The organism is Mesotoga sp. H07pep.5.4, from assembly GCF_003664935.1.
Classification (GTDB): Bacteria; Thermotogota; Thermotogae; order Petrotogales; family Kosmotogaceae; genus Mesotoga; species Mesotoga prima.
Genome location: NZ_JFHM01000004.1, coordinates 173015 through 288357, shown reverse-complemented (window position 1 = coordinate 288357; position 115343 = coordinate 173015). Strand labels below are relative to the sequence as shown.

General features: G+C 43.9%; 99 protein-coding genes, 2 tRNA genes and 1 pseudogene (2 of these 102 running past the window's edge). 41 read left to right on the top strand and 61 right to left on the bottom strand.

Going from position 1 to position 115343, the window contains the following annotated elements:
* The 8 genes from Y696_RS02595 to Y696_RS02560 form a co-directional block, all read left to right on the top strand.
* Positions 1 to 171, top strand: the 3' end of a protein-coding gene (locus tag Y696_RS02595) for an NAD(P)H-dependent oxidoreductase subunit E (protein WP_014730305.1). The gene continues 324 nt to the left of window position 1, outside the view; the window shows 171 of its 495 coding nt (coding positions 325–495); its start codon lies beyond the left edge, outside the window; it ends in the stop codon at positions 169 to 171.
* Entirely contained in the window at positions 171 to 548 is a 378-nt protein-coding gene (locus tag Y696_RS02590) for a ferredoxin (RefSeq protein ID WP_014730304.1), read from the top strand. Before Y696_RS02595 ends, Y696_RS02590 begins: the two co-directional genes overlap by 1 nt.
* Positions 549 to 565: 17 nt before the next feature.
* Positions 566 to 2365, top strand: coding sequence for an NADH-quinone oxidoreductase subunit NuoF (nuoF, locus tag Y696_RS02585; protein WP_014730303.1), 1800 nt, complete (start codon positions 566 to 568; stop codon positions 2363 to 2365).
* Between the two features lie 68 nt (positions 2366 to 2433).
* On the top strand, positions 2434 to 2931 hold the full coding sequence (locus tag Y696_RS02580; RefSeq protein ID WP_014730302.1) for an NAD(P)H-dependent oxidoreductase subunit E: 498 nt from the start codon (positions 2434 to 2436) through the stop codon (positions 2929 to 2931).
* Positions 2932 to 2933: 2 nt separating this feature from the next.
* Positions 2934 to 4556, top strand: a complete 1623-nt coding sequence (gene nuoF / locus Y696_RS02575) for an NADH-quinone oxidoreductase subunit NuoF (RefSeq protein ID WP_099771908.1) — start codon at positions 2934 to 2936, stop codon at positions 4554 to 4556.
* A 65-nt stretch (positions 4557 to 4621) separates the two neighbouring features.
* On the top strand, positions 4622 to 5434 hold the full coding sequence (locus Y696_RS02570; RefSeq protein ID WP_014730300.1) for a transglycosylase SLT domain-containing protein: 813 nt from the start codon (positions 4622 to 4624) through the stop codon (positions 5432 to 5434).
* Entirely contained in the window at positions 5431 to 6918 is a 1488-nt protein-coding gene (gene aglB / locus Y696_RS02565) for a cyclomaltodextrinase (RefSeq protein WP_099771907.1), read from the top strand. Before Y696_RS02570 ends, aglB begins: the two co-directional genes overlap by 4 nt.
* Positions 6915 to 7814, top strand: coding sequence for a DMT family transporter (locus Y696_RS02560; RefSeq protein WP_257211950.1), 900 nt, complete (start codon positions 6915 to 6917; stop codon positions 7812 to 7814). The genes aglB and Y696_RS02560 overlap by 4 nt, the downstream gene beginning before the upstream one ends.
* Here Y696_RS02560 and smc read toward each other — a convergent pair.
* Both smc and Y696_RS02550 read right to left on the bottom strand, forming a co-directional pair.
* Positions 7811 to 11335, bottom strand: a complete 3525-nt coding sequence (gene smc, locus Y696_RS02555; protein WP_099771906.1) for a chromosome segregation protein SMC — start codon at positions 11333 to 11335, stop codon at positions 7811 to 7813. The two genes, Y696_RS02560 and smc, sit on opposite strands and share 4 nt — an antisense overlap.
* A complete protein-coding gene (locus tag Y696_RS02550) occupies positions 11322 to 12371 on the bottom strand; it encodes an elongator complex protein 3 (RefSeq protein WP_259459831.1) in 1050 nt (349 codons plus the stop codon). Before Y696_RS02550 ends, smc begins: the two co-directional genes overlap by 14 nt.
* Positions 12372 to 12598: 227 nt before the next feature.
* Between Y696_RS02550 and Y696_RS02545 the strand changes: the two genes are divergently transcribed.
* Entirely contained in the window at positions 12599 to 13537 is a 939-nt protein-coding gene (locus Y696_RS02545) for an asparagine synthetase A (RefSeq protein ID WP_014730295.1), read from the top strand.
* A gap of 25 nt (positions 13538 to 13562) precedes the next feature.
* Here Y696_RS02545 and Y696_RS02540 read toward each other — a convergent pair.
* The 4 genes from Y696_RS02540 to Y696_RS02525 all read right to left on the bottom strand — a co-directional run bounded on the left by Y696_RS02540 (position 13563) and on the right by Y696_RS02525 (position 16735).
* Positions 13563 to 13637 (bottom strand) — tRNA-Asn (locus Y696_RS02540).
* A gap of 49 nt (positions 13638 to 13686) precedes the next feature.
* The gene (locus Y696_RS02535; RefSeq protein WP_014730294.1) at positions 13687 to 14061 is read right to left on the bottom strand and encodes a DUF1667 domain-containing protein; all 375 of its coding nucleotides are present in this window, start codon (positions 14059 to 14061) and stop codon (positions 13687 to 13689) included.
* A complete protein-coding gene (locus tag Y696_RS02530) occupies positions 14061 to 15296 on the bottom strand; it encodes an NAD(P)/FAD-dependent oxidoreductase (protein ID WP_099771904.1) in 1236 nt (411 codons plus the stop codon). The genes Y696_RS02535 and Y696_RS02530 overlap by 1 nt, the downstream gene beginning before the upstream one ends.
* Complete coding sequence (locus tag Y696_RS02525) at positions 15293 to 16735, bottom strand: NAD(P)/FAD-dependent oxidoreductase (protein WP_099771903.1); 1443 nt, start codon at positions 16733 to 16735, stop codon at positions 15293 to 15295. The genes Y696_RS02530 and Y696_RS02525 overlap by 4 nt, the downstream gene beginning before the upstream one ends.
* Before the next feature lie 187 nt (positions 16736 to 16922).
* On the opposite strand from Y696_RS02525, the gene Y696_RS02520 reads away from it, so the two are divergent.
* Positions 16923 to 17465, top strand: coding sequence for a glycerol-3-phosphate responsive antiterminator (locus Y696_RS02520; protein ID WP_014730291.1), 543 nt, complete (start codon positions 16923 to 16925; stop codon positions 17463 to 17465).
* Here the strand turns inward: Y696_RS02520 and Y696_RS02515 are convergent, their stop codons facing one another.
* The 5 genes from Y696_RS02515 to Y696_RS02495 are packed head-to-tail and all read right to left on the bottom strand — an operon-like array spanning position 17466 to position 26556.
* Positions 17466 to 18296, bottom strand: a complete 831-nt coding sequence (locus tag Y696_RS02515; RefSeq protein WP_006492056.1) for an ABC transporter permease — start codon at positions 18294 to 18296, stop codon at positions 17466 to 17468. It lies immediately after the preceding gene.
* Positions 18297 to 18307: 11 nt separating this feature from the next.
* A complete protein-coding gene (locus Y696_RS02510; RefSeq protein ID WP_014730290.1) occupies positions 18308 to 19261 on the bottom strand; it encodes an ABC transporter permease in 954 nt (317 codons plus the stop codon).
* Positions 19262 to 19275: 14 nt separating this feature from the next.
* Positions 19276 to 20772, bottom strand: a complete 1497-nt coding sequence (locus tag Y696_RS02505; RefSeq protein ID WP_099771902.1) for an ABC transporter substrate-binding protein — start codon at positions 20770 to 20772, stop codon at positions 19276 to 19278.
* A gap of 23 nt (positions 20773 to 20795) precedes the next feature.
* Positions 20796 to 25253: a fibronectin type III domain-containing protein gene (locus tag Y696_RS02500; protein WP_099771901.1), complete on the bottom strand. Its 4458-nt coding sequence runs from the start codon at positions 25251 to 25253 to the stop codon at positions 20796 to 20798.
* Between the two features lie 13 nt (positions 25254 to 25266).
* Entirely contained in the window at positions 25267 to 26556 is a 1290-nt protein-coding gene (locus Y696_RS02495) for a hypothetical protein (protein WP_099771900.1), read from the bottom strand.
* 101 nt (positions 26557 to 26657) lie between these two features.
* Between Y696_RS02495 and Y696_RS02490 the strand changes: the two genes are divergently transcribed.
* Positions 26658 to 27572 (top strand): sugar transferase, encoded by a 915-nt coding sequence (locus Y696_RS02490; RefSeq protein ID WP_014730286.1) that lies wholly within the window; start codon positions 26658 to 26660, stop codon positions 27570 to 27572.
* Positions 27573 to 27627: 55 nt separating this feature from the next.
* Here Y696_RS02490 and Y696_RS02485 read toward each other — a convergent pair whose 3' ends face one another.
* Positions 27628 to 29388, bottom strand: a complete 1761-nt coding sequence (locus Y696_RS02485; protein WP_099771899.1) for an NADH-dependent [FeFe] hydrogenase, group A6 — start codon at positions 29386 to 29388, stop codon at positions 27628 to 27630.
* Between the two features lie 296 nt (positions 29389 to 29684).
* Between Y696_RS02485 and Y696_RS02480 the strand changes: the two genes are divergently transcribed.
* The 3 genes from Y696_RS02480 to Y696_RS02465 all read left to right on the top strand — a co-directional run bounded on the left by Y696_RS02480 (position 29685) and on the right by Y696_RS02465 (position 34933).
* On the top strand, positions 29685 to 31715 hold the full coding sequence (locus tag Y696_RS02480) for an Ig-like domain-containing protein (protein WP_121509749.1): 2031 nt from the start codon (positions 29685 to 29687) through the stop codon (positions 31713 to 31715).
* Positions 31716 to 32203: 488 nt separating this feature from the next.
* Complete coding sequence (locus Y696_RS02475; protein WP_014730282.1) at positions 32204 to 33403, top strand: pyridoxal phosphate-dependent aminotransferase; 1200 nt, start codon at positions 32204 to 32206, stop codon at positions 33401 to 33403.
* 306 nt (positions 33404 to 33709) lie between these two features.
* The gene (locus Y696_RS02465) at positions 33710 to 34933 is read left to right on the top strand and encodes a 6-phosphofructokinase (RefSeq protein WP_121509747.1); all 1224 of its coding nucleotides are present in this window, start codon (positions 33710 to 33712) and stop codon (positions 34931 to 34933) included.
* Between the two features lie 42 nt (positions 34934 to 34975).
* Here the strand turns inward: Y696_RS02465 and Y696_RS02460 are convergent, their stop codons facing one another.
* From Y696_RS02460 to Y696_RS14230, 7 genes and pseudogenes are all read right to left on the bottom strand, one after another.
* The gene (locus tag Y696_RS02460) at positions 34976 to 36211 is read right to left on the bottom strand and encodes a glycosyltransferase (protein WP_121509746.1); all 1236 of its coding nucleotides are present in this window, start codon (positions 36209 to 36211) and stop codon (positions 34976 to 34978) included.
* A 75-nt stretch (positions 36212 to 36286) separates the two neighbouring features.
* The gene (locus Y696_RS02455) at positions 36287 to 37555 is read right to left on the bottom strand and encodes an ABC transporter substrate-binding protein (protein WP_121509745.1); all 1269 of its coding nucleotides are present in this window, start codon (positions 37553 to 37555) and stop codon (positions 36287 to 36289) included.
* Positions 37556 to 37678: 123 nt separating this feature from the next.
* On the bottom strand, positions 37679 to 38545 hold the full coding sequence (locus tag Y696_RS02450) for a carbohydrate ABC transporter permease (RefSeq protein WP_014730278.1): 867 nt from the start codon (positions 38543 to 38545) through the stop codon (positions 37679 to 37681).
* Positions 38542 to 39618, bottom strand: a complete 1077-nt coding sequence (locus Y696_RS02445; protein ID WP_121509744.1) for a carbohydrate ABC transporter permease — start codon at positions 39616 to 39618, stop codon at positions 38542 to 38544. The genes Y696_RS02450 and Y696_RS02445 overlap by 4 nt, the downstream gene beginning before the upstream one ends.
* 26 nt (positions 39619 to 39644) lie before the next feature.
* Positions 39645 to 40634 (bottom strand): LacI family DNA-binding transcriptional regulator, encoded by a 990-nt coding sequence (locus Y696_RS02440; RefSeq protein ID WP_099771896.1) that lies wholly within the window; start codon positions 40632 to 40634, stop codon positions 39645 to 39647.
* 273 nt (positions 40635 to 40907) lie between these two features.
* Positions 40908 to 41768 carry a DegV family protein gene (locus Y696_RS02435; RefSeq protein ID WP_259459830.1) on the bottom strand — a complete coding sequence of 287 codons (861 nt, stop codon included), beginning with the start codon at positions 41766 to 41768 and terminating at the stop codon, positions 40908 to 40910.
* Positions 41749 to 42705, bottom strand: a pseudogene (locus tag Y696_RS14230) (fumarylacetoacetate hydrolase family protein). Before Y696_RS14230 ends, Y696_RS02435 begins: the two are co-directional and overlap by 20 nt.
* Positions 42706 to 42923: 218 nt before the next feature.
* Here Y696_RS14230 and Y696_RS02420 point away from each other — a divergent pair.
* Both Y696_RS02420 and Y696_RS02415 read left to right on the top strand, forming a co-directional pair.
* The gene (locus Y696_RS02420; RefSeq protein WP_121509740.1) at positions 42924 to 43313 is read left to right on the top strand and encodes a DUF3783 domain-containing protein; all 390 of its coding nucleotides are present in this window, start codon (positions 42924 to 42926) and stop codon (positions 43311 to 43313) included.
* The gene (locus tag Y696_RS02415; protein ID WP_014730273.1) at positions 43306 to 44148 is read left to right on the top strand and encodes an N-acetyltransferase; all 843 of its coding nucleotides are present in this window, start codon (positions 43306 to 43308) and stop codon (positions 44146 to 44148) included. Before Y696_RS02420 ends, Y696_RS02415 begins: the two co-directional genes overlap by 8 nt.
* Before the next feature lie 6 nt (positions 44149 to 44154).
* Here the strand turns inward: Y696_RS02415 and Y696_RS02410 are convergent, their stop codons facing one another.
* The 11 genes from Y696_RS02410 to rpmB form a co-directional block, all read right to left on the bottom strand.
* The gene (locus tag Y696_RS02410) at positions 44155 to 45162 is read right to left on the bottom strand and encodes a cyclic nucleotide-binding domain-containing protein (RefSeq protein ID WP_121509739.1); all 1008 of its coding nucleotides are present in this window, start codon (positions 45160 to 45162) and stop codon (positions 44155 to 44157) included.
* A gap of 85 nt (positions 45163 to 45247) precedes the next feature.
* A complete protein-coding gene (locus Y696_RS02405) occupies positions 45248 to 46477 on the bottom strand; it encodes an acetate kinase (RefSeq protein ID WP_121509738.1) in 1230 nt (409 codons plus the stop codon).
* A 13-nt stretch (positions 46478 to 46490) separates the two neighbouring features.
* Positions 46491 to 47435, bottom strand: coding sequence for a class II fructose-1,6-bisphosphate aldolase (fba, locus tag Y696_RS02400; RefSeq protein WP_121509737.1), 945 nt, complete (start codon positions 47433 to 47435; stop codon positions 46491 to 46493).
* A gap of 63 nt (positions 47436 to 47498) precedes the next feature.
* Positions 47499 to 48518, bottom strand: coding sequence for a DNA-processing protein DprA (gene dprA, locus Y696_RS02395; protein ID WP_121509736.1), 1020 nt, complete (start codon positions 48516 to 48518; stop codon positions 47499 to 47501).
* Positions 48518 to 49906: an ATP-dependent protease ATPase subunit HslU gene (hslU, locus tag Y696_RS02390; protein ID WP_014730268.1), complete on the bottom strand. Its 1389-nt coding sequence runs from the start codon at positions 49904 to 49906 to the stop codon at positions 48518 to 48520. The genes dprA and hslU overlap by 1 nt, the downstream gene beginning before the upstream one ends.
* Positions 49903 to 50451: an ATP-dependent protease subunit HslV gene (gene hslV, locus Y696_RS02385; RefSeq protein ID WP_014730267.1), complete on the bottom strand. Its 549-nt coding sequence runs from the start codon at positions 50449 to 50451 to the stop codon at positions 49903 to 49905. Before hslV ends, hslU begins: the two co-directional genes overlap by 4 nt.
* Complete coding sequence (locus Y696_RS02380; RefSeq protein WP_014730266.1) at positions 50448 to 51365, bottom strand: D-alanine--D-alanine ligase; 918 nt, start codon at positions 51363 to 51365, stop codon at positions 50448 to 50450. The genes hslV and Y696_RS02380 overlap by 4 nt, the downstream gene beginning before the upstream one ends.
* On the bottom strand, positions 51365 to 53584 hold the full coding sequence (gene topA, locus Y696_RS02375) for a type I DNA topoisomerase (protein ID WP_121509735.1): 2220 nt from the start codon (positions 53582 to 53584) through the stop codon (positions 51365 to 51367). The genes Y696_RS02380 and topA overlap by 1 nt, the downstream gene beginning before the upstream one ends.
* 10 nt (positions 53585 to 53594) lie before the next feature.
* Complete coding sequence (locus tag Y696_RS02370) at positions 53595 to 54656, bottom strand: 3'-5' exoribonuclease YhaM family protein (protein WP_014730264.1); 1062 nt, start codon at positions 54654 to 54656, stop codon at positions 53595 to 53597.
* Positions 54656 to 55765 (bottom strand): alanine racemase, encoded by a 1110-nt coding sequence (alr, locus tag Y696_RS02365; RefSeq protein ID WP_121509734.1) that lies wholly within the window; start codon positions 55763 to 55765, stop codon positions 54656 to 54658. Before alr ends, Y696_RS02370 begins: the two co-directional genes overlap by 1 nt.
* A gap of 42 nt (positions 55766 to 55807) precedes the next feature.
* Positions 55808 to 55999 (bottom strand): 50S ribosomal protein L28, encoded by a 192-nt coding sequence (rpmB, locus tag Y696_RS02360; protein WP_014730262.1) that lies wholly within the window; start codon positions 55997 to 55999, stop codon positions 55808 to 55810.
* 149 nt (positions 56000 to 56148) lie between these two features.
* Between rpmB and Y696_RS02355 the strand changes: the two genes are divergently transcribed.
* From Y696_RS02355 to Y696_RS02330, 6 genes are all read left to right on the top strand, one after another.
* Positions 56149 to 56493: a VanZ like family protein gene (locus tag Y696_RS02355; RefSeq protein ID WP_014730261.1), complete on the top strand. Its 345-nt coding sequence runs from the start codon at positions 56149 to 56151 to the stop codon at positions 56491 to 56493.
* A gap of 118 nt (positions 56494 to 56611) precedes the next feature.
* Entirely contained in the window at positions 56612 to 57490 is an 879-nt protein-coding gene (locus tag Y696_RS02350; RefSeq protein WP_121509733.1) for a hypothetical protein, read from the top strand.
* A gap of 164 nt (positions 57491 to 57654) precedes the next feature.
* The gene (gene pulA, locus Y696_RS02345) at positions 57655 to 60138 is read left to right on the top strand and encodes a type I pullulanase (protein ID WP_183084175.1); all 2484 of its coding nucleotides are present in this window, start codon (positions 57655 to 57657) and stop codon (positions 60136 to 60138) included.
* 14 nt (positions 60139 to 60152) lie between these two features.
* The gene (locus Y696_RS02340) at positions 60153 to 60614 is read left to right on the top strand and encodes a molybdopterin-binding protein (protein WP_121509731.1); all 462 of its coding nucleotides are present in this window, start codon (positions 60153 to 60155) and stop codon (positions 60612 to 60614) included.
* Between the two features lie 127 nt (positions 60615 to 60741).
* Complete coding sequence (locus Y696_RS02335; protein ID WP_006492014.1) at positions 60742 to 61359, top strand: deoxynucleoside kinase; 618 nt, start codon at positions 60742 to 60744, stop codon at positions 61357 to 61359.
* Complete coding sequence (locus Y696_RS02330; protein ID WP_121509730.1) at positions 61356 to 62000, top strand: deoxynucleoside kinase; 645 nt, start codon at positions 61356 to 61358, stop codon at positions 61998 to 62000. Before Y696_RS02335 ends, Y696_RS02330 begins: the two co-directional genes overlap by 4 nt.
* Here the strand turns inward: Y696_RS02330 and Y696_RS02325 are convergent.
* Positions 61981 to 62634 (bottom strand): HAD family hydrolase, encoded by a 654-nt coding sequence (locus Y696_RS02325; RefSeq protein ID WP_121509729.1) that lies wholly within the window; start codon positions 62632 to 62634, stop codon positions 61981 to 61983. The two genes, Y696_RS02330 and Y696_RS02325, sit on opposite strands and share 20 nt — an antisense overlap.
* A gap of 356 nt (positions 62635 to 62990) precedes the next feature.
* Between Y696_RS02325 and Y696_RS02320 the strand changes: the two genes are divergently transcribed.
* Positions 62991 to 64178: an anaerobic nitric oxide reductase flavorubredoxin gene (locus Y696_RS02320; protein WP_121509728.1), complete on the top strand. Its 1188-nt coding sequence runs from the start codon at positions 62991 to 62993 to the stop codon at positions 64176 to 64178.
* A gap of 4 nt (positions 64179 to 64182) precedes the next feature.
* Here Y696_RS02320 and Y696_RS02315 read toward each other — a convergent pair whose 3' ends face one another.
* From Y696_RS02315 to aglA, 3 genes are all read right to left on the bottom strand, one after another.
* Positions 64183 to 65154: a DUF5700 domain-containing putative Zn-dependent protease gene (locus Y696_RS02315; RefSeq protein ID WP_121509727.1), complete on the bottom strand. Its 972-nt coding sequence runs from the start codon at positions 65152 to 65154 to the stop codon at positions 64183 to 64185.
* 72 nt (positions 65155 to 65226) lie between these two features.
* Complete coding sequence (locus Y696_RS02310) at positions 65227 to 65805, bottom strand: DNA-3-methyladenine glycosylase I (RefSeq protein ID WP_121509726.1); 579 nt, start codon at positions 65803 to 65805, stop codon at positions 65227 to 65229.
* 133 nt (positions 65806 to 65938) lie between these two features.
* Positions 65939 to 67357 carry an alpha-glucosidase AglA gene (gene aglA / locus Y696_RS02305; RefSeq protein ID WP_121509725.1) on the bottom strand — a complete coding sequence of 473 codons (1419 nt, stop codon included), beginning with the start codon at positions 67355 to 67357 and terminating at the stop codon, positions 65939 to 65941.
* A gap of 302 nt (positions 67358 to 67659) precedes the next feature.
* Here aglA and Y696_RS02300 point away from each other — a divergent pair, with 302 nt between their 5' ends.
* The 3 genes from Y696_RS02300 to Y696_RS02290 are packed head-to-tail and all read left to right on the top strand — an operon-like array spanning position 67660 to position 70684.
* A complete protein-coding gene (locus Y696_RS02300) occupies positions 67660 to 68892 on the top strand; it encodes an ABC transporter substrate-binding protein (protein ID WP_121509724.1) in 1233 nt (410 codons plus the stop codon).
* 38 nt (positions 68893 to 68930) lie between these two features.
* A complete protein-coding gene (locus Y696_RS02295) occupies positions 68931 to 69875 on the top strand; it encodes a carbohydrate ABC transporter permease (RefSeq protein ID WP_121509723.1) in 945 nt (314 codons plus the stop codon).
* Entirely contained in the window at positions 69872 to 70684 is an 813-nt protein-coding gene (locus Y696_RS02290) for a carbohydrate ABC transporter permease (protein WP_006492001.1), read from the top strand. The genes Y696_RS02295 and Y696_RS02290 overlap by 4 nt, the downstream gene beginning before the upstream one ends.
* Before the next feature lie 727 nt (positions 70685 to 71411).
* Here Y696_RS02290 and Y696_RS02285 read toward each other — a convergent pair.
* On the bottom strand, positions 71412 to 72227 hold the full coding sequence (locus Y696_RS02285) for a GNAT family N-acetyltransferase (protein WP_121509722.1): 816 nt from the start codon (positions 72225 to 72227) through the stop codon (positions 71412 to 71414).
* Complete coding sequence (locus Y696_RS02280; protein ID WP_259459828.1) at positions 72224 to 73294, bottom strand: alanine/ornithine racemase family PLP-dependent enzyme; 1071 nt, start codon at positions 73292 to 73294, stop codon at positions 72224 to 72226. The genes Y696_RS02285 and Y696_RS02280 overlap by 4 nt, the downstream gene beginning before the upstream one ends.
* 58 nt (positions 73295 to 73352) lie before the next feature.
* Between Y696_RS02280 and Y696_RS02275 the strand changes: the two genes are divergently transcribed.
* Genes Y696_RS02275 through Y696_RS02225 form a run of 11 tightly spaced genes read left to right on the top strand, consistent with a single transcriptional unit; the run spans position 73353 to position 85722 of the window.
* Complete coding sequence (locus Y696_RS02275; RefSeq protein WP_236609192.1) at positions 73353 to 73778, top strand: DUF123 domain-containing protein; 426 nt, start codon at positions 73353 to 73355, stop codon at positions 73776 to 73778.
* Position 73779: 1 nt separating this feature from the next.
* Complete coding sequence (locus Y696_RS02270; RefSeq protein WP_014730248.1) at positions 73780 to 74562, top strand: S-adenosyl-l-methionine hydroxide adenosyltransferase family protein; 783 nt, start codon at positions 73780 to 73782, stop codon at positions 74560 to 74562.
* Complete coding sequence (locus Y696_RS02265) at positions 74549 to 75859, top strand: PAS domain-containing sensor histidine kinase (RefSeq protein WP_121509720.1); 1311 nt, start codon at positions 74549 to 74551, stop codon at positions 75857 to 75859. The genes Y696_RS02270 and Y696_RS02265 overlap by 14 nt, the downstream gene beginning before the upstream one ends.
* Positions 75834 to 77180, top strand: a complete 1347-nt coding sequence (locus Y696_RS02260) for a sigma-54 dependent transcriptional regulator (protein ID WP_121509719.1) — start codon at positions 75834 to 75836, stop codon at positions 77178 to 77180. The genes Y696_RS02265 and Y696_RS02260 overlap by 26 nt, the downstream gene beginning before the upstream one ends.
* On the top strand, positions 77155 to 79749 hold the full coding sequence (locus tag Y696_RS02255) for a CBS domain-containing protein (RefSeq protein ID WP_121509718.1): 2595 nt from the start codon (positions 77155 to 77157) through the stop codon (positions 79747 to 79749). The genes Y696_RS02260 and Y696_RS02255 overlap by 26 nt, the downstream gene beginning before the upstream one ends.
* A complete protein-coding gene (locus Y696_RS02250; RefSeq protein ID WP_121509717.1) occupies positions 79746 to 80849 on the top strand; it encodes a hypothetical protein in 1104 nt (367 codons plus the stop codon). The genes Y696_RS02255 and Y696_RS02250 overlap by 4 nt, the downstream gene beginning before the upstream one ends.
* A gap of 14 nt (positions 80850 to 80863) precedes the next feature.
* The gene (locus tag Y696_RS02245) at positions 80864 to 81442 is read left to right on the top strand and encodes an NUDIX domain-containing protein (RefSeq protein ID WP_006491989.1); all 579 of its coding nucleotides are present in this window, start codon (positions 80864 to 80866) and stop codon (positions 81440 to 81442) included.
* Positions 81403 to 82272 (top strand): 4-(cytidine 5'-diphospho)-2-C-methyl-D-erythritol kinase, encoded by an 870-nt coding sequence (ispE, locus tag Y696_RS02240; RefSeq protein ID WP_121509716.1) that lies wholly within the window; start codon positions 81403 to 81405, stop codon positions 82270 to 82272. Before Y696_RS02245 ends, ispE begins: the two co-directional genes overlap by 40 nt.
* Positions 82254 to 83942: an NFACT family protein gene (locus Y696_RS02235; RefSeq protein WP_121509715.1), complete on the top strand. Its 1689-nt coding sequence runs from the start codon at positions 82254 to 82256 to the stop codon at positions 83940 to 83942. Before ispE ends, Y696_RS02235 begins: the two co-directional genes overlap by 19 nt.
* The gene (locus tag Y696_RS02230; protein WP_121509714.1) at positions 83939 to 84859 is read left to right on the top strand and encodes a hypothetical protein; all 921 of its coding nucleotides are present in this window, start codon (positions 83939 to 83941) and stop codon (positions 84857 to 84859) included. The genes Y696_RS02235 and Y696_RS02230 overlap by 4 nt, the downstream gene beginning before the upstream one ends.
* A 14-nt stretch (positions 84860 to 84873) precedes the next feature.
* On the top strand, positions 84874 to 85722 hold the full coding sequence (locus Y696_RS02225; protein ID WP_121509713.1) for a rhomboid family intramembrane serine protease: 849 nt from the start codon (positions 84874 to 84876) through the stop codon (positions 85720 to 85722).
* A 31-nt stretch (positions 85723 to 85753) separates the two neighbouring features.
* On the opposite strand, the gene Y696_RS02220 is transcribed toward Y696_RS02225, so the two are convergent.
* The 25 genes from Y696_RS02220 to Y696_RS02100 form a co-directional block, all read right to left on the bottom strand.
* Positions 85754 to 86917: a type III PLP-dependent enzyme gene (locus tag Y696_RS02220; RefSeq protein ID WP_121509712.1), complete on the bottom strand. Its 1164-nt coding sequence runs from the start codon at positions 86915 to 86917 to the stop codon at positions 85754 to 85756.
* Positions 86918 to 87043: 126 nt separating this feature from the next.
* The gene (locus tag Y696_RS02215; protein WP_006491981.1) at positions 87044 to 87994 is read right to left on the bottom strand and encodes a GAF domain-containing protein; all 951 of its coding nucleotides are present in this window, start codon (positions 87992 to 87994) and stop codon (positions 87044 to 87046) included.
* A 3-nt stretch (positions 87995 to 87997) separates the two neighbouring features.
* Entirely contained in the window at positions 87998 to 89164 is a 1167-nt protein-coding gene (locus Y696_RS02210; RefSeq protein ID WP_259459827.1) for an LCP family protein, read from the bottom strand.
* A 35-nt stretch (positions 89165 to 89199) separates the two neighbouring features.
* Positions 89200 to 89910 (bottom strand): hypothetical protein, encoded by a 711-nt coding sequence (locus Y696_RS02205; RefSeq protein WP_259459826.1) that lies wholly within the window; start codon positions 89908 to 89910, stop codon positions 89200 to 89202.
* Complete coding sequence (yqeK, locus tag Y696_RS02200; RefSeq protein ID WP_121509709.1) at positions 89897 to 90490, bottom strand: bis(5'-nucleosyl)-tetraphosphatase (symmetrical) YqeK; 594 nt, start codon at positions 90488 to 90490, stop codon at positions 89897 to 89899. The genes Y696_RS02205 and yqeK overlap by 14 nt, the downstream gene beginning before the upstream one ends.
* Positions 90462 to 91685, bottom strand: a complete 1224-nt coding sequence (locus Y696_RS02195) for a hypothetical protein (RefSeq protein ID WP_121509708.1) — start codon at positions 91683 to 91685, stop codon at positions 90462 to 90464. The genes yqeK and Y696_RS02195 overlap by 29 nt, the downstream gene beginning before the upstream one ends.
* A gap of 16 nt (positions 91686 to 91701) precedes the next feature.
* Positions 91702 to 91980 (bottom strand): DUF503 domain-containing protein, encoded by a 279-nt coding sequence (locus Y696_RS02190; RefSeq protein ID WP_121509707.1) that lies wholly within the window; start codon positions 91978 to 91980, stop codon positions 91702 to 91704.
* Between the two features lie 103 nt (positions 91981 to 92083).
* The gene (gene fusA, locus Y696_RS02185) at positions 92084 to 94156 is read right to left on the bottom strand and encodes an elongation factor G (RefSeq protein ID WP_121509706.1); all 2073 of its coding nucleotides are present in this window, start codon (positions 94154 to 94156) and stop codon (positions 92084 to 92086) included.
* A gap of 28 nt (positions 94157 to 94184) precedes the next feature.
* The gene (locus tag Y696_RS02180; protein ID WP_121509705.1) at positions 94185 to 95858 is read right to left on the bottom strand and encodes a phosphodiester glycosidase family protein; all 1674 of its coding nucleotides are present in this window, start codon (positions 95856 to 95858) and stop codon (positions 94185 to 94187) included.
* Positions 95859 to 95870: 12 nt separating this feature from the next.
* Positions 95871 to 97172: a thymidine phosphorylase gene (locus tag Y696_RS02175; protein WP_121509704.1), complete on the bottom strand. Its 1302-nt coding sequence runs from the start codon at positions 97170 to 97172 to the stop codon at positions 95871 to 95873.
* A complete protein-coding gene (locus Y696_RS02170) occupies positions 97169 to 98419 on the bottom strand; it encodes a cell wall metabolism sensor histidine kinase WalK (RefSeq protein WP_099771866.1) in 1251 nt (416 codons plus the stop codon). Before Y696_RS02170 ends, Y696_RS02175 begins: the two co-directional genes overlap by 4 nt.
* Before the next feature lie 4 nt (positions 98420 to 98423).
* A complete protein-coding gene (locus Y696_RS02165) occupies positions 98424 to 99143 on the bottom strand; it encodes a response regulator transcription factor (RefSeq protein WP_006491968.1) in 720 nt (239 codons plus the stop codon).
* On the bottom strand, positions 99115 to 100590 hold the full coding sequence (locus Y696_RS02160; RefSeq protein WP_183084172.1) for a radical SAM protein: 1476 nt from the start codon (positions 100588 to 100590) through the stop codon (positions 99115 to 99117). The genes Y696_RS02165 and Y696_RS02160 overlap by 29 nt, the downstream gene beginning before the upstream one ends.
* Complete coding sequence (locus tag Y696_RS02155; protein ID WP_121509702.1) at positions 100583 to 100990, bottom strand: thioesterase family protein; 408 nt, start codon at positions 100988 to 100990, stop codon at positions 100583 to 100585. Before Y696_RS02155 ends, Y696_RS02160 begins: the two co-directional genes overlap by 8 nt.
* A 12-nt stretch (positions 100991 to 101002) precedes the next feature.
* A complete protein-coding gene (gene ftsH, locus Y696_RS02150; protein ID WP_121509701.1) occupies positions 101003 to 102904 on the bottom strand; it encodes an ATP-dependent zinc metalloprotease FtsH in 1902 nt (633 codons plus the stop codon).
* Between the two features lie 4 nt (positions 102905 to 102908).
* Positions 102909 to 104300 carry a tRNA lysidine(34) synthetase TilS gene (tilS, locus tag Y696_RS02145; protein WP_121509700.1) on the bottom strand — a complete coding sequence of 464 codons (1392 nt, stop codon included), beginning with the start codon at positions 104298 to 104300 and terminating at the stop codon, positions 102909 to 102911.
* Positions 104301 to 104342: 42 nt separating this feature from the next.
* Positions 104343 to 104418 (bottom strand) — tRNA-Thr (locus Y696_RS02140).
* A gap of 44 nt (positions 104419 to 104462) precedes the next feature.
* Positions 104463 to 105998, bottom strand: coding sequence for a ribonuclease Y (rny, locus tag Y696_RS02135; RefSeq protein WP_006491959.1), 1536 nt, complete (start codon positions 105996 to 105998; stop codon positions 104463 to 104465).
* Positions 105999 to 106052: 54 nt separating this feature from the next.
* Positions 106053 to 106490: a regulatory protein RecX gene (locus tag Y696_RS02130; protein ID WP_121509699.1), complete on the bottom strand. Its 438-nt coding sequence runs from the start codon at positions 106488 to 106490 to the stop codon at positions 106053 to 106055.
* Positions 106490 to 107539, bottom strand: a complete 1050-nt coding sequence (recA, locus tag Y696_RS02125) for a recombinase RecA (protein WP_006491956.1) — start codon at positions 107537 to 107539, stop codon at positions 106490 to 106492. Before recA ends, Y696_RS02130 begins: the two co-directional genes overlap by 1 nt.
* Positions 107529 to 108095, bottom strand: a complete 567-nt coding sequence (gene thpR / locus Y696_RS02120; RefSeq protein ID WP_006491955.1) for an RNA 2',3'-cyclic phosphodiesterase — start codon at positions 108093 to 108095, stop codon at positions 107529 to 107531. The genes recA and thpR overlap by 11 nt, the downstream gene beginning before the upstream one ends.
* A gap of 1 nt (position 108096) precedes the next feature.
* A complete protein-coding gene (gene pgsA / locus Y696_RS02115) occupies positions 108097 to 108636 on the bottom strand; it encodes a CDP-diacylglycerol--glycerol-3-phosphate 3-phosphatidyltransferase (protein ID WP_039882805.1) in 540 nt (179 codons plus the stop codon).
* Positions 108623 to 109927, bottom strand: coding sequence for a 30S ribosomal protein S12 methylthiotransferase RimO (rimO, locus tag Y696_RS02110; RefSeq protein ID WP_014730224.1), 1305 nt, complete (start codon positions 109925 to 109927; stop codon positions 108623 to 108625). The genes pgsA and rimO overlap by 14 nt, the downstream gene beginning before the upstream one ends.
* Positions 109924 to 110460, bottom strand: a complete 537-nt coding sequence (locus Y696_RS02105) for a DUF4416 family protein (RefSeq protein ID WP_006491952.1) — start codon at positions 110458 to 110460, stop codon at positions 109924 to 109926. The genes rimO and Y696_RS02105 overlap by 4 nt, the downstream gene beginning before the upstream one ends.
* On the bottom strand, positions 110460 to 110795 hold the full coding sequence (locus tag Y696_RS02100; protein WP_121509698.1) for a hypothetical protein: 336 nt from the start codon (positions 110793 to 110795) through the stop codon (positions 110460 to 110462). The genes Y696_RS02105 and Y696_RS02100 overlap by 1 nt, the downstream gene beginning before the upstream one ends.
* 146 nt (positions 110796 to 110941) lie before the next feature.
* Here Y696_RS02100 and Y696_RS02095 point away from each other — a divergent pair, with 146 nt between their 5' ends.
* The 4 genes in view from Y696_RS02095 to Y696_RS02080 are tightly spaced (at most 18 nt apart) and all read left to right on the top strand, a layout consistent with a single transcriptional unit that may run on beyond the window.
* Positions 110942 to 111595, top strand: a complete 654-nt coding sequence (locus Y696_RS02095) for a redox-sensing transcriptional repressor Rex (protein WP_121509697.1) — start codon at positions 110942 to 110944, stop codon at positions 111593 to 111595.
* Positions 111595 to 112200: a uridine kinase gene (gene udk, locus Y696_RS02090; protein ID WP_014730222.1), complete on the top strand. Its 606-nt coding sequence runs from the start codon at positions 111595 to 111597 to the stop codon at positions 112198 to 112200. The genes Y696_RS02095 and udk overlap by 1 nt, the downstream gene beginning before the upstream one ends.
* An 18-nt stretch (positions 112201 to 112218) precedes the next feature.
* Positions 112219 to 114540, top strand: coding sequence for a hypothetical protein (locus Y696_RS02085; RefSeq protein WP_121509696.1), 2322 nt, complete (start codon positions 112219 to 112221; stop codon positions 114538 to 114540).
* A protein-coding gene (locus Y696_RS02080) for a BMP family protein (protein ID WP_121509695.1) crosses the window boundary here: on the top strand, positions 114537 to 115343 show its 5' portion. The gene runs 216 nt beyond the window's last position; the window shows 807 of its 1023 coding nt (coding positions 1–807); its start codon is at positions 114537 to 114539; its stop codon lies off the right edge, out of view. Before Y696_RS02085 ends, Y696_RS02080 begins: the two co-directional genes overlap by 4 nt.

Sequence of the window (115343 nt, the reverse complement as noted above, 5' to 3'; positions counted from 1 at the left end):
GTTGAAATGAACGAACCAACCTCCGATGGGCTTTTTTCGATTCATGCTGTCAGATGTCTGGGTGCTTGCAGTATGGCCCCGGTTGTCTTGATTGGCGAAGATGATTACTACGGAAGAGTCAGCCCAGACGAGGTTTCCAAGATTCTGGACAAATACAGGAGGGCCGAGTAATGGCGAAGATTAAGAGCCTTGAGGAACTTATGAAAATCAAAGAGAACGCAATGAAGGGCCTTAAGATGCGTAACTCAGGCAAAAGAGGAAAAGTGATAGTGGCAATGGGTACGTGTGGAATTGCTGCGGGTGCAAAGGATACGCTTAGGGCAATAGTTGATTCACTTGAAGAAAAGGGAATCGACGATGTCTCCGTCGTTCAGTCAGGTTGTTTTGGTCTCTGCGATGCTGAACCAACAATAGAGGTTCATCTTGAAGGATCCGATCCAATAATATATGGACATGTTACCCCGGCTCAGGCAAAGAGAGTGGTCGAACAACACATAGTCGGGGGAAAAGTTGTCGGAGATCTTATAGTGAAAAGAGGAGAACTATAACGAAGAGGTGATTACGGGTGCCCGCGGTTGAAAACACGGTGCTGATCTGTGCTGGAGGGGCCTGCATTTCGGCAGGCGAGAAGAGTGTCAAAGGCATTTTTGAGGAAACCCTGAGAAAGTATTCGCTAGATAACGTTGTCAGAGTTGTAGAAACTGGATGCATGGGCGCTTGCGACCTCGGCCCAATGCTTGTGATTTACCCTGAAGGTGTCTTCTATCAGAAGATCACTCCAGAAAACGCGTCTCGAATCGTAGAAGAGCATATTCTAAAGGGTAGAGTAGTTGAAGATCTACTTTACAGAGGAGATGCGGGGGATCTAAGAGAGAGACCTCAGGAGGAACTGCCCTTTTTCACAGAGCAGGTGAGAATTGCGACCAGAAACCTGGGAGTAATCGATCCTCTTTCCATAGATGAGTACATTGCTAGAGATGGCTACTTCGCGCTGCATAAAGTCCTTTTTGAAATTGGTATTGACGATGTAATCGAAATACTCAGGAAGAGTGAACTTAAGGGCAGGGGTGGAGCAGGATTTCCAACCTGGATGAAGTGGGACTTCACTAAAAAGGCGGAAGGTGACACAAAATACGTTATTTGTAACGCGGATGAAGGTGACCCTGGCGCATTCATGGATAGAGCGGTCCTTGAGGGTGACCCCCACTCGATAGTTGAAGCTATGACTATTGCTGCACGAGTTGTTGGTGCTCAGAAGGGTTTCGTGTATGTACGAGCTGAATATCCGCTGGCAATCGAAAGGCTTACTCACGCTATGAAAATGGCTAGAGAATATGGTTTCCTGGGCGAAAACATTCTTGGTACTGACTTTTCATTCGACCTCGAGATCAGAATCGGAGCAGGCGCATTTGTTTGCGGCGAGGAAACTGCACTGATCAATTCGATTGAAGGGAAGAGGGGAATACCAAGAGTTAAACCTCCCTTTCCCGCAAATAAAGGACTCTGGCAAAAACCTACCCTTCTGAACAACGTAGAGACTTTTGCCAATATACCACCCATAATCAATAATGGCGGCGAATGGTTCAGCCAGTTTGGGGTAGAAGGGTCGAGAGGAACCAAGGTCTTCGCCCTTGCCGGGAATGTTAAAAACACGGGCCTGGTCGAAGTACCTATGGGAATCACTTTGAGAAAGCTGATATTCGAAATAGGCGGGGGCGTGCCCGGTGGGAAGAAACTGAAAGCAATCCAGACCGGAGGACCAAGCGGAGGATGCATTCCTTTAGAACTGATCGATACCCCAATAACATACGACAACATGAAGAAACTGGGAACTATAATCGGTTCCGGTGGAATGATTGTAATGGATGAAGACAGCTGTATGGTCGATGTTGCAAAATACTTCCTTGAGTTCACGGTCGAAGAGTCATGCGGTCAGTGTACGCCTTGTCGAGATGGAACGAGAAGGATGCTTGAAATCCTTGAAAGAATTACTAGTGGGGAAGGTACTATGGAAGATCTCCAACTTCTGAAAGATCTTGGCGAGAACATCATGGCAACTTCTCTTTGTGGACTTGGCCAGACGGCTCCACAGCCGGTAATATCGACGATGCGTTATTTCTGGAACGAATACGAAGCACATGTGAAGGACGGAAGATGCCCCGCCAAGAAGTGCAAATCTCTGACACGTGTAGTGATAGACAAAGAAAAATGCGTGGGTTGTACCGCTTGCTCAAGAGTTTGCCCTGTGGAAGCGATAAGCGGTTCGGTAAGAAAACCCCATGAAATAGATCCGGAAATCTGCACTAGATGCGGTAGTTGTCTTGCAGTCTGCAGATTTGGAGCGATCAGCAAAGTATCTCCGTGAACTTTTTGGAACCCTCTTCATCGGGGGTTTCTTTGCTACTTCGAAGAGGATTGAAGGGAGGAACTTATATGTCTGCTGAAGATGTCCGTTTGACTGTAACAAGAATCTATGAAGATATAAGTGGTCAGAGCCTTGAGAAGGGAGACGTACTAATAAATACTCTTCACGCAATTCAAGATCATTACGGCAACTTTATTCCAATCGAAGCGGCAGAAGTGTTGAAGGAATTGACTGGGACACCTCTTTCCAGGATTTATGAGGTTCTTACATTTTACACGATGTTCTCAACTCACAAGAGAGGCAAGTACGTCGTCAGGGTTTGCAAGAGCCTTCCCTGCCATGTAACAGGTGGACAGGCGGTGATAGATTCTTTGAAAAATACGCTTGAGATAGGCTTCGGTGAGACTACTGAAGATGGCTTGTTTACGCTGGAAGAAACTAGTTGTCTCGGTCTCTGCGGAGTCTCCCCCGTTATGATGATAAATGATGAGGCATATGGAAACCTTACCCCAAAAAGAGTCTCCGAAATAATACGCGAGATCGTCTCAAGGGAAAGGAGTGAGTAATCATGAGCAAACCAATCACGGTTCTCGTATCTATAGATTCGAACAGCTTGCTCCTAGGTGCCAGGCACTTAAAGAACTATCTCAATACTCTGGTCGAGAATTACAACCTGAGTTCCATGGTAGAGATTCTTGAAACTGGCTCTTTCGGTGAGTATGGAAGAGGGGTTCTCTTTCTTGTACTCCCCGATGATGTAATGTATTCTGCAAAGTCCGAAGTAGACATTGAGAAAATTGTCCTGGAACACCTTCTAAAGGGTCGAAAAGTAAGAGATCTGGTCGTTGCGGATTTCGATTCTGGAGGAAGTGTTGAAGCTACCAAATCAACGAGTGAAGTGAGAATCGTCCTGAGAAACGCCGGTTCTATCGATCCGCGAAATCTTGAAGAGTACATTGCGCTAGATGGATATCAGGGCCTCGCAAAGGCATTGAGAATGACTCCTGAGGAAGTCATAGAAGAGCTGAAGAAGAGCAACCTCAGAGGAAGAGGAGGGGCCGGCTTTCCAACGGGACTGAAATGGGAGTTTACTCAGAAAGTCAGATCCGATGAGAAGTTCGTGATCTGTAACGCTGACGAAGGCGAACCGGGGACATTTAAGGATCGGTTAATCATGGAGGGTGATCCCCATTCAGTTATAGAAGGCATGGTTATTGCTGGATACGCTGTAGGTGCAAGTAAGGGATACATATATATCAGGGGAGAATACTTCGAATCTGTATCTAGTCTAAGGGACGCGATAAGCAAGGCGTATGAATACGGGCTTTTGGGACAGTCAGTTCTCGGAACAGAGTTTTCATTCGATCTTTCTGTCAGACTGGGTGCAGGAGCATACGTTTGTGGCGAAGAGACTGCTCTTATAGAGTCTATAGAAGGCAAGTCGGGAAGACCTAGGCTGAAACCCCCTTATCCTCCTGTAAGTGGCCTATACGATAAGCCAACAGTAGTCAATAATGTCGAGACTTTTGCCTGTGTTCCACCAATAATAGATAAGGGAGCAGGTTGGTTCCGGTCGATAGGGACACAATCATCACCGGGAACAAAGGTATTTTCTTTGTGCGGGGATCTTGTTAAGAGAGGAATAGTTGAAGTGCCCATGGGAACTTCCGTGAGAGATCTTGTTCACAAATTTGGGGGAGGCATCCCCAAGGGCAGAACCCTAAAAATGGTACAAACAGGCGGCGCTGCGGGAACCTTCATTAAACCAGAAGAGATGGATGCTGAGCTGGATTTTGATTCCTTCAAGAAATCTGGTGCATCCCTGGGATCCGGAGTAATCCTCGCGATCGATGAAACTCATTGCGCAGTTGATATCGCAAAGAATCTCATGGAATTCTTCGCTCACGAATCCTGCGGAAAGTGTTCTCCTTGCAGGGAAGGAACCCGTGTAATCGTGTACATTCTTGATGAGTTCTCAAAGGGAAGAGGAACTGTGGAGATGTTCAACCAGTTATATGACATATCTGAGACAATGGAAGAATCATCTTTCTGCGGCCTCGGCCAGTCTGTCCCAATTCCATTGCGATCTATACTCGACAGGTTTAAGGACGAGTTTCTCTCTCATCTAAACTCTCCGGGATGTCCGGTTGGTGTTTGTGAGTTCGATAAACCCGAGAAGAAAAAGAGGTAGAGTCAATAATCAAGAGGCCGGGGCAACCCGGCTTTTTCTCTGCTATAATTGCCGCGAGGTGGAATATGGACAAGGGTAAGAAAATTGACATGATCGTGCTTTCGATTCTCCTTGCATCGATCATCATTTTTTCATTGATACTTACTTCCCTTAGCGCAAAGAATAGACTTGACAGAGTTGCAGCTCTCTCCGTGCTTTATAATGCAGGCCTTGGAGCCGATTATAAGTCCATTCTTGAAAGCCCATCTTACCAGTACGATGACCGTGTGGTTGAAGCATACAGATATTTCACTGACAAGAGCGGCTCACTGAATTATAGATTGAGCAGTTCAGTAAAGATGCACAATGTTTCGGAGAACGATCTTTTCGTTTGCAACCAAACAATATCAGATCTTTCACAGCAAAATGCAAAGAGGAAATGTCCCTACTTAGAAACTAAGATAGCTTCGTTAATTGAGTCCAGCAGTTTACTTTCTGACAGATCCGCAATTTTTAAGAATCGCCTATCAGAGGAGATTTACAATGCCTTAATGGAATTTGCAAATGTGAAAGTTGATATTATAGTTGGAGGCGAAATTAAGACTCTAGATTTGTCTAGACTGGACCCGGAAGTTGTACTATCAATCATGGTAGTTGAATCCTCTTTGAATCCCTTTGCTTTGATGGAAGAAAGAAGTATTGATGAATCATTTTCTGACTATGTGCATTCAAGGGGGCTGATGCAAATCTACGAGATGACGCTTTGGACTTTGAATTCTTGGTTGAAGCAATCCAGGATAAATATTAAACCCCAAGAGCTCTGGTCCATCAGAAACAACATTTTCCTTGGAATGGTCTATCTTGCTTATGCCAATGAATTCCTGGAGGAGAAAAGATGAAAGACTGGCAAAGAGATTCTATCGTCTATCAGATATTCCCAGATAGATTCAAGATTGGCTATGGAAAGAACGTATTTCAAAAACGCGAACAAGGTCATTATCAGCTTCCAAAGCAAGACGTTAGAGATTGGGGAGAAAAACCCGTTGCTTCCGTAGACGGTAGTCATCAATATGATTTCTGGGGAGGTGATCTTGCGGGAATAACCGAAGAGCTAGATTACATAAGAGACCTTGGCGCGAACACTCTTTATTTGAATCCAATATTCTGGGGACACACGAATCATAAGTATGACACTGTTGATTATTTTAAGATAGATCCTGACTTTGGTACGGAAGAAGAATTCCTTCTACTTGTCGAGACTGCTCATTCGAAGGGGCTCAGTATAATACTGGACGGAGTTTTCAATCACGTTGGAGCTTCGGGAAAATGGGCCAACTCTCTTGAGCTATTCGAGGAACCAGGTGCCCTCCAGGGAAATGAGGAATTCAGAAAGTACTTCTTCGAAGGAAAAAAGGGTTTAAGAGGCTGGATGGACTCATGTAATCTTCTTGAACTCAATCTTGAGAATCCGATCCTTTCAAACATGGTTTTTAGAGGCACTGACTCAGTTGTAGCTCACTGGCTTAAGAAGGGCATAGATGGCTGGAGGTTAGATGTTGCCTATGATCTTGGACCACGAATCTTGAAAGAAATAGTTGCGACCACCAAATCGGTCAGAAGTGACGCGGTTGTTATCGGGGAAATCTGGAACTATCCCGGTGGTTGGCCCGAGCAATCGCATCTGGACGGGCTGATGAATTACTACTTTCGACTGGTAATCTGGGAGGCTCTCAACGGTTATCTTTCCGGACATGACGCACTGAAAATCATCGATGAGGCTATTAAAGAGGCCGGCTTGACTTTCATTTCTAATTCCTGGACTATTCTCTCTTCACACGACGTACCCAGGCTTAAGAACGAGCTCGGATCCTTCCAGAGGGTAAAAGCAGCGCTTGTTCTTCAGTATTGTCTTCCCGGGATTCCCTTGATCTATTATGGCGAGGAAATAGAAATGGATGGAGGCAATGATCCTGAGAACAGGGCTCCGATGGATTGGCAAAGTGTTTCGAAGGAAACAGAGACGCGGATCCTTTATAAGAAGCTGAACGCAATTCGAGAAACAAAAGCATCACTTCGAGCGGGTAATTTCAAACCCTTGATTTCTTCCGATAGTTCACTCATATCCTTCAAGAGAACTGGCGAAATTGTGGAAGATATGGTTCTTTGCGTAGTCAACCCTACTGCAAACAACATAAAATCGAGAGTTTTTTTGCAGGAGGGTTTCCTTATGAACGGGACAGAAATGAAGGATCTGTTGACTGGAAGAGCATTTAAAGTGTCGTTCGGAACGGTATCTGTTGATCTCGGACCGTTTGAGGCGCTGATTATGGAGCCTTTGATTATCAGATCAGATCTTCATTATTCACCGTATAAAAGATTATGAAAGAGACTGATAGAAGATCCCTAGGTCTTGTTATTCTGGCAACAACGGCAGTGATTTGGGGTGGATCATATATTTTTACCAAGGTGGCCGTCAGTTCACTGCCTCCAATGCTGCTAGCTTTTCTTCGTTTTGCAATTGCAGTCGTTATTCTGTTTCCCATATCCTTAAATAAGAGGGGTTCTTTCAATACCGTAGATCACAAGAATGCGGCTTTAGCAGGTCTCTCAGGAATCACATTTTATTTTTTCTTCGAAAATTATGGTTTGACAATGACGAATGCCGCTGATGCTTCTTTGATTGTATCCACGGCTCCCATACTCACAATACTTCTTTATGACCTAATAAGAAAAAAGTACGATCTTTTTGAATACTTGGGGGGTCTCGTAGCTTTCTCGGGACTCTCAGTGATTATTTATTCGGGAAGATTTGCCGATGGCTCTAGCGTAACAGGAAATCTCTTCTCTTTCGGTGCAGCAGTCTCCTGGACGGCATACACTTACTTTTATGAGAAGATTCACAACAGCTCGATATGGACAACTCTAGAAATAATGCTCTGGGGACTTCTCTTTTCCGCGCCCTTTGCTCTTTCAGAAATCCTTCTTTTCAAAAGACCCGTCGTCTTTTCTTTCGGTGCGGTCTCAGGCATTTTGTTCTTAGGGATTTTTGCATCGGCTCTGGGATACATAATGTGGAACAAGGGAATAGATCTTTGGGGAGGAAAGGCGGCTACTCTATGGGTCTACACAATCCCCGTTTTCACCGTAATCGCCGACATTGTTTTTCTCGGGAATTCACCTTCCATGTTGTTTTTTTACAGGCTCTGCACTGGTCGGAGCAGGAATGTTATTGGTTATAGGAAGGGAATACAGGCGGCTAGTTTCACACGACAACACTAACCGATAACTGTCTCAACCGACTGCAGTTCGACAGGGATTACTCTTGAAAGACCGTCTGTCATTGTCACTCCATGAAGAACATTTGCAACCTCCATAACAAGTTTGTTATGGGTAACAACAAGAAACTGCGTGTCGGCGGCATGTTTCCTAAGCAACACTCTGAACCTTTCGGCATTGAAATCATCCAGTGGAGCGTCAACTTCATCTAAAACGTAAAAAGGACTGGGTTTTATACTCAGTAACGAGAAAACAAGGGCTATTCCAACAAGTGCCTTTTCCCCACCGGATAGGAGTTGAAGCTTCTGAATCTTTCTTCCAGGTCTCCTGACTGTGATCTCCAAACCGGTCTCAAGTAAGTCTTCACCAGGGATTATCTTTATCTCGCCTTCTCCTCCGTCGAAAATCTCCTCAATGTACCGATTGAAGTTCTCGTTCACACTGTTGAAGGTTTCCATGAAGATATTCTTCGCCTTAGCATCTGTCTTATCAATCAGTTCGATAAGTTTTACTTTAGCTTCTTCTAGATCCTTCCTCTGCTCATCGAGTTCTTGATACTCCCTATCTACGACACCATACTCATCAATAGCCTCAAGATCAACGCTTCCAAGAAACTTTAGTTTGTTCTCGTAATCGTCAAGTTCCACCTTGATGTCTTGAAGTTTCTCTTCGGAAAGAATCTCGACCTCTTCTTCGACTTCATCTAATTCTTCTCTCACTCTTGACAGTTTCATCTCGCTCTCTTGAATGTGCATCTCAAGTTTGTGAGATTTGTCCCGAAGTTTTTCTCTCTCCGCTTTCATTTCATTTATCTCTTCTTCGGCCTCTTGAAGGGCAGAAAGCCTTTGCTCTTTCCCTTCCCTTTGATTTCTTATGCTCGAAAAGAGGTTTTCCGTTTCTTTCTTGACTGAGGTTAGCTCTCTTTCCTGATCCGCCACCTGTCTTCTCAGCCGTTCCGTCTCCGATTCGACTTCTGAGACTTCTCGAGAAAGAAGATCGATGTTCTCCTGATCAGCTTTGCTCTTTTGAATTAAGGAACTGTGTTCCTTTGTGTACTGTTCCTGCTTCTCGTATAGAGTGGATAGCCTAAGCCTGGTATCGACAATCTTTTCTTGAAGCTGTTCAAGGGCTTTCTTCTGTTTCTTAAGCTCTTCAGATTCCTCTTCAACTTTGCGTTGTAGTTCAGAGCGCTCTTCTTTGAGAGCAGATTGTTCTCCAACAAGAACTTCCTTCTTTCTAGAATTTTCTTCCATCCTTCTAGTATATTCGTTTTCAAGTTTCTGAAGCTCTGCTATCTCTTCCTCAACTTCCTGAGCAGATTTCAGCAATTCCGCTATCATTCTGTTTATTGCCGCCCCCTTTGAAGCCAATTCATTGAGCTCTTCTTGCAGCGCCTTCAGATATCCACGGACCTCTGTCATCTCGTCCCTAAGTCTTTCAATCTGCTTATTACCGAGCTGTATTTGCTTCTCCAGTTCGTCTTCTCTTTCAACAAGTTCTTGGATCCGTCTCTTCCTGGAGAGTAGATCGGTTCGAGTTTCTTCGCCAATAAACCCTCCGGTAATGGATCCACCGCTACTCAACAACTGGCCATCGACGGATACAATTCTACCAATGAAACCTTCTGATCTCCTCATTTCAATCGCATCATCAAGGGTTCTTGCTACAATTGAGTTTCCGAAAAGGTAAACCGGTAGTTTCTCGAAACCATCCGGGATTTCTACAAGCCTGGCAGCGTAGTTGATGAAGCCTGGATGCGACTCAACCCTTGAGAAATTTCTGAAACTGCCCTCAATCATGTCAATGGGAAGCAAGGTTACCCGACCTATCTTATACGATTTGAGGAATTCGATTATTCTCTTTGCGGTTATTGAGTCGTCAACCACTATATCCTGCATACGGTATCCTAGAAGAACTGTTATAGCGGTTTCAAAGGATTCTGGTACCTGTATGATGTTTGCAACAACATCTCTGAGTCCCGCAAAGCTCTCCTTTCTCGAGAAAACTTCTCTGACTGCTTTGGAGAATCCCTGATATTCTTCTTGCTGCCTTTGGAGTAAGCCCCTTTCCATTTGAGATCTTCTAAACTCGCTTTCATTGCTTGAAAGACGATCCCTAGTTTTCTCTAATTCTGCATCCAGCTCAACGAGTCTTTCTTTCGAGGCGCTTACTTCCGCTTCAACTTTTCGTTGTTTATCTGAACTTTCCTTGCCCTGTTTTGCTAGAGACTCGGTTTCTTCCTTGAGGGTTTCGAACCTATCTCTTTTCGTTTCCAGTTGGTTTTCGATTAGGCGCAATCTCTTACTTGTGTCTTCCCTGCTATTTTCAAGTCTCTCGAGCTCATTCTCAATCTTTGAAAGCCTCTTCGAAATAGACTCAAAGGTCTCTTGATGCTTGAGCCATTCTCGTTCTCTCGCGCTGTAATTTTTTAAAAGGGAGTCCCGTTCCTCTTCAGACAAAGAGAGGGCAGTTTCTTCATCTGAAACCTGTTGCTCGAGGCTCTCGATAATTAACTTAATCTCATCCTTTCTCTTATCGAGTTCCTCGATTTCCGATCTGAAATTGTCAATCCGGGTTGAGATTTCTATCAATCTATTCTCTTTTTCGTTCAGTCTTCTTGAGTACATCTCTTTGAGCTCCAACAAGTCGTTTTGCCGTTTCTTATACTCTTCGAGAAGTTTTGTGAACCCTTCGATTTCTTTGTCAACTTCTGAGAACTCTGCCCTTAAAGCAGACCACTTAGACTCGCCTTCAATTAACTTCTTCTGAAGATCTTTTAACTCGTTACGAACCTCTCCTAGATCTCCATTAAGAGTCCCAAGTTTCTCCTCTTCGAGTCTTGCGATATTGCCGAAGAAGAGATTCTTCAGCTCCTTCTGTTTCGCAGAATATTCAACGAACTTCTCAGCCCTTTTTGCTTTTAGATAAAGAGACTTACGTTGTTTGCCAAGCTCAAAAATTATGTCTTCAAGTCTGCTTAGATTTTCTTCCGTTGCCGCCAACTTTCCCAGCGCTTCTTTCTTCCTCTCTTTGTACACCGCAGTACCGGCAGCCTCTTCAATGAGAGCCCTCAGCTCGTATGGCGAGGCCGTCACTACCTTATCGACCTGTCCCTGCCCAACTATAGAGTATATATCCATTCCAACACCGGTTCCCTGGAATAGCTCCTTTATATCCTTCAGTCTGGACTGTTTGTCATTGACTTTGTAAGACGACTGTCCATCTCTAGATATCTCCCGCGCAATTGAAAAGATTCCTTCCTCTGATTCGAATACAAGTTTGACTTCAGCGGAGTTTGAAGGTGGAAATCTCTCTGAACCGTTGAAGATGACATCTTCCCTGCTGTCGGCCCTGATGTTTTTCATAGACTGCTCGCCAAATATCCATCTTATCGCGTCAACAACATTCGATTTTCCACTGCCATTGGGTCCGACTACCGCAGTCATGCCCGATGAGACCTCGAATCTAGTTGGCATGGCGAAGCTCTTGAATCCTTTTATGTAAACTGAATTAAGCCTCAGCATAAACTCCCTCCAGAACCCTTTCTTTGATCCGTCTCATATAAAGAGAAACATCGATTTCCTCACCATCGTGAGCGAAGTCTATAAGAATCCCCTCCTTACGGGCTTCCTCGACAATTCCCTTCTTATGACCTGTGAAAAATGGTTTGAATTTATTATGAAGTCTTAGCTCGTTTCTCTTCATTTCCCCGGAAAATGCCCTGACGATTTCAAGGAAAAGTCTATCACGCACGAGTTCTCCAATCGCAGGGTGAAATGGACCGGCCACCACGTTGTCTATCTGCTTTCCATACAGACAGATACCAATCCTGTTTATCTTCACATTCGATGTCGAGAGCAGAAGGTACATTTTCCAGAGAATCTCAATAGACTCCTGGAGGTCAAGAGGCGAAAATCTACGAAGTTTGTATTCATTCTCAAGAAGAGAACCCTTCAAAATCACCAGAGGATGAAGCCTAACGGAAGAGGCACCTACTCTGATAGCCTCTCTGGTCGAGTGAATGTCCTTACTCTCTGAGTCTTCGGGTAGCCCGGTCATCAAGTGAATGCCAAATTTGATTCCGTTGCTATTCAACAAGTGAGTTGCTTTATAAACATCGCTGGTGTTGTGGTCTCTGTTAGATTTCTCCAGAACAGTATCATCAAAAGACTGGACTCCAAGCTCGATAAAGTTTACCGGATACGGTTTCAAATACTCTACTAACCTCTCGGATATGAGCCCCGGAGAGGTGGAGAATCTGATCCCCTTTATCTGACCTGCTTTGAAGAACTCAGTTGCAACCTCCAGGTACTCCTGCTGATTACCAAACCCGGTAAATGTGCCACCATAAAATGCAAGCTCCACATCCTCTGGATGTCTAAAGAATGAAAGATACTTCTCTACAGTGGAAATGATCTCTTTCTCATCGGGAACTCCAGTGACTCCAGTGGCGGAGTATTCATTACAGAATATGCATCGCGTTCTGCAACCCTCATGTGGAACGAAAATTGGAATAATATTCATACTAGTATTATAAACCGATTGAGCACTATTTAACAAAGATACTTCAACAAATCTTAAACGAAATGCTTTCTGTGTTACTTTGCAGATGGTAGAATGAATCATTCAGGAGGAAGGAATATGGAAAGATTGATTTTAGTTTCATACAGTATAGCACTTTCTAATAATAACTGGCCGGGATCGGTCAGTTAATCTTTGCGTTTCAACAAAAAAGATTAGAAGGCCGATGGATAACCATCGGCCTTAATTTTTGAAGGGGTGAGAAAATGGAAAGCATCGGGAGACTCAGTTCTAGAGTGTTGGAGCACCTTAGTGATCCGGTTGTGAAGTCGGCAGTTAAAGTAAAATCTGCAATTCTGGGAGAAGCAAGCAGTTTTCTTAGGGGAAAGAACTTTGTCGAGCTACTTCCTACTATTGTATCTCCGATCACCGATCCACTTAATCACGAAGTTCACACCACAAGGTTCACTTACTACGATCAGGAGTATCGCCTTACGCAGTCAATGATATTTCACAAGCAACTAGCGTGTAAATCATTCGAAAGGATCTTCATTGTTTCTCCGAATGTAAGACTTGAAACATCGGAAAAGGCACTTTCAGGAAGACATCTCTTTGAGTTCAGTCAAATTGATCTTGAAATCCGGAACGCAAAGAGAGAGCAAATAATGTCTCTCATCGAAGACCTCATAATTACAGTAATGCTTTCAGTAAAGAGAAATTGCAGCGAAGAAATGGATTTTCTTTCCTCGGATCCTTCGATTCCTTCAAAACCCTTTGCTACGGTGAAATTCATGGACGCTTATGAACAGTATGGAAAAGACTTTGAAACGATACTATCCGCCAGTTTTAGCGAGCCGTTTTGGTTAATTGATTTCCCAATATGGGAGAGGGAATTCTATGACTTGTTGTCGGAAGATAAGAGAACACTCAAGGATATGGATCTAATACTTCCTCATGGATTTGGTGAAACTCTGTCCGGAGGAGAACGAGAATGGGAGCATCAGAGAATCCTTGAAAGAATGGGTTTCAAAGGCAACGACCCTGAAGAACTCTCATGGTACATGGATATCGCAGAAGGGGGAGAGCTTGTTCCGACTGCAGGTTGTGGAATTGGTGTCGAAAGACTGACAAGATATGTCTGTTCTCTAGACAACGTTTCAAGAACAAGACTCTTTCCCAAGGTCCCAGGACAGAGCTGGATATAAAAAACTCCCCCAACAGGGGGAGTTCTGGCTCCAGCGGAGGGACTCGAACCCCCAACCGTCCGGTTAACAGCCGGATGCTCTGCCATTGAGCCACGCTGGAACACAATGATTATTTTAACCCGAATCAAACGTTATTTCAAGTAGTAGGATTAAGGAAGAAAAGTTTGAATTCTCTTCACAGGACGCGTGGCAATGAGCGCAGTCCCCTGGCCATCGATATCATCCATAAGGACGTCTCCAATCTGTACAGGAGCTTCAACTGAAATTTTTCTGACCAAATCCATTTTCTCCTTTATAATCGACCTGTCAATTGCGCCAGATGTCTTCACGGAAACTAGGGGAATCTCCCCGTTGATGACTTTTACGCTTGTTGTAAGTATTCTCTTCGGCATGATTAATTCATTTAAAGCATATTCTTTTCCTCTGGGACATCTGTTACCCCTTATCTCATACTCGCTTCCGCTTTTTCTAACTGAAATTTTGCAACTAACCGGGCAAATTACACAAGTTATGTGTCTCTCCATTAGTGCACCTCCACCGTTAACCGTTTTGCGTCAATAAGAGGCATCAGCTTCTCTTTTTTAATAACCATCTGAATCATCTCACTGGGAACCCCATAAGAGAAACTCTTCTCGAGCCCTAGTTCCTTTAGAACTAGAGTGCCCTCGTCCATAGGGTTTTTCAATCTTACATACAGGCGTACGTGCTCATCCATATCCACTATGCCAGGCACAACAACTCCCACATTATCTCCCCTAACAACGGGAACCCTGTCCCCAGAAGTATTCTTGCCGAGCGCATAGAGAGCAGCATGACGGCCGGCTATCCAGCCCTCGGCGGCTACATAATCCACGAGATCGAATACCGCAACATTGTTTCCCGCCGCAAAAACACCCTCTACGGAGCTTTCACCTGTGTTTGAAACAACAAAACCTCTATTGATAGGATCGATAGTCAAATCATCATCGAAATCCTCAACCTGTGGAAGCAACCCGGCAGAAAGTATTAAAGTGTCAACTTTCAGCCGGCTGGAAGTGCCCGGTATCGGAACGAATCTCTCATCGACCTTAGTTATTTCAACTTCTTCAAGCCTTCCCTTTCCGAAGACTTTGGTCACAGTTGTCGAAAGGAGAAGGGGAATATCATAATCTTCAAGGCACTGAACAATGTTTCTTGTAAGACCTCCGGGATATGGCATCCGTTCTATTACAGCGACTACTTCCACACCTTCAAGTGTCAGTCTTCTTGCCATTATCAACCCGATATCCCCTGATCCTAGTACAACCGCTCTTTTTCCTGGTAGATAATTCTCTAGATTCACATATCTTTGAGCCAAACCTGCCGGCAATATTCCTGACGGTCTATAACCCTGTATCAACAGCGAGCCGAACGGTCTTTCTCTGGCTCCGCTCGATATGACAAGGGCCTTCGCAGAAATTTCAAATGCTCCCTTAGGAGAAAGCACAACTGCTTTTTTCTCCCTCACGTCTATGTGCCGGACATAGGATTCACCGATCATGCTCACCCCTTCTTCACTCATCTCACGTTGAAGGCGAGAGGCAAATTCCGGACCTGTCAGTTCCTCATGGTAGAACTGAAGGCCGAACCCATTATGAATACACTGATTTAGGACACCTCCTGCAATCGGTTCTCTTTCTAGGAGAGTAACGTCAGCTCCAGTTTTTGCAGCACTGAGAGCTGATGACATACCTGCTGCTCCGCCACCTATGATAAGAACGTCTGTGGTGAGTCTGTTCATTGTCTCACCTTCCCATCAACTATCCAGCTTCCCTCGCTGTTCTGTCTAACTTCGGATAGATCCTTCTTGAGCTCTCTAGCCAGAATCTTCGCAATGTTCCAGCTGCAGAACCCGCCCTGACATCTTCCAAAACCCGCTCTAGTTCTAAATTTAATCCCGTCAATTGTTCTTGCTCCATCGCGAATGGCCTGGACTATCTCGGCTTCAGAAACCTCATTGCATTGACAGACGATTCGCCCATACGCAGGGTTTTCATCAATCATCTCAGAGACTTTCCCAGCTGGAAGTTCCTTTATCTTTACTCTCTCTTCAAGGCACGGAACAAAATCGTCTCTTCTAACCAGATCGATTCCAGTTTCTGGAACGATCATACTAACTACGAATTCCGCAATTGCGGGGGCTGCAGTCAAACCTGGAGATCTCATAGCCCCCACTGTGATGAAGTTTGCAAGTTCTTCGGCTCTCTTTATGTAGAAATCCTTTTGGACGGTTTCAGGTCTCAGCCCGGCAAATGACTTTATGAACCACTTTGCATTGTCTATTCCCGGGATAAGATATTCTCCAGATTCTCTAACTGAAGTCAGCCCAGAATCAGTAGTGCTAACATCTTCCGGCGAAAACTCGGGTAGTTCAACTGAAGTCGGCCCTAGAAGAACTCCTCCATCAACCGTTGGAACAACTAATTTTCCCTTTCCTGCAGCGGTTGGAAGCGGAAATATTATCATATTTACTAATTCACTTGCCTTTTTATCCAAAAGGATATACTCACCCTTTCTCAAATGAACCGGGGGCACATTCACGTTAAAGGCTGAAGCAACCTTTTCGTAGAAGAGACCGGCTGCGTTTATTACCAAGTCGGCTTCAATCTTCCTGCCAGAACTTAGAAATACTTCGGTGACCCTTCCTTCATTGATCTTCCCGCCTATGACTTCTTCACCTGTGACAACCTCGCCCCCGTTTGCGGCAACATTCATAGCCGAAGCAATTGCCACCATCCAGGGCTCAGTGATTCCAGCAGTACCACAAAATAGGGCATAATTAAATTCATCTGAAATGTGAGGTTCCAGCTCTCTAAGCTCATTTTTGCCAACGATTCTGAGATCTTTTACTCCATTGTTGATACCATTTTGAAGTAGCTCCTCAAGTTTTGGAAGCTCGTTTCTGTCCTTTGCTACGACAATCGATCCGGTCCTTTTTACAGGGAATTTCAATTCTTCAGCGAGCTTATCAAACATTAGATTTCCGGGAGCGCAGAACCTAGCTCTTAATGTTCCTGGCGGATCGTCATAGCCACCGTGAAGAATAGCAGAGTTTGCTTTAGTAACTCCCTGTCCTATATCCTCTGATTTCTCAACGAGAACAACCTTAATTCTAAATCTGCTGAGTTCTCGAGCGATTAGAGACCCGACAACTCCACCTCCAATGACTACCGCTTGCATCCAGCACCTCCAAAAAGAAAACCACGCCATACAAAAATGGCGTGGTTCTCTCATAAACTCTACCACGTGTAAAGAATTATATCATATTCCATACACTCAGCCGGAAAAAAGTGACCCTTCAGAGAACAGGAGGGTTCCTTCTTTCGAAATCAGCGCTTAGTGTATTATTCTACTTAGGAGGGGTTTTATGCTAAAAGGAATTATTGCGGCTTTATGGAACAGAAAAGAGAGACCAGAATCAGTTGTTCCGGAAACGGTTTTCTTCCTAAATGGTGGGCTCTTTGAAATACAGGAGAGGATCGATCGATTCAAAGCTGCTGGAAAGAAGGTCTTCGTGGATATTGATTTTGTTTCTGGGCTTTCTGGCGACGAGGATAGCGTTCTTTATCTTAAGAAGAGCGGAGTCGATGGAATAATCACTGCTAAGCTTAGAATATTCAAACAAGCAGTAAATGCCGGGATGCATCAGAGCCTTTTGAGGTTTTTCGTACTTGACTCGAGGGCCGTTGAAAAGGGAATTCAAACGATCGTATCTAATGGAGTGAGAAACATTGAGATACTGCCTGGAATAGTCGCAGCGAAGGTAGCCCCAAAAATCAGAGTTCATGCACCTGAGACTACCATAGTTGCTGCAGGTCTTATAGACAGCGTTGAGGAAATTGAAATGTTGAAGAACCATGTTGATGGGGTTTCCACTAGTTCCACGGCCTTGTGGACCTATAGATGGTGATTATCTGTTTATTCTAGGATCGAGCACATCTCTCAGCCCATCCCCCAGGATGTTGAGACTCAAAACGATTATAGCTATCATCATTCCAGGAAACAGGACTATCCATGGTGCGCTCAACAAATAGGAGGTTCCCTGGCCAACCATTCCTCCTAGAGTAGGCTCTGGAGGAGGAACTCCTAGACCGAGAAAACCAAGGGAAGCCTCGGTTAGAAGCGCTGTTGAAACATTTGTGGTGAAGGTTACAATCAGGATCGAAGAGATGTTTGGAAGAATGTCTTTAAGCATTATAGAGATATTCTTTTTTCCAAGCGCCTTAGAAGCCTTCACAAAAAGAGTATCCTTTAGAGAAAGCGTTGCTCCCCTTACGGTCCTTGCAAATATCGGCACATAGACAAGGCCGATTGCAAAGATTAGGTTGGACATGCTTGAACCGAAAAGAGCAATTATGAATAGTGCCAAAATAAGCGATGGGAAAGCGAAGAAACTATCCATAATCCTCATGATTATCAGGTCGGTCAGTCCGCCAATATAGCCCGACAACAGCCCCAGCATAGTACCGATTATCGCCGAAATAGCAATCGCACTGGAAGCGATTATTACGCTCTTCTGTATTCCATACATCGACCTTGAGAACACGTCTCTTCCGAACTGGTCTCCACCAAACAAATGATCTATAGAAGGCCTGCTCATAAAGGCATCCATATTCATCTTGTACGGGTCATATGGTGCAAATAAACCAGGGAATAGTGTGATCAGAACAATGACAAAGATCATGATCATGCTAATCGTGTAGATCGGATTACTCACAAGTCTCCGCATTACTCTAAGCATAGTCGCTCACCCTAACGTAGCTCGACACGAGGATCAATTAGTGTATATATAACGTCAACCAAGATATTCAACATTACTATTATTATCCCGATAAAAAGAACAATTCCCTGAACAACGGGATAATCTCTTTCATTGACAACCTGAAGAAGAAGTCTTCCCATTCCGGGAAGGGCAAACATATTCTCTATTACTATGGTTCCACCAAGCAGATAGCCTAGCTGAATACCCGAGAGCGTTACAACAGGAATTAGAGCATTTCTCAAAGAATGCTTGAGAATTACATTTCGGGCACTCACTCCTTTTGCTCTGGCAGTTCTAACGTAATCTTGATTTAGTACATCCAGCATCGATGTTCTGGTAATTCTCAAAATCTGCGCTGCTACCATCAAGCCCATTGTAAGTGAAGGAAGAAACATCACCTGTAGATTAGAAAACGGATCGACTACCGGACTCACATATCCAAATAGGTTGAAATTATCGAAGGCACCAGAAACCAGCACAATTAAGATCGCCCCCACCCAGAAGGATGGGGACGAAAGACCAATTAGACCGATCACTCTCACAAAGTTATCGAGAAAACCATTTCTCTTTATTGCAGAGATTATTCCCATGGGGATTCCAAATAAAAGTGCAAATCCTAATGAGAAAGCGGCCAATTCAAGAGTAACCGGGAATCTTTCCTTTATCAGTTCGGTTACGGGTCGGCCCGTTCTTAGTGAAGTGCCCAGGTTGAATGAAAGCAGATTCTTAACCCATATTCCATACTGAACAATCAGGGGCTTGTCAAGCCCATATTCGGAATACAGATCCTCTATCTGACTTTCAGTCAGATAATTCTGGGTTCCCAGCATTATATCTATCACATCGCCAGGAACTATGTGAATCGCAATGAACACCATGAACGTGACTAAAAGAACTGTGGGAACTGCAGATAGCAGCCTCCTGATTACGTAACCGAACTCCATATTCTACTCTGAAACTAATCTTTGCTTGTTTCTCTCAAAAACACAAGGCTTTCATTCGCCAATGATCTAAATCCCTTAACGGAATTATTAGAGGCAAATAACGTGTTTGGCGAATAGAGAAAAAGTATTGGTGATTCTTCCACGAGTTTTCTCTGGACTTCTTCATAGATCAGTTTTCTGGCGTTCATATCGGACTCGCTTCTACCCCTATCAAGTAGATCATCGACCTCATGGTTACTATAGAGAAAGACATTAGTCGATCCTCCAGTTCGGAAAGTCCTGTTGAACTGGATGTCTGGATCTATCGATCCGCTATTCATAGAAATGAAAGAATCGAAATCACTCTCTCTCCACTTGCTGATGAAAATTCCCCACTCAACCAAGTTTATCTTTGCAGTGACACCGATTTCTGCCAGCTGAGCCTGGATTACCTGTGCAACCTTATCGAAATTGTATCTCTGCGCAGCAACTATCTCAAATTCGAAGCCATTTGGATAACCGGCTTCTGCAAGTAGCTGCTTCGCCTTTGAAGGATTGTAACTATACTCCTCGAACTGATTGGGTTGCAAAGCCCAGAAATCCAGCTCGGGGTTCAACGGACCCGTAACTGTTGCCTCGTCAAAGGCTACAGCCTTCACTATCATTTCCCTGCTAACGGCGTAACTGAGGGCGTTCCTAACTTCCGGTTTGCTTAGAGGTCCTCTTGTCGTGTTGAAACCGAGCAAATAATAGCTTAGCACTGGCGTCCTGTAAATTACGAACTTGTCTGAGGCTAACTGGTTAAGACTTAGTGGCTCGCTGATCTTTGCAATATCGACGTCCCCATTCCTTAAAGCGGAAACTCTTGTTACCTCTTCGGGCATTATCATCATTTTTATTTCATCGAGATAAGGAAGCCCGGCAACAAAATAGTCTGCATTCTTTCTCAGCCTTATGTAGTTGCCTGCGACAAACTCAGCAATGTAGAAAGGCCCCGTACCATTTGTCTCTAGCTGAAGATTTGCGCCTGACTCGACAAAACTCTTGGAAAGTATAGCGCTGTTAACTCCCGCAAAATTGGGAAGAAGCGAAGAAGCCATCGGGATTTTCAGCTTGAACTCAACCTTGTTTCCGTCTAAAGATCTTATTGTTTCTACCTCGCCGTAATAACTGGCTGCTGGAGCCTTTACTTCGGGATCCCTTATTCTTTCAAAAGTAAAGAGAACATCCTCAACAGTCAAAGTCTCGCCATTGTGGAATTTTACGCCTTCTCGTATTTTGAACACTATTGTGTAGGGATCCACCACTTCGAAATCTTCGGCTAGATTAGGAACGAGATTCATATTTTCATCATACTTCAGAAGACCATCGTAAACGTTCTCAAGAACTCTGTGAGATGCAAATGCGGTAACCAGCGTCGGATCGAATCCTACCGGCTCAGTTTCAATTGCCATAACCAGTACGCTGTCACTTACGCCAAACACTGCTACTGAAAGAAATGTAACTAATACTGCCAAGAGTAATTTCTTCACGCTAACACCTCCAAAATGGAATTCTATTCCTTTCTGCTCTCGAGCAAGACTGGATCATTAGGTTTCTCTACATCATAAACTAACATGCTGTTTCCCGATCTCACTATCAAAAGGCTCCCCTCAACTGAAATCTCATCGACCTGGGTGAGCTCCAAATCCCGAAGAATTACAGGAGAATCTGGAGTACTAATGTCTACAATCGACACTCCCTTATCGGTAGACGCGTAAAGAACACTGCCCGACACCTCTATTTCAAGAACAATGTAGTACCTTCCTACATTAGCCTTTCTCGATCTCGCTATATCAATGACCTTCAAACCACCGTCTATTCCTGCCTCTCCGGAATAAACAACACCGTTACTTTCAGCAACTGCTCTGGAATAACCATCCAAGGGAACTTCAAAACTTGAAGAACGATCGTTGTAAGTTTCCCCTTCTCTCTCGAGGATTTTTATTCCCGACAAAGCATCTGCCAGATAAATTCTCGAGAGATCTTGCGTGACGAATAAATCAACCGGTGTCGTCCAGTCCCTGTAAACAGTTTCCATTCTTTCGGGAATGCCACTTTCGCTGAGAACTACTCTAATGACCATTCCTGCACTCTTGGTGTCTAGAATCCAGAGATATCCGCCCTCCATAATCAACTTCTCTGGAACCGTGTTAGTAACTAGAGTGTCTATAACTTCGGCCTCACCGGTCCGGTAGTTGATTGTGGACAGTTTTCCACTTTTGTCTATCACATAGAGTAGATCACCGTTTAGAATTGCGGAGTTCTTTCCATCATACTGATAAGGGATCTCAACGATTTCCAGGCCAGCACTGCTCAGTGAAACTATATTCAAAACGTCGTTGAAGTAGAAAGCCAACATATCGACACTCTCAGAAGCAGTAGGTCTATCGGACGACATTGTCTTGAATCTATTTGGACCGGTTGAGGATATCATCTTTCCTTCCTGCCAGAGCTCAACTGACCAATAGTAGGTCTTGCCGTTATCCAATCGATTCTGCAATCGCATAGAAGTGGCATCAGTTATACCGATCAGTGACATTTCCGACTCTGACTCACCAATAAACACTCTAAACTCTCCACTTCCCACTTCAGAAGATTGCCAGGAGAAAACGGGGGTAAGATCTACTTCCGAATCCACTACCGGGGACAGGATGTCAATCTTGAATTCTGATGCAGTAACATTGAATGTTCTCGTTTCGGATTTAACAACATTTTGACCGTCTGAAGCTGTAATGTACCAGCTATATGTCTTGTTCATCAAAAGGCCGGATACTCTAATCTGATTTGACTGCATGGAATCTCTGTAAAGCTCTAGATCCTCGTCGGTTCCAAAATACACCGAGTATCTCAGATGATCTCCGTCAGGATCATAGCCTGACCATGTTAAATCAACATACGTTTCACCAACCGCCCTTCCATTAACGGGACTGATTAAAGAAAGTTCTGGAGGCCTGTTTTCAACCGAGAATCGGAAGGTCTCGCTTCTTATTGTGGCTCCACTATTGTCTGTCAACTGAACGAACCATTCATATGTTCGTCCCGCAAGAAGCCTTCCTGTCTGATAACTGTTGCTCGAAACAGTGTAACGTGAAAGGCTACCCAGTTCTCCAAAATAGACTTCCTTCTGCCTTATCGCTTCTGTATCACCGTCTAAAACCCATTTCAATGTTACTCCCGAAGCCGGCACCTTTTCTCCGTTCCTAGGCGCTTCAAGCAACACTCCAAACGACTGTCCAGAAATGAAACTGACCGGTTCACCTGCATACTCTACATTGTCCCTCAAAACAGATACAGCCCAGAAGTACTGCCTACCGTCCTCAAAAGATAGTTCGGGTCTGTATATGTTGTCCTGAACAACTCTTCTGACAATGGGGTTATGATCTGAATCATAAAGTCGGAAGACGTATCCCGAATTCTGTTGTGAATAAGACCAAGAGAACTCTCTGCCGTTCTCGAATACTCCACCGGAAGGATAGATGTAGTCTAGTCCCGAAACACGGCTTTTTATAGGTATTTCGAGAGTCCCTATTTCACCTCCGGGGTCCTCTGCCACGATTGTCAACAAGTAATCTCTGCCGGAAAAGAGGTTGGTTATGACATATCTCTCAAGGTTATCTCCGATAGCTACTGGCCGCCCTAACGACTCTTCGGCAAGGTTAACATATACTCCCACCTCAAGGTCTTCTCCTTCAGGATCGTCCAGCTCCCATTCAACAACAAGAGGAGTCGTTGCCCCCTCCAGGAACATTCTAGGAGGATGAGTTAAAGTTATAACCGGCCTTTGGTTTCCAGTAACAAAGGATGCGTATTTGCTGACAGAACTTTTTCCCCCGTCATCGGTAACCTTTACGGCCCATTCGTAACGTTGACCGGGATCAAGCTCTTCGATAGTCAGTGAATTCCCGAGAGCTTCGTACTCCTCTTCATTTCCAGCAGAATCTCGCAGATGTACCTTTGTCGACACAATTTCTCCATCGGGATCACTGGAAACCCAACTTAGAGTCAAATCATTGGTCGATACTTCCGAAGCTCCATCCACAGGGAATCTGAGCTCTGGTAACGCCGGAGGTAGATTTTCGCTGGTGAAGCTCCAGACTTCTCCCTCAGTTTCAGAACCGTTCTTGATAACATCGACTCTCCAAAAGTACTTCCTGTTACTAAATAGGTCCAAGGTCAATTCAATCGAAGTTTCCTTCGTTTCGTTTTCAAAGACTATGTCATTCAACCTGTCGTCATTTCCAAGAACGAATCTATAAGAAAGATCTTCGCTCTCATCATCGATTTCCCAGCTAAAAGTAGTGTCAGATAAGCTTACTTCAACTTCACCAGGCTGAGGCGTCAACGGGACAGCTACTTCCAGAGACTTCTGCCCTGTAGTGAAAACAGCGTCTTCACTTCTAGCGAAGGCACCTCTAGAGTCTTCTACCGTAATAAACCAGCTGTAATTCTCGTTTTCTTCCAGGTCTCTCACAATATATTCTTGAGATTCGATTGGACCTAGGATTCTTGAGTCATTCTTCGATTTCAAATGAAGCATGTAGTTAAGAGAATCACCATCGGGGTCTTCTCCAAACCAGTTGAATGATACAACCGAGGGTTCGACAAACTCCGTCGACACCGGCCGAGAAAGATAGATCGAAGGAGGCCTATTACCCGGGGTAATAGAAATATCTCTTATGGTTTCTCCTCCTTGACCATCGCTAGCTCTTATAGAGAGTGTGTAGTTCGTTTCTTCATCAAGTGCTGAGAGAAAAATCGATGTCATTCTACCTGAAGCGATTCTGGCAGGCTCATCACCATCCGGTCCAAAGAATACTTCGCTTGTAACACTATCTCCATCGGGGTCTACTACTTCCCATTTTACCGGCACAGAATCCTGCCCTGGAGAAATATTCGGATACTCCATCTCGATTATGGGTGCTCTGTTAGAAGTCCGGAAGATCCACTCTTCGCTCTTCTTTTCTTTTCCAGATGCATCTCTAACAACGACATACCAACTATAAGTTGTATGGCCTTTGAGAGAAGGGACAGCAATCTCGGTTGAATTTGTTGTTCCAATTAGTGAATATCTTGACTGCCCCTCGGAAAGGTAGACATCAAAATCTAGCTCGTCAAGATAGTATTCGAGAGGCAAAGAAGTCTTCCACGAAAGAAATCCTCTTCCCGCATCAAAATCGCTAGCTCCGCTTCTTGGATTTTCCGGCGTAACTGCAGGAAGATCTACCCTCATCTGAGTTGTGAAGCTCTCAGTATAAGAAGTAGATTCGCCTCCGTACGAGTCCTTCGCAACGACTTTCCAGTAGTACTTCGTCGAGTAATCAAGTCTCTTAAGTAACGAAACGTCAACCATTGTTTCGTTCGTTCCTCTAATGAGAATGTCCTTCTCATCTAATCTTGGCTCTCTACCAAAATACACGTCGTATACTAACTCATCTCCATCAGGATCATTGGAACTCCAGTTAAGTGTCAGATCTTTTAGAGGGACGTTTCCCAGGTTGCTGCCTGGTGGAACTACCTCTGGCCTTCTAGGATAAGTATTCATGAGTACGAATGTCCAGATTTCACTTTCTGCGGATTTTCCACCTTCTGTGTAAACCCTTACTTTCCACCAGTACTGAGAGTGAGGATCAACCTCAAACTCGTGAGAAAAGGAAAATATTCCTTCGGTAGGGGAGGTCAGATCACCCTGAAGGTCAAGTGCCAATCTGGTCAAACTGTTTCGGTCCTTGCCAGCAAAGACTTCTGCTAAGAGGCCGTGCCTGGGACGTTCATATACAGCTTCCCACCTTAATTCTACCTTTTCAGCATACTGGATTCTCTCTGCATTTTTCGGAATTGGTGAGACATTCGAAATAAGTATTTTCGGTTCTGGAACGGGCCAGAGGAAAAAGGCCGCTACTACGGCCGCAACAATTACTAAGAGCAAGGTGATTATTATCGGCACTATCGAAGAACCTCTATAATAGTGCAATCTACATCCCTCCTCAGACTCGCATTCCAATCTCGCGCACAGAATTCCACTCGGTTTTCTTATCCAGTGTATCTTCAGAAAACCGAAGGCCACTAAGCTTCTTTATATGCTTTGACTCAACTAGAAACTCGTTAGAAACAATCTCTATAGTAATATATCCCAGTTCCACTCTTCTGGCAAAACCGTTCCTTGGATCGTCATCAATCATTTCAACAACCGGTTTCCATGTCCCAGTATTGGCATAAAATTTCTCTTCTCCGTTGCTCGAAATCATTCTAAGGACATGACGGTGATTATGACCCATTATCACGCCCTTCAGATCACCGGGAACAATTGCGGGAGCTTTATCTCCGTACATCAGAAAGAATTCGTTGTTCATAGCTTTACGAAAGCCCTTCTTACCTTCGGCTCCAAGCAATCTTCTGCCCTGTTTGTAAAGGTTATCGGTCTTCTTCAGCTTTCTAAATGCCATAACCATTCTAACCATAAGACTACCGAGTTTCATTCCACCGTGTTTGTTGATGAATAGTCCTTCAATAACCTTCAACATTGGCCAACTGGCGTCTATCCAACGCTGTGCCGCATCACTTTTCAGCATCAGAAGGAACTGTCTGGCCCATTCATCCTGAAGATCTGAATCAACATCATATACTCTTCTAATAAAATCGAACCACTGAAAGACGTCGAGAGTAGGATGAATGTTCTGATAATCCCTAACTGCCTGTTCAGGAAGCTCTTTTCTCAAGAGGCATTTATCAAAATTTTTCATCATGAAGCGCGCCATGTAGTCACCGAATGGTTGCATTAACTCGCCGCTTCTCCTGTCCTTGAAAAACCTGTTCACAATGTCATACTGGTTTCCGTGCAAAGCAAGAGTCTTGAACTCTCTGTCGAGATAGTATGGTTGTATCTGTACACTTTCACTGTCACCCAGGAATTCAGTGAGCCTCTTTCTAAGACCTTCATTGAAAAGAAGAAATGAGTCGTGGTTTCCAACAACATATATCAGTCTACCACTCTTGGTGAACTCCCGAAATGCTCTGAATACCTCCCTGTGTCTGTTCTCAATAACATCTATTATCGACACATCCAGTTGATCGATGAGTTGATCGAACGGCAAGAGTCCTCTTTTCTTAACAAACTCTGAAGTCAAAAGCTCGAGTCCATCGCCAACAATGATTATTTCTCTGAATGCTTTTTCCTTTGAGCTCAATATCAGCTCTACAAGATCGGAATCGAATTTGAAGTCATCCTTTAACGTCCCGTCGCCAATATGAAGATCACTAAGGTATAGTTTTTTCAATCCCTTCCTCCCAAGTTCCATGATACCCCAAAAACAGAGTCAATACTCTGCACCGTGAGAAATTGCCAGTTCAAATATCTACACAAAGATGAGAGAATATAATGATGAACAGCCTTTTCTATTTGATTGACCTATTACTGGCTTTGCCGCTCTTAATGAACGGTCTTGGTGCATTCATTGCAGCCTGTTGTACGAGTGTTCTGATCAGTTTTTCAATGCGCGGTTACGAGGGAATCACGATCTCTGATAAAGAAAAGCAAATGGCTTCTACCCTTGGATCTGCTGTTATGTCTTGCTTTGTTTTTCCAGTCTTCCTTCCTGTATCACCGTTTGTTGCCCTTCCTGCGCTAGGAGCAACGGTCGTCAGAAATTTCATACTCTACAAACGTGTGAAATCGCAATTCAAGGAAGAAAGCTTTATGCTGACCTCTAATGACCCGATTGAACCAAAGGTGGTATATGATAGCTTCAAAAGACTCTTGGATGTTGGTATTGGAGTAATAATGTTAGTTCTGTTCAGCCCGATTATCGTTATAGTTTCTTTAATTTCTCTGCTCATGGAAGGTAGACCCATCTTCATCTGCCAAACAAGGATCGGCAAGGACTGTAAGCAATTCGGAATGTACAAGTTCAGGACTTTCGACACGAAGGGAAACAAGGAAACGATAACAAAGCTTGGCAAATTCTTGAGACCACTCAGACTGGATGAACTTCCGCAAATCATAAACATTATCAAAGGAGATATGAGTCTTGTAGGACCAAGACCCGAGCTTCCATCATTTCACAAGCTTGGAATGGACAACATCGTAGACTATTCGTCTAGACTTCTCGTAAAACCGGGTCTAACGGGCTGGGCTCAGATAAACTACAAATACACTACAACGCTGGAAGAATACCGGATTAAAACCGCCTTTGACCTCTATTACGTGAAGAATAGATCATTTATTCTCGATATCAAGTGCCTCTTCAAGACACCATTTGCCGTATTTCTCACTTTGCTAAAGAAGGAGGACTGAGCCAAAAACGAAAGGAGCCATAAGGCCCCTTCAAAACTCATACAGCTTTGAGAACCTACCCTTTGGCTATTTCCTCAAGTTCTTTCTTTCTCTCGATCACACTCTTTTTGTTGTCTTTGTAATGGGTATGGAGTAGTTCGTGAGAGAGATGTCCTAAAGGCTTTCCGAGATACTCTTCATAAAGCTTAGCAATCGCCGGGTTTTCGTGAGATTTTCTGATTACCGAAGATTTGTCAATATTATAGATAGCTTCCATCCTCTTCTGAAGATAACCGGGCTGACTCGATTTGGGTTGGCCACCGCCTCCGATACATCCGCCCGGACAAGCCATGACTTCGACAAAATGGTAGAATGCTTCTCCTGAACGAATTTTGTCCATCAACTTGACAACGTTGCTTCCCCCGTGAACTACGGCTACTCTTACCTTGGTACCCTTCATATCGATTTCAGCTTCCTTCACCCCGTCAAATCCGCGGGCAAAATCGAAATCAAGTCTTGGGAGCTCTTCTCCTGTATGAAGCTCGTATGCAGTTCTCAAAGCGGCTTCCATAACACCGCCTGTAGCACCAAAGATTACCGCAGCGCCGGTAGAGATTCCGAGTGGACTGTCAAATTCTTCCTCTTCAAGCGACTCGAAAGGAATCTTGTGCATCTTAATCAGCTTCCCAAGTTCTCTTGTTACAAGCACCGCATCGGTAGATCTTGTCCCCCTGACTGTCAAAGTATCTCTGCCCTTTTCGTCCTTCTTAGCTGTACACGGCATTATCGACACAAGATAAATGTCTTCCGGCCTCTTCCCTATCTTTTCTGCAAAGTACGTTTTGACCAGGGCGCTCATCATCTCCTGGGGAGACTTCGCCGTTGAAAGGTTCTCGGTGAATTCCGGGTACAACTTCTCCATCATGTTTACCCAACCCGGGCAACATGAAGTGAACATCGGAAACTTTCCGCCTTCCTTTACCCTTTCAAGAAGCTCAGACCCTTCTTCCATAATTGTGAGGTCGGCAGTGAAATTCGTATCAAATACATAGTCGAATCCAAGCTTTCTAAGCGCGGCAACCATCTTACCGGTGCTGACCGTGCCGGGAAGCTCTCCAAACTCTTCAGAAAGGGCCACCCTAACTGATGGAGCGGTTTGCGCTATCAAAACCTTATCATGTTTTCTCAGCTCGGCGACTACCTCCCTGAATTCCATTCTCTCAGTAATTGCCCCAACAGGACAGACAGCCGAGCACTGACCACAGTTTATGCAATCGGTGGCCGCGATGGGCGCACCTAAAGCTGGCAGAGGAAGAACATGATACCCTCTATTCACCGAAGAGAGTATCGAAAGACCCTGTAGCTCATCGCAGGCTCTCACACATCTCCCACAATCAATACACTTGTTCATGTCTCTAAAAAGCGATGGACTGGAGGTATCATATGGAACATTTCTCAGCGTCTTTGGGAACATATCTTCAACGTCGTACTGATATATTAGATCTTGAAACTCGCATCTACCATTTACATCACAGGTCATACAATCATTAGGATGATTGGAAAGGAGAAGACCTAGGTTAAACCTTATTGCTCTAGTAACCCTTTCAGAATTTGTCTTGATTTTCATTCCATCAGCAACTTGAGTTGCACACGCTGGCGAGAGGTTACGAGCTCCCTCTACTTCTACAACACAAACCCTGCATGAACCTACCACCGAAAGCGCAGGGTGATAACAAAGAGTCGGAATAGTTATTCCTACTTCACGGCAGGCTTCCAGTATACTCTGGTTTTCATCAACAGTAAAATCCTTGCCGTTCACGGTAATTGTCACGGGCACCTGACAGCACCTCCATTCAAAATCTACATTAACTGAGCTTAAGAAACTAGATTGTGATTTTTCTATCAAATAGATTCTAGCATATTGATTGCCCCTTATGCCAGATATTAGGTTAAAATTCACCCACGTAGAAACAAAGTATAATCTAATTTGTTTAGCGACAATAAAGAACTGATTTAGCCGACTATTCGGATACTCGAGGTTATTTTCCCGCAAATGAATTCGTTTGGCCATGGAACAGGAATAAACTATAATGGAACTGATAATTATTATGTTTTTCATGGAGGTTATGCGGTATGAGAAAATGGTTCTTCTGGGCTTTGTTGATGGTCGTTGTGGTTGTTGTTTTTGCAATACGACTCCTGCCTGACATGCTTAACAAACCCCCAATAATAAGCATCCCCGATATGATTATCGATGAGGGCAGTACGCTTTCGATAGATCTTCACGACTATTCAAGCGACGAGAAGATGACATCTCTGAGTTACACGAAAATTTCGGGTCCCGGAGAGGTCAAAGAGAACTTCTACATTTTTTCACCGAGTTTCCAACAGTCGGGAAGTCACTCTGTAACAATTTCAGTAGTAGATTCGAAGGAGCAAATGGCGGAGTCTTCATTCGAAATCGCTGTGAGAGAGGTCAACCGTCCACCCGAGCTTTCTATCCCAGACCAGGTGGTTGCCGAAGGGGAGACAATTTCAATAAACCTTGACGAGTATGCAAATGATCCTGACCTTGACGCCTTGAATTATTCATTAACCGAGGGCAATGGACAGATAATTGGAAGCAACTATACTTATGAACCTGATTTCACAAGTGCAAATTATGAGAGGGTGACTATTTCCGTTTCAGATGGAAGAGGAGAAAAGGCAGCTTCAACGTTCATGATATCTAATAAAACCTTTGCTACATCCTCAACAGAGCTGACCGCAGACTCCACATCTTCTGTGCCATCGGAAACCGCCGCTACGAGTCTAGACAGTCCAGTCACATCTTCGGAAACAGAAGTGGCCGATGCACAGAATCTCCCACCTACTGCTGATGTCCCGGATCAGGCACTCGAGCAAGGAAACACTTTGGTTCTGGACCTGAGAGGTTTTGTGAACGATCCAGAGGATGAACCACTTTCAATTAACTTAAAATCGGGACCGGGTGAGGTTCAAAGAACTCTTTACTCCTATGTGAGCCCTCCCGGGGATGCCGGTTCCAAGACAGTAGTCTTGGAAATATCGGATGGAAAGAACGTCGTCGAAGAAAACTTTCAGGTAAACATTGAGTCCGCGAACAAAGCTCCGGTAGCTTCAAGTATTCCGGAAGGCGTCGTTTTTCAGAGTGAACAATACAGATTGAACCTCGAGAATTATTTTACTGATCCTGACGGGGATTCGCTTTCATTCCAACTTCTCAGTGGCCCGGGAAGAATCGAAGGGTCAACGTACATATTCCAATCGGACGAACCAGGAAGATACTCGGCAACTATTCGAGCTTCCGATGGAAAGGGAGAATTCATTGAAAGAACGGCGAATCTCACTGTAGTTCGGACGAACAATCCGCCGACAATTTCAATTCTACCTAGAAGAATCGCGGAGGGTGATGTACTAACGATTGACCTTTCAGAATACGCTTCAGATCCTGATAACGATTTACTCAGCTTCTCACTGGTCTCCGGCCCTGGAACTATCCAGGGAGAAACCTACACCTTCGACGCAGACTATGGCACCGCAGGAACTTATGAAGCAATTGTCTCTGTAGGAGATGGGAAAGGCGGGTCTGCAAGGGCGACTCTCAGAATTGATGTTAGGGAGAGCAACAGGCCACCAGAATTAAATATACCTGGATTTACAATAGCAGAAGGTTCCAGACTTGTTGTTGATCTCAGTGAATACTCATCTGATCCGAACAATGACAATCTATCATTTGAGATCGTTCAGGGAATGGGAACGATCGAAGGAAGCAGGCTGATAATTGAACCAGGTTTCGAAGATTACGGTTTTTATACAATTGTAGTAAGCGCTTCTGATGGAAGGGGAGGCCAGACCAGTGCCACCTTCGATCTGCTGATTACCGACACCAATCGCCCACCCGAGTTTAATGTGCCTGATCAAACAACCATTGCGACTAGAACCTTGCGGCTTGACCTCAGACAGTTTAGCATCGACCCAGACGGAGACTATCTAAGGTATGAGCTGGTCTATGGACCTGGAGTTCTTACGGGAAGCATTTACTCCTTCATTCCAGAAGAGCTGGGATCGAACACAGTTATGCTAACCGCTAATGATCTAAAAGGCGGGGAGGCATCGACTACTTTTACGATCACTGTGAGATGATAGACTCCTTGTTAGCCAAATTACGCTGGTTTATACGACGTGATTGTAAAGACAGGCATTTAATATCAATTATGAACCATTATCTCCTTATTACTCTCTCTTTCTATTGTTTAGGGCTGAACTACTATGCTATAATCTAAGTACAAACAGCGGGGGAAGAAAATGAATACAGGAGGTATGGATATGATTGAGAAAGAACTCAAGAAAATCGAATCAGACGAGCAGAATGTGCTTGAACTTGAGACAGATAGAACCCTTAATCTGCTTGAGGTGACTTTCGAGGACAGAGGAAATTGAGTCACGTGCTATTTCCCTGGAAGTAAGCTTCTTTACTACTATCGTGAAGGCTGCGTGCGCAGCCTTTTTTTGTCGGACTATGAGACCAGCACATCAACTTAACACCTTAAAATGGCCTAACTCTGCTCTTCATACCAACAAATAGTTATTGTATAATAACAATGAAAAGTTATCATTTTAGGAGGTAAAACATGAAAATATCGCAACGCGGGATTTTTATGCCATCTTCTCCAATACGGAAATTAGTGCCTTTTGCACAGAAGGCTAAGGATAGAGGTGTGAAGGTATATCATCTCAATATTGGGCAGCCTGATATTCAAACTCCAAAAGTATTCTTTGATTATGTAAACAAGCTTTCCGATTCCGTGGTCTCTTACTCGCCATCAGATGGAATAAAAGAGCTTAAGGAGGCTTTTTCAAAGTATTTTAGATCTTGGGAAATCGATGTTTCCGCGGATGAGCTTCTTGTAACTTCGGGCGGCAGCGAGGCAATTCTCTTCGCTCTAGCGGCTGTAGCTGATCCTGGCGATGAGATTATGTTGATCGAACCTTTCTACGCCAATTACATAGGCTTCGCCAACATGCTGGGACTCAAAGTTAGGGCCGCTACCTCGAGAATATCAAACGGTTATAGATTGCCCGATGACGAAGAATTATCCAAAGCCTTGACCGCAAGAACTAAAGCAATTCTCTTTTCAAATCCTTCTAATCCCACAGGAGTAGTTTACACAGAGGACGAGTTACGTAGACTCATAGAGTTTGCAAGAAGAAATGATCTATACGTTATCTGTGATGAAGTGTATCGAGAAATGGTCTTTGACGGCATAAAACCTTCCTCAATCATGACGATAGATTCAGGACAAGACATAATTATCGTTGACAGCATTTCAAAGAGATTCAGTAGCTGTGGCGCAAGAATTGGGTGTGTGGCAACAAAGAACAACGAGGTTTACAGAACTATGATGAAATTTGCCCAGGCGAGGCTATCTCCTCCGACTATTGCTCAGCTCGGAACCATTGGTCTCCTTACACTGGGCAAGGAATACACAGATTCAGTGAGAAGGGAGTATGAGCTCAGAAGAGATGTGGTCTTTGAAGAGCTTAGCAAAATCGATGGAATAGAAATGCAGAAACCCTCCGGCGCTTTCTATATCTCGGTTAAGCTTCCCGTTGAAAACGCCGAAGAATTCGTAACATGGATGCTTACAGACTTTTCTTACGATGGGAGCACAGTAATGGTTGCTCCACTAGAGGGATTTTACTCAAGTGAAGGTGTAGGTAGGAAGGAAGTTCGAATCGCCTATGTTCTTTCTTCAGAAAAGATGAAGATTGCTATTGAAGTACTGGCTCTTGGTCTCAAGGAATTTAACCGCTCATTTGCCACAGTCTAATAGAACACCTCAAATCCAAATTTAATGGTCTCTTCCGAAGATACAAAGAGGCGGGGTGAGTTGTGGAGCGCTTCTCCTCGAGGTTTGTTATTGACTCAAGACAGTTGTTCATTGCTGATTGCGAAAATCATCATTGAGATAGACATCGGAAGTGAAGTTTCCCGTTCTAAACATCTGATACAAGAACTCGGCACGGTCTCTTCTATCGGAACCTTCAAGCTGAGATTGCTGCTAGAGAGTCAGTTCCTTCACTCAGATTTCACTGTCTGATATCATTTATGTAAGTGAGGGAGGTGAACCACTGTAATGAAGAATGCTGTTTACGCTCAGTCCGGGGGCGTTACATCTGTAATCAACGCATCTGCTTACGGAACACTGGTTGCGGCTCTTGAAAGCAAAGAAATCGATAGAGTCTTCGCCGGAATAAATGGAGTAAAGGGGATTCTAAATGAGGATCTTTACGACTTAACTGAAGAAGCAAGAAGTGAGATAGACAGAATTCCTTACACTCCAGGTGCAGTCTTCGGTTCTTGTAGAACGAAGATTGACAGTGATGAAGATTTCGAGAAGCTATTTAAAGTCTTCGATGCGCACTCGATCCGATATTTCTTCTATAACGGTGGCAATGACTCAATGGATACTGCTCACAAAATAAGCAAAAAGGCTAAAGAGATCGGTTATGAACTGCAAGTCGTTGGAATTCCAAAAACAGTGGACAACGATCTTCTTGAAACTGACCACTGCCCCGGTTATGGATCGGCCGCAAGATTCACCGCAATATCGATAATGGAGGCGACCAGAGACCTGAAATCAATGTACAGTGATTCAACAAAGGTCTTTATTATGGAATCTATGGGACGTAATTCGGGATGGCTTGCCGCATCTGGTTCACTTGCAAGCACAGACAGGTTTCACGGTCCTCAAATCATCCTCCTTCCTGAGGTTCCCTTTATGGAGGACTCTTTTATCGCAAAAGTCGAAGAAGTTGTGAAGAAGGAAGGATACTGCTCAATAGTTGCCTCAGAGGCTCTCAAAAGGCCTGATGGTTCATTCATATCAACTGCCGGCTATTACGACGCATTTGGAAATGTTCAATTAGGAAAGATAGGTCAGTACCTTGAGAAGATAATTAGAGACGCTTTGAAGTGCAAAGTTCACGTGGCTTTACCTGATTACCTTCAGAGATCATCGAGGCACGTTGCAAGCTTGATCGATTGGCAAGAAGCAGTTGAAGTAGGAGCACTTGCCGTTAGAGAGGCCATAAGAGGAGAAAACGGGGTCATGATTTCCATAAATAGATTGAGAAGCAAACCCTATCTTAAAGAATACACTACGGTCGCTCTTGAGCTCACTGCAAATGGTACAAAAGATCTCCCGGTCGAATTCATCTCCGAAGACGGATTCTATGTTACTGACGAGTTCAGGTCTTATGCACTTCCACTGATACAGGGTGAGGCACCTAATCTCTACCTGAACGGTCTACCAATGTATGAAAACCTCCAGAAAATAAGAGCTAGAAAACTCTTATAAAAATCGGAAACCCCGGCCCTTAACACAAGGACGGGAATTCCCCTATCTCGTCAAATCGCGGAAAAGCTCGAGATACTGTAGTAGGTGCCTGGTACAGAGAAAATGTTTCTTAACTATTTCATATCCATTTCTACCCAGCTCTTTAGCTAGATCAGGATTCTCAAGAATCCTTTTTGTGTATTCAACGGTTTCGTCCACACTCTCAACAAGATATCCATTTACACCGTGATGGACCTGAAGGGGTATTCCGCCCACATTCCCACCAATCACCGGTGTCTTTTTCCACATTGCTTCACTCATAGTCAAAGCAAAACCCTCTCGAAGTGATTTCTGAAGAACTACCTTACTAATCCTTTGAGCAGCATTTACTTCAATATCGCCAATGCCATGAAAGTTTGAAAGAACCTTTACGTCATAGTCCATTCCAATGTATCTCAGGAGATCCTCGTAAATCTTCCATCCCTCAGGGTCATCTGAAGCCATAGATCCAATTAAGAGAAGCTGAAGATCCGGAAATTTCCTCTTCAGTTGTCTATAGGCATCGACAACTCCCATTGGGTCCTTCCATGGATCGAATCTCGATACTTGAGCTATAACCGGCCTACCAGGAACAAGGCCGAGCTTCGTCATAGCTTTCTTCATTTCCTCTTCAGATAGCATTCTGTTCTTGTTGCTCAAAGGATCGATTGATGGTGGAATGTCATAAATTTTGTCGATGGCAATTCCATCTTTGGCATAACTCTTCAAAGTGAAGATCCCCGCATCGTAGTAAGACAAAAATGTATTCAAGTAATTCCAAAAAACCTCGTTGGGAGAAGAAGTATCTATGTGGCATCTCCAAACAAGCTTGCAATTTCCAAAGTTTGCAAAAGCAGGAAGCCCAACCGGTTGAGGATCATGCAACACCGCAACATCGTATTCATCGATCCCGATGTAAGCCGCATTGTCTTTCGCTACCTTTTCAAAGAGTCTTTTATCTTCTTCTGACAAGAAATCTTTCTTTCCTTGAAGAGCGTTATGCATTCTTTTCGTAAGGTCGAAGAACTGTGGGGGAGCATCGATCACTTTCCAGTCAACCTCCAGTCCGCAATCCTTCATTAACGGAACCAGTGTATGAAGGATTTCCGCAACTCCGCCACCGAAGGAAGTGGCGTTTACATGCAGAACCCTGAGACCCTTGAGCTCTCTTGAAAGCTCGATGATACTTTCAATGACTTCTTCCTCAACGAAGGGCTGATAATCCTTCAGTAGCTTCTTATTTACCTGTGTACTCCTCATCTCTCCACCTTCTTCCGCTTAGAACTGAAAATATGCTGGCTCCATATGGAGCCAGCGAATAATCGTAACTTGGTTTTAGAATCCCCAAACAACCTCAAATCCTGTCATATCTTCGAGATCGAGAGCAAGCTCTTCAAGAGCATTCCTGGCGTCAGCAGTACCAGAGAGAATACTGTGAACTGCCTTGAAGAACAGGGTAGATACTTCATTATACCGCGGAGCGGTTGCCGTTGATGGTCTTGCTACAGCATTTACAAACACGTCATACAGAGATCCGAAGAACGGATTTGCCTTTAGTACTTCGTAATCAGCGTAAAGAGCCTGGATAGTTGGATTGAATGAACCTTCTACAGCTCTCATCTTCTGCACTTCGTAACCGGCCATGAAGAGTGCAAAATCAGCTGCGACTTCCGGATTTTTGCTGTACTTGCTAACCGAAAGTTGCCATCCCCCGAGTGTAGCCGCTCCATTACCGCTCTTGCCTGCCGGAAGAGGCGAAACGTCAAACTTTCCCGCAACGGCACTGTCTTCACCTTTGCTAAGGCTGTAAGCGTATGGCCAATTTCTCATAAATGCAGCGTTTCCTGCCTGCCACACTGCTCTGGCATCCTCCTCAGCAAATGTAAGAACCCCACTCGGAGAGATAGTCCCAACCCAGCCTGCTACCTTCTCGAGGATCTCGACTGCATTTGAGTTGGCAATTGTGATTTTTTTGTCGGAACTGATGATTGTTCCTGCATCATTTGAAGCCAACCATTCAAGTGCATCACATGTTAAACCTTCGTACGCATTACCCTGCCAGACAAATCCCCAGAAGTCCGGGTTCGTCTTTCTTTCACCCTCCTGAATTATCCTGGCCGCTTCTTCAAGTTCGTCCCACGTGGCCGGTGGATTAAGCCCGTACTTCTCGAGAAGATCTGTCCTGTAATAGAGAAGCCCTGCATCTGTAAACCACGGAATAGCTACCAGTTTTCCGTCAACGGTGTTATTTTCGATAATCGCCGGGAAGTGCATAGATACTACTTTATCTGCATTGTACTCATATAGATCCACGAAATGCTGTGCAAGATCGCCCGGCCAGATTACATCCACCTGGTATACATCGATTTCCGGGCTTTTCGCCTCAAGAAACTGCAAGTACAGTCCCAGTCTGTCCTGGACCATATCAGGTGTATCAAGCACCTTAACCGTGACATCCGGATGAATCTCCATGTACATCTCCGCTGCCTTCTTGGTCAATTCAAGCTCTTGACCAACAGCGCCCGCGGCGACTGTAATAACTGTTTCGGAAACAGCTACCAACGCAAACAACGCTACCATAAGTGTCAATAGAACTTTCTTCATAAAAAACCCTCCTTCTGTAATGATCTCGTAGAAAACGACTCTTCATAGAACCTTTCAGTTAAAAGACCTTTTGGATCACCTCCCACTTTTTCAGACCACGTTCTCCTAGAATTCGGAAACTCGTCAGCCTTTAACTGCTCCCGCAGTCAATCCTTGAACTATCCTTCGCTGGAAAATGAAGACAAGAACCACTACAGGAATCGTTACAATCACTGCGCCAGCCATGATCTCCCCAAACGGGACTTGCCTCGAAACGGATCCAGTGAACAAGGAAATCGCTACCGGAATGGTTCTTGCCTCCGGAGCGATAGTCGTGAAAGTCAGGGCGAATATATACTCGTTCCAGGCGGCAATGAAGGCAAGAAGACCGGCTGTGACAAGAGCAGGGGCTGTAAGAGGCAACAAAATCTTATAGAAAGTCTGGAAAGGCGTTGCACCGTCTACCCATGCAGACTGCATTATCTCAGTGGGGAGTTCCTTGAAAAATGCAGTCAGGACCCAGGTTGTGAATGGCAAGGTAAATATCATATAAGAAAGAATCAGACTTACTCTTGCTCCCAGATTGAGGGTATTAATAACGGCATACAAACCTGAAAGGACAGTTATTTGAGGAAACATCGTGAGAGAAAGAATGAGATAAAGAGTGAGCTTCTTGCCTTTGAAACGAAGTTTACCCATCGCATAGGCTGCAAAGGAACCGACTCCCAAAGCAAGAAGCGTTGTCAAACCAGCTACTATTGTACTATTCCACAACGCTCTAACAAACGTACCGTCGTTGAAAACGGCAACATAGTTCTGAAGCGTCGGAGCAAATCTTCCATCACTATCGACTGGAATAAAGGTCGCTGGAGTCATTTGAAGTTGAGCTTCGGATTTTAGCGACGAGTTAACCGCCCAGTAAAATGGGAAAAGCATATAGAAGAATATGAATATCACCAGTATCCAGAAAGCGATCTTCCCGGTGAGCCAGATCAGTTTGTTTTTCCTCATTCTTTATCAACTCCCATAAGCCTCATGTAGATAACCGCAAAGATTCCTATGAGAAAGAAGATGATGACACCGATAGCCGAGGCAAGACCCATGTTCCTGTTTCCAATAAGCTGATAATAGTTGTAGGAGGCCATAGAGTACATCCGGTTTCCCATAAGAACCTGAAAAACGTCAAAGACTCTTAAAGCATCGAGAGTTCTAAAAATCAATGCTACAGCCAGCGTGGGTTTCAATAAAGGCAAAGTGACAGATAAGAACTGCTTCAACCTTCCAGCCCCATCTACTCTTGCTGCCTCGTAAAGCTCTCTAGGAATGAGCTGGAGACCTGCAAGAATCAAGAGCGCCATGAATGGTGTCGTCTTCCATACGTCAACAGCAATGAGAGTAGGCATCTGCAGAGCAGGCATACTTAGAAATGAAAGGTCTCCGTCTCCCCAGCCCAACTTACTCAGTACGGCGTTGAAGAGACCGGCTCTGGTCGGCTGGAGCATCCATTCCCAAATCCTTGCAGATACAACAGTGATTACCGCCCATGGAACAAGCATTGTTGCTCTCATTACACCTTTACCTTTGAAGTTGCTATTGACAACAAGCGCAACCCCTAGACCAAGAACTGTCTCGAGAAAGACCGAGATTACTGCAAAGACAAGAGTGTTCGAGATTGCCTTCATAAACTCCGGATCTCTCGCGCCCACTACATAACGACGCCCAAAAAGAGAGAACTGAAACCATTCTCTGTACCTTACTGGACTTCTAGGCAAGACTCTAATTGCCCTTTCGTAAACTGGTTTCCCAGTCTCCTCATCAATTGAAGCTTCGCCCGTTGTTTCATCAACGACTTTCGGCAGCTCCATAACAGTCAAGCCCAGTAGGCTCTTGTAGTTTTCAAATCCGATTAATTTTGGTGCTTCATCTGTTCCAGACGCAAAAACCTTATCTGTGAAGCTCGTATAGAAGACCTGAAACAACGGGTAGAACGCCACCAATGCTAAGATCAGCAAAGCGGGAATGAGCAATTTGTAAGCGGTTCTCTGTTCCTTCTGCGCTAATGATAGCTTATCTTTCCTGGCCATAACTCCTCCTCGAAAATAGATTCAGGTCAAGCCGTCTTCCTTCGTTTCAAACTCGGTAAAAACTTTACTGGTTGAACATACTGACCCGGATTCTCAATCTTCTGAATAATCAGCTCAGCCGTTTTTCTACCCATATCTTCCATTGGCTGCTCGATTGTAGTCAACCCAGCCCTTTCAGTCCAGCTCTGATTGTCATAACCTACAAGAAAGAAGTCCTTTCCCGGAATTTTCTTCATTGCAGATGCCATCTGCAAAACTTCAAGGGCAAAATTATCTGCTAATGCAAAGATCCCCGGTCTATCGTACTCAGATAGAATCGAGGCGATCCTCTCATGCGCAGTCTCAAAAAAGAAGGATGTGTAGACAAGTTTCTCCTCATTGAACTCATAACCTTTTTCTTTTAGATAACTCGTAAACCCCAGTATTCTCTTTTCGAAATTTTCAGTTGCCAAAATGGTGTTTTCCTCATCGAAAGAGATGACGAACAAATCCGTGGAACCACATTCAATAAGTAACTCAGCGGCCATTCTTCCACCCAAAACATTGTCTAGATAGACGCAGTCAAACTCGTCGGATTGTGATTCAAATAGAACAACATTGGTTCCGAAATCTATGTACTTTCTAGATAAAAACTCAATATTCATCGTACAGATAACAGCACCATCTATATTCTGAATAAGAGACGGATCGCTTCTAAGTTTCTTCAGCCTTTTATCGGAAAAAACAGGGTAAATCACCATCTCATAATTCATCTTGTCCAGATACTCATCAAACGACTTCATGACTCTCCAGTGAAATTCCGTCCTGATCTCGGGCATGAGAAAGAGAATCCTTTTGGTCTTACCCCCTGCAAGTGTTCTCGCCATCTGATTTGGCTGATACCCAAGCTTATCGATCGCTTTCATTACTTTAATTCTTGTCGTTTCTTTAACGGAACCGCCATTAAGCACTCTTGAAACGGTACCGGTTCCAACGCCCGAAAGAGATGCTACATCTTTTATTGTGGGCTTTTTCAAGAGAATACACCCTCCAGTTATCAACGATTTGGAATCGCTTCCATTATAACAAAACCGTTAATGACACCGAAATCTATGTGCACTGAGTCTGATTCTTTGAGAAGTGATTATTGAAGATTATTACTGATGAAGACGCTATTGCTCCTGATTAATGCTTTTATTTTCTGTTTACTCGGTATTACTTGTCATAAATCAACTGTTCGAGTTCTGGTTATTATTTGCCTATCTTGTCCTAACTTGCCTCTCGAAACGACCGGTGTGTTGGAACGCTTTTCAAGCAATCAGCGCACCAACGCCTATAATCCCTCTACCACCATGGACCAGTATTGCCGAAGACAGCTCTCCGGTAAGAAGTGTTTCAGATAGAGAAATGATTTTTCTCTTGGCCCATTCAACGAGCGCGAGAGTATCGCTATCGTTTCCAGAATGGTAAAGAGCTAGGCATAGAACTTTTTTTCCTTTAACAGCAACAATCAAGCGATCCACCATCTTTTCCACTGCTTTTTTCATGCCACGTGCCCTACCTGAAAGAGTAAAAATCCCACCACTGTTAATTGTCCCTATCGGCTTTACATCTAGAATTTCCCCAACCGATCCTTGAAGTTTACCAATTCTACCGCTTTGTTTCAGATACTTCAGTGTCGGTAAAACGAAATAGACGATGTTTTTTATCCCAGCTCTGCTTCTAAGGTCTGAAGCAATCACCCTGAGTGAATCCCCTCTTTCCTTCATTCTTATCGCCTTGTGAACCAGCATCGCAATGCCACCTGAAAGGGAGAGGGAATCAATTGACTCAACTTTAACCGAGTGATGTTCGCTGACAAACTGTTCACCAATCGTCTTGAAAAGGTTGTAAGTACCACTCAGACCGCTGGAGAGGTTCACCACAAGCAGCTCATCATAACCTTTTGAATACATTGCTTCGAAGGCTTCCGTTACGTCTGCCGGGCTTGGCAGTGAAGTCCTGGCAAAGTTGTAGTCCAGATAATCGGCGATTTCCGATTTGCTTATCTCGACACCTTCACGGTAGGATTTTTCACCGAGGACTACCATAATAGGGACGACGTAAACATCATCTCTTTCAGCCAATTCCACAGGAAGATCTACTACTGAGTCACAGATAATTCCTATCATGATCATTTCCCTCCTCATAAACAACTCTGTTTCTTTGAACACCGAGGTCTATCCTGCCATCTGAAGAGAATATCCTGGATTCTATTACGTCTCCATTTGCCAGGTATCTTCCACTTTTCTCCTGTTCTCTGATGAAAATCTCCCATCTTTTTGATTCGCCAAGTAATCTTCTGAGCCAAGTACGCAAGCCTTTTTTTTGACTAAGAGCCGTTCCCTTTGGTGTACCCGTAAGTATAACGTCTCCGGCCTCGAGATCGGAAAATTCGCTCAGTTCCGACAGTGTTTCCCATGGTTTGTAGATCATGTTCGAAGTTGAAGCTCTCTATTTTGTCACTCCATTTACTTTAAGCTCAACCGTTAAACTCTCCAGATACTTCATTTCATCTCTGCCAATTAGAAAGATAAAGGGTCCAAGCGGGCAGAATGATCGATAGCTCTTGCCCTTGAAGAACTGAGATTGAGGTAACTGAATGTCTCTCGCCGAAATATCGTTGCCTATTACAATTCCTCCGATGTACTCATGCATATGAGAAAACTCAACATTGATGGGCCGATCTATAGACGCCTTCATAACCAAACCGAGCTCAACTTCATAGTCGAGGAGGCGGACTCCCTTTGGCCTCACAATTGGTGAGTTTGGACCGGTAACAGAAGCCGATGATTTGTTGAAGAACATATTGTACTTCTTATCGTCTTTTCTTAGTCCTGTATCGAGGAGATGGTCGAGATAATTCTTTCCTTGACAAATGATTCTACAAGGGCTAGTAATCGGAGAGAGAACCTCTAAGTCAGAGAGATTTATCCGCTCAGTCAAGCCAAAGTTTTGTATAACATTCGGAATCCCTTCTAAAGTTTGGAAAAAGTCTCCCGTGGATTCCGCTTTGATATCGAGAGGGGTCACAAGATCCCTTTCCACAACTCCCCAGAATACTCTCATGCTGACGTCTCTAAATCTTCCAATATGCATTATCTTATCTGCCCTCCCCCTTAATTATAACCTGTTGTAGCAACCGTTGCCTCCCCAATTCCCATCCCTATGATTTCGTTGTCAGTGTCGATCTCAATGCTAATTCGTCTTTTGGGGAAAAAGACTTGCCTGCCGATTATTGGCTTAGCGTTGATAACGCTATGCTAAAATTGTGTTGAGGTGATTGAATGAGTGAAGCAGGACACAAACGTTCGATTCTCCTTTACTGTGATAGGTCTGCTTTTGATAGACTACTAGACTTATTCACCGACGTCTCGTTAATCGACTGCAAGGGGCAAGAAAACGAGATAATCGGAGAGATACTGGAAAATGGAGAAGGGGTTCGGAAAGAGAAGACAGGCAACGGAGAAGATGGCTTATGCTATGCAGTATTTGATGGCTTTAGCGATGAGTCTTTGGGAAACGCAATCGATACAATCCGTCATTATACTGGAAGAGAGTGGGTCTTTGCCACCACAACTGAATCAAATCTCAGTTGGAGAATGAATGAACTCATGATTGAACTGACTGAAGAACATAATTACTTTAGGAAAGCGAGGCAGAAGAAAGTTGAATAACAACTCTTTCCAAAGAATCCAGGAGCTTTCAAGGGTTGATGTCGTCAATATTCTGAACTTAGTCTTTTCCGACTACGTGCTCAGGATGCACTGGACTCTTGAAAGCTTTGAAAGAGACGTTAGGGAGAATAACATTTCTCTTTCGGAATCATTTGTCATGAACGTAGAGGGCATCCATACAGGAATTGTCTTGCTCAGTTTCAGAGAAAAAAGAGCCAGGATAGATCTTATGGGCGTCATTCCCGGTTTTAGAAGAGAAGGCGTAGGGTTCAAAATGGTTGACGAGGCAATTAGAATTGCTAAATGGAAAGGCTGTGATCGAATTGTCCTGGAAGTTCCCGAAAAAGACAAAAGAGCGATTGCTTTCTATGAGAAGTTTGGATTCAGACATAGACGTGAACTTATCACTTTCTTCATAAGAAGGCCCGGAATTGGCGATTTTTCGACTAAAGAATCTGATTCAGGAAAGGTAGTTGAATGCGCACTGTATGTAATGGACAAATACAAGCGAAATCCAGAATGGGAAAGAGAGCCCGCATCGTTTCATCACCTTGAGAGATACAACTTCGATACAGTAATAGATGAGCAGGGTCGAGAAATTGCTTATTGCGTATGGCAGGAGAGGGATTCAGTTTTTTATGTTAAGGACTGTGGCCCAACAAGAGCCGCTTCCTTCAAAGAGGCAATAGGCGCAATCTGCAGTATTGCGAAAAGCAAGAACCTCACACCGCTATTTCCAACAGTACCCGATAACGACCCTCTATTCGCCGAAGCGCAGGAATTCGAACCGGAGATTCTCCTTAAGCAGAGCGAGATGATTTTTAAAATCCATTGAGAAGCCTTAAGTAGCACTCGTTTGTCTAATGTATCCAAGAAGGTACTCAACCATCCTAAATCCGTCTTGGGGAGATTTGTGTATCAAATACTGAACAAGTTTGTCTCTATCGATTAGGATGTATTCCGAATTACTCTTGATTTTCAATGTAGTATCCCATTTGCTTCTTGAAAGAACCTGGATCTCGCCAATGGAGCTTGGCGATTTGATCGTAAACAGTACCGAGTTCTTGTCTCCTCTCTTTTTCAGAAGGGCTATCTCACCCTTGAGAAGAAAGAGCACGCTTCCAGCCTTTCTACCTTCTTCAAAGACGATTCTGTCTGAGTCAGCCTTTCTTATCCTACGATAATCCGCTTTTAGAATCCGGAAAAGATCCGAGCTATATCTCGGACCTTTATAAAGAAACTTGAAGCCGGATTCAAATAGACCCATGTGGCAAACGAAAAATCTCGCGATCCTTGAGATTTCATCTTCTGCGGATTCCAAAATATCCATTATTGAAGCTAGGGCATCTTCCAAAAAATCGTTAAGAAAGCAACTAAAAGCATAGAACAGCTTAACAGGTCTTGACAAAGGGGAATTCTGATACTGATCAAGGTAGCTTCTCAGAACCTCTTGAGCAGAGGGATACTCTTTTCGCTCAATCAATCTGATACCCTTTCGGTAGAGCGATTTCTCTCCGAAAAGCAAAGGAGGATACTCTTCTAGCCAACACTGCTTTTTGGCGACAAGAAATGCAGTAAACTCATCGAGATCAAAAGGCCCTTTTCCACTGCACAAACTCAGGTCTTTTTCAACATCAACAAACAGCTTCTCCAGCCTTTCCGGTCTGGAGACCAGATACTCTTTCAACTCGTCCCTGTCACCAACAAGAATTGCAGAATCACCAACGCAAAGAAGATCTCCGCTGTGCTCCCCACCAACTACCGATAATGGGTCAGCAAGATCTCCTTCCAGATAGACCTTGTCTTCAGAATCGAATCCTTTGAGGATGAGCCCGCCCGACGATACCACATAGTAGTAATCTGCTTTCTCACCCCGCCCGGCAAGTTTGGTATCACCCTCCAGAACGATTTCCTTAATGTCTCGTCATCACCTTTCACTCTTCCCACACTTTCAATTCCTTCAAACCATTCTTAACTATCCTACTGGTATCTCTAGAGATAACAAGTTCCTCATTAGTTGGGATAACGAAGACTTTTACCTTCGAATCAGTTGTGGAAATCATGGTCTCTTTTCCTCTGATTTTATTTTTCTCTACATCAATCGATATGCCAAGATAGCCGAGGTACTTGTCGATCACATTGGCTCTCAAGTAGGGACTATTCTCTCCTACGCCTGCGGTGAACACTATCGCATCGACTCCGTTCATTGCCGCCGCATAAGCGCCAATATATTTCGCCAGTCTGTATTCATATATATCATGTGCCCGTTTGCAAGTCGGCTCGTTTTTCATTGCACGTTCCTCTATATCCCTCATATCACTGAACCGCCCTTCAGTAAGCCCATACATACCGCTTTCTTTGTTCAGCAGGTCGTTTACTTCCCCAGCCGATAATCCTTCTTGCTCCTGCAAGAAAGGAACGATAGCCGGATCAATGTCGCCAGATCGCGTCCCCATGACGAGCCCCTCAAGCGGTGTGAATCCCATTGAGGTATCAACAGACCTCCCGTTCTTGACTGCCGCAACAGATGCACCGTTCCCAATATGAGCAGTTATAATTTTCAGTTCTTTGAGAGGTCTTTCCATCATGACAGCTGCTCTCTCCGCAACATATCTATGGCTAGTGCCGTGAAAACCATATTTTCTTATCTTATATTTTCTGTATAGGTCGTAAGGTATGGCGTAGAGATAAGATGATTCTGGCATCGATTGGTGGAATGCCGTATCGAAAACCCCGATGTGAGGAACAGATGGAAGAATCTTCTTCGCTGCAACAATACCCTCAATGTTGGCCGGATTGTGAAGAGGTGCAAGGAAATTGTTCGCTTCTATCTCACTTACAACTTCATCGTCTATTAAAACGGAAGATGCGAATCTCTCTCCACCGTGAACCACTCTGTGACCGACGGCCTCAATTTCGTTGATGTTTTTCACAACTCCAGTCTCTTCAGACTGAAGAACCTCAATTATTAGTTCAAGACCTTCAGTGTGATCAGCAATGTCCTTTTTGAACTCGTATTTCTTCTCGCCTTTCCTATGAGAGAGTTTTGATCCGGAAATACCTATCCTTTCAAGCAACCCTTTTGCCAACACGTTTTCACTTGCGGCATCAAGAAGCTGGTACTTAATTGAAGACGAGCCGCAATTAATTACAAGGATCTTCATTCGACACCTCCGTCTATGCTTTATTAGAACAACCTAGAAGTCTCAGCCTTTCTCTGATTACATTCTTAACCAATTCCTTGGGTGTCTTGAAGTATTTCCTCGGATCGAACTCCCCGGGATTCTTCGAAAGGAACTCTCTCAACGAAGCAATAAAAGCCATTCTTAGATCAGTATCGGTATTCACTTTGTTTATTCCAAACTTCACCGATTCAGCAAGGATTTTCCCAGGAACTCCTTTAGCTCCCTTGAAATCGGCTCCATAGGTTTCGGCAAGCTTTTTAATGTCCTCCGGAACACTTGAAGCTCCATGCAAAACGAGCGGTAGGCCTGTCAGATCCTTAACCTTCTTGAGTCTTGCAAAATCCAGTCTCGCTTCTCCCTTGAATTTGAAGGCCCCATGGCTAGTTCCAATTGCAGGCGCCAGAAAATCTACTCCCGTCTCTTCTGCAAACAGCTTTGCCTCATCCGGGTCAACCAGTGCCGCTTCATGAGATTCGACAGCAACGTTATCCTCTATTCCAACGAGTCTACCCAACTCGGCTTCGACTGATACGCCAAGACTATGGGCTATCTCCACAATTTTTTTCGTCTCTGCAACGTTTTTTTCAAACGGGAATTCGGACGCATCAATCATTACTGATGAATAGCCAGCCTGAATTGCCGCCATGATTATCTTGAAGTTTTTTCCGTGGTCAACATGCAATGAAACGGGAATATCGACATTCCTCGCATAGCTTTCGACCATCGATACGAAAAGCTTTGCTCCCAGTTTAATGTCACCATTTCCTGCATACTTAATCGCACCTTCGGAAGTTTCGATAATTACCGGAGAGTGTTCTTCCACTCCAGCATCGATGATTGCCTGCAGAAATTCAAGATTGTTGATATTCAGTGCCGGTACTGCATAGAACTCTTTATTTGCTCTTTCGAGTATTTCTTTCGTGTTTACGTAAGGCATTTTTCTCCCTCCATTCTAATTCCTACTTCTACATTTCATCAAGATTATACCAGCTCAAATACACTAAGTTCTATTCCATCGCCCGTTTTCTTCGAAGATGTAGCCTCCCAGCTGCAGATTTGTGAGTTCAACGATCAGATCTTTGCTGGAAAAGTCCGTCATCAATAGTAGTTCTCCAAAAGTGAGGGGACCATTGCCTAGAAGATCAAGGACTCTTGACTGCAACTTCATAGTCTGAGGTTCCTCGAATGAGATTTCAGGAAACTCATCGATAATGTCTATGCACTCGGAAATCAGTTTTGCCCCATTCTTAATTAACCAATTCGTGCCTTCGGAATTCCTTCTGTTGATGTCTCCAGGCACAGCAAAAACATCTCTTCCGTTTTCAAGCGCGAGTCTTGCAGTAATTAGCGAGCCGCTTCTCATAGTAGCCTGCACTACAAAGACTGCCCTGGCCAAGCCTGAAATTATTCTGTTCCTCTTCGGGAAATTCTGCTTTAGGGGCGGCGTTCCGGGGAGAAATTCAGAAATCACACACCCCTTTTGCTTAACCGACTTTATGAGCGTTCTGTTGCTCGCTGGATAGGCTACATCGATACCCGTCCCCAGTACTCCTATTGTAGAGCCTCTACCCTCAAGAGCCCCAATATGAGCCTGAGCATCAATACCGACCGCAAGACCGCTTACGATGGTTATCCCTTTCTCAGAGAGCGACTTCGCATATTCTTTGGCAATCGATGCTCCATATCCATCCGCTTTCCTCGAACCCACTATGGCGAGAATGTTTCTTGAATTTAGAAGTCCAGGGTCACCCTCAAAGAATATTACTGAAGGCGGTTCAAAGGTATTCCTGAGAGCTTCGGGATATTGAACATCCTTGAATGTTATGAAATTCGCAAACCTGGAGAGAATCTTCGCCACATCGGGAAAACTCTTTTGAAACCTCTTCAGTTTAACTTTGTTTAGATCGGTCCGACATCTGAAAAGATGAGTGTCTGAAATTCCCGAATTTTCGATCTCTTCCATCTCTGATGGAGAAAAATCTCCAGAAAGTGCTATTGCGGCGTACTCTGCTCTTTCCATTACAAGATAAATGCACTCAGGTCTTCATCGGCGGCAATTTCGCCGATCCTCTCATTAACATAGTTGACGTCAACTACAATTTCTTGAGGAACTTCAGGAGCATTGAATGAAACTTCTTCGAGTACTTTCTCAACAACTGTGTAGAGTCTTCTAGCTCCAATGTTCTCGATTTTCTCATTCAGGCTGTGTGAAACCCGCGCGATTTCTCTTAAACCGTCTTCAGTGAACGTAACTTTTACTCCTTCAGTCTCCAGCAAAGCCATGTATTGCTTTGTTATAGCATTCTTCGGCTCGACAAGGATTCTCAGAAACTCCTTTTGAGAAAGCGCATCAAGCTCGACCCTGATCGGAAACCTTCCCTGGAACTCCGGAATCAAATCTGAAGGCTTGGCAGTGTGAAAGGCCCCCGCGGCAACGAAGAGAATGTAATCGGTCCTTATCTGACCGTACTTTGTCGTTACGGTGGTCCCTTCGATGATCGGTAGAAGATCTCTTTGAACTCCCTCTCTTGAAACATCGGGGCCATGGGAACCACTTCTGAAAGTAATCTTATCAATCTCATCAATAAAGACCATACCGCGGTTCTGCACCCTTTCGATCGCTTCGGCTACAACTTTGTCCATATCCAAAAGCTTTTCAGCCTCAATCGGTAGAAGCGTCTTACGAGCATCAGCAATTCTCATTTTTCTTCTCTTGGTCTTCTTCGGTACCATTCCGCCCAGAACGCCTGACATATCGATTCCCATATCTTCCATTCCCGGAATCATTATCATCTGCTGACTGTGATCTTCAACTTCGACCTCGATATCGAGATCCTCAAGATCGCCGCTTCTCAATCTATCTCTGTAGTCTTCCCTGCGATTCCTTATTCTTTCGGCCTCTTCTTGACTCGGCTTCGGTTGCTGCTGGCCTTGAAACAACTCAATGATATTCCTGGGACCTGCTGCTTTCGTCTGAGGTCCGGGGACGAGAGCCTCCAGAATTCTCTCTTCAACCTGATAGGATGCCTTCCCCTCTACTTCGCCCATCTTTTCCTGCTTGACCATGTTGACGCCTACGTCTACCAGCTCTCGGATTATTGATTCGACATTCTTCCCGACATACCCCACTTCGGTGAACCTGGTGGCCTCAACCTTTGTGAAGGGTGAACCCGTGAGCTCGGCCAATCTTCTAGCGATCTCCGTCTTTCCAACTCCAGTAGGCCCCATCATCAAAATGTTCTTTGGTATTACGTCTCTTCTTATCTCTTCAGGGAGTTTTTGTCTTCTGATCCTGTTTCTCATCGCAACAGCGACTGCCCTCTTAGCTTTATCCTGTCCTACTATATATTTGTCAAGCTCCTCCACTATTCTCTTTGGAGTCAACTCGTCAAGTTCTTCTCTATTCATTGTTTCTCTCCTCCGAGTGTTTCCATGGTGAAATTTGTGTTTGTGTATATGCAAATTTCGCTAGCTATCTCCATAGACTTAACCGCAATTTCCTCGGCTTCCAGTTGGCTATTTCTCAAAAGAGCCCTCGCAGCGGCCAATGCATAGGAACCTCCAGAACCGATAGCCAGAACCTCTTCATCGGGTTCTATAACTTCACCGTTCCCAGATATCAGTAGGATACTCTCTCTGTCCGCTACCAGGAGAAGTGCCTGAAGATTCTTAAGGATCTTGTTTGTCCTCCAATCCTTGGCCAAATTCACGGCCGCCCTCTTCAAATTAGAGTTGGATTCATGCAGTTTTTCTTCAAACTTCTCAAAAAGAGTCATCGCATCAGCTACAGAGCCCGCAAAGCCTGCAAGAACTGAACCATCGCCAAGTTTCCTAACCTTTCTCGCCGTACCTTTCATTACGGTGTCTCCAATAGTTATCTGACCATCTCCGACTATAACCGTCTTTCCCTTCTTTCTGAGAACGAGTATTGTAGTACCATGAAAAGTCTTCATGATTCCCTCCTGTTTCTTTTATCGGCCGCCTCAATTATATCTAGAACGACATCATCAAAGGTCATCCCGGCCGCTCTCGCCGACATCGGCAGGTCGCTCAGGTCAGTCATACCCGGAATGGTATTTACCTCAAGAAAGTAAAACACTCCTCCCTTTAGTATCCCATCCACCCTCGCAAAATCCCTGCAGCCAAGAAGCTTGTAAACCGCGACCGACTTTTCGATTATCGATTCAAGTGTACTTCTTTCTATCGGGGCGGGAACGACAAATTCAGTTAAGCCAGGAGTATATTTGGCTTCGTAATCATAAAAACGTCTTTTTGGTTTTATTTCAAGCACCGGTAGAACTTTAATGCCTTCCCTTGAATCAATGATCGAAACGGTTATCTCTCTTCCATCGATATACTCTTCAAGCAAAAGAGAGTCGTACACGTCTAGCAGTAACCTGGTTCTATTGATGAGAGTTGAAGCATCGTCACAAATAAACACTCCAATGCTCGATCCTTCTCTAGTGGGCTTTATTACACACGGAAATATCTTCCAGCCCTCGAGATCCTTCTCGCTAATCACTTTCTTCCATAGAGGCAGATCGACTTCCGCTTTCACAAGCCTGTATGTAATCTCTTTGTCGAAGCAAACCGCGCTTGTCCTGGAATCAGAAGAAGTGTAGGGTAATCCCGCAAGTTCCATCAACCCCTGCACTGTCCCATCTTCGCCAAATTTGCCGTGGAGGGCTAGAAAGAAGAGATCGGCCTTTAGACTGAGTAGACTCGCGATTCTATCCCTTTTGAGATCAAAACCGATCACTTCGGCGCCGAGCCTCTCGAGAGATTTCGAAATGTTACTTCCACTCTTAACAGAGACGTCTCTCTCGCTGGAAAACCCTCCATAAACAACGGCAATCCTTCTAGACATTAATCTCCTCCAATTTCAAATTCCTTCTTGCATTTCTCACAGTACAGAACCTTCTTTCCTCCTCGCTTAACCTTGAGAAAGAGATAAGAGCCGCAGATTTCGCACTTTTCATTTGTCGGTTCATTCCAGAAGAGTTCTCCACAACTTGAGCATTTGAAGTAATTCTTTCCTTTCTTGCTTCGGAGTTTTTCAACCACCCCTCCGCACTTAGGGCAGGGAGCGTCGATCCTAACATTCCTAGTGTACTTGCATTTCGGATAGGCCGAACAGGCAATGAACTCTCCGTATCTTCCCTTCCTTATGACGAGTGGAGAACCACATTCGGGACACTTTTCTTCTATCTCTATCTCTATTTTTTGATTCGCAGCAACATCTTTCAGCATTACCTTCCCATCGATTACACAAGTGAAGGATGTCATATCGACTGATTCATTCTTGCCGCAAGATTCACATTTCAAGTACCCGCCATATCTTCCAAAGACGACTTTGAAGTACCCACCGCATGAACACTCCTTATCTGTCGGGAACTCAATTCTCAACTCTCCCTTTTTGATTCTTTTATCTATCTCATCAAGATCAGTTTTGAACCCGCTATAAAAGCCCATCACTACGTCTCGCCACTTCTTTGCACCGTTTTCAACATCGTCAAGCTCTTCTTCCATATTTGCCGTGAAATTCATATCAACAACATCGGGAAAATATTGATTCAGAAACTCGTTAACGATCGCACCAAGAAGTGTTGGTCTAAGTTCTCTCGATTGTCGAAGTACATACTTCCTGTCGAGAAGAGTGGTGATTATAGTTGCATAAGTTGAGGGGCGGCCGATTCCTTTCTTTTCAAGCTCTTTTACAAGAGAGGCTTCGCTGAACCTCGAGGGTGGTTTAGTTGTATCTTCCTCCCATTCGATTATGGAAGGCTTTATCTTTTCGCCTATCTTATAGTCCCGATCTATCTCACTCTTAGATGATCTCGAGACAATTTTCTCATAACCGTCAAAGAGTCTTCTCTCCCCGGTCAAGCTAAGAATGTACTTGTCGTTTTCGTCCTCTAATTCAACTTCGGTCACAGAGTATTCCGCACTAGCCATTTGAGAAGCTATGAATCTATTCCAGATAAGAGCATATAGCCTTAGATTGTCTCCTGATAAAAGTTGCCTCGCCTTCTCTGGATCGTTCTCAGGATAAGTTGGTCTTATAGCTTCGTGAGCATCTTGAATCTTCTTACCCTTTTTGCCCGGTCTGATGGGACCAACGTACTCCTTTCCAAATTTACTTTCGATTATTTCGACGGCCTTGTCTCTTGCCTGGTTGGATATTCTCGTCGAATCGGTTCTCATGTATGTAATGAAAGCAATCTGACCTTGATCGGTTTCAATTCCTTCGTAGAGCTGCTGAGCAATCTTCATCGTTTTACTCGCACTCCAGCCCAACTCACTTATTGCACTTTGCTGAAGTGTTGAAGTAATGAATGGCATCGGCGCGTTTCTCTTGGAGGTGCGTTCCTTTACGTTTTTGACGTGAAAAATTGTATTGGAAAGCTCGCTTATTATTTCATCTCTCTTCTCTTCGGTGATTACAGACTTGTTTGTGAACTTTTTCCCTTCGATTCGAGAAAGAGAGAATCGATCCTCGCCAACCTTCGCAAAGATCTTGAAGAAACGGTGCGGTTCAAATACTACTATCTTCTTCTCAAGTTCTACCATGAACTTTAGAGCTACGGACTGGACCCTTCCGGCACTGAGCCCTCTCTTCATAGTTCTCCACAAAATTGGACTGATTTTGTAGCCCACAATTCTATCGAGAACCCTTCTAGCTACTTGAGCCTCGACTTTAGACATGTCTATCTCTCTTGGATGAAGTATTGCTTCCTTTATTGCCGATTCCGTTATCTCATTGAAGACTATTCTATTCTTTTCATTTTGTGGAAGACCCAAAAGTTCGGAAATGTGCCATGCAATGGCTTCTCCCTCACGATCCAGGTCTGAAGCGAGAAGCACCTGTTTTCCCTTTGACTTCTTGGAAAGCTCTTGTACGACCTTTTCCTTCCCCTTAAGAATCTCATAAGTCGGTTCCAAAGTTTCAGGATGAAGTCCGATGTTAGATTCTGGGAGATCTCTAACATGCCCTTTGGAAGCGGTGACTTCATAGTTCTTCCCTAAATATCTACTGATCGTTTTCGCCTTTGCCGGCGATTCAACGATTACAAGCTTGTCTGGCAAAGTATCACTCCTAACTATTTGAGTCGCCGGATCTTCTGTTTTTCATGAACACTCTTCTGTTAAGAAAACGATCGTAATTGCTCCAGGAAGCAGTTGAGCCATTGAATTCCCTTTCTTCAATCTCTCTGAACTGAGCAACCTTCGAATCCAAATCGTCGGCCATATGAAGAACAATTGCTTCCGTCGTCTTTGGAATTACGGGTGAGCCCCATTCCATTTCCCCGTGATGAGACAAGAGGAGATGTTTTATCTCTGTCTGAAGATAGCGGGGGAAGCCCTGAATTTTAGAAATAGCCTTGCTGACCATCTCTATGCCCATAGCGATGTGTCCCACTAATTCGCCGTCATTTGTCCTCTCAATTCCATTCGGAGTAATCGTGTACTCATACACTTTACCGATATCATGTAACAAGGCCCCCGCAACTAGAAGATCTCCATCAACGGAGTCTCCGTACTTCGTCGCGAAGAATTCGCATAGCTCGGCGACAGACATTGTGTGCTCCAGAAGGCCACCCTTATAAGCGTGGTGAACCTTAGAAGCGGCCGGAGAAACAATGAACTTCTCGATGAACTTCTTGTCGTTCTCGAAAATATCTTTGAGCAGAGCTCTAATATAGTCATCCCTCATTCTTCCAACGAGACTAAGAAGATCATCGTACATCCGAGGAATATCTTTCGTTGTGACAGCCATAAATCTCTCATAATCGTACTGTCCAACCTGAAGGATCTGAATCCCTTCCGAATCAAGATTAAGCTGGATTCTATCTTCATAGACAGCTACTCGACCGGAGATTCTTACTACCATACCCTGTTCCAGAGTGGAATCATTGCGTTCTGCATTAAACCAATCGATTGCTCGTATAGCTCCCGTCTTATCGGAAAGTGTTAATAGAAGAAACTTCTTTCCGTCTCGGGCCTCTTGAATTCTCTTAGAATGGACCTTGAAAACAGATAGCACAGTACTTCCCGGGCGGAGATCGGAAACAAAAGGAAAACCATCCCTGTTTGTCTTATCCTGATCGGCATTTATTTGACTCAATATCTCATTTCCAATGATGTCGCGGAGTTTCATCAGTTTACTCCTTTCTTATAGACCCGTGGAACTCTGGAAGAGATAGAACAAACTACTTCATAGTTAATGGTACCGCACAGATCAGCTATCTCCTCGGCGCTTATCGACTCTCCTTCTTGAGTACCAACTATCACAACTTCATCACCAATCGAGACAGGCTTCTCAATGTGAGATATGTCGACAACGAATTGATCCATACAAACCCTGCCCAGCACTTTGCATCTCTTGCCCGAAATGATAACATATCCTCTATTAGAGAGCAGTCTATTGTATCCATCGGCATAGCCTACGGGAATTGTAGCTACAAGCATGTCACGATCGGCAACAAAAGTCCTGCCATAACTAACCGAATAGCCGGTACGTATCCTCTTCACAAAGGATACACAGCTAACCCACGACAAAACCGGTTTCAGGTTTTCATCAGTTTCCTTCGAAGGTTGTAGGCCATATGTGGCAATTCCCGCTCTAACATAACTGAAATCAGAATTGTCGAAATAGATGGTGCCTGCACTATTAGATATATGAGTTTCGAAATGTCTGTTTCGTCTTTGTCCCAAGCCTTGAAGAAATCTTCCAAAAGCTTCTCTCTGCTCAAGAACGAAGCCACTGCCTTTCTCATCTGCTGTAGCGAAGTGCGTATAAGCACCTGTTATATTGATTCCCTTTCTGACAGCCGAATTATACAACTCAATCGACTCTTCCCATTCCAATCCCAGACGCCTCATCCCAGTATCTACAACCAGCTGGAAATCAGGTAACTGCTTATTTAAGCCAATAATGTCTTCAAGTTGAGCAAATGAAGAAAGAGATAGCGTTAAAGAAAACTCCTTTGCAGTGGGGATCTCCTTTTTCTCCACATAGTTAAGCACAAGAATTGGCAAAGAGATTCCGCTTTGGCGGATCTTAATTCCCTCTTCGAGAAAAGCAACTGCTAAGCGATCGACTCCCGATTCCTGAGCAACTTTCGAAAGCTCCACGGCACCATGACCGTACGCATCTGCTTTGACAACAACCATCAGTTTCGCCGGAGACGCCTTTCCGGACAGATAAACAAGATTTTGTCTATATGCAGATAGATCGATCAAAGCGAAGGTTTTTCTGCTATTCATTTCATACCTTCTCAGTAAGAAAGCGCGAATAGCGCGTTATGGCTAGATGGCTCTTGTAACTTTTCCAGCTTTGAGACACTTCGCACAAACTCTGATTCTCTTTACCTCGCCATCAACGACTGCGCGGACTTTATGAACATTGGGCTTCCACCAGCGCTTGGCCTTTTTATTTGAGTGCGAGACCATATTCCCTGTAGTAGGTGACTTACCGCATATTTCACAAACCTTGGACATGAATTGTGTCCTCCTCTCGATTTACAATACACTTCATTATAGTAAAGAAATAGAAGCTTTTCAACTCAAGACTCAAAGGGATTTGCGGTGCGCGTCATTGACATTAGTGCGCATGGCTAGCATAATTCTTATTGATGAGAAGATTGATAATGGCTCTTGCTGCAGCAATTTACATGGTTTTCACCGTCTACTTCTACCTGAAACCGGTAGTTCCGGCAATCGAAGTGGGAAGCGACAAGTTTCTTCATTTTGTGGGTTTCTTTGCAGGAGGGTTCCTTTTTGTTATTCTTTCAAGAGAAGAATTCAGCAAGGCGTTTAGGAAAACCTTCTTTTCATTTCTCATTGTAGGACCTGTCATTCTCGAATTTCTTCAGGTTCTATCTCCCAACAGGCAGTTCGATATTCTAGATATGGTTTTCAATTATTTGGGTTGGACGGTTCCCGTTGTTATCTTCACCTTTATAGTCAGGCTTAGAACGCTTTCTAAAGGTTGAGTTCCTCCAGCAAAACCAAACGATTTGAACGGCATACAGCATTTGCTCAAACCATAGAGTATTGAAAGTCGGGTGATAATGTTATACTTTTTTTGAGTTCCGCCTGGAGGTGTGCTACTTGGAGGAAAACAAGCCTTTGAGGTCTCTGTATCTCTCAATGGTAATAGTCTTCATAGCTCTCCCGCACTCTGAAATCACATTTGCTAACTCCCAGATTATGGAAGGATTTTATTATGTCACGCCCGAAGTATCGGTTTCAGGGTTTACCGGAATAACTGTGGGGACAGAAAACAATTATGATCTCTTGATCATTGCCAATGGCCATCTCAAAAGATATTCGCTGTCAGGAGCAGAGATTCCTCAATATGAGTCTACAGACTCTAACAGCAAGAAGTGCTTGAATCTAATAAGAAACACCATAGGACTTGAAGCGATTGTTCATGAAGTGACCACATCTGAGGAAGCTTCAGCTTACGTCTGGATCCTTCTGGATGGTGAGGTTTATCTTATTCAATCTATAATCGTATCTAGCGGTCTATCTAAAGCAGTTGACGGAGGAGAAATCGAACTTGTTCCGGCCGAAGAATATGCCCGCGAAAGAAGTCTTGGAATCTGGGCTGAAGAGTCGGAAGTTCTTGAATCGGCAGTAGAAGGAATACCTGAAACAGAAGAGGTACAGGAAGTTGTAGAGGAAGATTCAAGAGGTGCAGCAAGACTAACGATTTCTAAGATTGATATTTTCGATAACGGTGAGCACGCTCTTCTGACTCTTGCTGCCGATAAGGGCGGATATCTTGAAGGTTCAGAGGTTTCAATCTTATCTCGAGCTGATCGAACTACCGACGAAGATGTTTTTTCGTTGGATTCTCAAGAACCTATTGAAACTGCTGAAGAGCTTAGAATACTTATCACACTGGATAGATCAAGAACCACTTCGTTTGAATATGATTTTTTGGGAAAGTTATTTGGATCCCAGAGGCGGTTATCTGAAGATTAAGGATGAAAATGGAAGTGAGAGGTTATTCGAATATGAATATGACAGGAGAATTAGTGGCTTCACTGTAACCCCACTTGATTGAGGGAGGCTTTATAATGAAAAGAGTGTTGTTCTTCCTTTTGCTAATCTTCGGAACAACGATTTTTGCTTTTACGGGAGAAAGTATGGGAAAAAGTGCAGAAGATTATGACGCAGCGACCGTAATTATAATCCATTATCACAGGTACGATGACAACTACGATGGCTGGAACGTATGGGTCTGGCCTGACAAACCGAAAAGTATGGATGGTAAGTCTTACTCTTTTGATAGGAGAGACGAATTCGGAGTAGTTACAACTGTAAAGTTCTCTGAAAAACATTCTAGACTGGGATTCATAGTAAGGCTAAGAGAATGGGAAAAGAAGGATATTACAGCAGATAGGTTCGTAGATATTCCCGATTCTGGAGTTGCTGAAATATGGGTGATCGAAGGGGAAGAGGATTTTTTGACGAGCCCGAACAGAATTGATCTAACTCCCAGAGTTAAGATGGCCTTTCTTGATTCTTTGAGTGAGATCTACGCTTCACTTTCAGCACCGGTTGATACTAAGACAGTCTTACCTGAAGTCCTTCTAGACGGTTCGCCGGTTAAGGTTCAGAGCTTCGAAAAGGCAGATCCCACTGATGTATCGGTAACTAACTACGTGAAGATAACACTGACCGAACCACTTGCGCCCAAGTCAGTTAGCAAAAGGCTATCTCTGGAGATCGAAGGTTTTCTTCCAGGCGACATAATTGTCAGAAAAGCGCTCGATAATTCTGAATTCTTCTACCAGGGTGAACTTGGTTCGATTTACTCGGAGAAGGAGACAGTCTTCAGAGTCTGGTCTCCCGTATCCTCTTCAGCAACGCTAATTCTCTTTGACGATCTCTACTCGGACAGCTTTATTGAAGTCCCCATGAAAAGAATAGAAGCAGGTGTTTGGGAAGCAATCGTTCAAGGCAATCTTCATCTGCGGGCTTACAAATACAGATTCGTCTCTTATGGCAAGGAAAGAGAAACAATTGACATCTATTCCCGTGCGGTTACAAAAAACAGTGAGAGATCAGTTGTCGTTGATCCCGCTAAAACCATTATTGAAGGCTGGGCCCAACAAAAAGTGCCGATATTTAACAAACCGGAGGACGCAATAATATACGAAATCCACATTGGAGACATGTCTTCCGACCCAAATACCAATGTTGAGAATAAGGGTAAGTACTTAGGCCTAACCGAGACCGGAAGAACGGGACCTGATGGAGTTACTGTCGGAATTGACCACATTGTTGAGCTCGGTGTAACACACGTTCACATAATGCCTTTCAACGATATTCACTACCTAAATGAAGGTGAGGAAGGCGAATACGGCTGGGGCTATGACCCTTATCTGTACATGGTTCCTGAAGGACATTACAGCACTGACCCTTACAGTCCTCTCAGTAGAATTCTCGAATCTAAGGCAATGGTCATGGCATTTCATGAAAAAGGAATAAGGGTAATTCTCGACACTGTGTACAATCATACGGCTACAACAGGTTCTTCTTCTCCCTTCGATCAGACAGTCCCATATTATTACTATAGAACAGACGCCACAGGTGCATATTTGAACGGAACTGGAGTCGGTAATGAGATAGCTTCAGAAAGGCCAATGATGAGAAAGCATATTCTTGATTCTCTTAAGATGTGGGTCAACGAATACGGAATTGATGGCTTCAGATTCGATTTGATGGGTCTTATAGATAAAGAAACCGTTCTGGCCATCGACCGAGAACTTCATGCAATAGACAAGACGATTCTGCTTTATGGCGAGCCGTGGGGAGGTTGGGGGGCAACCGTTACATTTGGGAAAGGCGATCAACGCGGAACCGGTGTAGCTGTTTTTAACGACAATCTCAGAGATGCAATAAGAGGAAGCGTTTTCGATGAGAAAGTGAAGGGCTTTTCTCTTGGGAGCAGGGCCAAAGAAAGAAGGATTATGCGTGGTATTGTGGGAAGTATCGAATACAGCAGTGACATTAAGGACTTTGCGGATGACCCTTCTGAGACTATAAACTATGTTTCTGCTCACGATAATCAGACTCTGTGGGACAAGAATAGCGCAGCAATGCCAGATGCTTCAAGAGAGTTGTTGACAAGCGCTCAGAAGCTATCAAATGCCATAGTGATTCTTTCTCAGGGAATTCCATTTCTTCATGGTGGAGTAGACTTTGCTCGAACGAAGTTCGGCAATGATAACAGCTACAATGCCGGTGTAGATTTGAACAAGATGGACTATTCAAGGAAGGCAGAATTCATTGACCTCTTCACCTATTATAAGGGACTGATAGAACTTAGAAAGAACCATCCATCATTCAGGATGAGTACGGCCGAAGAGATAAGAAAGAATCTAAAATTTCTTGATGCTCCCAGAAATATCGTTGCTTACGTGATAGACGGCAAGTCAGCTGGTGACTCATGGGAAGAAATACTTGTGATATTCAATGGGAACCTTGAACCAGCCGAGATAACTCTACCTGATGAAAGCTGGAACCTCGTCGTGGATAGAGATAGAATCTCTGAGAAGCCCCTCGAAAGACTCTCAGGTAAGGTCAAGCTCGAACCAATTTCTACTTATGTCTTCTTCAAGTAGTTCGGAGGTGTTCAGTGTACAGCTGCAAAATAATAAGGGTTCTTGAATCTGGCTTTTTTGATGAGATATCGCAATCCATAGAGATTTCTAAGAAGATCCTCGAGAGTCATGGCATCACGTATACTGGATCCACAGACGTTGACCCTGTAATGAGCGACCTGAAAGAGGCTATATACTCAGATTCATGCTCAAACGACATCGTTCTTGTTCTTGGAGGAACGGGGCTATACAAAGAGGACATAGGTCCGGAGGTCGTTTTATCTCTCGTGGACAAAAGAGCAACGGGAATTGAAACTGCGATGCTTAGAAACGCGATAGTCGCCGATCCCTCGTTGTGTCTTTACAGAGTTGGAGCCGGAACAATCGGTGATTCGATAGTACTCTCTGTTCCGGGTTACCATGAAACTGTACATTACTATCTTGAACCCGTCATCGATTATCTTAAGCCCTTTTTCGATGGGCTTAGGTCATCTTAGGAATAACTGAGTCATGAAATGTCAACTGTTTTTCCAATGGTCTTCCTTTTGAAAAGGCATCGCGGACATGTTAATCAGGTGGTCGAGAGTATTGGTCATGTTTTGAGAAACGGGGGAAGAAACTCTTATGATGTTTTCTAAAGCAAGCGGGAAGTATATTTCCGTAGAGGGTGTAATTGGAGTAGGTAAGACGACTCTAGTGAAATTGTTGTCTCAAAAGTATACAATGCCGGTAGTGCTCGAAGTTGTTGAAGAAAACCCATTTCTTGCGCACTTCTATGAAGACATCGAAAGGTGGGCTTTTCAAACTCAGCTTTTCTTTTTGATAAGCCGGTTCGATCAGCAATCGAATGTTAAAAAAGCCGCTTCGCAGGGACAGGGGGTTATCTCAGACTATGCATTCATGAAAGATCATCTTTTTGCGTCTCTAACTTTGAAAGGAGAACAGTTGAAACTATACGAGAAGATCTTTTCCGTTCTCAAAGATCAGGTGCTTTATCCAGATCTGATAATCTATCTTTACGCGGATATCGACACCCTGATGAAAAGAATAGCTCTCAGAGATAGACCGTTTGAGAGGAGAATGGATAGAACGTATATTGCTATGCTAAGCGACACATATGAGAAATACATGGCAGCGTTTTCCGAGAGCAGAGTCCTGAGGATAGATACTTCAAGCATAGACTTTGTGCGAAACGTTGATGATCTCAACATGGTTTTCAGCAGAATCGAGGCGAACTTATGATTTTGGGAATATGCGGAAACATTGGAGCAGGAAAATCATCTCTGACTTCATTGCTTGAGGAAACACTGGGCTTTAGAGGTGTCTACGAGGCCGTGGATGAAAATCCATTTTTGGAGGATTTCTATTCAAATATGGAGCGGTGGGCCTTTCACTCGCAGTTGTTCTTTCTAATAAAGCGTTTTGACTTTCTGAAGAGAGTCGTAACTGAAGGTGCTGTCATACTTCAGGACAGGACTATTTACGAGGACGTGGAGATATTTGCCCGCAATCTCAAACTGATGGGCTACATAGATGAACGCGACTGGAGACTTTATCTGGACACTTATGAAACGCTCTCAGAACACTTAACAGCGCCCGATGGCATTGTCTACATAAAATGCACTAAGAACGTCTTGTTGAAAAGGATAAAAAAGAGGGGCCGGGGTTTTGAAAGTGGCGTAAGCGAGGATTATATCGAAAGACTCAACGGACTATACGAAGAATGGATCGGCAGAGTCACGTTTTGTCGGAAGTTGATAATCGATGGTGATAAATATGATTTCGTTGAAAATGCCCAGGACAGAGAAGATGTTCTGCGTTTGATCTCGAGATTTACGGCTGAACTTATGGCGGGAGTGCAGTCTAAGATGTTCTCCAGATAGATTGAATCGAACTCACATCGACATATTCAATCCCCGCAGACGTGCAAGCACCATCCATTTTGTAATCGTTCCCGATCATTACGCAGTACTTTGCATCGAGTGAGTTATTCTCCAGAATTTCCAGGTAATATTCTGTACTAGGCTTTACATAATGAGAGTTCTCCATAGTGGTCACGTAGTTGGTTAGCTTTTCATCCACTCCCACCCATTGAAGTCTTTTTCTTATTGCCTTGTGTGGAAAGATTGGGTTCGTTGCAATAATTATCTTTCTACCCGAGCCGTAAAGCTTTTTCAGGGCCTCCACCACATTCTCTCTAGGGCTCACAATTTTCTCAAGTTCTTCATACTCGTTCTCGTAAAACTCATCGAAGAAATCCTCGTACCATTTTACCGTGTGATCTCCCATGAAATGGACAAAGCTTTCCATAAAGAGTTCGTAATTGCTCTTTATGCCGTCTCTTCTATCAAACAGCACTTCGAGTGCGCTTTTCAAAGAGACCATCAGTTTTTCAAAGTCTACTTTTCCATTGGCAAAGAGCGAGATGAGCTGAAAATACCGCCGTGCAAAATCTTCATCGGAAACAGAGCTAAGCGTTCCATCAAGATCAAATAAATAAGTGATGTCATTACTCATGAGATACTCCTATCATTCGCGACTAATCTTTGCTGAACCCTCAACAACCAGAACGAAAAAGGGCAAAAGACAATGCGCCAAACTATATATTAGCATATCACGCATCTGAGGATACTTTTAGATCCCAACCATTGAGCACACAAAATTCAGATCTCTTGAAGAAAAGGCGAAATGTCATGATCAAACGCAAACGCCTCAACAACCAGCCTTCCCAAGCTGATAGACGTCTCCGTTTTAATTAGGAACACTGCACGGCAGATGATTTTTGGTCAGAGCCTGAAGAATTGTGTAACAAATGTTACCGCTTAAAGCCGGTAATCTTGGTAGAGTATTGATGTATTTAAGGAGGTATCGAAATGGGCAGGAAAATAACCGATAGCGTAACATGGGTAGGAAAGGTTGACTGGGAACTGAAGAAATTTCATGGAGAAGACTATTCAACCCACAGAGGATCCAGCTACAACGCATATTTGATTAGAGATGAAAAGACAGCTTTGATCGATACTGTCTGGGCACCTTTTGCAGAGGAATTCGTGGAGAACCTGAAAAAAGAAATTGATCTATCCGAGATCGACTACGTAATCGCCAACCATGGGGAGATTGATCACAGCGGTGGACTGGTTGCGTTGATGAAAGAGATTCCCGGCACGCCGATCTATTGTACTGCAAACGCAGTCAAGTCCCTCAAAGGGCAGTTCCACAAGGACTGGAATTTCGTCACAGTAAGAACCGGCGACACTCTAAATCTCGGCAGTAAGGCGCTCACCTTTATTGAAGCACCTATGCTGCACTGGCCCGACTCGATGTTTTCATATCTCGATGGTGACGCAATTCTCTTCAGCAACGATGCGTTTGGTCAGCATTATGCAACTGAACTTCTCTACAACGACCTCGTAGATCAGGCGGAACTATTTCAAGAAGCAGTGAAGTACTACGCAAATATCCTCACTCCATTTAGCAGACTGGTCATAAAGAAGATCGAGGAGGTCTTGTCATTCAATCTTCCATTGAATATGATTTGCCCCAGTCATGGAGTCATCTGGCGGGAGGATCCCGCACAGATTGTCAAGAAGTATCTTGAGTGGGCAGACAACTACCAGGAAGATCAGGTGACAATTGTGTATGACACGATGTGGGAGGGGACTAGAAAAATGGCCGAAGCCATCGCAGAAGGCATTGCCAGCGCTAGTGGTAGTACCGCCGTCAAACTCTTCAATGCGGGAAAAATAGACAAGAACGATATTGTGACGGAGTTGTTTAAGGCCAAGGCAGCTCTCTTTGGTTCTCCTACAGTGAACAAAGGAATCTTGGCACCGCTTTCCGGTATGCTTCATGAAGTAAAAGGTCTGTCCTTCAAGAGTAAAAAGGCAGCCGTATTTGGTACTTATGGATGGAGTGGAGAGTCTGTGGATGTTCTGACAAAAATGGTAGAAGATGCCGGCTTCGAAATCGTTCAGCCAGGATTAAAAAAGCTTTGGTCACCAGACGAAGACAGCCTTGATGACTGCAGAGAATTCGGCTCAGGTTTCGCAGCAAAGATTTGATAGGCTACGCTTTGAGAAGTTGACCCAGCTTAATAAACGTTTCATCTTCCAGGAGGTAGTAGGACTTTTTCAGAGCTACCTCCTGATAGGATTTAAGGAATCCAACGGTGTCTCCGACAGTTTCGATGAGTCTGTCCTTCCCTAACTCATTTTCGATCTCCAAAGCCATTCTCATTCCCACGGGGGCAAGGCTCCCGACACTAAACCAGCTTCTTTCCATAATCGACCTTGCTTCGTCGTCGGAGATGTTCTTAAAGGAGAGATTCAGGAACACTTCTTGAAGCAATTCGAGATGCTTTTCGAACTCTCCCATCATTTTCGTTCGCTGCAGCGCAATTCTCTTCATTGATGGTATTCTCGACGCATCGCTAACCATATTTGCGATTCCTTCACATTCTATGCCCACAAATCTGTAGACCAACTGATCAAGTGGAGAATCACCGAACTCAAGTCTTTCCTTTGTTATCGAATTCCTTGCTACATGATGTGCCTCATGAGCCATTACTTCTTCAATAGCTTCAAGACCCATATCAAGAGCAAAAAGCGGATCGAAATACACACCTCTATGATCGGCATTTGCATTATAAGGCATAGGAATGAAAAAGACCTTCAGGCCATCAAAAGTTACTCCCTTAGGAAGATACTCTTGTGCTTTGGATATTGCCTTAGATCTAATTCCTGCTTCATTCTCAATAATCAAATCGAAGAAAGCTCTCAGTTCAAGCTTTCTTCCCCTGATTTTATCCATGTACGCTATGAGCTCCGTGCAGTCCTTTGAAAGACCAGAAAGATCTTCTCTACGCGAAAAGGCGGCCACTAGGCATTCCCTTGCCTCTGAATCGCGTATATGGAATTGTTTAAACATACTGGCGAGAGGAGTGGCTAAAACTCTCTTGAATCTCTCTTCATATGAATCGTTACTGGAATCAATCAAATCTATGAGGGCGAAAATCTCTTCTGTATTAAGCCAGCTCATAAAAACCCCCCATTAATCTCCTACAAGTTAAGAGTTATTATATCATCAATTCTTCAGTGTATCCTGGAACACTCAATTGCATCGGAGAACTTCAGAATATCTGAAGCAACCCACCAGATGATCGTTCACTATACCTGTTGCCTCCATCAGTGCATATACTATCTTTGGCCCAACAAAAGTGAATCCCTTCTCTCTAAGGGATCGCGAGATTTCAACAGACTTCTCAGTAACAGAGGGAATCTCGGAAAGGCTCTTCCATGTGTTTATGATCGGCTTATTGTTGACGAAGCTCCACACATAGCTGTCAAACGTTCCGTACTCCTCTTGAATCTGGATAAATCTCTTTGCGTTGTTAATTGCCGAATGAATCTTCTTTCTATTTCTGATTATTCCCGGATTTTCGACTAGCTTAGTTATTTCATTCTCTCCATATTTTGAAACGACTCGAGGATCAAACCCAGAGAAGGCTTTTCTATATTCTTCTCTCTTCTTCAGGACAGTATGCCAGCTGAGGCCGGCCTGTGCTCCTTCTAGAATCAGAAACTCGAACCATATGTTGTCATCGTGCAGGGGAACACCCCATTCAGTATCGTGGTAATCAATATACAATTTGTCAACTTCAGCCCAGGGACAACGGAAGACGTCATTCAATTCGACCACCCCGTCAGCTTGGCAACCATCGAATCTGGAAGCCTCGGTACATTCCTACGCCATTACCTTGCGAGAACAAACAGAAGAGATTAATTTAACTTCGATTTACCCATGAAGTATCGGTTCTTTGAACCTATTCATTTAGCCCTTCCGTCTCAAAGATTTCCCTTACCACTGCTTTCGCCTGCTCATATGACTTTGTCCTTGGATCCTTCAAAAGAATTTCAACAATTAGATCGGAATCCCTTTCAATGAACGCTTCGAGAGCCCACTCCATTCTTAGTACCCTTGGCTTTATATACCATTTAACGATTCTTTCGTGGAGAGGGGGATCTATGGCTTCTGTATGAATTCCCTCTCTGTCAACCAAAGCGGGCACTTCGACGGCAACGTTATCTTCGATCCCGGGAATTGCTCCCTCGTTTAGCGTGTTTAAGACAAATCTCGCTGAACTGTCGTTTATTATTGCGTCTATAAAGGGTATGTGTTGCTCACCGCTGAGAGAATTCTTGTTGTAAAGCTGAGCCGCTTGTCTGGCGAAGTCTCCTGAAAGACCTCTTGAACCTTCGACTATCAATTTTTCGAGATTTGCCTCGGGGAACTGCTCGATTGCCTTGGCAAGTGCCACAGTAGCACCTGTCACCTGTCCAAGCTGTTCTTTGTACCATTGCCAGCCAGGTTCGGAATCAGGACTGCCCCATGGAGCCCCATACCATTTTACGAGAGTCTCTTGATTGTAGTGGTGTTTCCAGCCGCTGTTACGAACCGTATCTCCTATTGGAACCAGTCCATAGAATCTGTACATGTCAATTGTCGCCGGAGACATCTGAACATTGAAAGGGTTGATAGGTTTGAATCTCCTTGGATCATAGTTAGCTGCATACTTTTGAATCAAAGCGTAGAGATCCTCACCGTTTCTTTTGAATCTGTTAAGCCAGATTCCATGGTTCACACCGGCAACCTGCCAGTCTACTTCCTCTATTGGTATGCCTAAGGTTTCTGCTACTTCGCGGACATCATAATGTCCGTGACAAAAGCCAACCATCTTAATACTAGAATGTCTTCTGATTAGCGTAGTTCCTTCGAAGACAGGATTTGCAGCCTGAAGCAACCAGGCGTCAGGTGCATGTCTTTCCATAAGCTTCGCGATTTTCAGGAAAAACGAGAGTTGATTCCAGTTTGTAAGAGTATAGTAATCGGATACCATGTTGAATTCCTGTGAATCTATGCCTCTGAAATAACCGTGCTTTTCGCCGATCGCTCTAACTCTATCCAGAAAATCATGTCCTCCAATCAAAGCGCTGTTTACAACGAAGTCTCTCCCTTTGATTGCTTCTTCCAGCACAGTAGTCTTTGAAAACTCGAGATTGGCATTCATCTCTTCTGCAAACCTTGATGCAAGAATGTAAACGGCATCAAGTCTATCTTGGTTTATATCCATCAATGTGACCTTACTGCCATAAAGACCCTCCGTTTTACAAAGATCGCTCACCAGTCTGAGAGAAAACACAGCACTTCCTGCACCGATAATGGAAATATTCACTGATGACAAAGTAATCCCTCCTCGTCTCTATTCACTAAATAATACCATTATAAGTCTTGGCTGAGAAAACCTCCGATTCAAAAATTCTGTCCCAGGTTCCGAAATGTGATCAATCTTCTTTGTGTTGAACTCAGTCACATGTTCTAGCAATTATTTAGGAGGAACAGTTCAATCTGTAATCTTTACTCCCCTTTTTTGAAGTTGCTTATTATATTGTTAACGGTAGTATAATCTCAAGTAGAGGCTAGTTTGGTCTGAAGGGCGAAGAAGATAACCGTACGGCTGTATGCCGAATAACAGGGGGTGTTTAAATGAGAAAAAGTTTGCTGGCAGTTCTTCTTTTGTCCGTGAGTCTGCTCTTTGCTTCAGGAAGTGTGGAGATCTTTAGCTGGTGGACGGGTGGAGGCGAAGAAGAAGGACTCGCTGCCATTTATGAGGTCTTCAAAACAAAGTACCCCGACGTGGAGATAATCAACGCGACGGTCGCAGGAGGCGCAGGCACAAACGCAAAAGCAGTTTTGAAGACACGAATGCTTGGCGGCAATCCTCCTGACTCATTCCAGGTCCACGGAGGAATGGAACTAATCGACACCTACGTAATTACGGGAATGATGGAGCCACTGACTGACATCTTAGAGAGCTGGGGAATACTTGATAAATTCCCGAAGGATATTATGACTATCTGCAGTTACGAAGGTGAAGTTTACTCAATTCCCGTGAATGTGCACAGGGGAAATGTTGTCTTTATTAACAACGAGATTCTTGAGAAGGTCGGAATCGATGAGGTTCCAAGCGACGGACCGGGTTTTCTCGAAGTTTGTGCAAAAATCAAGGAGGCAGGCTTCATACCACTTTCTTTAGGCGATAAAGACAAGTGGGAGGCCGGTCATCTTTTTGAGACCGTGTTGCTTTCGGCTCTGGGACCAGATAAGTACAATGGCTTATGGGATGGAACAACAAGTTTCGAAGATCCAGGAATTGAAAGGGCCATAGTAATTTTCGAAGAACTGATTAAGTATGTAAACGAAGACCATGCTGCTCTCACCTGGCAGGATGCAACAAGGATGGTCTTCGATGGAAAGGCTGCCTTCAACGTCATGGGAGACTGGGCCGAAGGATATTTGAAGACTCTAGGATGGACTCCGGGCGTGGAGTTCAGCTGGATGGCAGTTCCAGGAACCGAGGGCTCCTTTATGGTGGTAACGGATACATTTGGCTTGCCAAAGGGCGCACCAAACAGAGAAAACGCTCTTAAGTGGCTCGAAATAGTTGCCTCGGTCGAAGGTCAAGATGCCTTCAACCCGATAAAGGGTTCGATTCCTGCAAGACTGGATGCAGATAAATCACTCTATGATCCTTACCTGACATGGTCTATGGAGGACTTTTCTACAAACGCTCTCTGTCCTTCTATAGCACATGGATCTGCTGCGCCTGAAGGCTTTATAACGGAACTGAACGATGCAGTAAACATCTTCATTACTACAAAAGACAGAGCAGCTTTCCTGAGTGCCATAGAAAGCGCTGCTGAAGATTACATCTATTAATCCTTGCAAAGTGGGGCCTGCATCTGCAGGCCCCATTCTTGGGGGTGTTCCATATCAAAAGGAAGACAAAACGAGGGATCATTTCCTTTCTCATTCTCTCTCCGACCTTTGCGGCAATAGGAGTTTTCGTTTATTTCTTCATTGGTTGGACCGTTAGAACTTCTGTTTCCAACTGGAATAGCTTTGCTAGGCTTCTTAAAGGCGAATTCGAATTTGTTGGATTGAGGAATTATTTCAGACTTTTCGAAGATCCGAGGTTTCAGACCGATCTGTGGAACACTCTGTATTTCACCCTTTTTTTTATTCTCGGTTGTCTTCTGCTTGGGATTGTTTTGGCGGTACTGATTGATCGTAACCTCAAGGGATCAGGCATTTTTAGAAATATATACCTGTTTCCCATGGCGCTTTCATTTGTTGTGACAGGCGCAGTCTGGAGATGGATCTTCGCTCCGGGAATCTTACCAAGCAATCCTCAGGGTATGAACCTTCTATTCAGTCTGGTGGGGCTGGATTTTCTTCAATGGAGGTGGTTCACCAGCACTGAGAGTTTCCTCAATTTCAACTTTGCACTGATTCCGGTGATAATCGCAGCCGTATGGCAGATGTCAGGTTACACAATGGCCATGTACCTTGCGGGGCTTCGTGGAATATCCCAGGATCTGGTAGAGGCTGCCGAAGTTGATGGCGCGACCGGCTGGCAGATCTTCTGGAAGATCAAGTTTCCGATTCTGAGACCGATAACTTTAAGCGCAATGATTATTCTAGGCCACATCTCACTGAAGATCTTTGATCTTGTTTACGCTATGACCGGCAGTGGTCCAAACAACGTGACCGACGTGCCTGCCATCTACATGTTCGAAACCACTTTCAGAGCGAACAAATATGCTACTGGCTCAGCAATAGCGATAATCATGCTTCTGATGGTTGCTGTGGTCATAATTCCTTACCTTGCTTCTGCCTTCAGAAAGGAGAAGAGAATATGATCAAGAGGATTCTAATCTATGCCCTTCTGACGGTTTTTGCGTTATTCTTTCTGATGCCGATCTATGTGTTATTGGCAACAAGTCTCAAACCCCTGAAAGAAGTGGGTCTTGAGCGAATGTGGTTTCCTCCGAACGACCTTTCCTTCGATGGTTTTGCCAAGGCCTTCAGTCGCCTTGCACCCAACTTAAGAAACTCGTTTCTGCTGGTCATCCCTGCGACGCTTCTTTCGGCAATCGTTGGATCGATAAACGGATATGTTTTGTCTAAACTGAAGTTCAGGGGCTCAGATCTTCTCTTTGCACTCGTTCTTTTCGGAATGTTTATTCCTTATCAGAGTGTTCTTTTTCCTCTGATTCGCTTCCTCCAGGATATTGGACTTTACGGTTCTATTTGGGGATTGGTATTGGTTCACGTGGTCTACGGTCTGCCGATAACCACTTTGATTTTCAGGAACTATTACAGCGAAGTGCCTACGGAATTAATCGAAGCGGCCAACATAGATGGAGCAGGCATATTCAAGACATATCTGAAGGTTCTCTTTCCTATATCCCTCCCTGGTTTTGTAGTAGTAGTCATTTGGCAATTCACGAATATCTGGAATGAGTTTCTTTTCGCTGTGACCGTTACCAGCGACCCCACAAAACAGCCGATTACCGTTGCCCTTGTGAATCTAGCGGGGAGTCAGGTTGTCGAGTGGAATGTCCAGATGGCCGGCGCGCTGCTGGCCGCTCTCCCAACATTGATAGTCTACATATTACTCGGAAAGTACTTTCTGAGAGGGCTTCTTGCTGGTTCTGTCAAAGGTTGATCTGATTTCCGATACGATCTTCTGCCTTAAGCCATAATACAACCCCAGGTAATCACAAAGTCTTTCGTGTTAGACTGCCGAGGATCTCGATAGGCCGATTCTCAAGTACAAATCCGCTCTGATTTCTTGAGACTATGACTCAACGAAGGAAACCCAATCGGCTCTAGACCCGGCCAAGACTGACTTAGAATGTAAGAGAAAAGAAAATAGGAAGGAACTTAGTTTCTTATTAGTCTCTCGAGCTCACAAAAACGCAGTCTCTTGCTTCGGACAAAGTCCCCAAGTATAGGGAGGTGTCTTTCATGTTTTTTCACTTTGCACTAACTCAGAAGACACACGGGCAGGGCAATGAACCGAATTCGCTTGTCACTCTCAACTTTCCTGTCCGCCTTTACAAAGAATGCAGTTCCTCTTTCCGAGGTGCACAGTCGTATCGATAAAGGTTAAAGGGAAATTATACGAGAGACTATGAATCCTCAATTGTGCCTGCCTCACATCCATGTAATGTCCTTCCAAATTAGTGATTCATAACCTTTGAACTTCACGATTTAGACAAGAAATTCGGATCATAGCCAAGAGTTCATTTGCATAGAACTGTCGTTAATCATCTCTTGTTTGCGTAATGCTTAATATAGAGACATCGATGTGTAGGAGCGACCGACGTAGATATATTAGAATCAAGAGTAATACCGACCAACGGATTCATTCAAGCCATTTCTGCTGGAAGTCAGATCTCAAGAACCGAGCTGTCCGCAAAATAAAGGAAGACATCCTTTACTCTTTCGAAAGGTTTGAATCCATTGTACAAGAAAGGCTCCAAATCGAGGTCCTCCCTCACCATTGTATGGACCCGTTCAAACCCTTTCGACTGTGCATAGCACTTCAGCCCATGCACGAAGGACCTGGCTTTCCGTTCTTCCGCTATTGAGATGTAATTGATGTCCACGCAGCTTTCAGATTTCGAATTTTTGGAAAGAACTGCCCAGTTATCCCCATCGTGAATCCTAGTTGGCTGAATTAGGAATCTCGCTTTGTCTGGAATTTCCTTAGGGAGAAAAGCCCAGTCTTCACTTACCTGATCGAGAATTTCAGGAATCTCTGAATCCACATTAAAAGCGAAGGAGGAATCTGAGATATCTCCTATCTCACTTTCAAGGTTTGTGAAAACACCTATGCGGTTGAAACCGAAGGCTTCATTCATTCTGATCGAGGCAGTATTGTCGAAATAGGTCGCAAAGTAAAGCCTTTCGAGCCCGATTCTCTTCGCAATGGCCAGGGTTTGTTTTCCGAGTTCCTTGCCAAACCCTTTGCCCTGAAGAGCAGGATCTATTCTCATTCCTTCCATCCAGCCCACTTTATCGCTTAAGAGTCTGAGATTATCTATTCCTACTAATGTCCCGTCTTTCCAGAGTCCCATGAAGTGGCATGAAGGGTCTTCAACCCATTTTTCGAAGACATGAGGAATGTAGTCATCACCCTCCCAGATCGTCTTTACGATCTCTCTTACTCTTTCTCCATCGCACTTTTGAAGGCGCCTTATCATTCGTAAACCTTCCTTATATACGGTGAGGTCATCACCCTAAGCAGCGCACCGTACGACATTCTGAAGCCAATCGAATCCCCTACAGAAAAAGACTTTTCGGACTCGGTCACGTCGACTATCAGGTGATCACTCGAAGCGTGTAGCACTTCACATCCCCCGACAAGTGGCGTCAATCCTGAGGGAAGAACATCCTGTTCTCCAAGATCCAGTATCGCCTTTATTCTTTTGCCCTTGTCTTCAAAATGGGGGATTCTTCCAAAAGCATCACGACCTATTTCGCCTATCGGTACGGATGGCTTTTCCGCTATTTCGATTACTTCCCCATACAGTGTAAACGTATCCTGCAGTGTTCCAGGAACCTCTCTGTTGTTCGTAATATCGGTCCCACAAAGAATCGACTCTCCCAATCTGAAATGGTTTATACCTTTCGGAACTATCCCTTTTTCGAGAAGAGGCAGTGACGCAGTATTCCCGGCAGAGTATCTTCTCAATGAATAGCCAGTCTTTTTTCTAAGGAACTCACCTAAAGAAAGAAGAATCTCGAATTTCTTTGGAGTTGCAATTACGCCCCCAAAGCATCCAAGATTGGTTCCAATTCCTTCAAGGTTTTCACCGGCAATTTCGAATGCTTTCTCCAAAACCGATTCCGCCTCGTAATACATAACTCCCTCTCTAAGGTCTCCCGTATCGATCATGTATATGAAATTCACTTCTTGCCCTGTTTCAGATGAGAGTTCATAAAGCTTGCTCAATGAATCAAGATCTCCAATGAGCACGGTGTCTACATTATCCAACACTTCTCTGAATTTTGATCTCTCGGGAAGTCTTAACAAAAGAAAATCAGAATCAATTCCAGCATTCATAATTCTTGAAATGTTTTCCAACCTGGATTCGCCGATTTCCTTTACTCCACTATTCAACAGTATAGATGCTATCGTCGGGTCTCCACACACAACTTTCGTAACCGCTGCGATTTCTACCCCATTAACTTCGGCCAGTTCTCTAACTCTTTTCGCATTGGCCCCTATGCTCACGGTATTAACCACAACTTTTGCCAAGGAAATCACCTCAACAAATTATACATTGAACACCTTTTCATTTCAGAGCAAACGGTTCTTGGCAGGTTTGCTGTCGTATAATATCTACATTATGGATTACAATAAGGGTGATTACATTGTCTTGCTTTTTCTCAGAGAAGCGGCAGAGGTATCTTCGAGCAAAAAAAAGTGGCATCTTGAATCGGGATACTACTTATATGTTGGATCGGCAATGAACTCACTGACGGAAAGGGTTAAGAGGCACCTCTTAGAAGAAAAGAAGAAGCACTGGCATATAGATTTCCTTAGAGAGAAGGCTGAAGTTCTTGCGGTTCTGCTTCTTCCGGCAAAGACAAGTAACGAAGAGGAACTTTCAAATCTGATCTCAAACTACTGTATTGCTGTTCCTGGCTTCGGTGCTTCTGACTGTAAAACAGATTCGAATCTATACAGGGTCGGATTCGGTTGTATCGAAAAAGTGTTTTCTTCAATTGTTGGCAAATGGAGGGATTAGAATGATTGCTTTTCTTACTGACTGGGGATCAAACAGCTACTATGTCGGCGTGACTAAAGTCGTGATGAGAGAAATAAATAGAATGGTGGAAATAATAGATATATGTCATGATATTAGACCTTACAGCATAAGACACGGTGCTTATGTCTTGCAAAGGGCAATAAAGGATCTTCCGGCAGATGCAGTCTTTCTAGCAGTCGTTGATCCTGGGGTAGGGACATCAAGAAAGCCAATAATGATGGTTTTGAAAGATGGAAGACGCCTTGTTGGACCGGACAATGGTTTGTTCACACTTGCTGCCGAAGAGTACGGAATCCACGAAATACGAGAGCTGGAAAATAGAGAGTACCACAGGGGAAATTCCCGGAGCTTCCATGGAAGAGACATTTTCGCGCCCGTTGCAGCCCATGTCGATGCAGGCGTAGAACCGGCTAAACTCGGTTCTAGACTAATGAGCTTCGAATATCTTAAATACAAGAAACCTGCCAGAGAAGGAAATGTACTCTCTGGGGAGGTTGCTTTCTACGATAATTTCGGTAACCTGGAAACGAATGTTCCAGAGGCTCTCGCTAATGATTTTGAAGAAGGAGAAATTCTTGAAATTGGAAAGGGCAGAAAACCTTTCAAAGCTACATTCGGAAATACTTATTACGATGTGAATCCCGGAAATTTGCTTGCCCATTTCGATTCAAGCGGCTTCCTAGAAATCACCGTGAACAAGGGAAGTGCCCGGGAGCTCCTCGCCATTGAGGAAGGGGAACCCATAACAATTGTCAAAACTTGACGGAGGCCTTTTCAAACCCGGCTACCATTACATTGTTGGTGGTGCGGTGCTGGGAACTGGGCTTATCTATTCTTTCATTGAAGGGTTCAGTCTTGATCGAGTGGTTTTGATTGCTCTTCTTTCTCTTGCGGCGTTAGCATCCGTCTATTTCGCTCTGGTAAGACAGTTGGAGAGGCTAGTTAGGCTTGTACAAACAGGCGAGAGAAAATCAATCGGTGAACTTGAAGGGCAGTTCAATCAGATTTACGGCTTCTACAGAAGTCTTTCATTTCAAATTGAAGAGGAAAGAAATTATTACGAAAGACTGTACAGGGATTATTCAGAGCTTCTGAACACCCTGGAGATTTCCGTTGCTTCAGTGGACGAGAACGGAAATTTCGATCTCGTCAACGACGCGTTCACAAAGAGCTTCTCTTACGGTAGTCAGCAAGGAAGATATCTCCGGATAGATAGATTTGCAAGAAGGACAGGTTTGATTTTTCCGCTTCAAGAAGGTCAGTATGAAGTCTATAGCAAGAAACTTGGCAAGCGATACCTTGTGTCGGTTGTCCATAAGCAGAAAAGCGGTTATCTGCTAACCCTTACCGATATGACCAGTCAATGGAAGACAAAACAGCTTCTAGAAAAAACGAGAAGATATGCTGTCGATGCGCAAACAGTAGCCGATCTCGCGCATGGTCTCAAGCAACCGCTGGCAAATGTTAGGCTTGCGCTTGATCTATACAGGAGAACGGGAAAACCAGAGTACATTGATACACTTGAAAAGGAGCTAAATGCCTTTCAAGGTAGGGTAGGTGGAATCCTACAGATTTTCAGGTATGGAGAGGAATTCGACGTGGTCGATCTTTCTGAGCAGGTTATGAAAGTCGCGACCTTCATGTCCTCGATCTTTCAGGAAAGAAAGATAGATTTTAGAATAATCTCGCTCGAAAAAGGGCTGGTCTTGGCGCAACGCGGAAGGCTTGAGAATGTTATCAAGAACCTCTTCATGAATGCCGTCGAAGCCGGTCTGCCTTCAGAAACCTCCATTATCGCAAAAGTTAGAGCCTCAAAAGAATACTTGACACTGATTGTTGCCGATACGGGAAAGGGAATCGACCCGTCCAATTTGCAGAAAGTATTTAAGCCTTTCTTTTCAACTAAGACCGAGGGATCGGGACTTGGACTGTACCTAGTCTACAATTTCTGCGAGGAAAACGATGTAAGATTGAAAATGAGAAGTGTAAAAGGGAAAGGAACAGTATTTGTATTAACCTTCAGGAGGCAATTAGATGAAGCGCAAAGTCCTTGTGGTTGATGATGATCTGGCCTTTAACGGTCTCCTGGGCGCTGCGCTAGAAGAAGAGGGGTACGAAGTAGTTCAGGTCTACAATCTCGAGCAGACGCTTAAGCAGATCTCTGAAGAGGTCTTCGATTGTTTGATACTGGACGTCAGACTTCCCGATGGATCGGGGTTAGACATAATTTCCGAAGCCGCACTCAGTTCGCCGGTGATAGTTGTCTCCGCTCATGGAGACATAAACACTGCAATAGATGCAGTCAAAAAAGGCGCTTTCAATTTTCTAGAGAAGCCCTTTGATCTAAACCATGCGCTTCTCGAAGTTAAGAGAGCAATTGAGTTCTCGGAGGTTTCAAGGGAAAGGGATAGTCTGGCCGACTTGGTGACTACTGAACCCTCCGTAGAGATAATCGGAAAGAGCAAAAATATTCTCGAGCTGAAGCAAATGATCGCAGCAATCGCACCAAAGAAAGTCACGGTGCTTCTTGAGGGAGAAAGTGGCACTGGAAAGGAAGTGGTTGCGAGATCTATACACCAGAAAAGTGGACGAGGAAAGTTTGTTCCCATAAACTGTGGTGCAATACCGGAAAACCTTTTTGAGAGTGAGCTTTTCGGCTACGAAAAGGGCTCCTTCACGGGTGCCATGAATTCAAAACCGGGTTTGATAGAAGAGTCCCACCGCGGAACACTTTTCCTTGACGAAATATCCGAGATGCCCCTTCCAATGCAGGTGAAACTTCTGAGGGTCCTCGAGACATCCTCCAGCCAGAGGCTTGGGGGCACCACATCCCGAAAGCTTGATCTACGAGTAATCGCAGCCACAAATAGAGATCTTGAGGTAGAAGTTTCGAAAGGAAACTTCAGGAGTGATCTGTACTACAGATTGAACGTCGTGAAGATTAAGATAGATCCGCTAAGAGAAAAACGTGAGGATATCCCGATTCTGATCCATCACTTTTTGCCGAGGCTCTGTGAGGAGCTTGGAATGAAGAAGCCACCGACGATTCCAGAGGATTTCATGAATAAGATGAAAGCATATGACTGGCCCGGAAACATTCGAGAGCTGCGGAACAGACTTTTATCAATCCTCGCAGTCAACGGCAGCTTTGAAGGTGTGTCCAGCTTTGCCTTTCCTGAAGTGGAGAAAGCAGATGACCAGGATTTCAGATTCAGAGAGGTCTCCCTAGATGAGCTGGAAAGACGCTACATCAGCTGGTTGATAGACCGACAGAACGGAAACAAAACAAAGGCGGCTTCGATACTCCAGATAAGTAAGAGTACGCTTTACGAGAAACTGAAGAGGTGGAGCAATCTTGAAGGTAATAACGACACATCGTAATCCCGATTTCGATGCATTTGCATCCGCTGTTGCTGCGCAGAAGATATATCCCGACCACATGATTGTGTTTGGGGGACAGCTGGTTCCCGCATTGAAACGTTTTCTGTCATCTAAAAGCCTGTTGCTTTCATTTTATTACGTAAATGAGATACGGATTTCCAATCTCTCCTCTTTGATAGTCGTTGATACATCTGATCTAAAAAGAATTCCCGCTTCTCTTCAACAATCAATTCAAAGAAATACCGACGTGAGGTTTTACGACCATCACAGGACAAGCTTGAGTGAAGCACAAAAAGGAATTTTCAAGGATCTTGGAGCTTGCACCACTCTCATGTGCAATCAACTGAGGAAAAAGAAGAAAGAAATATCCAGAAATGAGGCAACCCTATTTGCGACAGCAATCTACAGGGAAACCGGAAATTTCACTCATGCCTCTACCAGAGCACAAGATCTGAGTACTGCCGCATGGCTTATCGATCTAGGTGCACGGCCGGACGATCTTGGAATCTACTCGGGCTACAAGCTGAGCGCTTCACAACAGAGGCTCATAGAATCACTGATACTGGGTTTGAGAAGGACATCGATCAGAGGGGTAGAGATCAACATTGCATCTGCAAGAAGAGACTTTCTGCCGGGAGGGTTTAGCCTCGTGGTAGAAAAACTCTGGTCCTTTCTTGGCGTAGAGAATCTAGTTGTCCTTCTCGAAACCAACAATCGAGTATATTACACCCTAAGATCGAAATACATGAATCTCGACACTGCCGAACTCGATGGTGTGCAAAGAAACAGCGGCGGATCATACACACTTGGTTACTTTGAAAACTGCACGTCAGCAGAAGCCGAAGAAAAAATCATAAAAAACTTCGAAAACAACATTGAACGCCTCATCAAAGTAAGAGATATTATGTCTTCACCGGTCAGAACCGCTCTTGCAGAGATGAAGGTTGAAGATGTCTTCAAAATCATGCAGAGAACGGGTCATCACACTCTGCCGGTAGTTGATCAGGAAAAGCTTGTAGGTATAGCCAAATACAGGAATACCGAAAAAGCCATTAGGCACGGACTGGCAGCGAGAAGAATAATTGAAGTGATGGACCGTTTCTTTGTGACGGCATCGGTAGACGATTCGGTTCAGGCGGTAACCGATAAGATGGTAGAAAACGATACAACTGCAATTCTAATCCTCGACGGTGGTATCCTGAGTGGAATAGTGACACGAACTGATCTCCTGAAGAGCACTTTTGGAAGAAGAAGGATAATCGATCCCGGAGAAAAGATAGGTGATCAGAACTATGCCAAATTCCCCGTAGAAGATTTGATAGAGGAACGCGTCGAAAAACGCATAGTAACCATGCTAAGATTTCTCGGTGCAGTTGGGAGCGAGCTCAACATGCCGACTTACATAGTTGGAGGTTTTGTGAGGGATCTTCTCTTGAAAAAAAAGAATCTCGATCTAGACATAGTGGTCGAAGGCAATGCCAATCTCTTTGCAGAGACCTTCAAGAAGTACTTTAACATTAAGATTGTCGAGCACAGGGAATTTCTCGCCAGTTCGATGTTCTTCAACGATGGTCTGAGGATTGACGTTGCGACGGCGAGAACTGAATACTACAAGAAACCAGCGATTCTTCCTGAGGTCGAAATGAGCACGATAAAGAAAGATCTTTACAGGAGAGATTTCTCCATAAATGCTATGGCTATAAAACTGAACCAGGAGGATTTTGGAATTCTGATCGATTTCTTTGGATCGAGAAAGGACCTTTCAAAAGGGATTATAAGAGCACTCCACCCCTTAAGCTTCATCGAGGACCCGACAAGAATCCTCAGAGCGGTAAGATTTGAACAGCGCTTTGGGTTCGAGATAGAAGTGAGAACCGCCGAGCTGCTCAAGCAATGTGCAGCTGAAGGATATCTCGATAGGGTAACAGGGCAGAGACTGAGAGACGAATTGAGCAAGGCAATTGAAGAGCCGCTTCCACTCAAGGCCTTGAGAAGACTTGCCAGCCTTGGTGTTATGGAGAAGCTCTTCCCCGAAACGGAATTCGACAGAGAGACAGACATCAAACTCCAGCGCTATTTCCTTCGAAGAGAGAGAAACGCTTTGCTAATTGGAGAAGATAGGATGTTCTACACACTCTTAATGATAATCCTAAGAAAGAGTGACTCGAAATCCGTTGAATGGTGCATAGCACGTTATGGATTGCCGAAAAACTATCTTGAAAGGCTTAATGATGCGATAGCCACTGCAGGTATAATAGTTAATGAGAAGCCAGAGACTCCTTCTCAATTCTACAGATCTCTGAAGACGAACAAGCCCGAAGTACTTAACTTCGTCAACAGTTATCTGGATGAACAGGAGGATTTGTTATTCCTTGCCTATCTGAAGAGACTGAATGACACGAAATTGTCAATCAACGGGAATATACTTAAGGCCAGATACGGCATGAGGGAAGGCCCCGAGATAAGAGATGTTCTAGACGAGCTGTTCTGTGCAAGGCTGGACGGTCTTACAAAAGATAAGGAAGATGAGTTTGTCAGGGAATACCTGAAAGGGAGGGGATGGAAATGAAAAGAGCAAAGTTGTTTGTGATGCTGGGTGCGCTTATAATAGTTGCGTTTGCAATTTCTTCTTGTTTCCCAGTTAAGGGAAGTATTTTGCTTCTAGAACAGAAAATCGGATGGGAACCGGGAAAACCTGTCGTTATTGAAGCAGCAGCGCTATTGTTTACTCCAGATCCATCGTCTAACTACCAGTGGTTAGTAGAGGTCAAACCTCAATATGGTAGCTGGACATCGAGAAACGATCTGGTTAAAGTAATACCGAGCACCAAGAACTCGAAAGCGGTTGTCTATCTTCCAGTCAACGAAAACTTCGAAATCAAAATTACTGCTAAAATCTCCGGAACCAGTGTAAGTGGAGAACACGGGAACTACAGTTCAGAAATCGTGAAACACGTTAGTGAGATACCAGATGTATTGGTTGAGGTCTTCGAGAAGAGTCTTGGGTTCAATATGCCTGACTTGTGGTTTGAGGATTATTTAAATGGAAATAGATCAAACTCAACAAGGACTCCCGTATATTACAAACTCAGCAAAGCTCTTCATCCAACTGCTTATTACAGCAGAATAGGTTGGGGAGTGTACCCTAAAAATGAGAGTGATCTTCCACCTGCGCAAGTTGTATTCCACGGTGATCCCTTCTATGTTGTGAATAGCAGTTCGACATCTGTCACTACAGAAATGGAAAACTCGTTCAAGTCTGTAGATATTGCTTACAACCGATTTAAGATGCGTATCGAACCGCATAGCCTTGTAGGGTTGGACTCAGGATGGAGAGTAGAAGACTGGGATGTGTCACTGTACGTTTCCCAAAACGTTTTTTATGATTCAGACACACAAATTTTCCTCGTCAAGATAAACCGCGAAGATTACAGGGCAACTCAGATATTCAATATTAAGAACGAATTCTATCTTTCTGAAGCAAGCAGTAACTTTGAAGAAGAGGCAGTAACTAATCCCGTGGTAGCACTGCTTCATGAAGGGAAATACGGAACTCTCTGGGATGAAGATAATTACTTTGCTGTAGTTGTAGTTAATTTCAATACTGTTAGTCCTAGTGATGTAATACTTCCCTTCTACACCGTTAAAGGTGCAGAGATGGTCTGGTAGTAAAGGAGAAAGTTTTGGAAGAAAGAGTTCTCGTAGTCGATGTCGACTGTCTGGGAGAGCTGGCAACCCGCAACGGGTTGCTGGCTCTTCCTTTAGATGAGATAAAGAAAAAAGTTGAGAGATTCGGAAGATTTGTACGTCGCTCTGAAGCAGAAAACGATGAATCGATGAGGCAGATCATACCGTACGCGGTTTTCAGGAATCGCGACGAGTATCTTCTCATGAAGAGGACAAAAAAGCAGGGCGAAGCTCGCCTTCATGAACTATATTCGATTGGAGTGGGTGGACACATAAATCCAGAGGATGGAAGGCTTCCATGGGAGGCCTTTGAGAACGGGTTCCAGCGCGAAATCCGCGAAGAAGTATCTGTGAAAATCCACAGCATGGATTATTTGGGAATCCTAAATGATCTACAGACTGAGGTCAGCAGAGTCCACATTGGTGTAGTCTATATAGCTGAAGTGGATTTCGGCGGCTTCAACGAAAAGGAAAAATTCACTGGTGCAATGGCTGAAATTAAAGTTCTTTCAGAATACAGGGAGAGTATGGAAACATGGTCTCAAATAGTTCTAGATTATCTTCTGTTAAACTGAGATGCCCGGCAAAAATAAACCTTTACCTTGCGGTAGGTAAGAGCAGAAGCGACGGATTCCACGAGATTAGCACTGTCTTCCAGACAATCGATTTCTACGACGACTTGTTCGTAAAGCATGAAACAAGGAAGTTATACTTCAAATGCAATACATCTCTCCGCTGGGACAAGGAGAACACTCTTTATAAAGTCATTGAGCAAATAGAGAGTGAGATAGACCGGAGAATAGAAATAGGTCTGGAATTGAAGAAGAGAATCCCCTCGGGCGCAGGACTGGGTGGGGGAAGTTCAGATGCCGCAGCACTCCTGAAGTATTTGGCAGGGGTTTTCAAGATTGATGAAGAGCGAGTCTTGAGAATCGCCTCAAATGTTGGCAGCGACGTACCTTTCTTTCTCAAAGGAGGAACGGCGATAGCTTCAGGAAGGGGAGAGATCTTGAGTTTTCCCGGTGATGTCTCTGGATATTCAGTCGAACTTTCCTTCCCCGGGATTGAGGTCTCGACTCCCCTTGCTTACGAGTTCATAGATGAAGATAACCCCGAACTGCATCTCGATTGTGAAATGGCTGAGAAATATTACCTTGCCCTAAAAAGCCATGACATTGAAGCTGTGAGGCGTATATCTTACAATACGTTCGAAAAGTCCATCTTTGATCGCTTTCCCAAGATAAGAGATTGCCACTCAATGCTCTCCAATAAGAATGGCGGTGCCATTAAGACAATGATGACTGGTTCGGGCTCAGCGATCTTTTCCCTTTTTGAGGGTTGCAAGGGAAGATACAGTTTTGTTACTTCAGAGGAGCTGAATGAGAAATGGTGTTCGATGGGCTGATTCTCCAGAGAGTCCTGGCAGAAATATCAGATGTCTCTGGTCAGCAACTGAGACAGGTATACCAAATAGGAAGAAGCGAGTTCTTCTTCAAATTCTCGAAAAGGGGAATTGAAATCTCTCTCAATCCATCATCGCCTTATATAATTGAGAGCAACAGAAATCAGAATTCTCCATCGATCGAGACTCCTTTCAGTCTCTTTTTGAGAAGACACATCAACGGCTTCTTTCTGACAAAAATCGCTCAGTTAGACATTGATAGAATAACAAGAATGGATTTTGAAGGTAGAGATGCCTTTGGAGAAAGAAACAGATACTCGGTAATCGCAGAATTCATTGGGCCAGGGTCGAACATCATGGTACTTGACGAGGAGGAAAGAATACTACAGGTATTTAGGGAGATGATCAGCTCAAAGAGAACTCTCGCCAGAAATGTGGAGTATTATCCGCCAGATAGTCCGGGAAAATCTCTTAGAAACATGTCTAAAAAAAATATTAAACTAACGCTCCTTCAATCAGGAGATATCCTTTCAAGAGCAATAATGAAGTCGTTTACAGGCTTTTCGAGAGCAACCGCAGAGAATATCGTGGGCTTCTTGCAGATTGAAGATGTTGTTCCATCCAGTCTTCGGGAAGAACTTCTTGATGAAGTTGCAGAATTCCTAATGAGCCTTTCCCTGGACACCAACGGAAGATCGCTTTTTGTGATTGACGGGACAAAGGGAGCTGAAATCTCACCCATACCTCTCGATCATAAAGGCCGTTGTGAAAAGGTTGGGGCATCGGAAGCTATTAGACGCGCAATAAAATCTTCAGGGCTAGAAACAGAGGTTGACAGGAGAAAGCAGTCAATAATAAGGAAGATTGACAAATCGTTCAAACGTCTTTTCAAGTTGATCGATATCTTGGAAACGGAACTGTCGGAAGTTGAGAATTACAGGGATTTCAAAAAATACGGAGAACTTATTACCGCAAATCTATACAGGCTAAGAGAAAGAAGGGAAACGGTGGAGCTTGAAGACTGGGAGACAGGTGAAACAGTCGAAATCTCTCTGGACAGTAGGCTAACGCCATCGGAAAACGCCCAGCTTTTTTTCAAATATTACAGCAAATCTCTGCGCAAGGAGATTCAACTAAAGAAAAGGCTAAGAGTTTTGCGTGACGAAGTAAACTACCTTGATCAGCTAAAAGAGATGGTCTCACAGGCAGAATCGCTGGAAGACGTTCGGGAGTTCTCTTCTGAACTGGAAGAAGCTGGCATAAGAAGAAAAGAAAAGATAGATAAGAAGAGAAAGAAGAGGTCACAGAAGTCTGGCCCGAGAGTCTTCGAAAGAAACGGGTTTAAATTTCTCGTTGGAAGGAACAACATTGAGAATGATGAAATAACCAAGAACGCCTCAAGGGACGATATCTGGTTCCATGCAAGAGGCATTCCCGGAGCACATGTTATACTTAAAAAAGCTGGAAAAGAGATCACTCCAGACGCGATTCTCTATGGCTCTCTTCTCGCAGCAAAGTATTCGAGGGGAAGGCAGTCTGGAAAGGTAGATGTAGCACATACTGAAGTGAAAAACGTAAAAAAACCAAAAGGAGCTAAACCGGGAATGGTTACATACAGAAAGTTCGAATCGATTACAGTTGATCTTACGAAAGAGATGGTGGGAAGGAATTGATCAGACTTCCACCTTATATTTTCTTTGTAGGCGGCTTCTTAACTTACGCCTCGATTTTTTTCTCAAGCGCCACGGTATCAATGACAATGTCGGTAATCGGAATGACGATAAGTCTTTACATATGGTACATTCTTGCGTGGAACCGCGATCGTCATCTTGCCACCATGAAGAAAAAAGGTTACGTCAAACCGCAGAATTGCGCGGAGCAAAAGATCGCGGGAAATTCTAGAATATGGGTAATTCTTTACTCGGCTTCATACTTAACAATGAATTTTGCCGGATTATACATCATTAAGGCAATTATTGAAAACATTGATATGAGTCTTGATACTATGAGCATGGAAGAGTTGATCACCTTGCTGGGTAGTGGTTATGTTCTTTCAAGCTGGTTGTTCTTCATAACCGGCATAGCTTCCATTTTTCTTTATGGGAAGCTGATAGCAATGCTGTACAACGATGAGATGAAGATTCAGTCACTCGAGAGTAAACAGAGAAATATACCAGTCTTGATACTTAAGCCACTTTCTGTAGTTATTATGGTGATCTTCACTCTGATCACTTATGGTCTATTCAGCTGGTTCATGAGATACAGGTTGGTTGCGATACAGAGGTTCCATAATCAGATCGAGAAAAAGCTGGATGAGCTCGAAGAGTCATTCAAAGACAAAGCGAAGAACATTAAGAAGGAAAAGGAAGAACAACCATCGAAATCCATAAGTGAAGAGATTCTTGAGAAGTATTCAAAAAGTCTGGCTTCTTCTGAAGAAAGCGATGATAGAAAGCTGATTATCGCTTCTCTCTTCAAGGATCTTGGCAACTTAAAATCCGATCAGGCGAGATCACTTCTCAATGATCTTCTCTCAAAGCAATTGCTGACGGAAAATGAATTCAACAGACTAACAAGACTCTTAGTTTAGCGGGAGGAAGAAAATTGATTCGATTTAGAAGTGCAACAATAACCCTGATAATCATAAACGTAATCGTGTATCTTCTTGTCGCGTTTATGGGACTATTCAGAGGTCCGCAAGGAATAAGCTACCGTGATCTTATAACAGTCTATGGAGGCGTAAGCAGATTTGCTCTTTCAAACGGTTTGATATATACTCCTCTAACTGCTCTCTTTCTTCACGGCAATTTAATGCACATTCTTTTCAATATGTGGGCACTTTTCCAGCTCGGTCATGTAGTCGAAGGAGTCTATGGAACAAAGTGGTATCTTCTCTTCTATTTCGTTACTGGAATAAGCGGAAGTCTTAGCGCAGCAGCCTTTTCTAATGCATTCACAATTGGCTCGAGTAGCGCGATTTTTGGACTGGTTGGAATCCTGTTCACTCTTGGACTGAAAAAAGACACTCCGGTAGTTCTGCGTTCTATTACTGGATACTCTCTGCTACCGATTATCCTGATTAACCTCTTTCTTGGTTTCAGCATTCCCGGAATCAGTAACGCTGCTCACATAGGAGGTCTTGTTGTCGGAGCTATAATAGGCTGGTTTGCCAAGCCGGCATATGCAAGGTCTGCTAGATCTAGAAGAGTCTACACAAGGGTAAAGGAAAAGACTCCAGAAGAAGCCTCGCGAGATATTTTAGTCAAGTATATACCTGTCCTTAACGGCATGAAAGATAATAGATCTGAGGAGAGGACTATTAGAATTGCTCAGCTCAGGAGCGAACTGAGCAGTCTCAAGGACCAGGAGATAGGATCCAAAGTTCTCTGGGAGCTGTATAAAAGGGATCTTCTCTCTCAAGAGGAGTTCGAAAGACTTAGAAGGTTCCTGTGAATTAAAAAAGAGCCCCTATTCGGGGCTCTTTTTATTCCATGAAGTCTCGTTCTATAGGCATTTCAGCATCTATGAAGTCTTCCACGAACAGAACTCTCGGAGCATCAATGCCATTGAAATTCGTAGCATACTCAGTTGTGTAGGCACCTGCATTAATGAAGTACAATATGTCTCCGTAGCCTATGTTTTTCGGTAGGTCTATCTCGTGGTAAATAGTATCTACCGAATCACATGTGGGTCCTGCCAGATGAAAGGAAATCTTAGTATCGTCAACTTTTCCTTCGGTCAGAACTTCATACCTGAAACCTTCTATTGTCTCTGTTAGACCGTGAAAGACACCGGCGTCGATATATACCCAGTCTTCACTGCCCTTCTTGCTGCGAAGAATCACCTGACTGACGAGAATTGCCGAATTTCCAACCATGGACCTGCCTGGTTCAATGAAGAGCTCAAGATCAGGAACAAAAGACATGTATTTGTCCAGTGCTCTGTTTATTATGTCGCCATAAGACTTTACAGACTTGATTTCTCTTACATGCTTTACGGGCATTCCTCCGCCAAGATTTAACATGCGCAGGTTAATATTCTTGGCACGAAGAGTCTTGAAAACCTTCGAAGCATCCCTTATTGCATCGTCCCAACTATTTACGTTGTAGTTTTGCGAACCAACATGGAAGCTAACACCGTAAGCGTCGAGGCCCAGCTGATCGGCATATTCCATGATAGAGATCACATGACCAACATCCGTTCCAAACTTTCTCGAGAGCGGCCAATCACAATCTCCACCGCTGGTTGCGATTCTCCCGTAGACTTTACTTCCTGGGGCGTGAGCAGCTATTTTTTCTACTTCCATTTCCGAGTCAACAGCATAATAGTCTATTCCAACGGAATAAGCGTATGCGATGTCTTCGACTTTCTTAATGGTGTTTCCAAAACTCATTCTTTCGGGGCTTATACCCAATGCCAGAAGCTTCTCAATCTCACCGCGTGAAGCTACATCGAAATTGCTGCCGAGATCCCGAAGAGTCTCGATAATCCTGGGGTGTGAATTCGCTTTAACCGCGTAAAACACCTGGACATTTCTAACATGGCTTACAATGTCGAAATAATTGTTTCTAACGTAATCCATATCCATTATCAAGAACGGTGTCTTTATTTCTCTTGCGGCCTTCCTAACCTCAGGGGTAATGTGCACTACGGCATCCCTCCTATAAAATAATCAAGTTATTGTAGCATCGAAACTATGAAGGAATGCCAAAGATACAATGTCATTTATAGTTTAATAAAGTTACAATACTATGCACCCCAATATTAGCCATTTTCAGCTTGCAATCAGGAGTCCACATACTTTTTCGAGAAATTCCTCATCTAGGCGGTCGAAACTATTCTGAAAATGACTGTCAATATCCAGTTCACCTATTACCTTTCCGTCAACTATTAAAGGTAGCACGATCTCGGCTTTCGTCTTTGAACTGCAAGAGAGATAGTTGTTCTCCTTTGATACATCCGGCACCAGGAAAACCTTCTTAGTTTCTGCGGCTTGTCCGCAAATTCCACTTCCAAAGGCGATTTTCACATGTTCCGTGGGTTCTCCGACGTAAGGCCCTAAAACAAGGGATCTGTCTTCATTGACGAGATAAAAGCCAGTCCAGTTGTAGTAATCAACATACTTGTCCAGGAGCTTAGAGATCATTGCCATCTTTTCTTTGAAAGAACGGCCTTTGATTTCTCTCTCAATCACATCAAGTATCAAGTCAAATCTTTCGGATCGTTTCCCGCTGTCCATAGTATGACGCACGTTTACCCTTGAATACTCAAGGAAATCCTTCAGGGCCGCCAATATGACGCTTGAGAAGTCTTTGATGCTCCCTTCTTTCCAGCAAAACAGGAGATCTATCATCACTACATTTCCTCTGGATGTTGGGACTATGAGATGTTGCTGTCTTCCAAGGGCACCCAGTATGTGGATCACAAAATCCTCTCTTTCAAGATGAAGCTGGGGAGACATCTTGCCGAGCTCTTGCAGAACTCTCGATTTCTCAATAGGTCCCTGAATCTCCCAGTAGTGAGACAGCCTGTCAATCTCTCTCCTTTCGAGTTTGTCTAGTGACAGAGAGAGTTCTTCTTCGTCAAGGTTGTTCTTGAACATGTACTCCTCTAGAACTCTAGGATGCTTCTCTCTATAACTTGTCCAGAAATCGAACCATCTCTCCTTTGGATAGCTCAAAATGCCGAAGTAATCATAAGTGAAATCCCTGAAAATGCTCCTCATCTACTACCTTCCCCCTACTCCAAGCAACACATAAGCATCATACTTAGCTGGATAGAATCTATTCTTTGACAGGGAATCTATCAACGCATAATAATAATCAAGCCCTCCGAAGCTGGAAGTCAACATAACAAAGGGTCTGTGATAGACGTGCGCCTTTGAGAAGAGCTCTCTAATTTCTGAGTCTTTCGAATTTATGAACAGATATGTATCGCGCTTTTCAATGCCTGAAATATTCGGTACAAAACCCGTGGCATCTACTTTCACTCCTGCCTGAGCAAGCCACTGACTTTTTATTGTTTCCGCGAAATCTCCAAATCTTTCCTCATAGTCGGGAATATTGTTTATCACCAGAATCTTCGGCGACCTGCTTTCGATTTCGACTGCTTTCGGTTCATCGCTGCCGGGACCGGTTGGAACTATCTGACCCTCATCATCGATGTAGTAATCTATCTGTGTGAAACTTACGGACCTCTTACCTGTGAAGAAACCAACGGCGAAGTCAGTGAGAGTCTTCTTGTCTATGCTGATATCTGTCTTTTCAAGCACGAAATCTATCATTTCTATCATCTTCGACGGCCCAGCACTTACAAGATTTCGGATGAGCTGTTCCAACACTCTCTTCTGTCTATCGATCCGACCAAGATCACCCGAATCAGAGCTTCTGTAGCGAAGGAACTTCAGCAGGTCCTCACCTTCGAGAAAATAAATGCCAGGTTCGAAATGGATGTGAAGTCCCTGCTGGAAATCGTCGTGATGCATCGGCGTGGTAACTTCAACACGAATAGGACCGGTGAACGTCGTTATTTCGGTCACAGTATTGAAATCAACAACAACGGAACCCGTTATCGTTCTCCCGGTAAGCTTTTCCACTTCCTCGATAAGCGCTTCTATCCCAAAGGAGTTGTACAGGGAGTTGATCTTTCTCTTTTCAGATCTGTAAGTAACTACAGTGTCTCTGGGGATGCTCTTTAACAAGAGACCTCCGGAAGTCCGAAAATACACAATCGAGATATAATCTGTTCTTCCACCAACTGCGTCACTTGAGTTTCCACCGGAATCTACTCCTACGACCAGGAAGCTCTCTGCCGCAAGATCTTTTGCCGAGAAAGAGTAAAAAGCGTCCCTGAAAATGAGAAAAGTCAGAAAGAAAAAGAGAAAAACTTGCAGCACCGTCAACGCCACAAGAAATAGATGAACAGATTTCATTAGTCTGCTAATGCCTTTTTTACTGTCTCCAGTGAATCGGGTTTAAGATACATTCGTGAAACCGTTTCGCCTCCAACTCCCACTGATATCTTCATCGGAAACTCAGTTAAGGTTTCGAGCTTATAGGTCATCCTCGATGAATTTCCCAGGCGACGAAGTAGAACAGCGATCCCTTCAGAAGTCAATATGGAAGCGCTGTCGTACTCCTTAACGGTTTGAACGAAATCATTTATCTTCCAGTAATCAAATAACTTAAACCCTCGCAGAGCCATGGCATCGATGAGTTCGACAGGATTCGAAGCATTGACCCCGAGTTTTGAAGAAAGAGCATCTATCAAGTCGGGGGTAAAATTGACGAAATAAGAGAAATCACCTGAAGTACCAAGCCAACTCTGAACTGCTTCAACGGCATCTGCTCCAAGTTGCGGATCCAGAACCTCTTTGGAGTTCTGAATAGTGGCGAAAATTGGGAAGATCACAAGCGATGTTCTGCCCACCGTCGTAGTCCTTACATAGTAATAGAGAGGATAATCCGCAGACTGCCAGTAGAAGAGATAATCTACATACTCTGCCTTCATCTCATCGCTGCTGTTGACCCCATTTACTATGAAATACACATAGCCTGCACCTGCTACAACGACAAGTACAATCACCAAAATCAACCACAATAGTTTTGGACCACGTCGTCTCTTGGGCTTAATTAAAGACATGACTGGCACCTCCATGTAATTCATTCCACGTCCACACGGTCTCGGGAAGCAAGAGACTGTCCGACTCAACGGCCCATGTTATTTTCAATCTTATCACGTCAACAAATGTTTTTTCCAGATCCACTTCTGCAGTTTCACGAATATGAAGGGCTTCGGAAAAGTCTCTTCCTTCTTCAGCAATATCCGAAATCATCAAAATCTTTCCCGTAGTACTCATACCCGGAATCCCGCTTACATGCCAGTAGACAGCCTGAAAGACATCGCCGTCAACTCCGTATTCCTCTTTGAGATAAAGGGCGGCAACTTTTCCGTGAAGAAGAACAGGTGCAACCCTCTCCATTTCAGTCATATCAATCCCGAAGGAAATAGCTAGTCTCATTAGTTCGTCTTCCGCCTGGTCTCTAAACATATCATGTGAAACGGCAGCGAGACCAACTCCTGAGGAATCGATACCATGAATGCTGCTTAATCTCTTTGCGAGTCTTTCCACTCCCAAAATATGCTCGAATCTTTCCGAAGAGCACATCGACTTTGCCTTGGCGCGAACTTCTCTAGTTACCGTATCGTACTCTGTAATCAACTTTAACCTCTGCAATTTGATCGGGTTCAACCGTTATAACTGCCGACCATTTTCCTTCAGCTTTTACGTATTCGAATTTTTCGTTATTTTCCATATTGATTTGGTCTACATTTTGTCCAAAATAGTCCTCGATCACTACCGCTGACGTTTCTTCAGACAGATTTCTCACGTAATATGTATTTCTAATGTATCTGTATGTACTATCAGTCTTCATTGTCTCCGAAATCTTCTTTCCAGCAATTTCAATAGATTTTGCAACGCTTTCCAGTGAAATATTCTCTCCTTCAGCTATGTTCCCAATTCCCGCCGAACCCAAGTAAACCGAATCGCTCCAGATATCTATGATACCAGATGGAAGATCTAGCGGGACCTCTTTGAGGCGGACATCAATATCGACACCCGTATAGTTGCTCGCTCCCCAGTTGGCCCTGAACACTAGCCTCTTTTCTCCTTCAACAAACCTCGATAGAAATGATATGTAATTGATCCCACGACTCAGCGGGACAGAAATCTCGTAAAGCCTTGTTTCAGCGCCAGAAGTAGTTGGGGATATTGAGTAGGATGCATTTGCCATTTTGCTTGAACTCTCTCTAGCAGAGTAGCCAAATTCAGGATTCGAAGATACAAGTGTAATTGTTGACGGTGGCTCAACGCCTAAGTCAACAATCATCAGACCAGTCATTGAAAAATCGTCCACCGATAGAGAGTACCTTGCTGTCCAGCTGTTATTCGTCGTTTGGTAGGTAAACCTCGCGTGCCCGTTGTAGTTTTCTTGAGTCTCTAGCAAAAATTGTCCTGCTGGAGTGTACTCACCAGTGAAAACAGGTGAGCCCTTTGGATTGACAAGTATTTCTCCATAAGAATTTCTGAATACGGGAAAGTCAGAAATAACTTCTAGCATTTCCGATCTTCCATCGTCAAAGAGGAATTTGATCCATCTCCCTATTTGTTTCTCATATAGGGACTTTAGGCTATCGGCAGGAAGATATCTTATATGTGTTCTCTCAGGAGCACCGAACACTGAAAGGCTTTCGGGTACAATATTAGCTCCATACGGCAATTCTATGATTGCGGTCCCATTCTCGAATACGACTTCTCCGGAATAGATAGAAAACCCGCTGAAGATATACAACTGCTGAGAAAGAGAAATAGATGCTAAAAACACCAGCATTAATGAGACTAGAATTTTCTTCATTCTTCACCTCCATTTATTACCAGATCTCTCCGTCCTCTCCTGAGACTTCGAGACCGTTCCAGATTATTCGCTGCCAAACCGATTGAAAGAGCGAATCTAGTTCGCCCCTTTCGTTTGCCACCATGCAGACAGTGATTTCGCTCTCTTGTTTTGAATCATGCTTCCCCGTCTCAACGACTGAAGCATTGAATTTCCTTCGAAGGTCATTTATGACAGGCTTGATTACGGCTCGTTTCTCCTTTAAGGAACTTATTCCATACAATCTCAAAAGATAAGTCATATAGCCCACGTGCATTTTTTCTCGACTCCTCCTAACTCTCAATCCTATGACATCCACTGGTCAACTAACGTTCAAAGAAAAGCGGGGGATTTCCCCCGCTCAAGTATCGTTTATAATCTCACTTCTGCTGCTCTTCCAGTTCTCTCTGCCTTTCAAGAATGATCTTCTGCTGGACATCGGGCGGAGTCTCCTGATAACCACTGAATTTCATGGTAAAGTATCCACGACCACTCGTAATTGAGCTGAGCTTATTCGCAAAGTCTAGCATCTCTGCGAGAGGAACTTGGGCAACTACCTTTGAAGTACCCTTGCCCTGAGGTTCCATTCCCATTGGTCTACCTCTTCTAGAAGTTATTTCACCCATTATGTCTCCCGTGGACTCCTCAGGAACAAAGACCTCGACGTCCATCAAAGGTTCAAGAATGACAGGGTTTGCTTCTGCCATCCCGTTTTTGAAAGCCTGTCTTGCAGCTATTTGGAATGACATATCTGAAGAGTCAACGTCGTGGTATGATCCGTAGAAAAGGGTTACTTTTGCGTCGACAACGGGATATGAAGCGAGAACACCTTTCTTCATAGCTTCCACAATGCCCTTCTCGACAGCTGGGATATAGTTCTTTGGAACGACACCCCCAACGATTTTGTCTATAAACTCAAAACCTGCGCCGCGTTCATTGGGCTCAATCTTTATCTGAACGTGCCCATACTGGCCATGCCCACCAGTTTGTTTTTTGTGCTTGTACTCGGCCTCAACAGTCTTCCTTACTGTTTCTCTGTAAGCGATCTTCGGCTTTCCAACTTCTACATCAACAGAGAATAGCTTCTTAAGCCTCTCGATCATAATGTCCAGATGGACTGAACCAAGACCACTGATAACTGTCTCGTTGGTCTCAGGATCATTTTCCCACTTGAATGTGGGATCGGATTCTGCCAGTCTGGCAAGACCTCCACTTATCTTATCTATGTCTCCCTTCGACTTCGGCTGGATAGACTTTGATATCATAGGTTCGGGCATAACCGGCAGGTCAAGCTTCAGCTGCCTATCCTTGTGTGCAACAGTGTTACCGGCAGCGCTCTTCTTAAGTTTGCTAAGCTTCACTATGTCTCCCACTGTCGCTTCGTCCACTTCAATTTCCTTTGTACCCTCTGGAAGCATAACGTGACCTACCTTTTCGGAGGAATCCTGATCAACAACATAGAAAGAGTCTCCCTGCTTCAAAGTTCCTGAAAGCAGTTTCATAAAAGTGAGCTTACCAACAAAGGGATCGACAACAGATTTGAAAATGTAGGCAACAAGTGGTTCTTCCTCAGCAGGAACTACATCAATCTTTTCTCCGGAGAGGAGCGTTGCCGCTTTCGGAGAAGCTTCTGAAGGCCCCTTGCCAACTGCACTCACAAAGTCCAGGAGCTGTGAAATTCCAATGTTCTTTCCAGCTGATCCAAGAAGGACCGGAATTACTTCGTTCGCAAGGTAGGCTTTCCTGAGGGCAGTGATCAGTTCCTCTGTCGAGAGTTCTTCTCCTTCCAGATACTTCATCATCAGTTCCTCGTCGTTCTGAACAATATCCTCGATCATTTTCGTTCTAGACTCTTCGGCCGCTGACTTTAGATCAGCAGGAATATCCTCATCCTTGAAAGCGCCTTCGTTCTCGTAAATATAGGCTTTCATCTTCACCAAATCTACAATTCCCCGGAAGTCCGCTTCTCTCCCGATTGGAAGCTGCACAAGGACCGGGGTTCTCTCAAATGTATCCGCCAGATCCGAGAGGGTTTCTTCGTAACCGGCTCTCTCCTTATCAAGCATATTGAAGAACGCAATAATCCCCTTCTTGAGCTCCTTGGCAATCGAACCGAACCTTTCTGTCTGTATCTCAAGCCCGGCAGTTGAATTTATTACCGCAACAACATTCTCCGATGCAAAAATACCATTTGCTGTCTCGGCATAAAAATCCGACATACCGGGAGTATCGATCACATAGATTCTCTTATCATTGTGGGGTAAGCTGGTGACTCCCATTGAGAAACTTGCTTTCTTCTCTTTTTCGACTTCTTCTGAATCAGTCGCCAGGATGCCTATTCGATCAATAAGCTTTGCATTGAAAAGCATCGCATCAACAATTTGAGTTTTACCTGACCCGTGGTGCCCAATGAGTACAATATCTCTTTTGGCATCGACCGGAATCTTGTCCATATCTGACCACCTCCAAATCTATTTCAATCTATTTACGCGACCCGGTTATTATTACGGGAAGAGAGGGAACTCCTGAGGATGGAGAATTGATTATTTCGCCATTCACAGACATCACCGATGATTTGCCGCCATCAAGACACATTAGAGATTCAAATCCCTTGTCTTTAAAGAATTCTATCATCTCTTTGAAAGTTAAGCCATAGCTACTGTGCTGGTATCCATCGATAACAATGAATACTACTTCTCCGCTTTCTTTGATGCCAACAAGCGTTCTCGGTGCTCTGACATCCAGAAGAGATGCCGAATAGTAGTTCTGCTCATAATCAGTGACCGGTCTCCCATTATGAATTATCATGGGTCCACCCTCAACTGCTCCGGTGATCTTCACGCCAAATGAATTCATTAGTTCAAAGGAAACCGATCTGCCTATAAAAGCAGTATCTCCAATTTTCTGCAAAGATGATGGTGAAAGAACCAGCAAATCAGTATCCTTCTCCACCTTTGATGAAAATCCTTCCTTTACAATCCTTCCATCCTTTACCACCAGATAAGTGAAGTCATCGAACTCTGGAATGCTGTTACGGTATTCATCGGTGTACAGCACTGCTTCGCCTCTGTATGGAGAATTAACACCCGTAATCTGAACAAACCGATCATCGAATTTTGCGAGGTACAATATGTCCATCCTTGTAACATATGTTTTTCCATCTTCAGTGAAATATATCGCCGGTCTTCCCAGGCTTGGGAGACCTACGACTTTTCCGTTTTGAACAAGAAGACCAATGGGGAGGTTTTGATTCTGGTCGAAGTAGCCGCCGTTTATCATAATCTCTGAACCACTCTCTCGCAATACATCAGTTGCCTTTTCGAGGCCACCAATCCCATTGTTCGCAAGTTGAACGCCAAAAGAGAAGCTGGAGCCGTTCATTTCAAGGTAAGACATAGTAAATTTCTGGCCACCTGAATAGGATTCAAAAATATTCAAGCTGAAATCCGTACTCGTTTCCTGCTCTATCGTTCTCCCTATGCCGCTTTTTCCCATGAGAGTGAGGGTTCTCCCTGTAATCTCATATTCTACGTCTGGCCAGGGTTTCTCCACGGATATCTTCACAAACCCCCTTCCCGTGGCCACTGTCACTCCTTCTGCATCCAGAAAAGGATCGATTTTTGCCGGCTTCAAGGTTAAAGCTAGAGAACCGCTTCCTGTCCACCAGACAGTGAAAAAATCCGGGAGAACGTCTCTATCCAGAGTAATTGAAACAGATTCAGGCCTGTTCACAATGCTTTTTATCGTTACAGGCTGCGCATAGAGTATCAGTGCCTCAGTCTCGCTGAAGAAAGACTTGTCGGTAATTGCGGCAAGTAGCTCGGCATTAATGTAGACCATGCCATCCTTAAAGATCATCGAGTTGTCAAATTCACTTCCAAATTCCACGGTTGCCCTTTTTGTCTCGTGAGATAGAGAAACAATTATTCCCGAAGGGAGAATCATTATTGTCTCTTCCTGACGAAGTGATTGAGAGACAACTACTCCTCTTATCAGCTCACCGATAATATCAAGTTTTACAAAGTCCATAGATCGGTCAGTTACAACGGAGTTGGTAAAGACCCTCGTCTGCCCTCTTTCATCAAGGTATATCAGATTCTTTGCTGATGAGACCAATGAAATGAGAAGAAAACAAATAAAGATAATGCGTTTCATATAATGCACTCCTTAGATCACTTCGTAAACTATTGGAGGAGGGGATGTTTTCTGCTCTGAAATGACAAAGCTATCAACAAGCCTCTTAGCCTCATTATCGGCATTTCTTTTGTCATTTGCATAAATAACTGCGATAACTTCATCTTTCTCGACCCTATCACCAATTCTTTTCAAGATTCTTACTCCCACCGATGGGTCAATAACGTCTTCCTTACGTTCTCTTCCAGCACCCAGCCTCATGCAGATCAGTCCAATCGACTCCGCATCAACTGATTGTACGTATCCGCTTACACTTGTTCTGACTTCCTCAACAATTTCGGCCTCTTTGAAATGAACTGCATAATTTTCGGAAAATCCTTCTGGGCCTCCTTGAGCGTAGACAAATTCATCGAATTTCCTCAGTGCCTCGCCGGAGAGTATCAGTCTATCGACAGTCCTCAATGCTTCTGCCTCGCTTTTCATCCCGCCCGCTACGAGCATCTGACCCGCGATTATTCTACACAGAGAGCTAAAATCCTGTGGACCGCGTCCTTTAAGGGTATCGATGGCTTCAACAACTTCAAGGGAATTCCCCACTGAAACGCCCAGCGGCTGGTTCATATCGCTAATTACAGCCTTCGTGGCTCTTCTGTTTTTTCTTCCTAAATCAATCATAGCTCTTGCAAGCGTTTTGGCACCACCCAGATCTTTCATGAATGCTCCTGTACCAATCTTGACATCAAGGAGAATTCCATCCGAGTCTACTGCGAGTTTCTTGCTCATTATGCTTGACGCAATTAGCGAGATCTCATCAACAGTTGCTGTAAGATCTCGAAGAGCATAAAGTTTCTTGTCCGCAACTGCAACTTGCGCTGTCTGACCTGCAAGGGCTATACCAATGCGCTCGGCTTGCCTTTTGAATTGTTCTATGTCCAGTGAAGTCACAAAGCCTGGAATTGATTCAAGTTTGTCGATTGTCCCACCGGTATGACCAAGCCCTCTTCCAGACAATTTAGCAAAAACTAGGCCGGCGGCTGCTACAATAGGTCCAACAACTAGAGTAACCTTGTCGCCAACCCCACCGGTAGAGTGTTTATCGATTTTTCGACCTTTGATAGACGAAAGATCAATCCGATCACCAGACTCTATCATAATTTCAGTGAGATGGAACCTCTCTTCTGCATTAAGGTGATTGAAGTAAACAGCCATTAACCATGCCGCCATTTGATAATCGGGCACAATTCCTTCAACGAAACCCATTATCAGTGAATCCAGCTCTTCTTTGGTGTTGGGAAAACCATTTCTCTTCTTCATGATTATGTCGTATATTCTCATTCAAACACCTTCTTAAGCGGTAGCTTGACTTTCAAGATCGTTCCTGTACCGTACTCGCTCTCAAGGGAAATCGTGCCTCCGTGCTTCTCAACAATAAACCTTGTAATCGCCAGTCCGAGGCCAGTCCCACCCATTTTTCTCGATCGAGCTTTGTCTACTCTGTAGAAACGCTCAAAAATGTGTTTCAAAGAGTCTTCCGGTATTCCAACTCCAGTATCTTCTACTTCTATCATTGCGGAGTTATTCTGGGCATAGGCTCTGAGCCAGATTTCTTTTGGCCCGTGTTCCTTGGCAAAGGTGTATTTCACGGCGTTGTCTACAAGGTTCAATAGAAGCTGTACAAGTCTGTCAAAATCACCCTCCACAAAAATCCCTTCATCTACGTCGACATTTATGGAGACATTCTTCTCACTCGCGAGAGGCTCAACAATTCTCATTACGTAGTTGACTACCTCCCCTAACTCCACATCCTCTTTGCTGAATGATGCTTCACCTGATTCAAGCTTTTCCAGATCGAGCAAGTCGTTAATTAATCTCGTCATTCTGGCAGATTCGTTTTCAATTATAGAAAGGAATCTGTAGACAGTCTCTTTATCCTCAAGATCGTCTTCGGCAAGTGTTTCAGCGTATCCGTGGATTGATGTTAGCGGTGTCCTAAGCTCGTGGGAGACATTTGCGACGAAATCTCTTCTCATTGCCTCAACTTCCTTCTCCTTCGTGATATCGCGGAGAAGGATGAGATATCTAACTTCACTTTTAAGAGTGACTCTCATTATCTTGCAATTTCTTACCGATCTTCTGGGATAATATATAGTTATCTCGGACTCTTGACTCTCCTGAGTTCTAACCGAATCTTCAAAGAGATCGCCAATGTAGTAACTGTCTATCCCTTCACTGATTCTTAGACCTACGAGCTGCTTGCTAGAAAGTTCTTGCGCAGCTTTGTTGGCGTATTCGATCTTTCCGTCCTCCGAGGCTATCAAGAAAGCATCGCTCAAGTTGTCGAAGATCGTGACAAGGTTCTCGATCCTGGCATTTAGAAGAGCAATCTCTTCTTTCATACTTGAGATCAGCTGTTGAACCTTCTTATATATAAAGATAAACTCGGCGCTTCTCGGAACTTCGACGAGATCCGCAAAGCGCCTTTTAGCGGCTTCTAATCTCTTATTCTTTTGATTCTCATGTCTAAACAGAATCATGAAGAGAAAAGCTATCACCGCAACAACAGCGAGGACAGCATAAAGCAATTAATCAATCTTCCTTTCCGGGATCTCTGAACTTATAGCCTTTTCCTCTGACTGTAATTATATACTTCGGAGTAGAAGCGTCTTCTTCGATTTTCGTTCTAAGTCTTCTGATATGAACATCAACGGTTCTTGTGTCACCGTAGTAATCGTATCCCCAGAGTTTATCAAGAAGCACATCCCTGCTGAAAACCTTTCCTTCGTTCTCTGCAAGGAATCTTAGTAGTTCAAACTCAAGAGGGGTAAGGTTAACCATTCTATTCCTCACTCTTACCTCGTACTTTTCTGTATCGATTTCGAGATCTCTTGCGAGTATCTTCTTTGGCCTTTCCTCTTTTGCCTGCGCACTCTGCTGAATTCTTCTAAATACCGCTCTAATTCTAGCCAGCACTTCTCGAACACTGAACGGTTTGGTGATGTAGTCGTCTGCACCAAGCTCTAACCCCAACACCTTGTCGAATTCTTCACTCTTCGCACTCAGAAAAATTACGGGTGTCTGTCTGAACTTCTCTGTCGCTCTAAGGTTTCTTACAAGTTCGAATCCATCCATTCCTGGAAGCATAATGTCGACGATAAACATGTCTGTTTCGTTGTCTTCGGCAATCTTCAACGCTTCTTCTGCATCATAAGCTTTCAGTACTTCGTAGCCCTCCTTTTTTAAATTGAAAGTAAGGAGCTCCACGATCGAAGGTTCATCATCAACGACCAGAATACTCTTCTTTGCCATGCTCTTTCCACTCCTTCCGTTTCGAATTCACATCCTCTGCGTATTTGTTCAGAATAGGTGTTGGATCAATTCCACGCTCGACAAGTTCAAGTAATTCTCTTCCTTTTTCTCTATCGATGCTGGCAAGGGCAAACTGCAACCGCGATTCTCTAAGGCTCTCAAAATCGAGTTTGACTCCCTCCATCATCAGTTCCGATCTTATTTCCCTCTCTAACTTTCTAAGAACGCCGACCGACTCCATTGGCATATGCTCAAACGGCGTGCCGGGTTTCGGAATCAGCGGGTTCAAACTAAGCACTACGCTTGAATAACCCATCTTTAAAGCTTGATGCACGGTTTTCGATATTTCTGTCCTGTCATCATGGGTCTCAAAAACAGCTCCATATATGTAATACATCTTCACCCTGCGAAAATCATTATTCCTTCCTAACTCCAGTGCCTCAGTGATATCTTCCTCGCTTATCCCCTTTGCAAAGGCATTCCTTATCTTCTGGCTTCCCCCCTCCGGTGCAATTGTGAAAGAGCTTTGCCCGGAAAGCTTCAGAGACCTCATCAATGTATCCGATAGAGAATCAAGTCTGAGAGAGGAAACTGACAGCTCATAACCCTTTTCAATACAGTGTTCTGCTATCTCATCAATGCCTGGATAATCAGTAACCGTCGCGGCAATCAGTCCAAATCTTTTTGTGAATCCCGCAACTGAATCCATGAGATCAATCGTGCCTTTCAGTTCTCTGAACCTTGGTCTTCCAAATTTGAATCCCGCGACGCAGAACTTACATTTTCGAAAGCATCCTCTACCAATCTCTATGAGATACCTGTCTCCGAAGACCGAATCCGGACTGATAAAAGCGCTTTCACCCAGGCAATTAGAAAAAATCGTTTCCTGGTGTTCTGTCTCGAGAGTAGAGACCATCTCCTCTTTACTCATGCGATGATCAATGGCAGAGAGTTGCTCGAGGAATTTCTCACCAAGGTCTCCCCTATAAACCACATCTGCAATCTCAGATACAAGAGAGTCACTGAAGTAGGTTAAGGCTCCACCGATAAGGATCAATGGATGAAACCTGTTCCTTTTTTCCTTCCTAAGGGGTATCGAGAACTTATTCAATATTTCAAAGACGTTAAGCAGATCGAGTTCAAAATGCACAGAAAAAGACCAAATCACAAATTCATCAAGCGGCGTTAATGAATCAAAAGAATAATGCTTCGAAAAACTCTTATGAAAAAAGAATCTCTCCGCCCTTACACTACCCAGCTCGTTGAACTTAGTCATCAATACATGAGTCGATAGACTTGCGCTTCCTACTTTATATGAGTTCGGGTAGATAATTGCTACCTTCACATCTCCAAAACCACGTACTTCTTTAACAAATCGCTCTCTTGATCTGAGTCTGGAAACTATCTCATACTCGCTCCAGCTTTTTCTGTCTCTCGGTTTACGCACCAAATGCTCTCCTAAGGAAGTCAACAGAGATGAACTTCCTGGAGAACTCAAAAGCACCCGCTTCGGTTCCTAGCTGTACAACCGACCCGGAAAAGTGCACTTCCGCACAATCTGAAACAGATACTATCCTGATGTTTATAACGAGCTCCTCTTCCATCAATAAGGGAGAATAGTGTTTTACAGATGTTTCGGAAACCACAGAAACCAGCGAATCCGATTCAAAGTCAGATATCAGACTGTGGCCACAACTGTGGACAATTTTCATCAGTCCACTGGTAGACAGGAGATTTAGCAGTTCAAGATCGTACCGTTCCGACCATCTCAAAGAAACGTCGGTAGGAATAACAGTTTGAGTGAATTCACTGTTTTCCAGTGATCTTAACCGCTCTAAATCCAGCATTTTTCGCCACCTCTAATCCTTTGCAATATCTGGCTCTTCTGCAGATGCTCCTGGAGCAATGTCTATGGCCTCAAGATCATCCTTGTAATAGTTGCCGCCTTCAAGTCCAAGAATATCGGCCAGTTCCTTCCCCGAAATAGTCTCTTTCTGAAGAAGGTACTCTGCCGCTTCATCAAGCTTTTTTCTATGGTCAGAGAGGACTCTCTTAGCTTTTTCATAACAAGTGAGAACAATAGTCTTGACTTCGGAGTCAATTTCGCTAGCGATCTCCTCAGAGTAATTCTTCATCCGCGTGAGTTCTCTGCCCAGGAATACTTCTTCTTCCTCTTTGCCCCAGGCAATGGGTCCCAGTCTTTCACTCATTCCAAACTGTGTTACCATACTTCTCGCCATCGCGCTGGCTCTTTCCAGATCACTAGCAGCTCCTGTGGTTATTTCTCCAAAGACAAGATCTTCGGCTGCCCTTCCTCCAAGCGCCTGCGCCATATTATCCAGAAGCTCAGACTTGGTTATGAGGTACCTATCCTCCAGCGGTAGACTCTCCGTAAAACCCAGGGTAGAAGTCCCACGAGGAATTATTGTTACTTTGTGAACCGGGAACGCCTTTGGAAGAATTAAGCCGACAACCGCATGGCCTAGTTCGTGATAGGCAAGTATTTTCTTCTCTCTATCGTTTATGATTCTCGATCTCTTTGCAGGACCGGCCAGGACCCTATCAATGGCTTCCTCAAGTTCTGGCATTCCAATCATCTTTTTCTTTTTTCTGGCTGAGAGAATTGCCGCTTCATTGATCAGGTTCTCAAGATCTGCACCGACAAATCCAGGTGTCCTCCTTCCCAAGAGCTGAACATCGACTTCGGGATCTATCGGCTTTCCGCGCATATGTATCTTGAGAATCTCTGATCTCCCTTTCAAATCAGGAGGGTCAACAGATATTTTCTTGTCGAATCTCCCAGGTCTTAGTAAAGCTTTATCGAGAATGTCTGGACGGTTTGTTGCGGCTATTACTATGACACCTGTTTTAGCATCAAACCCATCCATCTCCACTAGAATCTGGTTTAAAGTCTGTTCCCGCTCATCGTGTCCTCCGCCAAGCCCTGCTCCTCTATGTCTTCCAACCGCATCGATTTCATCGATGAAAAGAATCGCAGGCGCTGAAGACTTTGCCTGAGTGAACAGATCTCTCACTCTTGCCGCACCGACTCCTACGAAGAGCTCGACGAAGTCCGACCCGCTAATGAAGAAAAACGGAACTCCTGCTTCACCAGCTACGGCTCTTGCAAGCAATGTCTTTCCCGTTCCGGGAGGCCCCACAAGCAGAAGACCCTTAGGCATTCTTGCGCCAGTGTCTGCAAATATCGACGGATCCTTGAGATAGCTGACAATGTCTGCCAGTTCTTGCTGCGCCTCATCAACTCCTGCCACATCTTTGAAAGTTACCCTCTTATCAGTGTTAACGTACTTCCTTGCAGGGCTCTTCGTAAAAGTGAAGGCTTGAGAATTCCTACCGGACATTGATCTCATTAGGAAGAACCATATGAATATGATAATCCCCAGAGGGATCAAAGTACCGAGGAGATTCACCCAGAAAAGAGAATCGCTTCCTCGCTCGAACGTTATGTTTGCGCCTCTTTCAGCAAGCAAGTCAATGTGATCCTGGAAGGTTTGTGTTACAAGCGTCTGAGATGGAACATAAGTCTCAAGAGACCTTCTTGGGTTGTCTCCCGTTATGTAGACAACTTTTCCGCTGTCGTAAACAACTATATCGATTATGTTATTGAAGTCATCCAAAAATTTTGTGTAAGGAACTACAATGCTTGTCTCAGTTGGATACAGGCCCCTGAGAGCAATCAGCAGGAATAAACCTAAAACAACGTAAAATATAATCATTCCAATCCTGGGCTTTTGATCCACAGAACTACCTCCTTTCAAGGCTAAAGACTACATTGTTACGACTGGAGGGGCCAACTCTACATAACTCGCTCGTGACAACACCCGGAATCCAGAGGATCTCTCCAAAAGCGTTTTCAAGAACCATTATCATACTCGAGAAGCCCTTAAGACCTTTGTCTGACAAAACATCTACCACTTTCTTTTCTCTCTTCATTCCAAAGGGTATAATCTTATCCTTGTCGTTCATCATTCTAATACTCAACGGAAAGATAATTCGGGAATCTGAACATATACTTTTGAAAGCACCATCAAATTCACCGTAATTCTCACTTGAAATTCCCGCCTTGGATTCGACTTTGATTTGCCAGCCTTCTGCCTCATAGACAAAAGGAATGGATTCTATAAAACTTTTTTCATGCCCATGAAACTCAAGGGTTCCTCTGTAAAAAAACACATATTTGCCAATCCTGGAAGCTTTCACATTTTCTTTGAACTCAACTGTCCACCGACCTTCGTCTTTAGAGAAGAGATCAAAAAAGGCTAACGCACGCTCCCGAGAAGGAGGGTAGTTGTCAAAACTCATCATAGACACTATCTTTCTAACTAGCTCAAGAATGAGAGGTTTCTCTATCTCTCTCAGTTCAGAGAGCCTAGCGAAATATATCCCATTTGCCTTCCCAAATCTAGACATTAGCGTTTCCACCCTCGAATCAATTAACGAATATCCATCATAGATATTTTCAAAGAACCTCCAAATAGCTTTGTTAAGTGCCGGGTTTATCTTTCTGAGTTCAGGTATGACCCGCAAACGCAGGAAATTGCGCTCAAAACCATCCTCAGCGTTGGTTTCATCCTCCATAAATGTAACCTTGTTAATTGTAACATAATCTACAATACGCTGCATATCGCTGAACAGCAGTGGCCTTATCAAATCACCGTTCGATGGACGCAACCCAATTACGCCTTTCATGCCTGTCCCCTTCACCAATCTCAATAAGGTATTTTCCACCAGATCATCTCGATTGTGACCAAGAGCAATGCGGTCGGCTCCTACCATAGACTTCACGTCTCTCAAAAAACCATATCTTACTTCCCTTGCAGCCGATTCAATTGATTCTCCCTGCTTCATTCTCATGTATTCCCTCACATCGCGCTTTTCATGGAAGAAATCTATAGAGCGATCTTCACAGAACTGCTCAATCATTCTTGCCTCTTCTTGGGGTCCCTCTTCGCGAAGGCCATGGTTTAGGTTAGCCGCGAAGAGCTCTATCTTTAATGTTGATTTCAAGTTGTTTAGAACATTTAAGAGAGCCATTGAATCCTTTCCACCGGAAACGGCAACAAGAATTCTCTGCCCTTCGCGTACGAGATCCCATTCTTTTACAAATCGAAGAACCTCTAACTCGAAGTTATCCATTTTTCCCACCACCAATAGTAATGCGCCCGTAAAGGGCGCATCTGGAGCCAACGAAGGGACTTGAACCCCCAACCTGCTCATTACGAATGAGCCGCTCTACCGGTTGAGCTACGTTGGCACCTGGTTTCAATTTTATATCACTGCTTTTCCTATGTCAATCTTTCAGGAAGCATAAGAGACGCTTCTTCGCTCTCTTATTACAGTAACCTTTATAACACCGGGATATTCCAGTTCTTCTTCAATCTTCTTTGCTATATCAATGGCCATCTTTTCAGCAAGAAGATCGTCAACCTTTTCAGGTTCAACGATGACTCGAATTTCCCTCCCGGCTTGAATAGCGTAAGCCTTCTCTATGTGTTTGAACCCGGTGGCAATATTTTCGAGATTCTCCAGCCTCTTTATGTACATATCTAGCGACTCTCTTCTTGCTCCGGGCCTGGATGCCGAGACTGCGTCTGCCGCGGCTACCAGAACTGCCTCAGGAGTTAAAGCTTCGGTCTCACCATGGTGATACTGAATCATATTCACCACGTGACTCTTTTCGCCGTATCTCTTTGCGATTTCTCCGCCGATTATTGCGTGGGATCCCTCAACTTCGTGATCAATCGCCTTCCCGATATCATGAAGAATTGCACCTCTCTTCACCTTATCGACGTTCAGTCCAAGTTCCGAGGCCATCAACGCCGCCAAATGTGCTACCTCGATCGAATGCTGTAAGACGTTCTGCCCGTAACTGGTCCTGAACTTCAGTCTACCGAGAAGTTTGACAAGCTCCGGATGCATAGAAGGAATTCCCACTTTCATTAACGCTTCCTGACCGGCTTCCTTTATTTCATTGTAAATCTCTTTCTTGGATTTCTCGTACATTTCCTCGATTCTTGCCGGGTGAATTCTGCCATCTTCCACAAGTCTATCTAGAGTCATCTTGGCTATTGCTCTTCTCAGAGGATTGAAACAAGATACGACTACGACTTCAGGTGTGTCATCGATTACAAGATCTGAACCTGTTAGCTTTTCGAAGGCCCTGATATTTCTACCCTCTCTTCCAATAATCCTACCTTTCATTTCATCTGAAGGGAGGCTAACAGCGCTTACCGTCACATCTCCTGTGTAGTCTGCAGCGTAACGCTGCACAGAATTCACGATTACCCATTTTGCGTAACGGTTTCCCTCTTCATCGTAGTGATCTTTCAATTCCTTCAGCTTTTGGGCAAGATCATGTTCATATATCTCTTCAGCTCTCTTCAGAACCATATTCCTCGCTTCCTCCATCGAAAGCTCGGCCAAACTGAAGAGCTTCTTTTCAGCTTCTTCTTTCATTTCTTCAACCCGAGCGCGCTCTAAATCTAGTTGCATTCTCGTCTTTTCAATAGCTTCTTCCTTTTTGTCGATGTTGTCTTCTCTTCTCGAAATCCTGTCTTCCCATTGCTTCAGTTCCTCTCGATCTCTCTTGAAGTCCTTCTCCTGCTCTTCCCTAAGTCGATGGAGTTCTTCGCGCCCTTCAATGAGAGCCTTTTTCTTCAGATGATCTGCCTCTTCCTGAGCCCTTTTTATGATCGATTCTGAATCTTGCTTCGCCGATTTCAGCTGAAGTTGCAGCTCCTCCTTCGCCTTCTTCACGGCAGAGGGGGTGAATATAAAATAAGCCAGCGCTATCCCTGCTGCGAGGCCGGCTATTATACCAATCAAAAACATCATAGTTTCTCAACGCTGGTCCTTTCAATTTCAGTCGAGGAAACCAGCTCCCTCCCTTCATGATTTCTCATCAATTTCATCAATTACTTCGTCTATTAACGAAGACGAAAATCCTTTTCTATAAAGCTTTCTTCGCATTTTATCAGCATCTGTTCTTTCTGTACTACCAATTGCAATTTTTGCAATCTCTTTTAAGTCGCAGTTTTCCAATTCCTTCTCAATTGAATCAGAGATAATCTCTTCCAAGATGCCCAGTTTGAAAAGCTCCTGTCTGATTCTGAATGGGCCCTTATGATGAACGTTCAGTCCATCGCTCACATAAAGACTGGCAAAGACTCTGTCGTCTACTAGTTTCTGCTCTTCAAGTTTTTCAATGACCTCATCGACTTCTTCCTGAGAATAACCCTTTTTCAGTAGTTGGTCTTCTATCTCCTTTCTGGATCTCATCCTATACTTTATGTATCTAACTGCATCCTTCATTGGATCGGAAAGCATTATCCTTCCTCTTCCTTCTCCTCTTTTTTAGCTTCTAGAAGTGGCAAATTGTATTTTGCTCTAAGTCTGTTTTCCATTTCAAGGATCAACTCGGGATTCTCTTTCATGAATTCCACACCGTTTGACTTTCCCTGACCAAGACTTACCTCATTATTATCTTCCGAGATGTAGGTATACCAGGCGCCTTTCCTCTCTATCATGTTTTCTGAGAGTGCAAGATTGAAGAGCTCGTTTGCATGTTCAATACCCTGTCCATAGATTATGTCGACCTTCGCTTCTCGGAATGGAGGCGCAACTTTGTTCTTTACGACTTTTATCGTTGTCTCGTTTCCAAGGACCGTATTTCCTTCTCTTATCGCGCTCCCTCTTTTTATCTCAAGCCTTACTGAAGAGTAAAACTTAAGAGCTACTCCTCCAGTGGTGGTTTCAGGGTTCCCGTAAACTACCCCAATTTTCATTCTTGTTTGGTTAATGAAAATGACTATGCATTTGGACTTACTAACATTTCCGGAAATCTTTCTCAATGCCTGAGACATAAGACGGGCTTGGAGTCCGACTTGAAGTTCACCCATAGCCCCCTCAATCTCAGTTCTAGGGACCAGGGCAGCGACAGAATCTACTACAATTAGATCAACGGCATTTGATCTTATAAGACCATCGACGATATCAAGGGCCTGTTCCCCATAGTCTGGCTGAGAAATAAGAAGATTGTCAACATCTACGCCGAGGTTCTGGGCATAGTGAATATCCAGCGCATGTTCAGCATCGATAAAAGCAGCTATTCCACCACGCTTCTGAACTTCTGCAATCGCATGCAAGGCAATGGTCGTCTTGCCACTTGACTCCGCACCATAGATCTCAACAACTCTACCTCTCGGGTATCCTCCAACCGTTAAAGCGATATCAACTGCAAGCGATCCAGTAGGGATAACTTCTATGTTTTTGTGTTCTTCCTTATCACCCATCAACATCACTGAACCCTTACCAAACTGTTTTTCAATGTCCTTTATTGCCCTTTCAAGTGCGTTCTTCTTATCCTTAGACAGCATGTTCAATCAGTCCTCCTTCAAAACTGCATGTGAAGACCTTCCTGTATGTTGCGCCTTCCCTCGAAAGGATAGATTCGAATATTGTAACTTCTCCAACAGGGAAGATTATGTGCTCATTTTCAAGAGTGCTTAGAAACTTGCGCCACATGGGCGGACTAAACTTCATTCTTCCAACTGTTAGATGGGGTCTGAAATTCTCGTCGACGGGAAGACTTAACGCCTCAAGCACTACTCTTGTTTCTCTCTGGAGATTGACAAGATTTTGGTTCCGCTCGATTGCAACCCAGATTACTTTCGGCAGATCCTTGTGCTTGAAATAACCTATTCTACCCGTCTCCAAAGTAAAAGAAGGAAAGCCTCTTAATCTGCGAGAAAGCATCGACGCGAGCAAAGCAAGTTTGTCCAACTCAATGTTGTCAAGAAATGCAAGCGTGACATGAGCGTTTGCTCCAGGCACCCAGGATGCCTTGAATCCCATTCTTCTAAGCTTTTCAGATATACCGTCTATCATTGCCGGGACTCTCTCGCCGGTGTCAACTGCAATAAAAGAGCGCAATTTACTTTCCTCCCTTAAAGATATCAAGATTCTTAAGTAGGTAATTGCCCCCACTTAACGCCGTTATGATAGCAACAAGGATCTCGAACCAAACCATCACACTCGGAGCGGGAAATCCCCAGAGCAAATTAGAGTAAAGAAGTATCAAGAGCGCAATTTGCGCCACGGTCTTGGCTTTGCCAAATATGTCCGCGGCAATCACTTTTCCCTTACTTGAAGCAACCATTCGAATCCCTGACACAAGTGTATCCCTGAATATGAGGATAAAGAGGAACCACAGACTGATCCTGGACAGTCCCATAAACCCTAAGAAAACTGAAGTAACCAGTATCTTATCGGAGATCTGGTCAAGGAATTTTCCTAAATCCGTAACCAGTCCACGTTTTCGCGCTATTCTGCCATCGAAGAAATCTGTCAAAGCAGCGACAACGAAAACAATAAACGAAAAATAGTGACCCACAACACTCCCGCTCATTAGCATCAGCAATGCAGGTATAGTAAGCAACATTCTGGATAAAGTTAAAATATTAGGCAAGTTCATCCAAGATAACACCTTCCATGTCATGTTCATAAGAATCAGTAATTCTCGCTTTAACAAAAACCCCATCCTCATTATGACCTTTAAGTACCACCACTCCGTCAACGTCTGGCGCACTGTTATAGGCTCTTCCAAGCGAATAACTTGAACCGCTTTCTTCAACAAGAACAGTCATTATCTGTCCTTTGAACTGGGAAAGCCTTCCGGCTGAAATCGTGTCCTGTTCTTCAAGCAACGAATTGAGCATTTCCTTAGCCGCCTTTCTGCCGATCGTCCTCTTCTGGCCGAATGCCTGAGTCCCTTCTTCGTTGGAATAAACAAAGCCTCCAAGTCTATCGAATTTTACACTTCTCACAAAATCAAGGGTTTCATTGAATGTTGCTTCACTTTCACCGGGAAAACCAATCAACAAGGTTGTTCTCAGAATAGCGTGAGGAGCCTTTTGCCTTATTCCAAACAGCAGCTCGCGCAACCGATCTGAATCCTTTATCCTCCCCATCTTCTTCAAGATTCTTGTAGAACCGCTTTGAACTGGAATATCAAAATAATCTACGACTTTTGACAGTGAGAGAATCGAATCGACAAGCTCGTTGTCAACGTGATCAGGATGAAGATAAAGAACTCTTATCCAGAAATCCCCATCAATATTGTTGAGCCTCTCAAGAAGGCTCTTGAGATCCGTTTTCTCATTCAAGTCTTTTCCATATTGTGTACAATCCTGAGAAACGAGATCGATCTCCTTTACTCCTTTTCTTATGAGAGAAAGTGTCTCTTTAACTATACTATCTGGATTTCGACTCACCGACTTCCCCTTGAAATTAGGAATAGAACAAAAGGCGCAGTTTCTGTTACAGCCATCTCCTATCTTCACATAAGCAGAATACTTACTGCTGACCACTCTACTGGAAAAGTCGTATACTCCATCTGGCTCCTTCAAATAGAAGAACTCCCCATTTTCAATTAGATCTGCAAGAGTAAATGGACTTGTAACTCCTATAAGTCCATCTATCTCAGAAATTTCCGATTTTAGTTCATCAAAATATCGCTGCACAAGACACCCTACAGCTACTACCTTCAATCCAGGATTCTCTTGCTTAAGAGAAATGAATTTGAAGATTTCCTCCACACTCTCCTTTTTTGCATCGTCAATAAAGCCGCAGGTATCTATAATTATCAAATCCGCAACTGAAGCATCTTCAACTATCTCGTGTCCTCTATTAGCCATTATCCCCATGAAGTTGTCCATGTCAGCGATATTCTTTGAGCATCCCAGAGAAAGAACTCCGAGCTTCATAGCCTTTCCTTTCTCTTGAGAAGATACAACTCCCTGATTTTCATAAGCTCTTCTATGTATTCACGATCTTTGTAATTGGGATAAGTGTATGGAAGAGGTTTCAAAGAGCCATCGATGTACATAAGCGTAATTTCTGCATAAATGCCGTCTCCAACATAAACACGATTTGCCCAGTGCTTCGTAGAGGCCAGCACGAACTGCGCATGATGAATGTAACCCGGATCCAGATTTACCTTTCGATTGCCTTCCAACGTGAAATGATCTTCTATCGCATTCGTCAATCTTTTTATCAGAGAAATCTGTTGTGGGTGAATAAGCCTTTTGAAGGAGATCAATTTTCCCCTCAAGCCATATCCCATTTCATCATTGTAATAAGATGTGTACCTATCAAAATCCAGAGCCTTTGAAATGTAGTCTGCTGGCCCAAATCTTTTCTCAAGAACAGGTTGAATCTCCTGCAATCTGTAATCTATATATGAACCGAAAACAAAGATTACGAGATTGACCATCTCCGTCTTTCGATAATTCCCCATCACTTTACACTCACTTTCACACGCGGAATACTCACATTGACTATCTTTCCGCCACCTCTTATTGTGTATCTTCCGGCTACTTCTTGCTCGACAATTACTTCGTCATTTCGCCCAATACTTAGCATCAAACCCTCCCCAGGCTGAAGAACGTATCCTTCATCATCCAGGAGAATCCTGATCGGTGTAGTATTATCATAAAAAATTACCTCAAATTCAGCCGACCGCGATTCCTTCACATATCTGATAATGTACAAAGTTTCAACAAAAAGGAAAAGAGATATGATCAGCATTAGTACTAATACAAATTGGCTTTTCAAAACAACTCTCTTTTCCATAGAATGTGCTCCAGTCTACATTATGAACATTCTAAAGGTAATTATAGCACGTAGCTGTCTCACATTTTTGAGTGGCTCAATCAAAGATGAACCGACGGTAACCATGATATAATTTTCGCAAAGGAACTCCTGGAGGAAGATAAATAATGGACAGTAGGAAGATTCCCAAGCCCACGATCAAGAGACTTGCAATTTTTCACAGATGCCTAGAAAATCTGGTGATCTCTGGGGTGTCAAGCATATCTTCAAAAGACTTTGCCGACAGGCTAGGCATCAAAGCCAGTCAAGTCAGAAAAGACCTTTCATATTTTGGCGAGTTTGGCAAAAGGGGTGTAGGTTACAACACCGAGCTTCTTCTTGACAGCATAAGCGAGATACTGGGAATCAGAAAGAGGTGGAATACCTGTATAGTTGGAATGGGAAATCTGGGGATGGCGCTGGCCAACTATCCAGGCCTTTCCAAATCGGGATTCGTTGCAAAGGCACTGTTCGACAACAATCCTAACAAGATAGGAATGCCCATGCCAAATAACCTCATGATTGAGTCCACGGCCAAATTGAAAGAAATAGTCAAAAGTAGGAATATTGAAATCGGTGTGATTACTGTTCCGGCAAGCGCGGCGCAGAGCACCGCCGATTTGCTAACGGAGGCAGGTATAAAGGGCATAGTGAATTTTACGCCAATAAGACTTTCTTTACCTCAGGAGATCATAAACGAAGAGATAGATATTTCGGCTTCTTTCCGGTCACTTGCTTTTAGCATGACTTATGGATCTTCAAAGAAAGGAAGAAAGCATTAATGGTCCTCGTTTCAATAACTGGTGGCAGCGGGGCAGGAAAGACGTCGGTGACAAATATGATCTTCAACCACTTCATGGAACGAGCTGCGGTCCTTTCTATGGATGACTATTATAAGAATCTCGATCCAGGCACCGATCCAAGACAATTCAACTTTGACTCCCCTAAGGCCTTTGATTTTGAGCTTTTCGAAGAGCATCTCAGATCCGTTAAAGAGAACAAAAGCATTATGGTTCCTGTCTATAGTATGGTGACCTATAGGCGTGAGTCTGGAATATGTAGAAAGTTCATACCTAAACCGTTGATTATTGTCGAAGGACTTTTGGTAATGTTCAAGAAAGAAATGAGGGATCTCTTCGATTTTTCGATCTACATAGATGCACCGGCTGATGAAAGGCTAATTAGAAGAATTGAACGGGATACAAAGGAACGAGGGAGATCAATAGAGAGCATAATCGAACAATACAGAAAATTTGTCGCCCCCTCTTTCGAGAGTTTCATAGAACCGCAAAAATACTTTTGTGATATAGTTTTACCTGACGGGGCCGCAAATACTACCGGTCTCAATGTGATAATCAATGCTATTGAGAATATGTTAAACAAGTGATCGGGCTGGAGGTGTGAAGTGCCAAAGAGATTACTCTCGGTCATTGTGTTTCTGGCGATCGCCATTCTTTCCTTTTCTTTTAGCCAGAAAGTTATTATCGAAGATTTCAAGGCCTACGTAGAAGACTACAATAAGGAAGAGCCAAGTCTTCCAAAAGTTCTGAAGCTGATTGAAGATCTCGATTATTTGTCTGTCTACAGACTTTACAAACTTCAAATGGTTGGTAGCATAGAAAAGAAGGAAAGTTCGACAACTATTGCCGGACTTCTTACCAGGCATATTGAAGCATTCGATGAAAGTGAGTTTCGTGACATCGACGACAGAATCGCCTACAGTGCCTTTCTCGCCTGGGTCCTTACTGATATTTCTGGAAAGCCTTTTGAAATACATACCCTCAATGAAATGCCGGCTTACCTTGAGGTCTTCAATACATATTCCTCAAGAGTACGTGAAATGGCCGGAGAAGTCTACAAAGAATGGATCGCCTATTCTCTAGGCCTAATAGAAACCAAGCCCGGTTTATTTCCTGACGAACTTCTGGTAACGGATTCCTTTTCTTCCTACAGTATTGAAGCTGATGCGCCATATGATTCAGAAAAAGAAATACTAAGCCTTTCAAACAGAAGTGTAATTGATGCGCTTAATTCAGCAATTTCGACCATAAGCAACAGAGAATATAGTGTTAGCTCGCTCGTCGATGAGGGAGTCAACAGATTAGCTGTTCAAACTGCGATGGATCTTTCACAGGTAGGCAATGCAGAAATTATGTCTTCGGGAAGAGAGCTTTTCAGACTTTGGCTTCTTAGATCAATTGGATTGATTGATAAAGCCCCATTTTATCCTGAATCCGTTGAGGTAAGAGTTAAGGACATCCCGGGATTTGAGATTGATTCCATACCTGAAGACTCCTACTTTCAGGATTTGATGGACATTCTTGAGGAGAATCAAGAATTAAGATCTCAAATAGTAGAGAAGATCCAGATGGGAGCCCAGCTTTTATCTCTAAAACAGTTTACTCCTACAAGTCTAATAGAAAGCGACATCGAAAGCGAAGTAAGGAAGATCGTTCCGATTCAGGCAAACATAATGGGAGGAATAAGGAACGAGCTTTCCAAGAGCCTAGTTTCAAGTATTGATAAACGTATCGATCTCTGGTGGTTAAGAGTATTGGCCTATGCACTGATTGCCATTTTGGGATTCACAGTTGTTCCTGCTATGAGAAAATATGTTATTGGAATAATAATAATTCTGGAAACGCTTTATATCTTCTTCATCGGAGAGATAACCACGGGCATATTTGATTTGTCGCTTCATTCAGTTGTTGCTCTGCCAGCGTTTGCTTTCGTGTTCATACTTGCTGTTGCAGCCGCATTCAGTAGAAGAAAAAGGAGCAGGATACTTATTCTGAAACTCCTTCTCCTTTTCTTGATAGCATTACTGCCATTCATGAACCTTCTCAACGAACAGCCTGAACTCCTGATGGACAACTTTGAAGGATTCTATGATTCCGTTTATTATTCAACTTTGAAAAATGATGTCTTTCTTGCGCCGGAATCGATGATCAGCCTTCAAACAAGAGACTTGAACTCACTTGTTTCAAGTGAATTGAATAGCTTCAAGAGAGTCTTGAGAGTCATTATCCCGAACAAGATGAACTCTTTCTCAACGGCTGCTGAAATGAGTTTTAGTGTCGACTCAAACGGAAGGCTAAGAGTGGCTGCACCGGCATTCAGTGAATACATGTCAATTGAAAATCAGAATACTTATGTCTCTGAATTAGAAGGCCTTACAAAAGATATAGAAGGTTTCATTCGCGACAGCGAAAGAAATCGTAAAGGTTACGAAGCTGCCTTATCAACCCTAATAGATACTTCAGAAAGAATTGTTAGTTTTGCAGGTAGTAGAATGAGAGAAGATTTTTCTAATTCACTGGAAACGGAGCTTCAGTCGAAGCCGGAACTTGAAGTCGCCCTTGATGATTACCGTGAAAAGATGGCCCCTCTTCTGAATGACGCCCCTTCTTCAGTTCCAGTTAAGGTTTACAGAGTTCCCGAATTTGCATCGCTTGTCGTGGCTCTGCTCTTGCTCTCAATAACATTGTTCGTTGTGCGAAAACCGGTTATCTCCTTCATCAATCTTGCAGTGATCACAGCTTATTTTTTAATCGTTCTGCCGGGTATCGATACGCTAAATCTCTTTGTTCAAGGCGGATCTCCGATGCTAAGAATATCTATTGAACCCTCAGTAAACGCTTTGTTTTTGATAGTTTTTGCGGGTATAATTGCATTATCAGTTCTTTGGATCTTACTATCTCATAAGAAAGGGAGTGTTGTTGAATGAAACTAAAACTTTTGTTGGTGTTCTCACTTATTCTAATGTTTGCTCTCCCGGTACTGGCTATGAAGGTAATCATGGTTACAGACGTCGGAGGACTTGGTGACAAGTCTTTTAACGACGGCACGTGGGAAGGAATAGTAAAGGCCTCTGATTTTCTCGGACTGGAGAGAGAAGTAGTCCAGTCGAAAGAGCAGGCCGACTACATTCCGAATCTGTCTAATGCCGCCAAGGAAGCAGACATCGTTTTTGGAGTAGGCTTCATGATGGCTGACGCACTTTACAAGGTTGCCCCTCAGTTCCCGGATACTTACTTCATTGGGATCGACATCGATCCGATCGAGAACATGCCCAACAACGTGGCAACTTATCTTTTCAAAGAACAGGAAGGAGCTTTCCTAGTTGGTTACGTTGTTGCAGCTATGACGAAAACAAACATGGTAGGTTTTGTCGGTGGTCTCCCAATTCCTCCGGTCGAAAGGTTCCGCTATGGCTATGAAGCTGGAATCAGAGTTTACGAAGAACTCCATGGAAAGACCATAAGCATACTTCAGGGATATACGATGGACTTCAACGATCCGAAGAAGGGAAAGGACCTTGCCATCGCTCAGTTCGCAGAAGGCGCGGATATAGTCTTCCATGCCGCAGGGGCCTGTGGAAATGGAGTCATCGAGGCCGCAGCTGAGAAGGGTGAGGGCTTCTTCGCAGTTGGTGTCGATGTCGATCAGGATTACATGGCTCCTGGAAGAGTTCTTACAAGCTCAGTTAAGAGAGTCGACATGGCTTCTTATCAGGCCGTCATGAGTATT

What these genes read in the sequence shown, in the direction of transcription:
- Y696_RS02590 (WP_014730304.1), top strand. Translation starts at nt 171, where the DNA reads ATGGCGAAGATTAAGAGCCTTGAGGAACTTATGAAAATCAAAGAGAAC.
- Y696_RS02580 (WP_014730302.1), top strand. Translation starts at nt 2,434, where the DNA reads ATGTCTGCTGAAGATGTCCGTTTGACTGTAACAAGAATCTATGAAGAT.
- nuoF (WP_099771908.1), top strand. Translation starts at nt 2,934, where the DNA reads ATGAGCAAACCAATCACGGTTCTCGTATCTATAGATTCGAACAGCTTG.
- Y696_RS02570 (WP_014730300.1), top strand. Translation starts at nt 4,622, where the DNA reads ATGGACAAGGGTAAGAAAATTGACATGATCGTGCTTTCGATTCTCCTT.
- aglB (WP_099771907.1), top strand. Translation starts at nt 5,431, where the DNA reads ATGAAAGACTGGCAAAGAGATTCTATCGTCTATCAGATATTCCCAGAT.
- Y696_RS02560 (WP_257211950.1), top strand. Translation starts at nt 6,915, where the DNA reads ATGAAAGAGACTGATAGAAGATCCCTAGGTCTTGTTATTCTGGCAACA.
- smc (WP_099771906.1), bottom strand. Translation starts at nt 11,335, where the DNA reads ATGCTGAGGCTTAATTCAGTTTACATAAAAGGATTCAAGAGCTTCGCC.
- Y696_RS02545 (WP_014730295.1), top strand. Translation starts at nt 12,599, where the DNA reads ATGGAAAGCATCGGGAGACTCAGTTCTAGAGTGTTGGAGCACCTTAGT.
- Y696_RS02535 (WP_014730294.1), bottom strand. Translation starts at nt 14,061, where the DNA reads ATGGAGAGACACATAACTTGTGTAATTTGCCCGGTTAGTTGCAAAATT.
- Y696_RS02530 (WP_099771904.1), bottom strand. Translation starts at nt 15,296, where the DNA reads ATGAACAGACTCACCACAGACGTTCTTATCATAGGTGGCGGAGCAGCA.
- Y696_RS02525 (WP_099771903.1), bottom strand. Translation starts at nt 16,735, where the DNA reads ATGCAAGCGGTAGTCATTGGAGGTGGAGTTGTCGGGTCTCTAATCGCT.
- Y696_RS02520 (WP_014730291.1), top strand. Translation starts at nt 16,923, where the DNA reads ATGCTAAAAGGAATTATTGCGGCTTTATGGAACAGAAAAGAGAGACCA.
- Y696_RS02515 (WP_006492056.1), bottom strand. Translation starts at nt 18,296, where the DNA reads ATGCTTAGAGTAATGCGGAGACTTGTGAGTAATCCGATCTACACGATT.
- Y696_RS02510 (WP_014730290.1), bottom strand. Translation starts at nt 19,261, where the DNA reads ATGGAGTTCGGTTACGTAATCAGGAGGCTGCTATCTGCAGTTCCCACA.
- Y696_RS02490 (WP_014730286.1), top strand. Translation starts at nt 26,658, where the DNA reads ATGATGAACAGCCTTTTCTATTTGATTGACCTATTACTGGCTTTGCCG.
- Y696_RS02480 (WP_121509749.1), top strand. Translation starts at nt 29,685, where the DNA reads ATGAGAAAATGGTTCTTCTGGGCTTTGTTGATGGTCGTTGTGGTTGTT.
- Y696_RS02475 (WP_014730282.1), top strand. Translation starts at nt 32,204, where the DNA reads ATGAAAATATCGCAACGCGGGATTTTTATGCCATCTTCTCCAATACGG.
- Y696_RS02465 (WP_121509747.1), top strand. Translation starts at nt 33,710, where the DNA reads ATGAAGAATGCTGTTTACGCTCAGTCCGGGGGCGTTACATCTGTAATC.
- Y696_RS02460 (WP_121509746.1), bottom strand. Translation starts at nt 36,211, where the DNA reads ATGAGGAGTACACAGGTAAATAAGAAGCTACTGAAGGATTATCAGCCC.
- Y696_RS02455 (WP_121509745.1), bottom strand. Translation starts at nt 37,555, where the DNA reads ATGAAGAAAGTTCTATTGACACTTATGGTAGCGTTGTTTGCGTTGGTA.
- Y696_RS02450 (WP_014730278.1), bottom strand. Translation starts at nt 38,545, where the DNA reads ATGAGGAAAAACAAACTGATCTGGCTCACCGGGAAGATCGCTTTCTGG.
- Y696_RS02445 (WP_121509744.1), bottom strand. Translation starts at nt 39,618, where the DNA reads ATGGCCAGGAAAGATAAGCTATCATTAGCGCAGAAGGAACAGAGAACC.
- Y696_RS02435 (WP_259459830.1), bottom strand. Translation starts at nt 41,768, where the DNA reads ATGATAGGAATTATCTGTGACTCAGTAGTAGATCTTCCTGTGGAATTG.
- Y696_RS02420 (WP_121509740.1), top strand. Translation starts at nt 42,924, where the DNA reads ATGAGTGAAGCAGGACACAAACGTTCGATTCTCCTTTACTGTGATAGG.
- Y696_RS02405 (WP_121509738.1), bottom strand. Translation starts at nt 46,477, where the DNA reads ATGAAGATCCTTGTAATTAATTGCGGCTCGTCTTCAATTAAGTACCAG.
- fba (WP_121509737.1), bottom strand. Translation starts at nt 47,435, where the DNA reads ATGCCTTACGTAAACACGAAAGAAATACTCGAAAGAGCAAATAAAGAG.
- dprA (WP_121509736.1), bottom strand. Translation starts at nt 48,518, where the DNA reads ATGGAAAGAGCAGAGTACGCCGCAATAGCACTTTCTGGAGATTTTTCT.
- hslU (WP_014730268.1), bottom strand. Translation starts at nt 49,906, where the DNA reads ATGAATAGAGAAGAACTTGACGAGTTGACTCCAAAGAGAATAGTGGAG.
- hslV (WP_014730267.1), bottom strand. Translation starts at nt 50,451, where the DNA reads ATGAAGACTTTTCATGGTACTACAATACTCGTTCTCAGAAAGAAGGGA.
- Y696_RS02380 (WP_014730266.1), bottom strand. Translation starts at nt 51,365, where the DNA reads ATGTCTAGAAGGATTGCCGTTGTTTATGGAGGGTTTTCCAGCGAGAGA.
- Y696_RS02370 (WP_014730264.1), bottom strand. Translation starts at nt 54,656, where the DNA reads ATGAAACTCCGCGACATCATTGGAAATGAGATATTGAGTCAAATAAAT.
- alr (WP_121509734.1), bottom strand. Translation starts at nt 55,765, where the DNA reads ATGAATAGCAGAAAAACCTTCGCTTTGATCGATCTATCTGCATATAGA.
- rpmB (WP_014730262.1), bottom strand. Translation starts at nt 55,999, where the DNA reads ATGTCCAAGGTTTGTGAAATATGCGGTAAGTCACCTACTACAGGGAAT.
- Y696_RS02355 (WP_014730261.1), top strand. Translation starts at nt 56,149, where the DNA reads ATGGCTCTTGCTGCAGCAATTTACATGGTTTTCACCGTCTACTTCTAC.
- pulA (WP_183084175.1), top strand. Translation starts at nt 57,655, where the DNA reads ATGGGAAAAAGTGCAGAAGATTATGACGCAGCGACCGTAATTATAATC.
- Y696_RS02335 (WP_006492014.1), top strand. Translation starts at nt 60,742, where the DNA reads ATGATGTTTTCTAAAGCAAGCGGGAAGTATATTTCCGTAGAGGGTGTA.
- Y696_RS02330 (WP_121509730.1), top strand. Translation starts at nt 61,356, where the DNA reads ATGATTTTGGGAATATGCGGAAACATTGGAGCAGGAAAATCATCTCTG.
- Y696_RS02325 (WP_121509729.1), bottom strand. Translation starts at nt 62,634, where the DNA reads ATGAGTAATGACATCACTTATTTATTTGATCTTGATGGAACGCTTAGC.
- Y696_RS02320 (WP_121509728.1), top strand. Translation starts at nt 62,991, where the DNA reads ATGGGCAGGAAAATAACCGATAGCGTAACATGGGTAGGAAAGGTTGAC.
- Y696_RS02315 (WP_121509727.1), bottom strand. Translation starts at nt 65,154, where the DNA reads ATGAGCTGGCTTAATACAGAAGAGATTTTCGCCCTCATAGATTTGATT.
- Y696_RS02300 (WP_121509724.1), top strand. Translation starts at nt 67,660, where the DNA reads ATGAGAAAAAGTTTGCTGGCAGTTCTTCTTTTGTCCGTGAGTCTGCTC.
- Y696_RS02290 (WP_006492001.1), top strand. Translation starts at nt 69,872, where the DNA reads ATGATCAAGAGGATTCTAATCTATGCCCTTCTGACGGTTTTTGCGTTA.
- Y696_RS02285 (WP_121509722.1), bottom strand. Translation starts at nt 72,227, where the DNA reads ATGATAAGGCGCCTTCAAAAGTGCGATGGAGAAAGAGTAAGAGAGATC.
- Y696_RS02270 (WP_014730248.1), top strand. Translation starts at nt 73,780, where the DNA reads ATGATTGCTTTTCTTACTGACTGGGGATCAAACAGCTACTATGTCGGC.
- Y696_RS02260 (WP_121509719.1), top strand. Translation starts at nt 75,834, where the DNA reads ATGAAGCGCAAAGTCCTTGTGGTTGATGATGATCTGGCCTTTAACGGT.
- Y696_RS02250 (WP_121509717.1), top strand. Translation starts at nt 79,746, where the DNA reads ATGAAAAGAGCAAAGTTGTTTGTGATGCTGGGTGCGCTTATAATAGTT.
- ispE (WP_121509716.1), top strand. Translation starts at nt 81,403, where the DNA reads ATGGTCTCAAATAGTTCTAGATTATCTTCTGTTAAACTGAGATGCCCG.
- Y696_RS02235 (WP_121509715.1), top strand. Translation starts at nt 82,254, where the DNA reads ATGGTGTTCGATGGGCTGATTCTCCAGAGAGTCCTGGCAGAAATATCA.
- Y696_RS02215 (WP_006491981.1), bottom strand. Translation starts at nt 87,994, where the DNA reads ATGAGGAGCATTTTCAGGGATTTCACTTATGATTACTTCGGCATTTTG.
- Y696_RS02205 (WP_259459826.1), bottom strand. Translation starts at nt 89,910, where the DNA reads ATGTCTTTAATTAAGCCCAAGAGACGACGTGGTCCAAAACTATTGTGG.
- Y696_RS02195 (WP_121509708.1), bottom strand. Translation starts at nt 91,685, where the DNA reads ATGAAGAAAATTCTAGTCTCATTAATGCTGGTGTTTTTAGCATCTATT.
- Y696_RS02190 (WP_121509707.1), bottom strand. Translation starts at nt 91,980, where the DNA reads ATGCACGTGGGCTATATGACTTATCTTTTGAGATTGTATGGAATAAGT.
- fusA (WP_121509706.1), bottom strand. Translation starts at nt 94,156, where the DNA reads ATGGACAAGATTCCGGTCGATGCCAAAAGAGATATTGTACTCATTGGG.
- Y696_RS02180 (WP_121509705.1), bottom strand. Translation starts at nt 95,858, where the DNA reads ATGAAACGCATTATCTTTATTTGTTTTCTTCTCATTTCATTGGTCTCA.
- Y696_RS02175 (WP_121509704.1), bottom strand. Translation starts at nt 97,172, where the DNA reads ATGAGAATATACGACATAATCATGAAGAAGAGAAATGGTTTTCCCAAC.
- Y696_RS02165 (WP_006491968.1), bottom strand. Translation starts at nt 99,143, where the DNA reads ATGGCAAAGAAGAGTATTCTGGTCGTTGATGATGAACCTTCGATCGTG.
- Y696_RS02155 (WP_121509702.1), bottom strand. Translation starts at nt 100,990, where the DNA reads ATGCTGGATTTAGAGCGGTTAAGATCACTGGAAAACAGTGAATTCACT.
- tilS (WP_121509700.1), bottom strand. Translation starts at nt 104,300, where the DNA reads ATGGATAACTTCGAGTTAGAGGTTCTTCGATTTGTAAAAGAATGGGAT.
- rny (WP_006491959.1), bottom strand. Translation starts at nt 105,998, where the DNA reads ATGATGTTTTTGATTGGTATAATAGCCGGCCTCGCAGCAGGGATAGCG.
- Y696_RS02130 (WP_121509699.1), bottom strand. Translation starts at nt 106,490, where the DNA reads ATGCTTTCCGATCCAATGAAGGATGCAGTTAGATACATAAAGTATAGG.
- recA (WP_006491956.1), bottom strand. Translation starts at nt 107,539, where the DNA reads ATGCTGTCTAAGGATAAGAAGAACGCACTTGAAAGGGCAATAAAGGAC.
- pgsA (WP_039882805.1), bottom strand. Translation starts at nt 108,636, where the DNA reads ATGAACTTGCCTAATATTTTAACTTTATCCAGAATGTTGCTTACTATA.
- rimO (WP_014730224.1), bottom strand. Translation starts at nt 109,927, where the DNA reads ATGAAGCTCGGAGTTCTTTCTCTGGGATGCTCAAAGAATATCGCTGAC.
- Y696_RS02105 (WP_006491952.1), bottom strand. Translation starts at nt 110,460, where the DNA reads ATGGGGAATTATCGAAAGACGGAGATGGTCAATCTCGTAATCTTTGTT.
- Y696_RS02100 (WP_121509698.1), bottom strand. Translation starts at nt 110,795, where the DNA reads ATGGAAAAGAGAGTTGTTTTGAAAAGCCAATTTGTATTAGTACTAATG.
- Y696_RS02095 (WP_121509697.1), top strand. Translation starts at nt 110,942, where the DNA reads ATGGACAGTAGGAAGATTCCCAAGCCCACGATCAAGAGACTTGCAATT.
- udk (WP_014730222.1), top strand. Translation starts at nt 111,595, where the DNA reads ATGGTCCTCGTTTCAATAACTGGTGGCAGCGGGGCAGGAAAGACGTCG.